The organism is Acetobacter zythi, assembly GCF_963921165.1.
Lineage (GTDB): Bacteria > Pseudomonadota > Alphaproteobacteria > Acetobacterales > Acetobacteraceae > Acetobacter.
The window spans coordinates 57,672-173,014 of sequence record NZ_CAWUEO010000044.1; the positions used below are offsets into that span (position 1 = coordinate 57,672).

Below are 115,343 nucleotides of genomic sequence, written 5' to 3' on the forward strand. Positions count from 1 at the left end.
ACGGATTGAAAGTTACCTGCTCCACGGCTTCTTCCGTTGGTAGCTGCCGGGTATTACTGGCCATGCACCACCAGTTCTGACGGCTGGCTTTGTTCTGTTTGGACAAATACATGGCAGCATCGGCCCGCCGCAAAAGCGTATCGGGGTCTTCCCCATCCACTGGATAAAGAGCCAGACCCAACGTCATGCCGACCATGGCAAACGCGTCATGCGTCACAGCAAACGGCGTTTCCACAGCTTTGTGCAGATTGTCCAAAATTTTTGTAGCCTGGGTCACCTGCAAAAGAGGGTCCAGATTTTCCAGCACAATAACAAATTCATCACCACCCAGACGGGCTACATAATCCGTGTGCCGGACATGCTCCTGCAAGCGGTGTCCAAGAGCCTGCAAAAGACGATCCCCCGCCTCATGCCCATATCCATCATTAACCAGCTTGAAGTCATCAAGGTCCAGCATACCAACGGCAACCGAACTCCCCTGACGCACCGCACGGGCCATGGCCTGAGGCATATACTCCTCCAGCGCCAGCCGGTTGGGCAGGCCTGTTAGCGGGTCATGCCGCGCACGCCTTGCTTCCTCGTTCTGAAGTTTTTCCAGCCTTTTTTGTGCGTCCAGCTTGTCCAGCGCATGGCCCAGCAGTTCCGCCACTTTCTGGCACAACCCAATGCACTGTTCATCGAACATATCCGTCCGGGCAGACACAAAAGAAATAACCGCCCAACGCTCTCCTCCGCGCCAGATGGGAACCGCCAGTACGGCGCACCATTGGTTGCGGCACAAAAAGTCATACCACGGAGCGTTTTTCTGCTCGGCCAGTTCATTGTTACTATAAACAAGGGTCTGTCTGTCCCATGCCTCCATGGCCACGGGGAACTGGGGCGTGCTCTCATGAAAACTGAATTTCAGATTGGCTATGCCCTGCGTTCCCGCCCCCATGCAGGAGAGGATATGCAACACGTCCGAGGCATCTTTACGCCCAATCCAGACCGCCTGAAAAAGCGCGTCATACACCAGATCGGCGCATGTTTTATCGCACATCTCGCTTTCGGTGGAAGCCTGCAACACTGCATCGGCCGTATTGAGAAGGGCACGATAAAGTCTCTGCACTAAATCCAGATTTGTTGCATTCCCCATAAAACAGACCAAAACCTTCCATGATGCTTAATAACTTGCGTGGCAACTCTCTTCCACAACGGCACAAGAGCGGCTGCGATGCATTAGTACCCCTAAAATAAGAAGATTTTATAGGGCTATGAGACTACTGATCGAATATAATATATTTAATTATTAAATACATTCCCATAACAATAAGACCGCCATTACCTGTATTGTCAGGCAAGCCGACGTGCATTTTTCCTCAACTGCCGAGCATTCCATCACCACGTATGTGGCAGACACTCTCTGATACCAGATGCTTCAGCAAGCAGCTTTACCCTACTGCGGCCTACACGCACGCCCCATACCGAAAAACCGACTGCATATGGGCCATAGGTGCAACCACCCCTCTTTGCCCCCCGCAAACCGTGCCAGACCATATGCAACACAACCGCACACCCAGCAGAGTATTCAGGCGGCTGGTTCTTTTTCTTTCGGCATTTCCATAACTTTGATGCAACTGGTCAAAATTTTTCCGTTCAGAAAACTGTCGCGCACCAGACGGCGGGACACATCGGCGGGCTTATGCTGCCCATCGGAGCGGCGCATGTTGTCGTCTAGCACCACATTCCCCGTTTTGGGGTCAAAATACCCAAAATCGCACAGATGGGGGTTTCTGATATCGGCCATAATATCGAACAGGTGGCATTTATATTCCCCAATCCAGATTTCCGCTCCTTTACGGTTGGAAATGTCGGGGTAGTTGAATGTCAGACCACGCGCATGAAAAAAGTCAAAAATGCCACCCATCAAGCACTGGGTTGCCTTGACCTCGCGCGGGTTGAACTCAAAACCGTAATAAAAATGCTTCTGGTAATGAATTTCGTCTGTGGGCAGATACTTCTGGTTAAACAACCCCATAAACTTCTGCAGGCCGTTAGGGTTCGCTTTTACCTTCACGGGATCTTCGTGAAAGAGCGCTGTTCCACGATAATTGAAGAACACGGGAACAATAATATGTTTTGGGTTTTCCCACATGGGAAATCTCCTAAAGACCTGACCACACAATAAATAATCCCAGTCTGTTACGATTCTGCCAGCTTTGACAAGCCGCAGCACTCATAACTCCTGACCAAAATCACCAACGCCCAATATCAGCGAGGGAGGCAGCAACATGCAAGTAACCTTATGACTGTACAATCGGCCTTGATCGCTTTCCCTGACGCCAGACGGGGCACGGCTGGCATCATGCGCTCTCAATTACCGTCTTATGCTGTTTTAGCATAGACCCTTCATCCACCATGCCCCAATGCAATCTGCCCCATCCACCCCGGAATATGGGTGAATGGGGCAGATTTTATGGGTTTTGAAACACCCGCACACATCCAGTTCTGTTCCGTGGCCCCTCCGCCACGGAAAAAACTTTTACGGATGGTCGGGCTGTGTGGGCTGCGCAGGCTTGGCAGCTTCCTGCGGAGCGGCGGCAGGTGCTGGAGCTGGCGCAGGGTGCGGCTGGCGCATGGCCCCGACCTGCTCCGCATTGACCTGATGGTCCCCACTCCCAAACCGGATGGTCAGGTAATTAACCAGTCTGGCAATTTCGGCATCACTCAGGCGTTGCACATCGGAGTGGCTGCCAAAGGATGGCATGCTGGCATGACCCGAAGGTGTAGAGCGGTTCACCCCTTCCAGAATGGTCATGATCAGATTATCCACCCGACCCGACCCGACAACAGAGTTGGCGTAAAGCGAGGGTACATACTGATCCGCAGTACCCGCACCACTGGCTCCATGGCAGGCGGCACAGTTGGCGTCATACAGTTCGGCACCGCCCATTTCGTACAGATCATCAACACGGTGAACGATTCCCGACCTTATATCCGGGTCCTGCAACGCCTTGCCAAAACTGTCGCGCGCCTGATGTTCCATTTCATCATCATGTGCGGGCACCTGTTTGATAAAGGCCGCCAGTGCGTGCAGGTCCTCATCGCTCAGGTGGCTTGTGCTGTGCTCGACGGCTTCCCCCATGGGACCAGCCGCCTGACTGCGCCCTTTGGCATGGCCTGTTTTCAGGTAGGCCACCAGATCGTCTTCGCTCCAGTCCCCTATCCCGCCTGTATTGCTGGGCGTGATATTGGGTGCGAACCAGCCATTTAGCTGGCTCCCCGCAAGGTACTGGTCCTGCTGCTCCACCAACATAAAGTTGCGTGGTGTGTGGCAGGTGCCGCAATGTTCCAGCGCTGTCGCCAGATAATGCCCACGACGGAGCTTGTCATAGGTTGCGGAATCCCCCGTTTCGGGCTTTTCGCTCTCTGCCAGCATGTTCCACGCCATCATGGACATGCGGATATTCCCCGGGAACCCGATCTCTGTTTCCGGCGGTTTTTCCGCTACGGGCTGCACACCATGCATAAACCACGTGTACAGCGCCTTAACGTCCTGATCCGTCAGCCCGGCATAGGATACATAGGGCATAACGGGGTAAAGATAGGCGCCATCCTTGCGCAGGCCACGGCGCAGGGCTTTTTCAAAGTCTTCCAGCGTGTAAGCACCAATCCCATTTTGTGGGTCAGGTGTTATATTGGTGGAAATAACGGCCCCTTTGGGCGTGGCAATTTCCAGCCCTCCGGCAAATGGTTTGCCACCGGGGCGTGTATGGCAGGCCACACAATCCCCTGCTGTCGCAAGGTATGCACCACGGGCCATAAGAGCCTGCTCGTCATCCGCTGCATGGGACGGTGCCGCATGCAGCCCACCCAGCACGGCACCCCCGAACAGAACGGACCAGAAAATATGTTTGAAATCAGCCATGGAGCAGTTCTTTTTTCAACGTATCGGCAACACGCAGCGCAATGGCGGCTACGGTCAGGGTGATATTCCCCGTTCCCACGGTCGAAAAGACAGATGAACTGGCAATAAACAGGTTCTCATGGTCATGCGTGCGGCAATGCCCATCCACCACGGAGTCCTTGGGGTCCACCCCCATGATGGTGCTGCCAGAGGGATGGTCCTGCGGGAAGTAACCCGGTGTCCATTCCTCGTCCGTGCCATGCATCAGATGAATCAACTGCTTGAACACACTGCGCGTATGGTCACAACTGCGCACAGTATATTGCGGCAGTTTATAATAGACCTGTGGGTGCGGAATACCCAGCGCGTCTTTTTCCGTCTTGCTCAGGGTCAAACGGTTTTCAGGGTCAGGCAGGGCCTCGTTATGGCTGAACAGGCGCACCGTGTGCGATGCCAGATAACGGATCTGCTCTTCCAGTTCCCGGCCGACATAACCTTTGGAAATAGCAAGCTGGGTTGCAAAATCGACCTGATTATCATCCACCATGTGCACAAGGTAAGCGCCACGCTCATTACGCCAGTCTCCATCACGGAAATTGTCGATCACGTTGGTTTCCAGCGGACCACGCCCCGGCCAAAGCGCTTTGTCCCCGCTGATAAACGTAACCTGTACCCCGGTATGGTCCATCATGTTCCGGCCGACCTGCCCTGAACTATTGGCAACCCCGTCCGGGCTTTGCTCATCGGCGGACAGAAGCATGAGCTTGGCTGTTTCAATACAATGGGCGGCTATTACAAAGTATTTGCCGCTCACACGGTGCGACCCTTTATCCGGGTCGTAGTAATGGACGGCTGTAACCTTTTTGTTCGCAGCATCCCGCTCAATTTTGTAAACAACTGCGTTGGGGATGAACGTCGCCCCCGCGGCCTCGGCATGGTAGACGGAATAACTGCCGTTATACATGGCCCCAATCGGGCAGATGGGCATGCAGTTATTATGCCCTTCGCACGTTGGCCGTCCGTCATATGGCCGGGTGTTACGCGCCTGTGGCTCGTGCACAATACGCCATGGCGTTTTTTCGGTAATCAGCTTGCGGAATTCCTCCCCTGCGTAGGACAGGGGGAGTGCCTCCATCGGGTAGGGCTGCTTGCGCGGAGAGCCCAGGTCTTCCACACTCGGGTCCGGGCCACAGACTCCCATCATCACCTCGGCCTGATAGTAAAAAGGCTCCAGATCATCATAGGTCAAGGCCCAGTCGCGGCCCTGCCCGTAGCGGGTTTTCAGCTCAAAATCGGATGGCAGGTAGCGCCATGCACACCCGGCCCAGTGCCATGTTGTTCCCCCCATAAGCCGCAGATAGGCCTGCTGGTAGGCCTCCGCATCCGGACCAGTGGTGTGGAGGTATTTGTTGGGAGATTGCTGGTTGGGCGGATGGGGTGCCCATGGCGTGCTGGGGAATGGCCCCTGATAGGAGGGCTTATTCTCAAGATTGCGAAAGTTCTCTACAAAATGCTGCCGGTCCACACGTGGACCGGCCTCAAGAACAATTACGGATATTCCAGCACGCACCAGTTCGTTGGCGATGGAACTCCCGGCAACGCCGGACCCGACAATAACAACATCAGCGGAAAGATTCTGGTCAGAAGACATAGGTTTGGACTGCTTCGGTTCTTCAGGTGGGTTCCACAACAAACGGCGAGGGCGAAAGTGCCGGCAGGCCGGTCGGGCGCGCGACCTCTGGCGGTTTGGAGGTCCAGTAGAACGGACCACCCGCCGCGTAGGTCTTGGGGTAGATTGCGTCCTTGGTAATATCGAACATCAGGGCGGTGCGGTACACAACGACCTTGCCGCCCGCAACACCACGGTACCAACCGATCATGATGTCATGAATAGCGTCCTTTAAGGCTTTATCGGCCTTTTCGGCAGCCTTTGCCAGTTCGGCGGCGGTGACCAGCCTGTGCTTTGCCTTCAGGTCATACAGGGCCGATATGTGCGCCCGGCGCTCGGGCGTTGCCTGCACCATACCCGCGTACAGGGCCGCCCCCACGGCAGAATCCAGCTCGGTACGGTCCGTCAGGCAGTGCGAAATATCCATAAACCGCGCAAGGCCCGGATCAACCGCAGGCACCGGAGGCGGCACTGTATCCAGCGCTGGTGCGGCATTTGCCCCACCCCAAGCCGCCAGAGCACCGATGCCCGAGAGCAGCACATCACGACGCATCAGCCGCATGGACTGGTTCAGCTTGATTGCATTGGGCGATGCACGCCACGAACCAGCAAACAGAGAACGTCTTTCTTGCGTCACAAAAACTCACTCCACCATAATCACGACCCGAACTGGAATACAAAAGACCCAGAACATCATTGCGACAACCGAACAGACGGCCTGCCCCATTCATAAACCAGAGTCAAAGCTCCAAGGGGTGATAAAGCGGTATAACTCCCCTGAATGGACAACAGAACCCTTAAAAAACAGCAGTTCCCGCCTGATTACAGCCCGCAGCGCTGCAAAAGTGTTACATTCCTGTGTTGATATTTTTACCCGCACGGGCAAAAGTAGAGTGTTCACCCAAATTTTTCTTTGCCAATGGCGGAGCAGACTTTTGACCTGCCCCGTAATCCTTCAGATTTTCTCGGGCAATACGGGCCTTGATCTGCATTAAAAGCGGAAGGTTACGCGCCCATGCGCGCCACTGCTTGTGGATGGGCCACCATACTGGCCCATATAGGACACATCGATATCAATCCTGTCCGTCAGTTTGACACGCACACCTGCGTCCAGCACGGCCGTATCCCGGCTGAGTGAAACACCGGCCACATCCATGCCATATCCACCAGACCCTGCTGCAAAAGTCTCATGCATGGTTGCGGTGACTGGCCCAAAGGTATGCCGGTAACCCAGCATGGCATGCGGTGTTACCCATGCACCATACGTCAAGAATGAAGCAGACGCCCGCAGCCCGAACGTGGCAAATGTAACCCCTGCATCCGAAGCACGGCCACGCAGCGCGGCCACTCCCCCACGTTCCCGAAAAGAACCGGTATGCTGGTTAAGATACGCCATGTTCCCAAACGGCTCCAGCACACTACGCCCCAGATGGAGCCGGTACCCCAGCTCACCAAACCCCTGCGCGGTGCCGCCGTTGTACTGGCTGGACAAGGTATTGCCAAACCCCGCAAACGCCACCTTGCGTGAAAGGGCAAGCAGGTTCCACGTGTAACCCGCCCCCACATGCAGGGTCCATCCGCCCCAGTGCGCCCCCACATACCCCCCAAGAGATATGTTATTGCTCTGGCCCGAGGAACTCCGCCCTCCGCCATCCACCATGGAGCGGCCATAGCTGACCAAACCACCAGCGCGCCACCGGCCACTCTCCCCCAACGCCGTGTCTGCCCCCATTATAAAACCGGAAGTGGAGTGGTGCAGGCTGTCAACGTTGCCATCGCCGCTATTATTGCCAAATCCACCATAGGCCTCGCTCCACATCACGGTCTGCGCAGCCGTGCATCCATCACTTTGCAGAATATGACCCTGATGAACCAATGCCGTGCGCAATCCACCCTGCGCCCACCCGTTATCGCACCATGCGCCTGCCAACCGGTCCGATACGGCCTGCCGCATATACTGGGCATCCTGCACAAGAACAGTGCGTATGGATGCATGGATTTCGCCCGACAAAGCATCCAGTGCCGCATCAACCGCACGCGTGCCCCCCAGTTGCACCACCGCACGCACAACAGAGCTGTTCAGCGCCACGCCCTGCAATCCAGCGCCCGCAGCCTGCTGGTTACGTGTGCGCGCCACAGCAGCAAAAGGCACTGCGTTGCGCAATAGCTGCAAATTAACTGTATCCGCCGTGTACAAGAGGGTTGGCGTTAAAAATGGATGAATATTCGCCTGACCGGCATCCACCCCATCATACTGCCCGCTTACTCCCTGAGCAGCAGATACCAGAGTATATTGTTCACCGTAATGCAGGCTTTGCACCCCCGACAGTTGCACGGTCCCACCAGACAAAGTGGCAGCACCCGCCACCAAGAGTGCTGGCTGAGTGGTGGACACGTTGTTGAGCAGCAAGGTGGAACCATGCGCCATGGCCAGATCCCCTGTTATGGTCAACGAACCACCGTGGCTGGCCGTGCCGGGCGACAGGGTGGCTCCAGAATCAACAGTGGTCGTGCCCACATTCCCCACCCCGGCCAGCGTTGCACCATTGCGCACACTGACCGCACTCGCCACCCCGCCATCGACCTCCAACGTGCCCGATTGCACTTCCGTCGCCCCGGCATAAGTATTGGTCCCAGACAGAACAAGCGTGCCCTGCCCCGCCTTGGCCAGCCCCCCATTGCCCGCCAGTACACCTGACAGTACAGCCGTTCTGCCGTTTGTATCCAACGTGGACTGCACACCGCCTGTCAGCTGCATATCCATTGCCGTGCTCAGACCAGAATTGATAAGTTTGATGGCGCCACCAGACAAAATCAGATTTGATTGTCCACCCACACCCTCCTCATCAAGCAGGGCACTGGTCGTTTGGCCGTTTTCGACCTTGTCCCCCAGTTCCAGCGTACCACCGGATTGTACAATCAGGCTGCCGGTGCCATCCTTCGCATCCCCCCCAAAAAAGATCTGTCCGTCCACCACCAAGCTGCCGCCATTGCTTATTTGCGTTGTGCCGCTCCCTCCCTCAACCCCCGTACCCCCATTTACGTGGTATTCCTGCACCACGTGCAAAAGAGAGTTCGGGCCATCAACCGTTACAGTTCCCACCCCGTTGCCATACAGGCCAACAGCCACCTTTCCGACCTGCACAGACCCACCATCCGTAACCGTAAGAGCGCCGTGAGTTGTTTGCCCCGTATTGTAAAGCGGACTACCAGTATTGCCATTATCTCCAGTCCCCACCACCAGAATACTTTCTGAAGATGTGACAAGACGTGACCCCGCGCCAGAAACAGTGATAAGACCATCCCCCCCACTCCAGCCTGCCTGTAAGACCGTGTGGTTAAGAAGCATCTCCCCCCCATCCTGAATGGAAAGAGTGCTGGTCCCCGACAATTTGTACCCAATAAAGATCTGTCTTTGGGATACAAGCGTGGCACCAGATCCCACAACCTGCAGTGTAGCCCCTCCGTCCACACAGACAGGAGAGATAAAATACGGGCTGGAACAGTTACTGGCGCCAGAAAAACTTTCAGAACCGCTCACAGTGTACGTGTTATTGCTCCCGGCCAAATACAAACCCGCATCTGCATAGGCGCTCCGCCGGGTTGCCACATTCAGCACAACCATCATGAAAACTGGCCCCAACACAGTGGCCGCACGTGCCATTACGCGGATAAACAGGACCGGATTTGTGCTGTTTATCCGCGCAAAAAAACCTGCATGATCAAAAGCCATACGCCTATATTCCTTATCAGATGATGTAAAAGCACCCGTGAATCTAGGGTTATGCTAAACACATCTGGAAATACATTGAGCGTTAAAAAAACGATTATTGTTATTTATCGAACACTTTTGTTTTTGTATTAAATGGTTATAAATATAATTGTTTGCATTTTATTGACTTATTTCCATATGTTCTTAAATTACAAACTGAATTTACACCCACACCCAGTCTTAAACCCTTACAGTAAGCCACCCGGCCACAGTGCACACAAAGACTCTGGCGCCAGCGGCAACCCACCCCCATCTGGAAATGCAGCCATGCAACAGAAAGCCTTTCCACCGCGAACACTCTGACTGCATCAGAAAACCGAAACACCGGAACAAGGACTCTCCCCCTGCTACATCATCTGGATACGCTGCTTCAGCATTACGGTTACGGTATCGTGACCCTGCTTGTCCTGATGGAGAGCATGGGCCTGCCCGTTCCAGCCGAAACCTGCATCATCACCGCATCACTTTACTGCCTCAAGACCCACCATCTGGCCATTCAAGGGGTAGCTCTGGCCGCCATTGCCGGGGCCATTATCGGGGATAATTTCGGGTATCTGATCGGGCGGCATTTTGGGCTGCCACTCCTGCAAAAACATGGGGGAAAAGTCGGCCTAACCCCTGAGCGGCTTATTCTTGGCCAGTATCTGTTCCGCCACCATGGGAGCGCCATTGTTTTTTTGGGGCGATTTGTCTCTGTCCTGCGCGTCTTTGTGGCCCTGCTGGCTGGTGCGTGTAACATGCACTGGAAGCGCTTCATGCTTTTTAACGCGCTGGGCGGCACGTGCTGGGCTGGCGGGTATACAATGGGCACCTACCTACTGGGGCGTAAAATATCCGAAGTATCCGGCCCAACAGGCATAGCCATAGGTGTGCTGACCGTGATCGGTTTATTCGGCTCGGGTCTCTTTTTACGTAAAAACGAAAAACACCTGACACAACTTGCTCTTGCTGAAGCAAAAAACCTGTCCCCTTCCCCTTAAAACAATAACTACACCCGCTGGTTGACCCTGCTACTGGCTCCACAGAGATGAGACAACGGATGATATTGTGAAACGGTTCCGTTTCGTTTATTTATAAGCCGGACATCAACCTCGCCCTCACAACAGCAAGGAATTATTGGCATGGGGATAACACACTACGGGCTAGACCCTTGGCAGAGCATTCAGCTACTGCGGGTGCGGTAAACGCCCACGTGCTGCACGTTAACCCCCTGCACCCCCCACAATATTCCGGCACTCTTGGCCCCAACTCTGCGCATGTTCTTATGGCGGAAGCCTTTTCCGCGCTGGAACGCATCTGGAGTGACCTAAAAAAACCCGCAAAAAGCGTGGTGTTCCGGCAGGGTGAAAGTGCCGACTTTATTTACTTCGTACACTCTGGAGCGCTCAGGCTGGATTACCAGCTTGAAGAAGGCCGTAATCTGGTGCTCGACTTTTTGTGGCCGGGAAGGTTTTTGGGTCTTGCAGAAAACGAGGTTTACGCATGGTCAGCCATTGCACTGGTGGACGTGCACCTCAAACGCCTACGCCGTAGCGCGGTGCAAGCATTGGCACAGGATTATCCGGGCGTGATGGACCTGCTGCTCAAGCAAAAAACGGCCTCCCTTATGGCAGCCAAAACCCATATTATTCTTATGTCCTGCCCAACAGCGACAAGCAAACTGATCGGTTTTTTACGCGCTTATAGCAAACGGCCAGAATATTTTGACCACACCACACAGGTGCTCACTCTGGTCATGAGCCGCAAGGACATTGCCGATTATCTGGGCATGACATTTGAAACAACCAGTAGAATTTTTAAGTATCTGGAAACCAGAAATTATATAAAAAAAATCAACCACCGGCAGATACAGCTTAATACCCCTATGCTGTTGAAAGCATAAAATACGCAGCAATTCGCTTAGGCCCCCACCGATATTGCCGCCTGTATGGATGGGTCGCCAAATTGGCATATCTACACCAAGGCAATTCCCGTTAAATCACTGCTTCGTTACCGGTAAGACGCTCAAAACATAGTCGTCCCAGACCGGCCACACGAGGATCGGTCAGGGTGAAAAAACAGTCTTTTCCATATAACTGCACGCAAGGACTTTGGTATTTTGGATTATCCTGCGCCATAGGCTGCATGACGTGCCTCCCCCGTTCCGCAATGGCCGACAGCAGTGCTGAAATCGCACAACTCCGCAGTATGGTGCTGCAACTTCAGGCACAGGTCAAAGACCTGCAAAAAAGCCAAAGAGTAACCCACGCCGCCCTGCGCCATCTGCCGGGCACGGAGCAGAACCATACCAGCCAATATGCCCCCGGCCTGCGCTCTGCTGGCGCGGCAAAAACACATGGCGCATCCCTGCCCCCCATGACCAACCCACGGACCGAAGATCTGGCGGGTCCAGTCCGCATAAATAACCAGCCGGTCGAGCCTTTTTCCACCGATCCCACACCAGAAACCGTGGCGCAGGATGCGCAAAGCGTTAAAAGTATCAACCTGTCTTCTTCCAGTCCAACAGCCCTGACCCAAACGGAAGTGGACAGCCTGCCCCCTATTTTCAAGATTGGTTCAGTCTCGGTCAAACTGGGTGGGTTTGTGGATATGTCCAACATCTACCGCGACAAAAACCTGACCGCAGGCCCCGCCACCCCTTGGGGCGCTTTCCCCTATTCTGGCAACCCCAATGCCCATGCCTCAGAATACCGACCCACGGCCCAGTTAAGCCGCTTCAGCCTGCTCATAGAGGGCAAACCGGCAAGGGGCGTGACTGTTGAAGCCTACGTGGAAAGCGATTTTGGAGGCTCTGGCAGCAATTCCAACGCCGTGCAGACCAACAGCTATGTACCCAGAATGCGACAGGCCTATCTGGCGGCGGATGACCGGGACCTCGGGCTGCATTTTCTGGCGGGTCAGGCATGGAGCCTGACCACGGGCTACACCAACACCCTGCTGCGCAGGCATGAACAGCTCCCCCCTGTTGTGGACAGCAACCTTATTCCCGGCGTTACCTTTACCCGTGTGCCGCAGGTACGCTTTATCAAGGACTTCCACCGCAAATGGTGGCTTGGCCTCTCTGTTGAAACCCCACAGGCCACCCTTGGGTTTGATGATTCCACACTGGATTCAGGGGGCAACCTTCCCCCGGCCATGGGCCAGACCTCTGGTCCGCATGTCATCTATAACAGCACGGGCACAGGCATGCTGGACCCCGAGGCCCATTACAGCCTTGACGCCGCACCGGATATTGTTCTCAAAACCGCAGTCGACACCTCTGTCGGGCATTACGAACTCTATGGTCTAGCACGGTGGTTCCGTACCATTGTTGTGAATGGGGGCGGCAATGGGGGACTTGGCGGTCAGGCGCACTCCCGCGTGGCATTTGGGGGCGGCGTTGGCGGCTCCATGGCCGTGCCGCTCCTGTCTGGCAAAATGCAGCTTGTGGGGGATGTACTGGCTGGCAAAGGGGTCGGGCGGTATGGGCCCAGCCAGTTGCCTGACATGACCTTCCGCAGCACGGGTGCTCCCGCCCCCCTGCGTGAGATTATTGGCTCCGTCGGCCTGATCGGTCACCCAACGGACAATCTACTGCTTTACACCTATGGCGGTGTGGAAGCCGCGCACCGCGCGGTTTATGAGGGCGCAGATGGCAGCTATTATGGCTACGGCTCCCCCAATGCCAAACTTTCAGGCTGTTCTCTTATGATGGGGGTTTGCAATGCCCAGACCCAATCGCTCATATCCTACACAATGGGCGGGTGGTGGCACCTATTGGATGGACACTACGGCAGCGTTATGGCTGGTCTGCAATACACCTACGTGCGCAAATTCGCCTTCCGCGGGGTTACGGATTCCGGCACATCCACCCGCCCGACCGTAAACGGAAACACGGTTTTTGTGACCTTCCGGTACTACCCTTTTCAAAACTGATGCACCGACTATCCGGGGCCGCCAATCCTGCCCGGCCAGTCTTTACTGCCCCTGCTTTTCTAACCCTGACAGGCAAAAAAACCGCAAAGCCAAGACGACAAGCCCCGGCCTTGCGGTCATATCCGCTCACATATCCAGAGCCAGACTTAATCCAGCCGCACGGGGGGGCGAATAAAGGTTTCAATTTTGTCTGCAAAAATGGATGCCAGACCACGCAGCCAGCCGTACAGCTCAACCTGATGTTTTCTGTAGAGCATCATATGCCCAACACGAGCAGACAGCCCCCGCATAAAACCGCCCCCCAGCACGCGCCCACCCGGCAGGGCAGCCCAACCATTATAATTGCCCAAAGCAACAATAGCCCCCTTGTTATGGAAAATGCATGAAGGCACGGCTGTACCACGTTCAATCCATGCAGGCAGATGCCTAGCAAGATGAATGGCCTGTTGCCGGGCAACCTGCGCGGTTGCGGGCAATGGGTCGTCTACAATAAAGGAGCAGTCCCCCATTGCAAAAATCCGGTCATCATCGACCGAACATAGGTTGGATTGAACCTGAATCTGGCCTGAACGGTTGAGCGAAAGCCCACCATACGCACGGGTCACTTCTGGCGCACGCACCCCCGCCGCCCACACCCGCAGCGTTGCGGGCACGCGCGTGCCATCTTTGAGGATAAAGCCGGTCTCGTCCGCACCGGCCACTCTGGCGGATGTACGCACCGTAACCCCAATACGTTCCAGTTCCTGCTGTGCCGCAACCGATACGGATTCGGGAAAAGCAGGAAGAATACGCACACCAGACTGGAGCAGCGTAATGCTCAACTTGGGTGGCTCCTTGCCAAAGGCGTGCAGGCTGACCGGGTCCACAATTTCAAGCGATTTGTGCAGTTCCGCAGCAAGCTGGGTGCCCGTAGCCCCCCCGCCAACAATGGCAATATCCAGTTTGGACGTATTGGCAAAAGCCTTGAGCAGTTCCATACGAAACTTCTCGTTAAAAGAATTGGCTTCCACCAGATTATCAATAAACAGGCAGTTTTCTTTAACACCGGGTGTGCCAAAGTCGTTGGCGCAACTGCCCACTGCCAGCACGATGGCATCATAGGTCAATGTCCGGCTTTCCAGCACAGGTGTACCATCAGAGGCATGAAAAGGACTGAGGGTGACTTCTCTTTTACTCCGGTCCAGGGATACAACCTCACCCGGCCAAAACTCAAAATGGTTTCCGCTGGCCTGAGACATAAAACTGATGCGGTCATTCTCGTTCATGACCGTGCCTGCTGCAAAACAATGCAACATTGGCTTCCACACATGGCAGAAACTCTTGTCCACCAGAGTAATGCGGGCCTTCCCCTGCCTGCCCAGAGTTTTGCCCAGCCGCGTTGCAAGAGCCAGCCCGGCCACACCACCGCCAACAATAAGAATTTCAGACCTGGACGACATCGGTTTTACAAACCTCTTTTTTGAAAACGCAGAATGGAAGAGAAGGCACGCAGCCACAGCAAGTTTTCCGTATGGAAAACACAGTGGAATTATTTTGGTATGGAAGTTTTGAGAGATATTTATAAAAACTATCTTATTATAAATAGTTTTTGTTAGAACCCCGGCGGAATTGAAATCCCACCGGGGTGTATTTGTTAGAACGGTGCGTCAATATCAACCGTGTTGATCAGCTTGTGATTAACAAATTCCTTAATCCCCAGACCAATCAGTTCACGGCCATAACCCGAACGTGCAATACCACCAAACGGAAGATCCGCTTTTGGTACCAACGGATGGTTAATAAACACCATGCCAGTGCGGATCCGTGCAGCCACACGCGCCCCACGCGCCTCATCACGCGTAAACACCGAACCACCCAGACCATAGGGCGAATCATTGGCAATACGCACGGCGTCGTTTTCGTCCTTTGCGCGGTAAAGCTGGGTTACTGGACCAAAGAATTCCCAATGACGGGCTTCGTTGTTTTCATCCAGACCAGTCATGAGCAGCGGCTGGAAAAACGCACCTTTGCCCGGAACCGCCGCGCCAATGACTTCCACCTTCGCACCGTGGCTCATGGCCCGTGTGACCTGATCGTGCAGATCATCTTTAGCGGCCTGGGAGGAGAGCGGTGCCAGCGTGGTGGAGGGGTCCATCGGGTCGCCTGCCTTGAGTTCGGCAACACCCTTTTTGTACAGCTCCAAAAAGCGGTCATATACTGCGTCTGCCACAATCAGACGTTTGGCGGAAACACAAACCTGACCAGCATTCCAGTGGCGGCCCAGAACAGCCCATTTTGCGGCTTTTTCCACATCGGCATCGTCCAGAACGATAAAGGCATCTGCCCCACCCAGTTCCATGGTGGCTTTTTTAAGCGCCTTACCTGCCGTGCCAGCAATAATAACACCCGCACCTTCGGACCCGGTCAGGGCCACACCACACACGCGGGGGTCATTCAAAATCATGGCCGTATGGGGGCGGGCCGCATACAGGTTACGGAACAGCCCCTTGGGCAGACCCGCTTCTTCCATCAGGGTCTGGCAGGCAGCGGCACACTGCGGCAGGTTGGATGCATGCTTGAGCAGCACGGCGTTCCCTGCGGAAAGCTGAGGCGCAATAATGCGAACGACCTGATAGAATGGGAAGTTCCAAGGCTCAATAGCCAGCACAATACCCAGCGGTTCGTGCACCAGAGTTGCTTTGCCTTCCGATGGGTCCGCAACCGGCAGGGATTCAGGCTTGAGCAGTTCTTCGGCGAACTTGGCGTAATATTCAAAAATTTCGGCTGAAAGAATGACTTCTTTTTTGGATTCTTCGAACAGCTTGCCCATTTCCAGCGTGCCAAGCAGGGCGTACTTGTCCACATCCCGGCGCAAAATGGCAGCGGCCGCGTTCATGATCCGCGCACGTTCGGCAAAGGATGTTTCGCGCCAGCTTTCATAAGCTGCATGGGCCTGCGTCAGGGCAAGCTGCACTTCCGCATCCGTTGCATCGGGGAACGTGGCTAGAACTTCGCCCGTATAGGGGTTTGTTGTCGCGTAGGCCATTTTTTCCTCACAAATATTAAAGGTAGCCAAGACAGACATAGGAAGAGCCTGCCCTGCATCCCGATGCTCAGCAGAGCCAGCATGCGGGAGGACTATAAAGTAGACCGGTCAACTTATACGCCCGCAAATAAGAAAGGCGACATTCCGCCACCCCTTCCATTTGCCTGCAACTCGCAACAAGCGTGCCCGACCATAACTCTGCACAACAAACATGCCCGCCAAAACCGGACTCTGTTGGTCTGTGCTGTTCATATTGTCTATATATGTATGGATATAGATGCGGTCAACGCGGAAAATAGACCGATCGTCTCATACCCGCCCTGCATGTTGCGCACAGGGTTGTAAATACAGGCTTAAAAAAAAGACCGCTGCGGTGCCGTTTACCACACCCAACGCCCGATCAGGGCAAAAGCAAACGCTGCGATGCCTGCCAAGTCTTTTCAAATGGTTGCGACCGATGGGTGATTTTGACCATCAGGGTCGCCCCTAACCAGAGCTGGTACAAAGCCCCGGCCAAGGCTTGCGGCTCCATACCACGCTGCACCGACCCCTCCTGCTGCCCTTCCGCAATGGTGCGGGCAATGCGGTCAATGGCTTTGGCCGTTCCAGAATCCAGAATTCTGCGCATACGTTCGGACAGATCCGAAACCTCAGCGGCAAGCTTGACGATCAGGCATTTATCGCCCGTTTTTCCGTCCACATGCGTTTCCTGCCAGAAACGGAAATACGCAAACAACTGATCCGCTGCATTCCCTGCATCGGGCGAGAACAGAGTGTCCATTTTTTGCAGATAATCATCCATATAAATCCGCAAAAGTTCTTCACCAAAAGCTTCCTTGGAATCAAAATAATGGTAAAATGATCCTTTAGGAATACTCGCCACGTCCAGTATTTGGGAAATACCTACAGCAGAAAACCCACGCTCTCCAACAATAGACCGTGCGGCTTCTACAATACGCCTTTTGGCTGCATTATGCTTTTCTACAACACTCATGCATATTTGATAGAGTATCCATGAACAACAGTCAATACAACTAGACCGATCGGTCTATAAATTCTTCCTCTCCTCAGCCCTATTCTTTGCCCCCCATACAGGTCTGCACTGCCACCCACATTGCAGTCTCCACGCTTACTTGCTGTGCAAACTCCCTAAAATCTGTTCCAATTAGACCATGGTCATTGCACAGACATCAGACTCATCTCCGATCAGGAAGGTTCTTTCCGTCGTTCTGTTCAACCTGCTTGTCTATATTGTTATAGGCATGCCCAATGCGGTTCTGACCATTTTTGTGCATACAACACTGGGCTACAGCACAACATTGGCCGGGCTGACCTTTGCCTTGCAATACGTTGCCACATTTGCCGCCCGCTCTTCCGCCGGGCGATTGGTAGACAAAATAGGCCCAAAACCCGTGGTGATTGGCGGGTTACTGAGTTGTGTCTGCTCTGGCCTGCTTATGGGCTGGGCCGGAGCGTTACAGAACACACCCTCTGCATCACTTGGTATTCTGCTGCTCAGCCGCCTTTTTCTGGGCTGGGCGGAAAGCTGGACAGCAACGGGCGTTATCATATGGAATATTCACCGCGCGGGCGCTGAAAACACCGCACTCGCCATATCGTGGAACGGTATTTGTTCTTACGGGGGAATTGCTCTGGGTGCCCCACTTGGTGCGGTTTTAGCACTCCTGCCCGCACCTTATGGTGGCCTTGTCTCGGTTGGCGCCCTTTCGGCCGTATTGCCCTTGTTCGGGCTAGCTCTGATTGGCTTTTACCAAGGAGCCGCGCCACACCCTGCAACAGACACCCCTGTTTCCTTCCGCAAGGCGCTGCGGTTGGTGCTCTGGCATGGGTCCGCCCTTGCCGCTGGTTCCATCGGGTTTGCGGCCATTTCGTCTTTTCTGGCCCTGTATTATGCCGCGCACCATTGGCGTGGCGCTGCAACTGCGCTGGCAGTCTTTGGAATGGTGTTTGTCTGCATCCGATTTTTCTTTGCTGCACAGATCAAACGGCGTGGAGGGGTATTTGTTGCCATTGTGTCCCTTCTGGTCGAAACCGTGGGGCTGGTCATTATTGGCATTTTTCCATCGCACACCAGTGCGCTCCTTGGGGCCGCATTAACTGGTGCCGGTTTTTCGCTTCTGTTCCCCGCATTGGGGGTTCTGGCGGTTAACAAGGCGGGGCCTCATAACCGGGGGGCCGCGTTAAGCGCCTATTCCATCTTTTTGGATCTGGCGATAGCCTGTTCGGGCTTTACACTTGGCCCTATTATTGAATTTTCGGGTTACCCTGCCATGTTCTTAACAAGTGCAGCCTGCTGCCTGAGCGGCGCAGCCATAAGCTACATGCTAAAGCGCACACCGGAGCATGCCTGAATTTTACGCCTGCAAACCGGGTATAAAAAAAGCCGCCCCGAGAGGCGGCTTCAGACAGCATTTCTGCTAATCTGGTCTTAAACTGCCTTGAGATTGACAGCAGACTTTTTGCCGTTACGGCCAGCTTCGATTTCGTAAGAAATCTGCTGCCCTTCGCTAAGCGAAGCCATGCCTGCACGTTCGAGAGCAGTAATGTGAACGAACACGTCCTGCGAACCATCCTCAGGCTGGATAAAACCGAAACCCTTGGTCGAATTAAACCATTTTACGGTGCCTGTTGTCATAACTAGGCTCCTTTTTAACGTCGTGGTCGCGCACAGAACACGTGCGCAATCGTAACTTCCAACAGGACAATACTGGCACAACGCGCACCAGACAGCCTTATAAGAGCATCCACTTTTTATTTTTCACATAATGCCAGCAAAAATGCAAGTTGTGTTTTTTATAATGATCGGAATTTTATTTTATCATCTGGTTAAAATTATCCATAATATTGAAATTATAGGGTTATATTAATTTATAAACTCTTCCGATTTATTTTCTCACATCCCCATTTTTATAAATTTTTAACCTTAAATATCGCACAGCATACGCGCAGACTGGCTGGACTCTGCGGTTCGGGTTATGGAACGGACTACTCCATACCCAACACCAAGGCCTGTTTGCATGCCCCACTCCCCCACCCCACCCAACCACACAGCAGGCGCGGATGGTGTTGTCTGGAAAGATTTTCCTCAGGCGGCTCTTCTCAATCTTGTGACAGCCGAAATCGTGCGGAATTTTCCGCGCCCTTTGCAAGATGATAACAGGCGCGTTCATGCCCCCACATTGTTTACGGCATTGGGCAGTGTGTGCGGATTTGCAGCCCAGACCAGCCTGCTTGCATTAATACAGGCCGGCCTCCGACCAGAGCAGGATATGATGGCCCACACGCTTGCAGGGGGGCGCACATTCCTGTTTGGCGAACAACTGAACCAGCTCCTGATGCAAGGCGACACAGATTTACATAACCCCGGCCTCTGGCCCTGCCTGAGCAGCCCTGCCTTACAAAAAGGCTGCTCTGCACAAAATTTTCCAGACCTGAATGCCCAGTTTGCAAGTGTTGCCAGTCGGCTGGGTACAGCAGAAGAAGGGATACCTGAGGTAGCCGCCCCTTATCGTCCCCTCGTCTCCACCGAAGACCTGCGTGAAGCCATGTGGGTCTATATGGAACCCATTTTCCTACAAAATTATTCCGATAAACCCGGCCCCCATGGCCCACTCCCCAAAGAACTCTGGAGTTCCGCCATGAATGTTGCCGCAGGCATGCTGTTCAGCACCATGTTCAACGTCATGGATACCCGGATCGCCATGACGATTATCTTACAGTCTGCCATTTTTGGCTCAAAAATTATCGAAACCTAAGCCAGCAGCCGGACAGGTTAACTGGCGAGTTGACCTGTCTTGCCAGCTTTGTCCGCTTTACGAGCTTTGCGGCGGGCCATGCGCTCCTTCATGGCCATCCGTTCATAACGGATTCTCTGCCTGACCCAGTTGAGTATGCCAGAGGACATCAGCACAACAATGCCCACAAATGTCCAAATATCCAGTGGCTGGCGGAACACAAGGTAACTCAGGGCAACCCCCCACACCATCTGGCTGTATTGCGGCAGGGCCACACGGTTGGCTGGTGCTCTGGCTGTTGCCATCATCATCATCAACTGGCCTAAAGCTGCCAGAAATCCATAACCGAACAAATAAATCCATGCCGTTACGGTTGCAGGCCACTGGGCATGCCACCCCATAAGCAGCCCGTTACCAAGCAGGGGACCAACCAGACTTGACCCGAACAGAGACAGGCGGGTGCGCTCCTTGTCCGCCAGACGGTAAGCAATCACACTGCCCGCATTGGCAATGGCGGCAACAAGCGCACATAAATGCCCCCAGTGCAGCGCCCTAAACCCTGGCCGCAGGACAATAAGAACCCCGACAAACCCCAACACAACCGCCAGCCATGCCCAGAATGTCACTTTTTCCTTGAGCAGCACAACGGACAGAATTGTCACAAACAAAGGCATCAGAAACATAAGTGAAAAGGCTTCAGGCATGGGCAGCAGCATAAAGGCTTCCACGCTGGCAGCCGTTGCCGCAAAAACGCAGCCTGCGCGCAAAAGCCACATGCCCCATTTTTGCGGCCTGACGATATCCAGATAGGATTCACCGGGCCTACGGATAAAGGGCAGAATAAGGAAACCAAAAATCCCACCGGAGAATGCAACTTCAAATGGGTCAAGCTGGCCAGCCAGCAATTTGGAGAATGCGTCACTAACAGAAAAAGACGCATAAGCGCCAAAAGCCAACGCCATGCCGGAAAAAAGAGTCTTGGTGTCCATTGAAGCCGCTATATCTGTGAGAAAAATCCTGCATGCAGGATAGTATTTGGTAGCCATAAGGGCCGGTCAGCACAAAGTAAAACGTAAATTTTTGCACTGCAATTCTGGTATCCGGTTTTTTTAATCAACCCTGCCCGGATCAGGCATACAATCTGGCAGAACCGAATACAGCAAAGCACCCCCACCCATGCCCCCAAAGAACAGAGCATGCAGGACAGGTGGGAGGCTCACGCTCCATCCGCAAGGTCACTCGCCAGAATCCACCATTTTTCACGCGTTTTTTTATTCTGTTTTGCATGATACATGGCCATGTCGGCACGCTTGAGCAGATGCTCAACATCTCCACCATCCTGCGGATAAAGAGCCAGACCCAAAGTCATACCCACCACAGCCGAAGCCTCTGCCGTAACCGCAAAAGGTTTTTCAACAGCCGTGTGCAGGGTGTTCAGAACAATTTCCACCTGCTCGGTTGCCTGATCTGGTGTTAACCCCTCAAAAACCACAACAAACTCATCACCTCCAAGTCTGGCAACGTAATCCGTCTGGCGTAACAGGGCTTGCAGGCTTTGCCCAAGCTGTTGCAAAAGCCTGTCGCCCGCTTCATGCCCATACGTGTCATTCACCTGCTTAAAACCATCCAGATCAATCAGGCCGACAGCCACACTGCTTGCGTAGCGCTGAGCGCGGGCAAGAGCCTGTGGGAGATGCTCCATAAGTGCTAGACGATTAGGCAGCCCCGTCAGCACATCATGCCGGGCACGCTGGGCCTCCTGCTCCTGCAAACATTCAATACGCTGCTTCACATCCAGTTTGTCCAGCGCATGCCCCAAAAGGCTGGCAACGCGTTTGCACAACGCAATACTGTGTTCGTCAAACACCTGTGCCTGAGGCGAGACAAAAGTCATGATCGCCCATATCTGGCCATCCCGCCATATGGGGGTACACAACACAGCACGCCAGTTATTGGTCTGGATAAAGGCAAAACATGGACTGCCGGCCTGCTCGGTCAGCTCATCATTGCTGTAAGCCAGCTTTTTCTCCCGCCAGGCCCGCATAATCACCAATGGCTGGGACAAGGAACAATACCCATCCAGACAACTGTTAATCTGCTCTATGCCCGCAGTACCTTCCCCCGCACGGGATAAAACTTCCAGTTGCCCGTCATCACCCACACGACCAATCCAGACCGCGTGGAACAAGGTATCGCGCACCAGATCCTGGCAGGCACGGTTACACATCTCATTTTCATCCGTCGCCAGCAGCACGGCATCGGCTGCGTTGACCAACGCATGATAAAGACGCCTTGCCACGTCCCGGCTGGTCACGTCTTCCAAAGTCCAGACAGAAATATCGTTTTGTAGATCAGATAATTGCACGCCGGAACAATCCGCGATCAGAATCTGACCATCGGCACGGGCAAGGCGCACACCCGCTATTTTTACCGCACGTTTTTGTGCAAGCTGTTCATAACATTCTGCAACACGTTTGAATTCATTTTGATCTGCGTAGAGAATTTCGGTTGATTTTCCAGTCAAGGCATCAGATTCCATTCCCAGCATATGCGTGGCGTAGGAATTGGTCATCTGAACAATTCTTTCTTTTACAAGAAGAATACCAACCACAGAGTTATCCAGCAGTGCAGCCCTTAACTGCTGGCTATAAATTCTATCCAGCCCCATGGAAATGTTAATGCAGACTTCTTTAAGCAGAATTTGAAGCTGGTCATCAAAAATATCTGCTTTTTCATGATAAACACTCAAAACAGCCCAGACTTTACCATCCCTATATATAGGCAATGCGGTGTTTGAACGCAGGCCCAGTTTTAAGGCCTGCTCTTTCCATGGTGCAAGTGTAATATTGTTTACAAACGATGCATTGAAAATAGGCAGACCACTCCGCCAGACCTGCCCAATGGTGCCCCGGCCTTCGGGAACATCCCCTCGGGCTGAAATGAAAACATTATTCATATAGGCCCGAGCACCACTTATTGCGAGCATTCTAAACTGCTGCGCCTCATCCGGTCGGGTTATCAGAGCAATTTTAAAATGGGCATAGCGTATGGCCATATCGCAGATTTCCTGCAAAAGACCTGCCTCGCTGTCCGCCTGACTGGCACACTGGCTGGCCTGAGCCATAAACATATTAAAATCGGTCAGCCTACGCAAATGGACCATCTGCTCGCGGTCACGCCGCCGAATGAAAAATTCCCCGGCAATAACAAGCAAAGCAAGGATCAGGGCTTCCGCACTCCAACGCGCGGGGGCCTGCTGGCTATAATTACGCCATACACGCGCATCCGAAACCAGTGTTTGCACAACAAACGGATAACCCGGCACAGGCGCCTGTGCGACCATTTCTGGCTTTATGGACAACAGGGGATGAACCTGCACCTGCATATGCAAAAGATGCGTCAGGGATTGTCCATTACGGGTATCGATAACCGTAAAGTCCCACTTCCGATAATCTGGTGGTAATTCCTGCTCATCCAGAAATCTGTTAAGGCGGTAAGGAGACCCCAAAAAATACCCGGTGCTTCCGTTATCTTTCTCACGCACACGCATGGGCAGAACAACCGTGCCCAGATTTTCTGAATAATGCACCGGCCCCAGAAAATGATTGGGCATTTTGGGAACGGATGAAAAATCCCGTAAAGGTTCAGCCAGCAGCCTTTTCTGGGTTGACGTAGACCATTGTATACTCTCCCCATCCGCACCCAGCACACTAAACGTTGAATATGATGGGCGCGAAAGCAGATAATGACGCAAAGACAGTTCGACCTGAGGGGATAAAGCCGGAGTTGGCTTATCATCCGGGCCACGCAGGGCCGCCAACGCCATGTCCAGTTCCGTAAACCGCGTATCCAGCCGTTCCATAATCAGGTTGGCATAGGCCTGACTATCCCGCCGTGCGGCCTCATTGACATCGGCAATCGCATGTCGGTATTCATTAAATTCAATCGCTGTGCCGCATATAGCCACCACCAGAACTGGCAGCGCGTAATTCATGACCACTTTTGCCTGTTTTTTTATAGTTCTTAAAGACTGACAAAAAGCAGCAAAGAAGGGCGAAGATGTGCTCACGCGCATAACCATGTGTTGGGTTTTACAACAGATTCATGGGCAATATATACTACAGCCCACCCCGCCACTCCATGATTTTTGAATAATCGATACAAAATATTTTAGCATATTCCAAACATCTCAAGCCAGATTTTAGAATTCTGCCAAAGTCAAAACAAACAAAAATGAAACTCTACGCGCCGTGATCATGCACTGCGTTCAGCATGCAACGCCTGCAAAAGCCAGATATGTTCATATCCGGGCTCTTTGCCTTTAATTCCTCTGGGCACAGGCTGCTGCTCAATACTCGTTATCGTATAAAACTGCGCATAATACCGCTCGATATCTTGCGCCATAATCGCAAATGGCGGGCCAGATAAACGCACCTGATCATATTCAACACAAATTAAAAACTGATTTGCACAACGCGTTATTTCTACAATATGCCGCGCATAACATATACGAATATCGTCAGGCAGAGCCACCAGTGCGGCCCGGTCATAGATCATATCAACCGGCCCAAGCATGGATGCGGTGAGCGCAAAAATATTCGCGACAAAAATTTCAATATTCCGTCCCCTGAACACAGTCACCTCTGCGGACAGGGCGAGAACATCAGGCTGTATACCCAACTCCACAAATAAATGTTCAACCGCCATACGGCTTAGCTCTACACCGACAACCGTGTAGCCGTTTTTGATGAACCAATGAATATCGAGCGTTTTGCCACATAATGGTACAAAAATTCGGCTCCCCTTCGGCGGACCAAACGCAGAAAAATATTGCACAAGCCCGTTATGAGGATGCGGGGAATGAAAACCGATCTCGTTTTGGTGCCATTTTTTCAGCCAGAACTCTTCATTCATGGGTGGGCCTGCCTCCATTGCAACCAACTGCCGTTACGGCGAATGCCGCGCCAGCAGAATAACGCCCGTGCCCAGCAAACATAACCCTGCACCGAGCAGATCCCACCGGTCTGGTTGTGTTCCTTCTGCAAGCCACATCCACAACACGGCGACCACAATGTAGATCCCCCCGTAAGCAGCATAAGCCCGCCCTGCCACGGATGTATCGATCAGAGTCAACAAATAGGCAAACAACAACAGCGAACAGCACCCCGGCAAAAGCCAGAAAGGCGCTTTACCAAGGCGCAACCATCCCCAGAATGCAAAACAGCCGCCAATTTCGGCTATTGCGGCGGCCAGAAAAATCAAACCTGTTTTCATGCTCTCTTATCGTAAACAATCAGACGCTTGCGCACTAACCCCAAAACAGGACCGGATAGACAATTATTTTGCATAGCATGCTTTAAGGCTCAAACTCGGCATTAAAATTCAGCCATTTAGACCAGACCACCCATTGCGCAAGATACCCGCTGCAGACGAGCAATAACCAGGGTGGACAATGAATATATCTGCTAGAAACCCGTTTTTAACTCTCTATGAAGATGTGCCAATTTTGCCTGATATTGAGGCTATCCCTCATTGTAACGTCAATGTGATAATGGTGGCGAGAAAATCACGATAAGCTTCATCATAGGGTCTTGCTATAACAGCGTTTCCTGCAAATCTTATAAATATTTTTTGACGCCTTGCGATAACAATAAAAAATATGCGTGTCATCACAAGGGAATATATGTGACATGGACCTGTCTGTTTTTAACCATTCCTTTGAATATAATGGTTTTAATCTATATTTTTATTTTGTTTTTTACGTTTTATTTTACATAACATGCTATTTTTTGAAAAATAATAATCAGATTTGTCTTTTTCCAATCAGATTTTATTTGACTTCACTTATGCCCATACCGTCAAAATTCAACGGGCGTCGCATAACAGAGCAGACCATAGCCTATGCATTCCCTTCATATGGCATGGCCGTCGTAAGACCGATGTCCCTCTGGTCTAGCTTTATATTTAAAGATTGAGTCCATGCCAGCATTCACTCATCCGCTCCAAACCGCATATCATGCCGATGCATTTTATACTGCCATACTTGAGCAGGCGACTGATGGCGTCATTATCATTGATGACCAGAACAGAATTGTGTTTTTCAACCCCGCCGCAGAAAACCTGTGGGGTTGCCCGGCGTCCACCGTTTTGGGCACCAATGTTGATCAGCTGGTTCCAATAGAGCACCGCAAGCACCACGAAAGCTACATTGCGCACCACCGTAAGACGGGCATTAACAAGCTGGTCAACACCTCCCGCGAAGTAACATTCGTGCGGAGTAATGGAGACTATGTTGCCGCCGAGCTTTCGTTATCCACCGCGCTCATTGGTCCTGATAACAAACGCTATTATATGGCTTTTGTTAAGGGTGTAACCGAAGAAGTCCACCGCCGCAAACTGCTGGAACTCCAAAGTCAGGTTTTTACATCTCTGGCTGACTACACAACCATACAGGATGTGGCGGATATGCTCTGCAATAAAGTGGAGCAGCTTGTTCCCAATAGTATTGCAGCACTCCTGCAGATTACCGCACAGGGTGGGCTTTCCATCCTATCGGGCAAAAGCCTGCCCGGCAGCAAAACCAACAAGCTGACCAATCTGGTTCTCACACCATCGGATATCAAAGACCTTTGCAAAAACCCGCAGAACGCCTGCGCCCTGATCTGGACCCAGAAACAGAGCCATGACCAACCCACAGATTTACACGACTGCTGGGCATCGGCCATCTGCAACGGAGCGGGGGAACTGATTGGTATTTTCGCGCTTTTTTCGCGCAATAAGGAAAAAATAACCGACTGGCCGCAAAAAATTGTTACAGGCTGCATTCCCTCCTGCGCATCCATTATAGAACATGAAAAAACACTTTATAAAATAAACCAGTTTAATAATATAGATTCCCTTACAGGACTCCTGAACCGGGCAGCTCTGGCAACTCGGCTCCGGCAGATGCTGGCACAGCCCGGACAGACTCCCTTTGCTATTCTGATGCTTGATGTTGACCTGCTACAGGACGTCAACAACGTTATGGGCTATCACAGCGGCGATATCCTGCTACAGACTATTGCGCGGCGCATTGCATCCCTTTGCCGAGGGCACGATCTGGTCGCCCGACTGGGCGGGGATGATTTTGTAGTCATCATGCCTGACGCAGATCGCACAAAAGCATGCAAACTGGCCCATGACCTGAACTGCATTTCCCGCGAGCCGATCGAGGTTAAAGGGCGTGATCTGGTCGCCTCCCTGAGCATAGGGATCAGCCTTTACCCTGATGACGGCACGGCAATAGAAGAAATACTTGGCGCATCTGAAATTGCCATGCGACAGGCCAAAAAACAGGCACGAGGCGGGTTCCGGTTTTTTGGCAAAGGCGGCAACAGTAATGTGCGTGAACGCCTTATTATTGGGTCTGCCCTGCGCGAAGCCTTGCAAAAAACCCAGCTCCATCTGGTATATCAGCCCCAAATATGCGCATTGACCGGCACATTATGCGGGGTTGAGGCACTCAGCCGCTGGCAGCATCCAACGCTTGGTTTTATTCCCCCCTCCACCTTTATTCCCATTGCCGAAGAAACCGGGCAGATTGAAGCCATAGGCATGTGGTCTTTGGAAAAATCCTGCCAGCAGGTCATAGAATGGGAGCGGAGTAATGTTTACGTCCCCATTGTAAGCGTTAATATGTCTGCTGTTCATTTTTGCAGCATGGACCTGCCAGAACAGATTCTCTCTATGTTGCAAAAGTACAATCTGGCCCCACAACGCCTGACCATAGAAATTACCGAAAGTGTTGCCATGCGGCAGGACCCCGAGACCGCCGCCAACCTGACGGCCATCCGCAATATTGGCGTTGGCCTGTCCATGGATGATTTTGGCACGGGTTTTTCCTCCCTCTCACGGCTAGCACAACTCCCGCTGACCGAAATCAAGATCGACCGAAGTTTTATTGAAAATTTTGAAAATAACATCAGCTCCCTTGTTGTTGCGGAAGCTGCAATCAACATTGGCAAACGGCTGGGCATTAAAGTGGTTACCGAAGGTGTTGAGCACGCAGCACAGGAAACAAAATTACAAGAACTGGGGTGCGATATTCTACAAGGCTATTTTTACAGTAAGCCGCTCCCCGCACAGGAGATGTCTCTTTGGCTGGAAAGCTACCCCGCCAGACGGGCCACCGGCCCCCATGCCTGACCCTGTTGTGTTTCCCTGCCTGTAATTTTATAGCATCTTTGCCACGCAGGACCAGAAGCACATTATTCTGGTCCCGGCCCATCATCCTGCGCGCATGATCCCCGCCTCATGCGAACGGATGAGGAGACACCTGCCAGACAAAGAGCGTTCATACACCGTGCCAGACATGCCCAGCCATTTGGAAACCCCCATACCCACACATGCGCAACCAGTACTCTGTGAAACAGAACTGGTGGCTGTGCTGGTCAGCATAAGCAACAATACACCCCACATTCTCACACTTGATCAGGGGAGCGCCTTTCCATCTGGCCCGCTCATGGTGGAACATCGCTCCTTACAAAAAGGCATGCGCAACTGGGTTGAACAGCAGACGGGCCTCAAGCTGGGTCATACGGAACAGCTTTATACATTTGCTGACCCACTGCATGGGCGAGGCCACCAAATGGTCCGCATTTCCTACATGGCGTTCATCCGCCAGAACTGCGAACACACTTTGGCCGAGCGCTCTATTTATGACTATTTTCCGTGGGAAGACAGGCGCGATCGGGCCTCTGACCCGCTCCTGCACACCATTGCCGGACGACTAAGGCACTGGGCAGGGGACAACCCACACCGTTGGCAAAGATGCGCCACCGTTTTTGGCCTTGATAACCACGCATGGAACGACGAACTCAGCCTGCAACGCTATGAACTACTGTGGGAAGCCGGGCTTGTTCCGGAATCCACATGGCAGAATGCACCAGTGCTACCGGGCCTGCGCATGCACCGTGACTACAGGCGCATTCTGGCCACGGCTCTCTCGCGCATGCGGGCTAAAATTCGTTATACACCCGCGGTATTTGACCTTCTGCCCCGACAGTTTACCCTGTTGCAACTCCAGCAGGCCATGGAAGCCTTGGCAGGGCGGGCCATGCACAAACAGAATTTCAGGCGTCTTGTGCAGCAACAAAAACTGGTCAGCCGCACGGCCGAATATGACTCTCCAACGCAGGGGCGGCCAGCACAACTTTATCAATTCGCGCCCGAAACAGCTGAAAACTGCTATCTGGCTGGTGCCAAACTCCCTTTACCTGCCATCTCCTGAAAAAGTGTTTGGTTCTACCCTTGCAATTCTTGGATCCCATATATACTCATTAAGAGCATATATAGCACGGGGAATGGAATACAACCATGTCTGCATCACTCATGACCAACAGGGATGAACTCTACCGCCCTGTTGCCCACATTATGCTGCGGGAACAATGGGAAGCCAGTTATGCGGCTGACATTGAAGCCATTATGCGTTTGAAGCAGGAAAAAAACGCCGTTATTCTGGCCCATAATTACCAGACACCGGAAATTTTCCATTGCGTGGCCGATATCCGGGGCGACAGTCTGGCGCTGGCCCGTGCCGCACAAACAGTGGATGCCTCGGTTATGGTGATGGCTGGCGTGCATTTTATGGCCGAAACTGCAAAGCTGCTGAACCCGGATAAAACTGTTCTTATTCCCGATGCCACGGCAGGCTGCTCTCTGGCTGAGGGCATTACAGCAGACAACGTGCGAACGCTCAAAAAACGTTACCCCGGCGTGCCTGTGGTCACCTACGTGAACAGCACGGCTGACGTTAAAGCGGAAAGTGATATCTGCTGCACATCGGGCAATGCCCGCCGGGTTGTGGAAAGTCTGGGTGTATCCCGCGTTATTATGATCCCTGACGAATTTCTGGCGCAGAACATACAGGCGGAAACCGGCATAGAAATGCTAACATGGCCCGCCCACTGCGAAGTGCATGAACGCTTTACCCCGCAGGAAATCCGGCAATACCGCCGCCTGCACCCCGGCGTAACCGTTATTGCCCACCCCGAATGCCCGCCAGATGTGTTGGCCGAAGCGGATTGCGCAGGCTCCACCGCACAGATGATCGACTTTATTGACCACAAAAAACCGCAAAAAGTATTGCTGGTTACTGAATGTTCCATGAGTGACAATCTGGCGGCACTATACCCACAAACCCAGTTTGTACGCCCGTGCAACCTGTGCCCACACATGAAGCGGATTACCCTGTCCAACATCCGTCAGGCACTGGAAACCATGCAGACGGAAGTCACCATACCCGCCCCCCTGCAACACCCCGCCCGCATGGCGGTCGAGCGGATGCTGGCGATCTGACCCCCATACCGGAGCACACCATGACCACAGGCCTACATCTCCCCCCGCTGTTATGGGAACCCATTGTACGCATGGCTCTTATGGAGGATCTGGGTATTGGGGGAGATGTCACCACGCAGGCTCTGGCCAAGCCGGGGCAACAGTTGCACGCGGTCTTCCGCAGCCGCCAGAATGGCATTCTATGCGGGCTGGAAGGGGCACGGCAGGCCTTTGCCATGCTGGACCCAACCGTGCGCTTCAGTCTGGTCAAGCACGATGGCAACCAAATCGCACAGGGGGATGTGCTGGCCACCGTGGAGGGCAACGCCACAGCCCTGCTGGCAGGAGAACGCACGGCACTCAACCTGCTGTCCCACCTCAGCGGCATTGCCACACACACCCATCAGATTGTGCAGGCCGTGGCGGGGACCAAAGCACGCATTGCCTGCACGCGCAAAACCCTGCCCGGGTTAAGAAGCCTGCAAAAATACGCCGTACGGGCGGGGGGCGGCAGCAGCCACAGGCTCCGGCTGGATGATGCCATTCTCATCAAGGACAACCACATTGCCCTGTGCGGCGGCAACATACGCCAGACCCTGCAATCCGCGCGCCAGTATGCTGGCCACCTGATGAAGGTGGAACTGGAAGTGGATACACTCGAACAACTGGAGGAAGCCCTGTCCTGCACAGGGGCGGATGTTTACCTGCTGGACAATATGTCCCTGCCACAACTTGAACAGGCCGTGCAGATGATTGACGGACGCGCCCTAGCCGAAGCCTCTGGCGGCATTACGCTCAAAACTGCCCGCCCCATTGCCCAGACCGGAGTGGACGTGCTCTCGCTCGGCTGGCTGACCCATAGCGTTCATGCACTCGATATTGGTCTGGATATTGTGCACAGCTAACCCCATACCACAGCCCCATAACGTGTCATCAGCACTACCAGTGCTCGCTCCACCCGCTCAACGCAGGCATGAACAGACCACAGAGCACCCCAACCTTGGGCTTTCTGCTTGAGATACGAGGGCCATCCTCCTAATATGGAAAATATAGAAGCACTGGTATTTTGCCAGCCCGCCATGCAATGCTCAAAGGTGCCTGTTAATGGAGTGGTCCGAAGAAATAATCGCCCAGCTTAAGGACCTCTGGGCGGAAGGTCTTTCAACGGCTGAAATCGGCAGGCGTCTTTCCATTACCAAGAACGCAGTGGTCGGCAAGGCACACAGGCTGGGCCTGCCACCCCGTCCCTCCCCCATCCGCCGTAACGGGAGCAAACCCAAGGCCGCGGCGGATAAGACCGACAAACCTACGGCAACACCAGCTACGCCGGAAGTGTCCGTTGGCCGTGCAGCCACACCCACGCCCCCTGTGGCACACCTCGCACAGCCGGTGGCCCCCGCAACCCCGGCCCCTGTTGTGGCCCAGCCTGCGGCCCCCACGGCCACACCAGCGCTCAGTGTGGTTGACGACAAGACGGCCCGTAAGGAAAAAGCCGCACCGGCTGCACGTACCAGCCCCAAGCCCAAAACGCTGTTGCGCAGCATCTCGGACCCCGAACCCCAAAAGCGCCGTGGCCCGGCCTGCTGCTGGCCAATTGGCGACCCCGGCACACCGGGTTTTCATTTTTGTGGAGCAACACCCATTCCGGGCAAACCCTACTGCGAAGAGCATGCGCAAATCGCGTATGTACGCCTGCGCGACCGGCGCGATAGTGTAGCCTGACACGGCCCACTTAAATCCTGTGACCTGATGGCGGCTAACACGCCACCATCAGGCCCACAGGCAGACAATCAGCCTTCGATCGCCTTAACCGGTTCAGCAGCACTATCGGCTGTTTTGGCAGAAGCACTGCCTTCGGCCAGCATTTCCAGCTGACCCGTAATCTGGCCACCATCTTCCACCTTCAGGCGGTGGCAGGCAGCTTTACCCAGCAGGCGGCCACTGCCACGCACGGTCAGGCCACCACGCGCGGTCAGTGCGCCATCCACCGTACCGGCAATTTCAGCATTTTCCACTTCCACACCACCACGGAACAGGCCACCGGGCATAACAACCAGTTCCTTAGCCGTGATCATGCTGGACTCGACCGTCCCTTCGACCACCAGACGTTCTGCATCCTGCACCGTGCCCTGCACGCTAATGCCACGCCCGACGACCAGAGTACGCTGCTCCGGCCCGTCCTTTTTGGGCTGCATCTGTGCAGGCAGACCACGGGAGGCTGCACCAGGCATGGGCGGAATACCTGCACCTGCGGGAAGAGAAGAACCGGACGGAAAAGGTGCACGACCCATGGGTGAAGTTTCCTTTGAATGATCAGAGTGCGATACGGGAGTTCCAGCCTCAGAACTACCCTGAGCCGCCGCATTGGACGAAAGAACAGTGCCAGATGCCCCTGCCGGACGCGCAGAACCCTGCTGAACGGTAGAGGGTGCCTGAGTGTTTGGCTGACTCTCTTCAGGCTTACGTCTTTTGAACAAGAAAATCCCCCGCCTTTCTGGCTGCCTGTGTTCAGGCAGCAGCCACATTAACAAACCGCCGCACGCACCAGCACAGCTCCCCCAAAACATTCTCTTTCAGGCAGCCGTCTGGTAAGCAGCGCAAGTTGCTTACGCCTTACTGTTGCCCTTTTTGTGGCAGCGCGCTAGCCAAACAACCGCACAGATCATTTTTTCAGGAAAAAATTTTATCGCCATGACCGGTCAGGACACACAATACGACATTCTCGGTATTGGTAATGCCATCACCGATATTCTCGCCCGTACGGACGCCGCCTTCCTGCAAGGGCAGGGGCTTACACCCGGCAGCATGACGCTGATTGACGTGGACCGGGCCAACGCGCTTGAAGCGGCCTTGACCCCCGAGCAGGTCATGGGCGGTGGTTCCGCTGCCAATACCTGCGTTGTGGCGGCCCAGTTTGGCGCACGCGTGGCGTACCTTGGCAAAGTCTCGCGCGATGATGCGGGGCTTAAATTCACGCAGGACCTGCGCGATAACGGGGTGCAGTTCCCGTCCGCCCCGCTGAACACACAGGTGTTTGACAACCTGCCCACAGCACGTTGCGTGGTGATGGTCACACCCGATGGACAGCGCACAATGGCAACCTATCTGGGGGCCTGCACCTGCTTTACCCCAGATGACGTCCTGCCCGATATGATTGCTGCTTCCAGCATTATCTATCTGGAAGGCTATCTGTTCGATCCCCCCCATGCGCAGGAAGCCTTCCGCCGGGCAGCAGCCCTTGCCCATAAAAACGGACGTCAGGTTGCTCTCTCCCTGTCAGACCCGTTCTGCGTTGGCCGCCACCGCGATGCATTCCTTGATCTGGTTAAAAACCATGTCGATATCCTGTTCGCCAACGAAGACGAAATCTGTGCGCTGTACGAAACAGAAAACTTTGATACAGCCGCCCGCCGCACATTGCAGGACACAACCTTTGCAGCCCTGACGCGCTCCGGCCTTGGCAGTGTTGTTGTGCATGATGGGCAACTGACAACCGTAGCCCCGGTTCCCACGCAGGTGGTGGATACAACAGGTGCGGGCGATGCCTACGCCGCCGGTTTTCTGGCTGGTCTGACCTCTGGCCGCAGCCTGCCGGAATGTGGGCGTCTGGCGTCCGTTGCCGCGTCTGAAATCATCTCGCACTACGGTGCCCGCCCGCTTTCCAACCTGTGGGAAGAAATGGGCTTTTAAGTCAGGCTTCCGCCCGGCGTGAGTCGCGCTCCCTTAGGGAGCCACACTCTCGCCGGGTACGGTGATCACCCGACCACCCTTGACCTGCAAGGCCACACGCCCTTCGCACAAGGCCTGCGCCACGTCTCCGAATACTTTGCCACGCCAGCCTGACAGCAGTGTGGGGGTCTGGGCCGGGTCCAGAGCCAACGCTTCCAGTTCATCCATGGACGCGACCAGACGCGGCGCCACATCGTGCTCTTCACAACAGGCCGTCAGCAGCACTTTCAGCAACGCCACCAAAGATGCCGGTGGGCGCGCGTTATCCTTGCCTTTACCCCGTGCCGGTCGTGGTAGTTCTGATTCTGGCAGCGCCTGCGCCTGTTTGACCGCTTCCAGCAATGCCATGCCGGTACGACCTTCTGCCAAACCGCGGGACACACCACGCACACGCGCAAGAGCATCCACCGTTCCGGGGGTCGTGGCAGCTATTTCCAGCAGGCTTTCATCTTTAAGCAAGCGCTGGCGGGGCACATTCACGCGCTGGGCTTCACGCTCCCGCAGGGCTGCCACGGCGCGCAGCACACCCAGCATACGCCGGTTGCCCGTGCGCGCCTTAAGCCGCTCCCACTGTTTTTCAGGATCAGGGCGGAAGGTCGCCGGGTCTTCCAGTTCCGCCATCTCGGCGCCAACCCAACTAATCCGCTTGTCCTGTTCCAGCTTATGCACCAGTTTTTCATAAACCAGCCGCAGCCACGTTACATCGCCCGCAGCATAGTTCAGCTGAGCGTCTGACAATGGGCGCGCGGACCAGTCTGTAAACCTGTGGCTTTTATCAATCATATGGCCAGTCAGCGAACCGACCAGACTGTCATAACCGACCTGATCCCCAAAACCCGCAACCATGGCTGCAACCTGTGTGTCAAACACCGGCGTGGGCAGGGCATCAAACTCATGCAGAAAAATTTCCAGATCCTGCCGCGCAGCATGGAACACCTTCAGCACGGCAGCATCAGCCATCAATGCTGCCAATGGCGCCAGATCAAGACCTTCCGCCAACGCATCAATCAGCACGACATGCTGCGCGCTGCCCACCTGCACCAGACATAATTCCGGCCAGTACGTGCGTTCACGCATGAACTCCGTATCAACCGTAACAAAACGCTCGGTATGAAACGGCTTGAGAGCTTCCGCCAGTTCCTCTGTAGAGGTCACAAGCTGTGGCTGGGGAAAGACTGGAGTAGGTAATTTGGCCATGTTTCCTCCATACACCAGCCAGCCAGAAAGAGACAGACAGAACCCATATGCTGACACACGAAACTTGACGAACGCGCCAACAAACCGGACACCGGAGAAAACCGCACCACATGGAGAAAACGATGAACAAAGCGGATGACGGTCGCCACGCGCTCACCCAGCTTGGCCGCCAGATTGCCCCTCCCAATAGCCCCGAAGAGGCCATTCTGGAACGCGTACCGGCCCCCAACCCGGACAAGCGTTATATGGTCCGCTTTACCGCACCGGAATTTACGTCCCTGTGCCCCATTACTGGTCAGCCGGACTTTGCGCATATTGTGCTGGATTATGTGCCGGACCAATGGATTGTGGAAAGCAAATCCCTCAAACTGTTCCTGACCAGTTTTCGCAACCACGGCGCCTTTCACGAAGCCTGCTCCGTGCAGATTGCCAGCACACTGGTCGATCTGCTCAACCCTGTGTGGTTGCGCATTGGCGCTTACTGGTACCCGCGCGGTGGTATTCCCATTGATGTGTTCTGGCAGACAGGAGACGCCCCCGCAGGCGTGTGGATTCCCGCTCAGGACGTACCCTCCTACAAGGGACGTGGCTGAAACCATAAGCACAAAAAAAGCCACCCAATGGGTGGCTTTTTTTAGCGTGGTTCGTCAGAACTCTTAGCTGGCGCTACCAGCTTCGATTTCCGCCCGCACGGCCTGAATCTGATCCTGCAACACAACAAGGCGGGAAGTATCCGTCTTATCCGCCTTGTCCCATGCTTCGGACAACGCCTCAAGCTGGGCGGTTGCCGTATCGATGGAAATATCGCTTACCGGCACAGCCTTGTCCGCCAGAACGGTGCAGCGTGCAGGGGTAATGTCCGCAAAACCACCGCCCACAAAATAGCGATCTGTAACTTTGTCCCCTTCGTAAAGGGCAACAACGCCACCACGCAGAAGAAGCATCATGGGCGAGTGTTCCGGCATGGCGGCAATATCGCCCTCCATACCCGGAAGAACGGCCATATCGACCTCACGCGACACCAGAACCTTTTCAGGGCTGATTATCTCAATCTGGATTGGCATGAATGGTGCTCCCTCCAGAAGCCGGCTATTAGGCCGACTCCCTCAGTTTTTCTGCCTTGGCAACGGCTTCTTCAATTGTGCCAACCATGTAGAAGGCAGCTTCCGGCAGATCGTCATATTCACCTGCACAGATCGCCTTGAAGGAACGAACCGTATCGGTCACGGACACCAGCTTGCCGGGTGCACCGGTGAACACTTCTGCCACATGGAACGGCTGAGACAGGAAGCGCTGAATACGACGGGCACGGGCCACAATCAGCTTATCGTCTTCAGACAGTTCGTCCATGCCCAGAATTGCAATAATATCCTGCAAGGACTTGTAGGTCTGCAGAATACGCTGCACTTCACCAGCCACTGCATAATGCTCTTCGCCCACAATCTGCGGGTCCAGTGCGCGGGACGTGGAGTCCAGCGGGTCCACAGCCGGGTAAATGCCCATTTCAGCAATGGAGCGGTTCAGCACGGTTGTGGCATCCAGATGGGCAAAGGTTGCCGCAGGTGCCGGATCGGTCAAGTCATCGGCAGGCACATACACGGCCTGAACGGACGTAATGGAGCCTTTTTTGGTGGACGTAATACGTTCCTGCAGAGCACCCATTTCCGTTGCCAGCGTGGGCTGGTAGCCCACGGCGGAAGGAATACGGCCCAGCAGAGCGGACACTTCGGAACCAGCCTGCGTAAAGCGGAAAATATTATCGACGAAGAACAGAACGTCCTGGTTTTCTTCATCACGGAAATATTCCGCCATGGTCAGACCAGTCAGTGCAACGCGGGCACGCGCACCCGGCGGTTCGTTCATCTGGCCGAACACCAGCGCCACCTTGGACCCTTCGGTGGTGCCGTTTTCGCCCAGCTTGATCACGCCAGCATCCTGCATTTCGTAATACAGGTCGTTCCCTTCACGGGTACGTTCACCAACACCGGCAAATACGGACACACCACCGTGCGCCTTGGCGATGTTGTTGATCAGTTCCTGAATAATAACGGTCTTGCCAACACCTGCGCCACCGAACAGGCCGATCTTGCCACCCTTAAGGTAGGGGCAAAGCAGATCGACAACCTTGATCCCGGTCATCAGGATTTCAGAAGCAGCAGCCTGCTCGTCAAAAGCGGGGGCTTCGCGATGAATGGGGGCACGACGTACGGTCTGGACAGGACCCTGTTCGTCAATCGGCTCACCGATCACGTTCAGAATACGGCCAAGCGTTTCGGGGCCGACCGGCACGGAAATCTGTGCACCGGTGTCAACCACTTCCGTACCGCGGACCAGACCATCGGTCGTGTCCATGGCAATGCAACGCACTTCGTGTTCGCCGATTTCCTGCGCCACTTCAAGCACAAGAACCTGATCGCCCAGCTTAACATGCAGCGCGTTCAGAATTTTGGGCAGTTCACCTTCGAACTGCACGTCAACAACCGGCCCTTTAATGGTGGTAATGCGGCCAACAGCATTGGTCTTCGTGGCCGCAGGGGCCTGGGTCTGGGTTGTGGTATCCGACATGGGTCAGCTCCTGCGGGGCATACGATCGGGCTCAGACAGCCTGTGCGCCCGAAATGATTTCGATCAACTCGTTAGTAATATTGGTCTGGCGGGTCCGGTTATAGACCTGTGTCAGACTATCGATAGTGCGGCCTGCATTGCGCGTTGCGTTATCCATGGCCGTCATACGGGCGCCATTTTCACCCGCCACCGTTTCCAGCAGCGAAGCATAAATCTGAACCTGCAGGTTACGCGGCAGCAGCATGGCCAGCAGCGTTGCTTCATCAGGCTCAAACTCATACTGGGCCACGTCATTGGAAGCTTCAAGCGTATTGCCTGTTTCTTCCACAACCATGGGCACCAGTTGCTGGCATGTCGGCACCTGCGTCATCGCATTGCGAAACTTGTTGAACACAAGCGTGCAGACATCAATCTCGCCCGCTTCAAGCAGGGCATTGATTTTTTCACCCAGACCACTGGCAACGGAAAAAGGTATTTCCTTTGCACTTGTGCCGATCACATGATCAACAATCAGGTCCGCATGTTCGCGCATAAAAAAGTTCAAGGCGCGACGACCAACCGGAAGCAGGCGCACCGTTTTACCTTCGGACTGAAGGCGACGGATGGTCTGCACCGTAAGGCGATGCACGTTGGCGTTAAAGCCACCGCACAGGCCACGGTCACTGGTCATGGGGACAAGAAGATGCACCTTGTCCTGCCCGGTACCAGCCAAAAGAAGAGGCGCTCCGTCCTCTCCCCGGGTCGCACCGGCCAGTTCACCCAGCATACGGCGCATGGCTGCCGCATAAGGACGAGCAGCCTCTGCGCTGGCTTGCGCCCGCCGCAGCTTGGCGGCCGCCACCATTTTCATGGCGCTCGTGATCTTCCGTGTCGATTTGATACTTCCGATCCGGGCGCGTAGTTCCTTAAGGGAAGCCATGAGTGCTTCTGCTCCCTCAGCCGGCGAAGTTGCGGTTGAAGGCGGTCAGATATTCGGTCAGCCGCGCTTCAAGGTCCTTGGAGATGGCCTTTTCCTTGCTCAGCGTATCCAGAATGTCTTTACCCGCGCTCCGCACATCGCTCAGCACAGCACGTTCCCATGCTACAACCTTGTTGGCTGCAATGCCATCAAGGAAGCCACGGGTGCCAGCAAACAGCAGAACAACCTGCTCTTCAACCGACAGAGGCGAAGCCTGCGGCTGCTTCAGCAGTTCCACCAGACGGGCACCACGGGCAAGCATCTTCTGCGTTGCCGGGTCCAGATCGGATGCAAACTGGGAGAAGGCTGCCATTTCGCGGTACTGGGCCAGCTCAAGCTTGATCTTGCCTGCAACCTGCTTCATCGCCTTGATCTGCGCTGCCGAACCAACGCGGGAGACAGAACCACCCACGTTAACAGCCGGGCGGATGCCCTTGTAGAACAGATCGGTCTCAAGGAAGATCTGACCATCGGTGATGGAGATCACGTTGGTCGGAATGTATGCGGCAACGTCACCAGCCTGCGTTTCAATAACGGGCAGAGCCGTCAGAGAACCCGCACCATTGGCATCGGACATTTTGGCTGCACGTTCCAGAAGACGGGAATGAAGGTAGAACACGTCACCCGGATAAGCTTCACGGCCCGGCGGACGACGCAGCAGCAGGGACATCTGGCGGTAAGCCACAGCCTGCTTGGTCAGATCGTCATAGCAGATCAGGGCGTGCATGCCGTTATCGCGGAAGTATTCGCCCATTGCGCAGGCGGCATACGGTGCGAGGTACTGCAGCGGAGCCGGATCAGATGCGGTTGCGGCCACGACGATGGAATACTTCATCGCGCCTTTTTCTTCCAGCAGACGCACAAGCTGTGCAACCGTGGAACGCTTCTGGCCGATAGCAACGTAAATGCAGTAGAGGGACTTTTTGTCGTCGCCCTGCTCGTTCACGCCTTTCTGGGCCAGAATCGTGTCGGTCAGGATGGTGGTTTTACCAGTCTGACGGTCACCAATCACCAGTTCGCGCTGACCGCGACCGATCGGCACCAGAGCGTCAATGGCCTTGATCCCGGTCTGCATGGGTTCGCTGACCGACTGGCGGGGCATGATGCCCGGCGCCTTGACTTCCGCACGACGCAGCTCAACGTCGGTCAGAGGGCCTTTGTCGTCGATCGGGTTACCCAGACCGTCCACAACGCGGCCCAGCAGACCTTTACCAACCGGCACGCTGACAACCATGCCCGAACGGGTGACGCTGTCACCTTCACGGATATTGGTGTCATCACCGAAAATAACGATACCGACGTTGTCGCTTTCCAGGTTCAGGGCCATGCCCTTCTGGCCAGCGGATGGAAAGTCCACCAGCTCACCCGACATGACATTCTGCAGGCCAAATACGCGGGCAATACCGTCCCCTACGGACAGGACTGTGCCGGTTTCGACCACATCAGATTCCTTGTCAAACGAGGCAATCTGCTGCTTGAGGATATCCGAAATCTCTGCGGGACGGATTTCCATCACGCGGCTCCCTTCATGGCGTAATGCAAACGAAACAGGCGGGTTTTGAGGCTGGCGTCATACAGCTTGGCCCCTACGCGGACGACAAGACCGCCCAGCAGGGAGCTGTCAACACGCTCACGAATATTGATGCGGGAATAACCGGCCTCGGCCAGACGGGCCTGAAGCTGGGTCCGCTGCTCGGCCGTTAGCGCCACGGCGCTGCTGACCTCTGCCACAACTTCACCCCGGCGGGCCACGGCAAGCGCATCCAGTGCTGCAAGTATCCGACGCAGAACTGGCAGGCGACGGTTATCAGCCACCACACCCACAAAATTACGAAGAATCTGACCGAACCCCTGAGCCTCCAGCACGGCCAGAACGGCCTTGCGAGACACCAGAATATCCAGGCGCCTGTCTTCCAGAACAGTGCGCAGGGGCGCACTCTCATCAATCAGGCGCGCAAGTGCGCCGCCTTCATCAAGCACGGTGTCCAGCTGCTGCTGCTCGGCAGCCAGATCATAAAGCGCAATCGCGTAACGGCCTTCTAGACCGTTGGCCGCAAAAGCAACTGGTTGTGCTGTCGTTACGCCCGAGGCCACCACTCTTTGGTTCTTTCCTTCTGTGCGCGCCGGCATTCCACACTGACAACGATGCAACCCAGATCATCAGGCGATGAATCCAGATTTTGATGCACCTGTTGGCGCGGCCTCTAGCATGACCACAACGGCCACGCAACTAGCTGAACAACCCAATTTTAGTCATCCCGCCCAAGACAGCGGATTATGGCCGGACAAAAACCCCACCAACACCCCCACACACCAGAGGAGCGCCGGGTTCAAACAGAGCGAACACCCGCCACAACCGCCGCAGGCCGCCACACAAAATCCGCTACGTTCACGAAACGGTGAGACTGCTGCTATTTGAATTTTTGCCGGGAACCTTGGAGCGGACAGAGGGAATCGAACCCTCCTCGGTAGCTTGGAAGGCTACTGCATTACCACTATGCTATGCCCGCACTCCGAAGTGGGAATATTTATAATCCATCACCCACAGCCGCCGCAAGGCCCCCTGCATTTTTTTTACCGCCCGCCGCGCGACCGGTTACAATAATCTGCAACAGGCACTTGACTTTAGAGCCACAACATATTTTGTTCCGCCTCCTGTGATGCCCGCAAGATTGTGGCTGGTCAGACGAACGGGTTTCCGTTATAGGTCTTTCCCAGCCGTGGCGGACACGCTGCAGGGGTGTAGCTCAATTGGCTAGAGTGCCGGTCTCCAAAACCGGAGGTTGTGGGTTCGAGACCCTCCACCCCTGCCAGATTTTCTCGTGGTGTACGGAAGGTTCCGCTTTTCACCTGTAAAATGCGGCTTTATCGTACAATCTGAGTGGTGTTTTTGAAAGCCTGCCCTCATCTGCACAAGCAGTCGGGCGGAACAAGGAGAGTGTGCTTCGTGTCGTTCAGTCCCGGTAAGTTCCTGCATGATGTGCGTACCGAGGCGGAACGGGTCACATGGCCCACCCGCCGCGCAACGTTTGTCACCACCGGCGCCGTTTTGGCCATGGCAGGTCTGGCATCCATCTTCTTCTTCGTCGTTGACCAGTTGATCGGTCTCGGCGTGCGTCAACTTTTCGGGCTGGGAGGCTGAGGAAACGGCATGGCCAAGCGTTGGTATGTGGTCCACGTCTATTCGGGCTTCGAAAAGAAAATTGCTCAGCACATCCGCGAAGACGCGGCACAGAAGGGGCTGAGCGACCATATTGACGAAATTCTCGTCCCGTCCGAGGAAGTGATTGAAGTGCGCCGTGGCCAGAAGGTCAACGCCGAGCGCAAGTTCTTCCCCGGTTACGTGCTGATCAAGATGGAAATGACCGACGAGTCATGGCATCTGGTCAAGGATACGCCAAAGGTTACGGGTTTTCTGGGCACCAAAAACCGCCCTACCCCCATTTCCGCAGCAGAAGCAGAGCGGATCATTCGCCAGACAGAGGAAGGCGTGCAGCACCCCCGCTCCGCTGTTACCTTTGAAGTTGGCGAGCAGATTCGTGTGGCCGATGGCCCCTTCACCTCCTTCAATGGTGTTATTGAAGAAGTGGACGAGGAAAAGGGCCGCCTGAAGGTCAGTGTTTCGATCTTTGGCCGCTCCACTCCGGTGGATCTGGAGTTCAATCAGGTCGAAAAGCTGTAATTTTCAGCCTATCGCGCGATATTGCTTGAAAGGCGGCCCTTGGGCCGCCTTTTTTGTTGCTCCAACGCACCGTCCATCTGCCTTGCAAACACAACAAACCCATTCCGGCGTTTGGAACACTCGGGCTTGTTCCGGGTTGTACCCATGTCTGTTAGCCTGATGTGGTTTTGTTTTGCCAAGGAGTTACCATGCCTTCTGCCCCGACTCTGAGAGGAACAGCCCTTCTCAACAATGCCCTGTTGAACAAAGGTACCGCATTTACCGAGGCGGAGCGGCGGGAATACGGGCTGGAAGGGCTTTTGCCCACACAGGTGGAAACACTGGACCGGCAGGTAGAGCGAATCCACAGGCATTTGGAAGCCAAGCCAAGCAATCTGGAGCGCTACATTTACCTGAGCGGTCTGCGCGACCAGAACGAGACCCTGTTCTACCGGGTGCTCATGTCCAACCCCGCGCAGTTTGTGCCCATTGTTTATGCGCCCACTCTGGCTGCCGTATGCCAGCAGTTCAGCCACATCTACCGCCGCCCGCGCGGGATGTACATCAGTCTGGACATGCGTGGCCGAATCCGGGATGTGCTGCGCAACTGGCCCATGGATAACGTGCGATTCCTGTGTGTCACCACGGGTGGGCGTATTCTGGGGTTGGGTGACATTGGCGTAAACGGCATGGGCATTCCCATTGGCAAGCTGGATCTTTACACAGCCTGCGGAGCCGTACCGCCCGAAGTGCTGCTGCCCGTGCAACTGGATATTGGCACCACAAACAGCGCTCTGCGCGCGGACCCACTGTACCTCGGTCTGCGCCGCGAACCTCCGCCACTGGAGGAACTGGACGGGTTTGTGGAAGAGTTTGTTGAGGCGGTTAAAGATGTCTTCCCCAACTGCTGCCTGCATTTTGAGGACTGGAAGGGCACAGACGCCCTGCATTATCTGGAAAAATACCGCAACAAAGCCCTGTGCTATAATGACGACATTCAGGGGACTGCGGCTGTCACGCTGGCCGGGCTGATTACCGCGCTCAAAATCAAGAACGAAACGCTGGCTCAGCAACGCTTTCTGTTCCTTGGCGCTGGTTCCTCCGGGCTAGGCACAGCGGATATGCTGGTGTCCGCCTTGCAGCAGGAAGGCGTAAGCGAGCAGGACGCACGGGCGCGCATTACCCTTATGGATGTGGACGGGTTGCTTGAAACATCGCGCACCGACCTGACCCCGCAGCAAAAACGCTACGCCAGACCCATGCCCCCCTCGCGCGATCTGCTGGGCGTGATCAGATCGGTCAAACCCACCGTGCTGATCGGTGTTTCCACCTGCGGTGAAGCATTTACGCAGGACGTGGTGGAAGCAATGAGCACGCTCAATGAGCGGCCTATTATTTTCCCGCTCTCCCTGCCCCAGAAGAACGCGGAATGCACAGCCGAACAGGCTTATGAATGGTCCAAGGGTCAGGCGCTGTTTGCTGCGGGCCTTCAGTTCCCCGAGGTGGACCTGAATGGCCGGATTTTTTACCCCGGTCAGGCCAACAATTTTTATATCTTCCCCGCGCTGGGACTGGCCGTTTACGCCACCTGCCCGAAGCACATTACCGATGCCATGGTCATTGAGGCCGCCCGCGCACTGGCAGATCAGGTAGACCCGGCATCGCGCGACCGGGGCCGCCTGTTCCCGCCCCAGAGTGACATTCTGGACGTATCGGTTACGTCTGCTGCCCGCATTGCCGAGTTTATTTTTGATCAAGGTGCGGCCACGGTTGAACGCCCCAAGGATATTCGTGCGTGGATTGAAAGCCTGACCTACAGCCCGCATTACGCAGACTGAGCGCGTTTACACCCACCCCAAAAAAAGCCGGTGCATCACAAATGCACCGGCTTTTCTGTCGATTCGGCGTGTGGTCTTTACTCAGGTATCGGTTGGAGGTGCTGGCTCAAACCCGAAGACCTTGCCATAAAACGCCAGCTCCATTTCCCACGCCTGACGGATCGTGGCCTCCTTGCGAAAGCCATGCCCTTCACCGGGGAACTCATGCAACGTGCAGGAGGCCCCAGCGGCCCGTAGGGCCTGCGCCATGGCATGCGCCTGCGCCGGAGGCACAACCTTGTCTTCCGTCCCCTGCAACAGCAGCACCGGTGCTTTGATCTGGCTGGCAACGGACAGAGGGGAGCGCGCCACATACACACCTTCCGCCGCGGGCCATGGACCAACAAGACCATCCAGATACCGGGCCTCGAACTTATGTGTTTCCTGCGCCAGTGCGCGCAAGTCCGTCACGCCATACAGGCTGACACCTGCTGCAAACAGGTCGGATACCGCCAGCGCCAGCAAGACGGTCATACCACCCGCACTGGACCCACGAATGGCGATTCGCTTCGGGTCCACACGGCCTGTGGCAACCATATGCTGGCAGGCCGCAACACAATCCGCCACATCCACAACACCCCACTGGCCCTGCAACCGGTTCCGCCATGACCGCCCAAACCCCGTGGACCCGCCATAATTCACATCCAGCACGGCAAACCCGCGCGATGTCCACCACTGTACCTTAAAGGAAAAACCATCCTGCGCCCGCGCGGTCGGCCCGCCATGCACCAGAACGATCATGGGTGGTTTTTCCCCCTCTGGCACGCAGGCAGAGCGACTGGCTGGCGGGTAGAAAAAAGCATGGCCCGGCTGGCCAACCAGCCCATCCACAGCAAAGCGGACCGATTCGGGGCAGGATATATCCGCTTTGGGCAGATCCAGCACGGCGGCGCGGCAGAGGACCTGCTGCCCCCCCTGCGCGGCAGTACCAACCACCACGGCAGGCAGGGCATCCGCTGGGGCCTGAATCCATGCAAACCGACCATCCGCCAACGCAACAGGGCACTGGTCAGGATGCCCGGCAAAAGCCTGCACCTGACCCGAGGCCGCGCGCACAAAACACCGCCCCTCCCCATCACGCACACTCAGGACCACGCACCCGCCATCCGCCAGTGGCTGATAGCTGCTTTGCCCGAACACCCATGCAGGCTGGCCAATCTCCCCTTCAGGTAAGGCATACGCCACCAGATGGGGGGCTGGCTGGCGCACGACCTCCCACACCCTCCACAGTTCTGAACAATCGGAAATAACCAGCAAGCGGCCATCCGCCGTCCAACGTGGCTCCACCAGCGATTCGCCGCCAGCAGCCCCGGCCAGAACCTGCACATCATCCAGCCCGAGAATGGCTCCGTCCGCTCCGCGCGCAATGCGGCCCATGCACAAGCGCGTGGAGTCCCACGGCATGTTCGGGTGGTCCCACTCAATCCATGCCAGCAACGCCCCATCGGGCGAACAGGTGGGAGACATATAAAAGTCCGCACCACTTTGCAGTACCAGCCCCTCAGGCGCCACCGCCCCACCAAGAGCGACCAGAGCACCCTGTGGCTCACCCGCTTGTCTGTGGTCCTCGCGCACGGCCAGAACCGTAGTCCCTGCCGGATCAAACCGCAGGTCAGCAAACCGCAGACCGTCCGCACCTGCCAGCAACCGGGGCGTTGTATCCGCCCCAACCAAGAGCCAGACCTGCGCGGTGCGCCTGTCCGCATAAACAATGCCTTGGGGCGCCACCGCGTATGCGCCTCCCCCATATTCATGCACACGGGTGCCCACATCGGCCTGTACGGGCAGGACCTCGCTCACGCCCTCTGGCTCCGCCCAACGCATGAGGGCCGTGCGCCCCCCCTCCGCCGGACGGCGCTCCAGCCAGAATACACTCTGGCCTGTTGCGCGTACCTCCGAGAGGGTCAGACTTTTACCCGCCACCAGAGTGGCGGTAACAGGGGAGGGCCAGCTACCACACCGCATGGGCTGGAGCACTTGAGCATGAGCACTGTTCTGTTCCATCATGCTCCCAGTTTATCATGCAAAACACGTTGAACGGAAAGGCATGTGCCGCCGTGCATTCCATGCTAGGCACAGTCAATCGCTCTGGTTATTTTACTGTGGGCTTGACATGACAGGAGCGACTCTGCTCCTCCACACTCCTGATGATGTTGTCTCTGAATTGGATTGTCTGTTCTGTTACACGCTCTGGAATCCATTTTTTCGCTTGATTACCTGACAACCCTGTTCACCCGTTATGGTTACGGGGTGGTTGGCGTTGTTGTTATGCTCGAAAGCATGGGCCTGCCCCTGCCTGCGGAAAGTCTGCTGATTACAGGGGCGATCTTTTGCGCGACCACCCACAAGCTCCAGATCGAGGGCATTATTGTGGCTGGGGTTACGGGCGCGATTATGGGGGACAATCTGGGCTATCTGATTGGCCACCGTCTGGGCCTTGGTATTCTGCGCAAGCACGGCCCACGTTTTGGCCTGACCCCCGAGCGGCTGCTGCTGGGGCGGTATGTTTTTCTCAAACATGGTGGACCGGTTATTTTCTTTGGCCGCTTTGTGGCCATCCTGCGGATGTTTGTCGCCATTCTGGCCGGAGCGAACCGTATGCCCTGGCATACGTTCCTGTTCTATAACGCGCTTGGTGGCCTGTTCTGGGCAGGTGGATACACAACATGCGCCTATCTGCTAGGCAGCGAAATTGCCAAACTCTCCGGCTGGCTGGCCGTGGGTTTTGGGGCCGCAACTCTGGTGGTCATTGGCGTTTTGTTCATGTTCATCAAGCACAATGAAAAACGTCTGACGGAGGAAGCGATGTTGGCAGCAGAACAGGATGAGCAGCTCAAAGAGCCAATGGCATGAGGGGCCGCACCCCGTGGCGGGTTAACAACACACACCCGCACCTGCACGGGCGTGTTGCACTGGTAACCGGCGCCAATAGTGGGCTGGGGTTTGAGGCCGCATCAGGCCTTGCCCACCGTGGTGCAAAACTGATCCTGCCCGTTCGTAACCCCGAAAAAGGGCAAAACGCGCTCACCCGCCTGTTGGCAGCGTGCCCTGCGGCGGATGTAACCCTGCTTCCGCTCAATCTGGCATCCCTCCGCTCGGTCGCCGAGTGCGCTCAGGCCATTGCCGCCATAACGGACCGGATTGATATTCAGATCAACAATGCCGGGGTCATGGCGCCCACACGGCGCATGGAAACGCAGGATGGGTTTGAACTCCAGTTCGGGGTGAACCATCTGGGCCACTTTGCCCTCAGCGCGCATTTGCGCCCCCTGCTCGAAGCGGCCCCCGGTGGGGGGATTCTTGTCACCGTAGCCAGTCTGGCGGCAGGCAAAAACACCATCCACTTCAATGACCTGCAAGCCCGCCACCGCTACAGCCCGTTTGGGGCTTACCAGCAGAGCAAACTTGCCAACCTGTTGTTCGCACAGGAACTGGCCCGCAGGGCGGGGGAACAGGGGTGGAATATTCACTCCCGCGCAGCACACCCCGGATGGGCCGCCACATCCATTGTAGCCAACGGGCAGGCATCCACCCTACCCAGACCTTTGGGCATGATTGAGCAAACACTTGGTTCGGCCATATTGCGCGTTATTGGCCAGTCCGCCGCCAAAGGTGCGGAACCCCTGCTTTACGCGGCTCTCTCCCCCCATGCGCGGGATGGAGATTATTACGGCCCACAAGGTGTGGGCGAACGCCGTGGCCCACCCGGCCCGGCCATTGTACCGCCCACCGCGCGCAAGGCCAGCCTTGCCGCCCGCCTGTGGAATATTTCCGAACGGTTGACCAACACGGCCTGGTAAAGGCCGTGCAACCCCCACTACCCGTGTGAAGAGCGGCGCGCACGGCTCTGCTGGCGCAGAACGCGTTCGATCCAGTCATTCAGCTTACGGGTTGTGTCTTCCGCTTCTTCCCGGTCGGGGTAAATGGTGGGGAAGCGTAGCGCCAGCCAGCGCCATGCCACCAGCCGCTTGTGCCGTTTTTCGGCTCGTTCAAGCTCCTCCCGCCCGGCCCGTTCGGCTGCGGGGAGCGGGCCTGTACCCGGTGGCAGCACACGGCGGCCAGCGGCGTGGTCCGCAGCCCAGCCGACCAGACGCCTGATCCCGTTATCGCGGTCATCTACCGGGCACATGGCGTAGGACCAGCGGGTTGTCAGGTCCAGCCCCTCCACCCCTTCCAGCGCCGAGGCAATGGCAAAGGCCTGTTCCATATCCGACAGGCGGTAATTGGGGTCATCCTTGCGTAAAACGGCCCTGTGAATGCGTGAGAGCACACCATACAGGCTTTGCGAGCCAATTTCGGACGCAACGGCCTTAACAATATCCGCGTCCGGCTGCACGTAAGGGCGCAGGTCCTCTGGCATTTCGGCGTCCGCATCCAACTGGCGACGCACAAAGCTGGGGCTACCAGCCCCTGCCAGCACGGCCACAACGCCCGTCTCATGCTTGCCAAAGCGGCCAGCACGCCCGCCAATCTGCTTGACCTCCTGCACGGTCAGGTCGCGGGTCTGGCGACCATCGTATTTTTTGAGCGCTGCAAACACTACCCGTTTGATGGACAGGTTCAGCCCCATACCAATGGCATCGGTCGCGACCAGAATATCGGCCTGACCATTGTTGAAGCGCTGTGCCTCGGCCCGGCGCACTTCGGGGCTGAGGGCACCGTACACCACAGCCACACGCTTGCCGTGCTGCATAAGGGCTGCGCGCAGGTCCAGCACCTCCCTACGGGAGAAGGCAATAAGCGCATCCCCCGCACCAAGGTCGGCCAGCCGCACGGGCTGGCTGGCAGCCCTGAGGGGGCTTTTGCGCTCAAGCGAGATTTCGTCCAGCGGGTCACCACACAATTCGGCAATCCGGCGCACCATGGGAATGCAGTCTGGCGCTCCCAACACGTACAGGTGCCGTGCGGGTGCGCCCATAATGGCAGCAGTCCATGCCGCCCCACGGTCTGTATCAAACAGCATCTGGGCTTCATCAATCACAGCCACATCCACGGGGCTGTAGAAGGGGCACATTTCCACCGTTGCGGCCAAATGCCTGCTGCCCGGCACCTCAATGCGTTCTTCCCCGGTGGAGAGAGAGGCCTCGACTCCGCGGGCTGCCAGTGCCTCGCGGAACTCATGGGCCAGCAGGCGCAGAGGGGCGAGTGCAAGCCCGCTTTCGGCCTGCGCCAGCGCGTTGAGCGCTGTGTAGGACTTGCCGCTATTGGTTGGCCCTGTGACCAGTGTAATCTGGCGGTTAAGCGCACGCGCGGTGCGAAAATGGGCCGCGTACTTGTCCAGCGCCGCCACGCGGGCAATAACGGCATTGGCAACCTTGCGCCCCATATCCGGCGCGTGTTTGGGCTTGCCCGACCCGGTTGCAGGGCCGCGCTCATCCCTGCGCCATTCGGACAGGTTGGCGCGCAGGGCCACAAGGGCTGCGGGGTCAAACTCCCACCGTTCCCGCCCACCGGGTTCTTGCACCTTACGGGCCACTGGCAACCGATTCTCGGCAATCCAGCGCAGAGCTTCACGGTGCGAGCAGTGGAGGAGTCGGGGCACCTCGTTAAACGGAACAAGGCTACTCTCCCACGCCTTGAGCTGTTCTTCTTCCTGCTCACGCCGGTTCTGGGCGTTTTGTTCAATCCGGCTGACCGCGCGCTGGCGCTGGGCCTCCTCCTTGCGCGCCGTCTCCAGGAACGGGTCGCCTTCGGGCAGGTCAAAGGCAATAGCCACGGCCATAAGCAGCAGGTCGGTCTGGGCGGGGGAGGGCACACGCCCGATATCCACCAGATCGGCCTGAATGGCGGCAAATGCGGCATGGGGCGATGCCCCATACCCACGCAGGCGTGCCAGACTGACCGGAGCCAGAGCATGCTCCAGCGCATGATCATCCGCACTCGGGTCGGTAATCCCTCCGACCGCCTCTTCTATTTCCTCCCGCGTGATCCAGATTCGGCCACTGCGGCGCGTACGGTCCAGCAGGCGGGAAATCCATTTTTTACGCCGGATCTGGCACAATGCGGCCCGATAGACCTCGGCCGGGACCTCGCGCGCACCGGGTTCCAGTGCGCGGGCAATCCGGCGCAGGACCTCGGTTTCTTCCTTGGGTTCGGGCTGTAGACCCGTATGGGCCACGGCACGGGCAAGCGCTTCACGCGCGGGGGAGGCGGGGCTATCTGACGTCATACCCTACTTCTTGCGTCATCCCGCGCGGCGGAACAATGGCCCTTGCCCAATACTTCATGGAAAAATCAAACATTGCCCCCCAACATCGGGGGTGGGCGCGCAATATACGCTTGATATGGCCGCCACCTTGTGCCCATTGTGCCCGCCAATGGCGGTTTGTGGCTTCCAACCGAGGCTGTTCCTGCCCTGCTGTGTGAAGCAGGAACACGTCTTGTGACGAATTTGCACTGGCGTCCCACGCGCCTGCCCCTTAAAAACGCCGCCAAAGCACCAGGGTTGCCTTTTGCCTGTTGAAGCACTGCCCCCTTTGGGCAAAAGCGCGCCATCTATCTGATCTGCTATAAGCGGAGTACAAAGCGGTCCATGTCTGAAACCATTCTTGATAACGACGTTCTCCCCCGGATGTCTGCCTCTGAAGTACCGAGCAGCCTGCTGCCGGTAGAAGGGCAGGACGGTGTGTGGCACCTTGCTCCCCCTACCAAGGAGTATGGGCACCTCTACCCGGCCAAGGTGCTGACTGTGCACCACTGGACCGACCGCCTGTTCACCTTCACCACCACGCGTGACCCCGGCCTGCGGTTTGAAAACGGCCAGTTCGCCATGATCGGGATTGAAGTGGACGGCAAGCCTCTGCTGCGCGCCTACTCCATTGCCTCCCCCAATTATGCGGACGAAATGGAGTTCCTCTCCATTGCCGTGCCCGATGGCCCGCTGACCTCGCGCCTGCGCCACGTTAAAGTGGGTGATACGGTTCTGATCGGGCGCAAGCCCACCGGCACCTTGCTGCTGGACAACCTGCGCCCCGGCCGCAACCTGTATTTCCTGTCCACCGGCACGGGTCTGGCGCCCTTTATGAGCCTGATCAAGGACCCGGAGTGCTACGAGCGCTACGACCATGTTATCCTCAGCCACACCGTGCGTATTTCGGGCGAGCTGGCCTATGCCAACCACATCCGCCACGAACTGCCCAAGCACGAGTTCCTTGGCGAGGACATTTCGGGCAAGCTGCTCTACTACCCGGCCGTCACGCGTGAAGACTTTGCCGTGACCGACCGCATTACCAAGCTGATCGAAAGCGGCAAGATCTTTACAGATCTGAACATTCCCGCCCTCGACCCCGAGCATGACCGCGTGATGATCTGCGGTTCGCCCGAAATGCTGGCCGATACGGAAGCCCTGCTCCAGGCCCGCGGGTTTGATGAAGGCAATATGTCCACCCCCGGCGCGTACGTGGTGGAAAAAGCCTTTGCCGAACGGTAAGGATTGTCCCGCCTTACCGTAAAAAACCTTACCAGCACCAAAGGAGCCTGCCCCATGACGTATGATTTTGATCTTCTGGTCATTGGAGCTGGCTCCGGCGGTGTCCGCTGCGCCCGCATTGCCGCCAGCCATGGTGCGCGTGTGGGTGTAGTGGAAAGCCGCCACTGGGGCGGTACATGCGTCAATCTTGGCTGTGTGCCCAAAAAGCTTATGGTCATGGCCAGTGATTATGCCGATATGGTGGAAGACAGCCACGGCTTTGGCTGGTCCACCGCCCCCGGCACCCATAGCTGGCCAGACCTGATAGCCGCCAAAGACCGCGAAATTACGCGCCTGAATGGCATCTATGTTTCCATGCTGGAAAAAGCGGGGATTTCCCTCTTTACCGGCCATGCCGAATTTGTGGATGGGCATACGCTGCGGATTACCCCCTCCCCGCTTGCTCCCACGGAACAGCCCCGAACGGTCACGGCCGAACGGATTGTTATTGCAACTGGCTCCACCCCCACCAAGCTGGATATTCCGGGCGCTGAACTGGCCATTACCTCGGACGAAGCCTTTGCCCTGCCACAGCGCCCGCAACGCGTGGTCATGATTGGCAGCGGGTATATTGGCATTGAATTTGCCGGTATTTTTGCAGGCCTTGGGTCCAGGGTGGACCTTGTTTACCGCCGGGACCTCCCCCTGCGCGGGTTTGACCCGGACATGCGCACAGCACTGGCTGAGGCCATAGAGGCACGCGGCATTACCCAGCACCGCCACGCCAACCCCACCGCCATTACCCGCAATGGGCCAGAACTGGTTCTTACACTGGATAACGGGCAGAGCCTGAGCGCTGACTGTATTTTCATGGCCACGGGCCGCCGCCCCAAAATTGATTCGCTGGGGCTTGGCAACACATCCATTACAACCGCCGATAATGGCCGTATTCAGGTGGATGCCAACAGCCAGACCACACATCCCGGCATTTACGCCATTGGGGACGTAACCGACCGCATTAACCTGACCCCCGTAGCCATTGCGGAAGGGCATAATCTGGCCGACCGCCTGTATGGCAAGGCTCCGCCGCGCCAGTGGTGCTACGCCACCACGCCCAAGGCTGTCTTTTTCTCCCCCCCCGTTGCCACGGTGGGGCTGACGGAAGAAGAAGCCACGCAAAACGGTGCGGTGGATATTTACCTCACCCGCTTCAACCCCATGCGCTACACACTGGCAGGCCGCGTGCGCAGAACAGTGATGAAGCTGGTGGTGGACCAGCAAAGCCAGAAGGTCGTAGGCGTGCATATTCTGGGTGATGAAGCCCCCGAGATGTTGCAGGCCGTTGCCATTGCCGTAACGGCCGGGCTGACCAAGGCCGACTTTGACCGCACCATTGGCATTCACCCCACCTCGGCCGAGGAACTGGTGACCATGCGCACCCGCACACGCACCACCCCAAAAGCTGACAAGTAAGGACCAAAGCTCATGGCCGCATCCGCACAGAACGCCCCGCAAAAGGCCCATGATCTCGCACTCAAGAATGGCTCCGTTGTTCTGCCTGATGGCACGGTGGAAACAACAGTCTATGTGCGCAACGGCCAGATCAGCGCCATTGGCGGCACGGCCGATGCGGCGCGGGTAATCGACTGCACGGGCCTGACCATCCTGCCCGGCGTGATTGATACACAGGTCCATTTTCGTGAACCCGGTGCGGTGGAATACGAAGACCTTGAAACAGGCAGCCGCTCTGCCGTGCTGGGTGGGGTCACTGGCGTTTTTGAAATGCCGAACACCAAGCCCACCACCTCCACGCCAGAAGCCGTAGCCGACAAGCTGGCCCGTGCAAAAGGCCGGATGTGGTGCGAGCATGCATTTTATGTTGGAGCCACATCCGATAACGCCGAGCAATGCGGGGAACTGGAAAAACTGCCCGGCACGGCGGGTATTAAAGTGTTCATGGGGTCCTCCACCGGGAGCCTTCTGGTCTCGGACGACGCCATGCTCGAACGTGTCCTACGCTCCGGCCAGCGCCGGGTCGCCATCCATGCCGAGGACGAAGCACGGCTGATCGAACGCATGGGTGAACGCGTGGAGGGGGACCCCTCCTCCCACCCTGTCTGGCGGGATGATGAGACCGCATTGCGCGCCACCAAACGCGTTCTGCATCTGGCGCGCAAAACCGGGCGACGTGTGCATATCCTGCACATTACAACCCCTGCGGAGCTGGAACTGATCGCCCAGCACCGCGATATTGCCACGTGTGAACTCACCCCCCAACACCTCACCCTTGCGGCTGAGGACGCCTACCCACGTCTGGGCACCTTTGCCCAGATGAACCCGCCCATCCGCTCCGCGGCACACCGCGATGGCCTGTGGCACTGGGTTACGCAGGGCATGCCCGATGTGATCGGCTCCGACCACGCCCCCCATAGTCTGGCGAACAAGAGCAAACCCTACCCTGCCTCCCCCTCTGGCATGCCGGGCGTGCAGACCCTGCTCCCCCTTATGCTCAACCACGTGGCCCACCACCGCCTGAGCCTGCGCCGTCTGGTCGATCTGACATCCGCAGGCCCGCAGCGCCTGTTCGGTCTGGTGCGCAAGGGGCGCATTGCGGTCGGGTATGATGCGGACCTGACCATTGTGGACCTGAAAGCCCGCTGGACCATAGAGCAGGACTGGCTGGCATCGCGCTGCGGCTGGTCTCCCTTCACGGGTGAAACATTGACCGGCAGACCCATTGGCACCATTATTCGTGGGCAACAGGTTATGTGGGAAGGAACACTGGCAGACAAAGCGATGGGCGAGCCTTTCCGTTTTGATGCAACAGACCGGCCAGCCTGATTAAAACCATATTATAATCAAAGCATTTAGCCACATCAGTGTATTCAGCTCCTAGTCTGACAAACGGTATTTGATGGCACGCTGAATACAGGAAAAAGGACACGCACGAGCATGGCAAGGCGTTTCGACTCCAAGGGTGTTATTGCTATTATTGCAGCAATTGCTCTGCCGGTTCTGCTTGTGCTGGCAAGCGGCGCCATAGACCTTGGACGTTCGTACGTTGTAAAACAACGCCTGCAAACCGGCGTGGACGCCGCAGCATTGGTTGCACAGGTCAATGCCGCCAATGCAACACCGGAAACGGCCTGCCAGTCCACCGATGCCATGAACGCGGTGTTAAACTCCAACATTACAAGCAATGGCTTTTTAAGCACGTCCACGCCCACGCTTGTAAGTTGCTCTTATGATTCCGCGACGAAGAAAATAATGGTCACTGGCACGGTGAACCTGAAAAAAACCATTGGCTTTGCCCCCTCCAGCATTAGCGCCACAGGTTACGCCTCCATAGATGATGATCAGGATACATCACCATGGATGTACCAGTTCAAAACACAGAACAATAATTGCCAGTATAACCCTTATCTCGACACGCTTTCGCTGGTTTCCAGCGATAAAGCACTCATCATGAGTGGCCCGGTGCAGAACAACTGCGCCTCTTCCGACTGGACAAACACCACATCAATTGTTGCCAATGGTGGGGGCACAAGCATTAACACATTTAATGTTACGGGCACTGTAACCATGAACGGAACGCAGGGTGCAAGGTTGTGCCAGAACTCCTACTACCTTTGCGTCAGTAATAATACCAATATGCAAGGCACGATTATTGATAATATTCCAATCTACACAAGCGGAAAGCTATATTTAGCTGGCGGCACAGTCCTGAGCAGTGCGCTCACACCAGCAGAAGTCATTCATGTCGTTGGTGGGGGCATTACAAACGATACATCCTTGCCCGTAACCATTAGCAACCTCAATATTGCCAGCACCAACAATACCGCTTTCGATGTTAACAATGGCACCCTGAACATTACAAACGGAACGACCATTAATACTGGCAATTCGGCCAGCACTCCCGTGCTATCCAACTCGGGCACAGACAAAGCAACCGTCAATATTTCGGGCCAGTCCAGTGTCAGTGGTCAATTCCAGGTTCACGGGCCGCTCAATCTCACCCTTTCTGATGGTTCGTCTTTTCAAGGGAGCCTTATGCTCCCTTCAACATCGATAATAAAGTTGACCAATAAATCGACCGTCATGCTCTATAATCAGGGAACGACGGCAATAAGCGGTATGACGCTCTCTATTGATAATTCGACCTGGACTTATGATAACGTTAGCGCTGGGTGGACCATCTCAAATAGTACAATCTATCTGAGTAATGGTGCAAAAATGACCAGCGCTCCCCAGAACAATGTCTACGCCACCCTATCTGGTGGTTCGACCATGAACTTTGTCACAAGCTCTGTGATTACAGGTAGCACTTATAAACTGAGCGGCGGGAGTACTCTGGATATCTCAAGTCTTCCCAACTGGAATTCAAACCTGTACGTACAGCTATCGGATACAAGCAAAATTATCGTCAAGCAGACCACCTATTCAGGCCCCGGCTCAACCGGTAACTCTTTCAACTACACTTGCACCAGCCCCTCAGATTCTAGTGGGCCGCCAATCTGCACAAAGTAATAGCCGTAGTAGATATCTCTTTTACGCCATTTCCAGAATCTGACCTGCCCACGCCATACAGCCTGTGGCAGGTAAGCTCATGTTAGTTATTACTCAGTGTAGCTCCTGTAGGGAAAATGGAACTGCTCAGAAAATGAGTTGAACACCCAGCAACCACAACATAGGACGGCGTCAGAGAAGTGGCACTAACGCCCTGTGCGGCCGAACAGGAGCAGGCGGATGGCACCGTAAGGCTCAATTTGCCGTCTATGGTCACCATAACGCACAGCGTCGCGCCTTTTAGCGTTGTCATGTTAGACGATGTTGCATCATCCAAAACAGCCTGAACACTTTCTGATGAAACGGTGTTCTCTCGGGCCACAATCTGCCCGACATGATCTGTTAAGGCATTGATCTGATAGTATTCATTAAGCTCAGAGCCAAACTTGACAAGGCCGGTTAAGAGAGCAGCGGTCACAATAAAAAACAAGGCAGCCTCAATAACAACGCTGCCTTGCTTTTTTTTAAGACGCCGCCGAACAGTTTTGACTCTGTTCATCATGCACCAAAACCTTTTCCGTATGAGTCCAACCCGTGTCATGCACTATTGTGGATGCCCATGATGTTAAAAATGGCTGCTTGTAGCTAAACTGATAGGTCACAGTGTTGGCAATGGCCGCATCGGCTCCCAAAGACTGAATGATCACACCCGTGCTCACAATCATGCCTTCTGCCCCCTGACTGACGAGTGTCTGCAAAAACTCCTGCGTGGGCACACAGGAGGAGCCAGAATTATTCTGTCCATCATTTGTATAACCGGTTTCTAAAAACCGAGCGGCATTCTGGACACCATTTTGAAAAGCAAAGTCAGTAATAATCTGCCATCCCGTCTCCAGAAGAACAAACATCATCCCCAAACAGACAGGCAACACAATGGCTGTCTCGAGTGCGGCAACCCCTTTCCTGTCGGTTTTAGAGCGAACCATGCTTGGAACCCAATTGGCGGTAACTGTCCAAAACCTTTTCTGCCCGTGCCAAAGACATATCATGCTGCAACGTCTGCCGCGCTGCTGTGACGTTCCCGGACATAAACTGGGCATAGGCCAGATTGGCACGAATTTTGGGCGTTGCATCCGCCGATGCCGCCAGAGGCGACAACATGAACAGAGCCGAATCATACTGGCCGTTCAAAGCATAGGAAAAACCCAGATTGCTTTGCGCCGCAATCAGCAGCGGGTCTAGTTTCATGGCTGTGTAATACGCGGTCTGAGCCTGCTTGTGTTGGCCTGCATAATCATAGGCCACCCCAAGGTCGGTCCAGACCTGCGGATCACGCGGGAAGCGTTTGACCATATCCTGCAAGCGGCTTAGGGCACGGTCGGGCATGAGCTTCAGATCTATTCTGGCCAGCCCTTTCATGGCCTCAACAGAGTTGTGGTCTTTGGCTAACACGTCCTTAAAAAACAGAATGGCAGGCTGGTAGCGCCCCAAGTCGGCATTCGCACGGCCAAGCGCAAGCAGCGTGGGAATATCCTCCGGGTTTGACTGCACACGGTGCTGAAGCAGCTTGAGTGCCGCCATAGGCGCACCATTATCCATTTCAACATTCGCCGTTTTCAGGTCTTTTTGCTCAGCCTTACGGTCAGCCGAACAGCCAGCCAGTACGATGAGCAAACTTGCAATCAGCCCCGCCTGCGAACGCAAAATTATAGACATATTGGCACTCCAGACTGCGTCTCTACCGCTCTATTTATTTCATAAACTGTACTGCAACCGGCCCCAGCACGACAATAAACAGAACCGGCAGAATAAACACGATCATTGGCACTGTCATAAAAACCGGTAGCTGCGCCGCACGCGTCTGATAACGCAGCATAGCATCCTGTTTGACATCCGCAGATAAGGTTCTAAACGCCTCTGCCAGTGGGGTTCCTGTTTCCAACGACTGAATGAGGATGGAGGAGAGCTGCTTCATAACCGACAACCCCGTCCTTCTGGCCATTTGCCTGAACACCTCATAACGGTCAGATATAAGCTGCATATCCTGCACTGTCAGCCTAAACTCGTTCGCGACATCCTTATTCAGTTGTTGCATGTCCCTGGCAACGCGGATCATGCTAACCTCCATAGGCATACCCGACTCTGCGCAGATAATAAGCAGATCAAGCGCTTGCGGCATGCCTTTTTCCACGCCCTCCAAATACTTCTTATGCAAAGAGTTCAAAATAAAATCCGGAAGGACAATCCCCACAATAGGAAAGGCAATGGGGAGAACAATATGCGAGATTATTCCGGTGTCTTTGAAAAAGAAATAATAAAGAGAAATTACCAGACCAATACAAAAAAACAGAACCTTGGACCCCATAAAAATATAAAAAGCACCCCCACTAAATTCTGGTTTTTTTGAAATAGACCGCAACATCTCATCAACTGTTTTTTGCGGTATTACGTTGGCATTTATAATAAATTGACCAAATTTTGACAAAATATGATAAAAATCAAATTTATTTCCAGACTTCTTATCTTTAACAACACTATCACAAACGGCCTGAATTCTATTTTTCCTATATTGGAATTTTTTTGCGCTCTGGTTGTATAAAACCCCCAGAACGCCAAGGAAGAAAAATAATGCAAATCCAATGATAATCTGAACAGACACTTTTTCTACCTCAGCACTTTACTGATCAAAATCTTGATAGAGAGCAATCCAGTGCACCATAGCCCAACGGCAAGCGCCAAAACAAAATGACCTCTATCTGTGGTAAAGATCGGGTCAAAATAATTAGGACTTTGGAACTTCATAAATACTGCCACAGCAATGGGCAGACCCAAAAGTATATAACTTGTCATTTTTGCTTCGCTGGAAGCCGCAATAGCCTGCTTGCGGATATCCATGCGGCTGCGCAGGGTTTTTTCAAGGCTGGCCATAATATCCGCCATGGTTCCCCCACTTTCGGCCTGTAAATTGACCACAATGGCCACCAGTTTATATTCTTCCATCTCAATACGTTCACTCAGTTTGGTAAACGCACCCGGAACACTCGCCCCAACAGCAATATCCTGCATAATTTTACAAAATTCCGACGCGGTTGGCTCGCTCGCCTCCTTACTGACCAATTGCACCGCACGCGACAAAGGCATACCAACCCGCAAGTCCCGCACCAGCATCCCGATTGTCTCGGGCAGTTGGTCATAAAGCTTCTGGCGGTATCTTTTTCCAATCCATGTATAAAAAAAACGAAATCCAAATACCCAGACAAAAGGCCATGCCAAAAAAAGCATGTACTCCTGAATGTAGAATATAACGATAAACCCCATCAACAGAACAAAAACAGCAACAAAAAACACTGATCTGTTGTTTTTTATAGATGATTCAGCGACTTTGAAATTAAGTATGTTATGCAAAAAATAGTATAATACTTCATTTACTCTTTTTGAAAAAACATAAACACTAATTTCTTCCTCTTTAACAGGAAGTTTGACATAGGATGATAGTGTTTCTTTTATGCGTAATATTCTTTTTTCCTGAGCCTGCATTGTATAATATATAGATGCGCCGCCCACCAACCAGAATAGAAAAAAAATACCACCAAATAATTGGATGGAATTCATAGTCGCGCCTCAGAAAGAGCAGAGTTCCACAACCGATCCATATCGCAATATTGGAGTTTTTCAAAAAAACTGGGGCGGGTTCCCGAAACATTATAATGCGTTTTCAGGGCGCCATTTTCATCTTCCCCATCAAAAGCAATACGGAAGATATCATTCATAACAACAACATCATTTTCCAGACCAGCAACATCGCTCACCTGAACAATGCGGCGCACCCCGTCCCTCTGGCGTCCAATCTGCACAATCAGATCAACTGCCCCCACAATCTGGGTGCGGATTGCAGATAAAGGAAGGGACATGCTGCCCATTTGCACCATATTTTCAATACGGGTAATGGCATCTTTGGCGTTATTGGAGTGAATGGTCGACATGCTGCCATCATGGCCCGTGTTCATAGCCTGAAGCATGTCAAACGCTTCGGCTGAACGGACCTCCCCAATAATAATACGGTCCGGTCGCATACGCAGGGCGTTACGGACCAGATCCCTCTGGGACACCTCGCCGCGCCCTTCAAGGGAGGCCGGACGTGTTTCCATCCGCACAACATGAGGCTGCTGCAATTGTAGCTCTGCTGCATCCTCTACCGTAATAACGCGCTCTCCAAAATCAATAAAATGGGAAAGTGCATTCAGGAGCGTTGTTTTTCCCGAACCTGTGCCGCCTGATACAATAATATTCAGCCGAATACGTGCCGCAATTTCCAGAATTTTAGCCAGACTTGAAGAGCAGGACCCTGCCTCTACCATTTTTGCAAAATCTATTTTCTGTTTTGCAAATTTACGGATGGAAACATAGGGACCATCCAACGCCAAAGGTGGAAAAACGATATTAACACGGGATCCATCCTTAAGGCGGGCATCCACCATGGGACTGGATTCATCAACACGGCGCCCCATATCTGTCGCAATTCTTTGGCAAACAGACATAAGATGCCGCTGATCACGAAACCTGACAGGAGTAAGCGCGACTTTTCCTTTTCGTTCAACAAAAATCCGGCTGGGACCGTTAATCAGAATATCATTAATACTATCGTCTTCCAAAAGTGGCTGGATTGGCCCCAACCCCTTGATGTCATTCACAAGCTCGGATGTAATTTCTTTCTGTTCGCGGAGATTGAGATGAATCCGCTGATCCGTTGCAACCTGATCTACAACCCGTTCAATAGCACTTGCCAGCTGCTCGGCAGACAATGGCAAAATAAGTGCAGGGTCTAATTGCGTCAGACACGAACTACGCAATGTTAACCATTGCTCATTCGTCAGGGTCTGTTCAGTTGGTTCAGGTTCTACGGGTTCTTCCGGAACAACCGGAAGTTGCTCAACCTTGGTTTCAGCCTGAGTTTGCAGGAGTTGAAGCCGCTTCAAACGACCGACCCGGTCTCCATCATTGTCACTCGCCATGGACTTACTTCCGCCTGAACTTGGAGAAATAGGACGCTATACGACTCCGCCACCCATTATATTCATGCTGCCCGGGAATGTGCACGGAAAGCCCGGTCTGGGCGAGTTGGAGAATGGCATTGTAAAACTGTTTGTTCTGCGTGACCAATGGCTGGCCATTAATTTCGGCCTCACCAAACTCCTTGGGTAAATAAGGAATAACAACATCTGGCTGTAAATTCAGACTTTTACAAATCTCGTCCATGGACAGCGTTCCCGGCCGACCATAACTGTTCAACACAAAAATTGGACGGGTTGGTAGCGCCCCCTGTGGCAACGCAGCCATGGCGCGCAGCGTATCACGAATGGAAATAAGCGTTGGATCCAGCACAAAAATAAGCTGCTGTGCATCTTCCAGCAAAGCGAGATACATATCTCCATCTCGCCAGTTGGATTCAGCCATAATAAAATGAAATTTTGTACGAACAAACTCTATCAGAGCTTTGGAGGTAGACGGGGCAATACGGGGCCTGTTCAATATAGGCCCAACCGCTGCGAGTAGATGCAACCGCTCCGATATGTTTTGCGTGCTTCGTTCAATAAGCAAGCCATCCATACGATCTGGCGTTTCCAAAACTGCCTGCAAACCACTATTGTTTTCTGCATTCAGAAGAATGCCGAGTTTGCTGGCCTGCAAATTGAAATCAACAAGCAGCGTGTGCCTTTTCAGTTCTTCTGCAACACACCAGCCCAAATTGGCCAGAATGGTTGAAACGCCAACACCATCCCTGACCCCCGTCATCAGCACAAAACTACCGCCATTGGCTGCGGAACGAAATTTCTGCCCATGCAGGATAATACCGCCAAAAAAGCGGACAACAAGGTTCTGAACAAGCGGGTGGTACAGATACTCCGACACACCAAAACCATGCGTAATGGCACGATAAAAGTCGACGTCCTGCCTATCCCCCACAATCAGCAATGTAACACTTGGCGGCACAATTCCCGTAATATCGCGCACACTGGCAATGGGGTCGGACGAACCGCCAATATCAACAATAACGTAGGGTGGTGCTTCGTTTTTCTCCAAATAATCCATTGAGTGCTCAAGCGACATGCGGAGCACTTCACCTTCATCGGGGCATACGCTGTGGATGAAGTCGATAAACATGCTTTCGGTTTCTGCGCTTTGCACTAACGCAAGAACACGAATCTTGTTTTCTTCTGCTTCAGGCCTGTTCGGATTTTGGTTACGTGCTTCAGACACAGCGGTTAGTTCCCCGGCCCACCAGAATCTCCACCATCGCCACCTGCGCTACTTGCACTGTTACTTTGAACTTGCGCCACATTTGTATCTGGCAATTTACGTACTTTGTCGTCCCTCCAGCGCTGCACGGCAACGGCAGCGCGGTGGCCATCGCTCGGACCAAGATGCCGCCCTTCATACAGGTCAGACTTTCTCTCGACCTGAGCCGCGATATTCGCATCGTACACATGCAATGGACGCCAAGTATAAGGCTGCGTAAGCGGGTCCATGCTTGAGCAGGCAGACAGGGCGAAAGAGAGGCCAGACAATGCCAGCAGGCTAACGCTCTTGGTCATAAAGGCAAAAAACTGATTCATGTTGACTACTCCACCATGAAACCAGCATCGCCAGTATCCATTTTCTGCCAGCCCCGCTGTTTGCGGACATCCGTGCCACTTTGCCGCATAAGGAACACACGCTCCAGATCCGTTGGGGCGACCCATCCTTCGTCCGGGGTGTGCAGAGCACTAATATTATCAACCGGCTTAACCAGATACGGTGTGACAATAATCACAAGCTCGGATTCGTTTTTCTGAAAACTGTTGGATTTGAAAAGCGCACCCAAAATTGGAATATCGCCCAGCCATGGCAGGCCAGTCGTGTTCATTTTGGTACTATCGGACAACAGACCGGCAATAATAAAACTTTGCCCACTCCCCAGTTCCACAACGGTATCAGCCCGGCGCACGGTAATGGCAGGAATCTGCACGGAGTTTGTACCGTTCTGGTAAGTTACGGCACCTTCGCTGGAAAGAGCACTGACCTCGGGCCGCACATGCAGGTTAATCCGTCCATCGCCGAGAACTGTTGGAACAAACCCTAGCGAAACACCATACTGCTTGAACTGCACAGTTGTATTGCCGCCATAGCTGGACGTTGGAATGGGGTATTCCCCCCCCACCAGAAAGCTGGCAGGCTGGCCGCTAATGGCAGTCAGGTTTGGCTCGGCCAGACTACGGACCAGACCATCCTGAGCCAGCGCATCTATGACACTTTCCATAGTCACCGGCGTTTTACCGACATTGAATCGCGATGTAATGCCGATACTGCTCTGCAATGTGGTCGCTGCGGCAAGTGGGCTCTGTGTTGCTGCCGCCACGGCGACAGACGTACCCAGAGCGTTAACATTCTGCCACTCCACCCCAAGCTCACGCACCAATGTCCGGTCCATTTCCACAATGCGCACACGCAGGTTAACCTGAACGGAGCCTGGAATGGTCGTGTAGTCCGCCACATACCCATCCTTACCAGCAAGGGACTTGGCATGGTCGACCAGTTTCTGGGCGGTCTGCGGGTCAGGTGCCTGCCCCTCTATTCCTATGCCATCTGGCAACGGGACGAGAGAAACATCTGGCGTAGTGGCCCCATATTTCTGCTTCAGGAGGGCCGCGTTGTAATTGGAGGCCACAATATGCACCATATACCGTGCAATAACGTCCCCTTCAGTATTGGTTGCCTCTACGGTCGTATTCCCCGGCGCAATACCAAATACAAAAAAGCTACGGGGGCTTGCGGGCCGAACTTCCGCCACCTTTGGATCAGCCGAAAACAGGCTGGCAGCATTGGCTGGCAACTTGACAACACGCCCTGCGCCATTGGCCAAAACGATTTCCGACCGGGAGAGTTCCGTAACACCCGCAGCATGCGCGCTCGGCTGCAGCTCAGCCAGATTGGGGCTTACGCTCAATGTTATGGCCAGAGATGAAAAAATGACCTTCTTAAAACTGAACATTTATTGAGCCTGCTGTACCGTTATAAACCCGGACCGTTGCTCCACTCTCATTAACGGTTGCAACCTCACCAATCTGCTTGTCCTGAACAACAGATGCAAGCGTGTTCTCATCCCCCTGAGAAGACCGAATCGCCAAAGAAAGGTGCCCCATGTCTGCCGCCACGTTAATGGCAACTGCCTGCTCCGCTGTAACTTCCAGCGTAACGGTTGTGGGGAAGGTGGCTGGTCGGGGCTCCTTGGCTTTTTTGTCATTCCGCGGATCATGCGGCCCAAAGTCTTCGGGGAACAAGGACTGATCAACACCGATAACCCGTAGCCCCAATGCAATGCCACGGGCGCTCACGGACTGAGCGCCTGTTGATGCATGCATGGTTTGAGTTAGAATCAGGTCAACACGGTCGCCTGGCTGCACTAAGCCCCCCACACTACTGACGGGAGAAACCTGCACACTCACCGCGCGCATGTTGGGTTTAAGGGCGGCAGAAAGAAAACCCGGCGCATTCACCCGGACAATCTGGGAGGACCGCAAAATACCCCCCTGCGTGATCTCCTCCTGTGCAATCGCACCATCAACCCCATCCAGATCGGCAGGAGTAGCAAGCACGGCACCAGAAGGCACCTTGGGCACAGGAAACACCCGGGAGGCAATATTACTGTTTTTGCGCACAAAATCACCCGCATGGATGGTGCGTGTTGCCACCATAACCTGCTCTGTTGGAACAGGAGGCGGGCCAGCCGGTTTTTCAACAGGACGCATCAAAGCACGAAAAAACAGCAGACCGCCAATACCGCCAACGGCCAGAAACGCAATCAGCAATACCCGAGGATTCATAGAAAACCACCCTGCAGAGCAGCCACAACAAACCCCGCGGCTATGGCCACTGCATACGGCAGGGCAAAGCCCCTACGTATTCTCCAGCATTCAATGCGCAGGGTTCGTCCATACAAAGGCGTTGCAGGCACAGAGACAACCTTCCGTAAAACCAGATACAGAACTGCCAGAACCCCGCCCATAACCGCAATATCCAAAATATATTGTATCTGCCACAGCGGCGGGAACAGCAAGGAAGAAGACGCTATCAACTTTACATCCCCTCCCCCCATAAAACCAGCCAGCCATAACCCAAACGCACAACTAAAAATAACACAGGCCCCGACCAGCGCTCCCCACCCATGATAGGGTAACCGAACGAGGCCCATAAGCAAGAATACCACAGAAATCCAATCCGGTATCTCGCGCGCGCGGATGTCTGTCACCACGGCAAAAAAAAGGAGTGAAAGTGCCAAAATGAATAAAGACACTTTCACCCCATTTAGACTGTAACTTGAAACCTAAACTAAACAAGCTTGGCCATTACGCCAATGATCAGCTTGCAGGAATGTTCTGCGCAATCTTATCGAACTGGGTGTTCAGGTTCGTCCCGATAGATTTAACAGACGCAATAATCACACCAGCAATCAATGCCGCGATCAGGCCGTATTCAAGCGCCGTAACACCTTTACGGTCACCGGAAAGCGCACGGGCGCAGCGCGCAAAACTGATTTTGAAAAATTTCATTGCAAAGACTCCTTACTTGGCAAAATTTTTTGAAAATTGCCGTTTCGCTTAATAGCAAATGTAATTACTCCTCCGCAAATAATCAATCATGGTTAAGTATATTTAACCATAATTTTTTTTGCATAGACCCGCCCCCTCAAAAAAGGGATATTTACATCGATTCCCATGCATAACAATCTAATACATAAATCGAATATCTAACCATTATTTATTCTCACCTCCACGCTGCGGAGATCACCGGATTAAAAACAAGGTCATTGGGTGCAATTTTTTAAGTCTAATTTTGTGCCTATAAATCCATAAGACGACTATTAATTATAGTCTATTCTGGAAAATTTTTCCTTCACATACACAATCCCATACTTGTCTGTATAAAGACGCTTCCATTGTGGGTCGGCATCCAACACATTGACCAGTTTTTCTGTGGGCTCCAAATAAGCCCAACGCAGGTCGAACTCACGGGACCATGCCTGCAGCAAGGCCTTATCGCCCTTCATCAGGGCCAGATACTCTTTCATGAAGGCATTGCCATACATATCAGCCCGACCATCCATAATCGGTTTGATGTGCTCAAAAATTAGAAAACCTCCCATTCTGTATGAATTCAGAACGGGCAATTTGCGCAGTTCTTCGGGAACACGCGCCAAAGCGGCAAGAGGGGACGAGGGTCCATCAGGCAAAACAAACGGAAAAGCCGTGCGCAACTCTGTTAGCCCACCCACAACCCCCACCAGCGCCAGCCATTGCATGGCCGACACATGCCACACGCCGCCCACCCCTTGATGACCAGACGCCAGTTTACCCAAAGGAGACGCCAGAATTAAAGGCACAAACACTGCCGCCAGCAGCTCATAACGCACATGACGGACAGAAAGATATATAAAGCCCGCAACAAGCAGCCACCGCACAGGAGAAAGCCGCAACCGCCGGGTAATGGCAACATACACGAGCGCACAAAAGATCAGCACAAATGGCTCGGTCAGTTGCAAGTGCATGGGTGCCCATTCCCGTATTGATGTCAGTTGCGGCATCATCACCAACTGCACCGGAAAAAGCAGGCCACGCCAACCGTTGGGCGAGAAAGCTACAGCCACACAGGACAACGCAAAAAATCTTACCCAAGCACCCATGACATGCAGGCGCGTGTGCTTTGCCACCACTATGGCTTCCAAAGCAAAGGGGAAGATCAGGGACAAACCGATTGCAAAACTACCATGCAGATTTGTCCAGATCAGAAGAATGAACACACTTGGCCAAGGTGGGGGAGCATTCCCTTTTTCCCGGGCGCTCAGCAATAAAATGCTCCATATGACAAAGCACGGTAACGCCAGAATGTGTGGCCTTGCCAGTAAAGATGGGAGCGTCAGGACAAAACTGCTCGCAAACACAAGCGCAGTAGACAACAGACTGGCGCCTCTTTGTACAAAAAAGACCGCCATACTCCCCATGGCCAATGCATACGCCAGACCCGTCAGAATCAGCACGCCCCCCCAACCGGTCCAGCCATAGGCACACGCCATCAATACTTCTGCCAGCCATTCATGCGCCACCCAAGGCATGCCAGCAAAACTATAGGAAAAAGGGTCGGTCTGAGGCACGGCATGATGCTGCAAAATCCATTGCCCAGCAGCAACATGCAAAAAAGCGTCACCATCATCTAAAATATGAGGATCAATAAAAACAACAAGAGCATATGATATGAAGACGACCAAAAAAACACAAATAAATCGTGATTTTGTGTATATTTTGCTTATCATTTAATTTTCAATCTTCATCACAAACCAACAATACATCATTTGCTTCTGGAATAAACCAAAATTTTATCCAGACTGTATTGAAAAAACATTCTCTACCCAATGAAAACAGAGAGACACCACCCAAAAACATCATGCGCTTTAGCTGGAAAAAATGCCTCAACTGCCCGCAACAGGCGTCCCCCGTGACCAACAGCCATCGGCAGAAGACTTCAAGATAAGCCTATTAAACGCAACGTGGCCGGTTAAAAAAGCAGAAAAGCCCTTAACTGCGCGGATTTATGCACCTCAACACCACCATAAGGAAGAGGGAGCATGACATCTGCGCCTGTTGCACACCATTCCACTGTGCATTCCTGAAAAACGTTAAGCCCGCATGGTGTTTTTCCATTATCACCATCCCGGTTTTACAGGTAGAAACCAGCGCCTCTACTGTTCCGGGTGAGCTTATGGAAAGCTGGAATGTTTGAACGGATAACGGTCAACCATCATGCGCAGGGGAGCAAATTCCTTATTGGAGAACGTTTCCGAACGCACCCATGATCCGTCAGGCGACTCCACAAAAACCGTTGCATTCCAGTCGGCCGCACTAATGCCCGTCCATAGGGTAAGGGTCAGCACATCCTTGCCCTGAGCATCCTTGAGCAGCAGGTGCGAATCCCCCGATGAGGGCGGCGTACGGCTGAGTGGCCCCCAGCCAGACTTGTGGCTGGACAGCCATTTGTTCACATCCACCACTTCGTCCACCTCCAGCGGGCGCTGGTGGTGCATAGGCCCCACGTCAATGACACCGCTGGCAATCTGCGGAAACGAAACAGGCTTGAAGTTAGGCAAAGCAAAGGTCCAGATGACCACCGTGGTGCTGATGGTTAAAACCAGAAAACCAATGATAAACGCCGTTTCTTTCCGCATCATACTGCTCTTTCTTACCCTACTACTGCGGCAATCACGCGCGCTACGTCTTGGTTTGTCAGTTCCGAATGAATGGGCAGAGCCAGAATGCGCTGCGCCAGATCCTCCGAAACAGGCAGCACCGTCCCATCATGATGGTCCTTGTATGCGGGCTGCTTATGCAATGGCAAAGGATAGTAAATGGCCGAAGGCACACCCTGCTCCTTCAGACGTGCCTGAAGACCATCTCGTGCCGCCGTATCTGCCAGCAATATGGCGTAAATAGCCCATGCGCTCCGGCTGTCGGGCACACGGGCTGGCACCTGCACACATCCGGCAAGGCCTGCATCATACTGCGCGGCTATGGCGTTCCGCCGGGCCAGTTCATCTGTAAAGCTGTCCAGCTTGGCCAGCAGCACTGCGGCTTGCAGGGTATCCAGCCGACCGTTCATGCCTGTGCGCAAAACCTCGTACCGCGTGGTCCCTTCACCATGCGTGCGCAAGGAGCGGTACAGTGCCGCCCGCTCGGGGTCATCGGTCAGAATGGCGCCGCCATCTCCATATCCCCCCAGCGGTTTGGAGGGGAAAAAGGACAGGGTCGTGGCTGTAGCCTCACGCCCCAGTGGTTTGCCTGCCAGATCCGCCCCAAAGGACTGGGCGCAATCCGCCATGAGGAACAACGCTTCTTCCGCGGCAATAGCCCGCAGTTCCGGCCATGGCGCGGGCTGGCCGAACAGGTCCACACCCACAATGGCACGGGGCCGCAATTTGCCCGCAGAACGCACCGCCTGAATACGGCTGCGCAAATGCGCTGGATCAATCTGGAACGTATTGGGGTCCACATCCACAAAAACCGGAGTAGCCCCAAGCAGCAAAGGCACTTCCGCAGTGGCTGTATAGGTAAAAGCGGGCAGAAACACCGCATCGCCCCGGCCTATGCCTTCGGCCATCATAACAATCTGGAGCGCGTCCGTACCAGAGGACACACCCACGCACTCACGCGCGCCACACCATGCCGCCAGACGCTCCTCAAGCTCTCCAACCTCCGGCCCCATCACAAAACGGCAATGGGCCAGAACAGCATCCAGACGCTGCCGCAGCACAGGCTCCATCCGCTTTTGCTGGGCTGCAAGATCAAGAAACGCAATGGGCCTGATATCTGAACTGCTCATGGTGCCATCTGCTCCGTGCCGTCGGCCTTTATCTGTCCGTCCTTTACAGCACCGGAGACTTTTGCACCAGCCGGAGCCAGTTCCCGCACCTCTCCATGAGGATTATGGTCGAACTCGGGCACCAGTTGGCACAGGGTTTGCAAAACAGCAGACACGTCACTCTGGCGGGCTTGGGCGGTCATCTGCTCAACTGCTGCGCGCACCTCCGCCAGCTCCACCACGCGCGGCGTTGCCATGAACAACCCCGGCGAGTCGGTCGGAACAGAAAACTCACGCCCGTGGAACAGTTCCTCGTACAGTTTTTCTCCCGCACGCAGGCCGGTAAAGTGGATGGCCACATCCTCATCCGGTTTAAGGCCCGCAAGGCGCACCATTTGCCGAGCCAGATCAACAATTTTAACCGGCTCCCCCATATCCAGCACAAAAATACCGCCATGGCTGAGCAGAGTATCCATCTCCGTGCCCACAGCACAGGACGTGCCACGCACACAGGCCTGTAGAACAAGCCCCACAGCCTCGGACACGGTCATAAAATAACGGCGCATTTCCGGGTGGGTTACGGTCAGTGGCCCACCGCGCGCCAGTTGCCGCTGGAACAGGGGCACAACAGACCCGGTGGACCCCAGTACATTACCAAACCTGACCGTAATGCAGCGCATGCCCTCCGGCGGCCCCAAGGAACGGGCCTGAATATCCAGCGCCTGACAATACATTTCCGCCGCGCGTTTGGTCGCCCCCATAAGATTGAACGGATTGACCGCCTTGTCGGTGGAGATAACAACCATGGCCGCAGCCCCATGCCGGGCTGCGGCATCGGCCACCACGCGTGTTCCATGCACATTGGTCAGCACCCCCTCCGCCGGATTGGCCTCCACGATCGGCACATGCTTAAGTGCTGCCGCATGGAACACCAGATCTGGCCTGTGCTGCGCCATAATGGCGTTAATCCGCCCCTCGTCACGCACATCGGCCACAACCACCTTGCGTAAAATATCCGGGGCGCACTCTGCCAGTTCCAGATCTATCTGCCAGAGTGCAAATTCGCCGTGGTCGAGCAAAATAAGGCAGGCAGGCGCATGGCGGGCAATCTGGCGCACAAGCTCGGAGCCAATTGTGCCTCCCACCCCCGTAACCAGCACTGTTTTCTGGTTGATCAGGCGGTCCATGCCAGCATGGTCGAGTTGCACCTGCGGGCGATTGAGCAGGTCTTCGGGCTGGATGGGGCGCAGATGCACCTGATCCGCCGGGGCCATGTCCGTCATGGCAGGGGTTCTCAGCACCGCAACACCGTATTCAGCCGCCACATCCAGCACATGGCTTAGCGCACCGCCCCTGAATGTGGTGTTCGTCACCACCAGCGCTTCGGGCAGTTGCGCCCCATTGCGCAGCCGTTCCAGAACTGGGGTAATCTCTTCAATCTGCCCCAGAATTGGTACGTTACGAATCCGCTGGCCGGTTTGCTGCTCACCCAGCCCCACCAGCCCTGTAATGCGGATATCCGTGTCGTTGCTCCGCTCCAGCGCCCGGATGAACAGGTCCGCCTCTGCATCCGTACCAACCAGCAGAACCCGTTGCCCATTGGGCCGCCGTGCGTCAGGTCTGTGGGCAAGGCGATGAGACACCCTTACTCCGCCAAGCAAAACAAGCAGGACAAGCGCATCAACAAAAGGGAACGCAACACTGGGCAGGGGCAAACCCACCCACACCAACCCGACCGAAAGCAGCAGGGCACTGGCAACCGATGCGCCAGCAAGGCCCAACAGGTCCGACACACCCGAAAAGCGCCAGTATTGCTGCGGCAGCCTGAATGGCAGGCCGCTCACCACCAGCGAGACACCACCCCCACCAGCAAACCACAATGCATGGTGCAGGCCAGCATGAGGGGCCGCCAGCCAACGGGCCAGTAATGCCGCCAGTGCTGCCAGCGCGCCATCAAGCAGGATATTGAGAGCAATCCTGTTCAGCGGCCAAAATCTTGAATAATGATGCTGGAGCTGAGAACGTTGCGAGACCATGATCGTGCGCTTATAGCCCAGCGCCTGACATCCTAGAAGCAGCCTAACCGGACAACGCCCTCTTTCATGTCTTTTTTTTCCTCCGTTCTGGCTTTTTTATGCCTGCTCTGCGCGGCCCTGCTGTGTTCGGTGATCATACGATGCATGATCAAGCTGGCGGTTATGGACCACCCGGAACACCGCAGCGCCCATGCCACCCCCACACCCAAAGGGGGAGGAATCGGGGTTATGGCTGCATTCGGGCTATTTTTTCCTGCCTTACAAATACTGGCAGGTCAGCCAGTTCTGTCTTTTTCCTGCCTTATGGTGGCCTGTGCGCTCACGCTCCTCTGTGGGGTTTCATGGCTTGATGACCTCTACCAGTGGCCCCCCGGCATTAAATTTGCAGCGCAGGCTCTTGCCGCCTGTCTGGTCGTGTACGGCGGTATGGGTCTGGTCTGGCCAACACCACTGGCGGGGGCGGTGCTCTCCATCCTCTGGTTGGTTTTTGTGACCAACGCCGTCAACTTCATGGACGGGCTGAACGGGCTTATTGCCGGGTGTCTGGCCTGCGCGGCTATGGTTGTGGCCCTTGCCGCACCATTTTTTGGTGTACCCGCCCTACAATGGCCAGCCCTGCTGCTGCTCACCTGCCTTGTGGGCTTTCTGCCCTTTAACTTTCCCCATGCCCGGATTTTTCTGGGCGATGTGGGCAGTCAGGGGTGCGGCCTGCTTGCCGGGGCCACAGCTTTGTATATTGCCAACCATACCACCCAGCCCCGTGGGTGGGTGCTCGGGCCAGCGCTGCTCTTGCCGCTGATATATGATGTTGTGTTTACACTGATCCGCCGCTGGCGCGCCGGGCAGGCTCTGACCCAAGCGCATAGGGGGCATCTTTACCAGATCCTCCACCGCAGCACCGTGCCCGTGCCTGTTGTATCCATGCTCACATGGTGCCTGACCCTGTGGGGCGGTGGCGTGGCCTGCCTTGTTGCCCCCACAACTGGTTTTTGGGGCGGTGTGGCTGGGGTAAGCCTGCTTGTGCTCCCCCAGTTGGCATGGACCGCATGGGGCGTGGTCCGCGCGCGCCAATACGCGATTGGCGTATGGTAGACCACGCCACCTGACAGCTTGTTATTTGAGGGTCAGCGTCAGCCCCTGTGCGGAACCAGCCAGCCTTGCACCCTGGGAGATGGTTTCAATCTTGATCCGCACGCCGTTCTTGTTTTCCAGCACGGCACCACCCAGACCCTGACCCAGCGTGGCCTCACCATGGGCGGCGGCATAGGTACCATCAAAATCCTTCAGGCGGTGCAGGTTATAAACCGTTCCTGTGCCCTCGATCTTGGAAAAACCAACTGCGGCAATTGTGCCGCCGGTAATGGAGAAGGCATGCACCTTGCCGCCATAAGTCAGCTTTCCCTCACCCCACGTATATCCCAGCCCGATATCGGCCGATTTGGCGGTCAGGGTCAGCTTTGCGGTGGGTGCCCCCATGGCATCAGCAGCATGTGCGGCTGATACGCCAGCAAAAGACACGGCCAAAGCAGCAACAGCAAAAACAGAAGAAAAACGCATGGGAGGGCTTCCTTTAACAGATGTGTCCAGAAGAATACCCAATACCTGACGGTATGAAAGCATCTGACACGGGTAGAAAGCCAACGCCCCCAAAGCAGAAAGGTTGCCGGTTACAACCCATGACCACCCTAAAGTGAGTCACAGGCCGTAACACGACAACCTTTGTATTATGTTTGACTGATTACCGGCTGATCAGGCGGCAGCAACACGGCGCAGGCGGCGCACTGTTGCCACTTTTTCTTCCTGCTGGGTGTTCTGGCCCGCGTCACGCACGGTCGTACCCATAATGGAGCGGATTTCCTTCAGGTAGGATGCGCCTTTGGGGGTACGCTGCACCAGAACGGACCGGCGATCCAGCGGGTCCACCTTGCGGCGTGCCAGATCCAGTTCAGTCAGACGGTCAAGCGCACGGGTAATGGCGGGCTTGGACACGTTCAGGCTTGCCGCCAGACCGCGCACCGTATGCCCGCTCTCATCCAGATAGCAGGTCAGGAACACAGCGAGCTGACGGGCGGACAGGTCCGGCCCTTCTCCACGCACCAGTGCAACAATGGTATCCCGCAGGGTCTTGACCAGATCCTCTGCCTTTTCTGCGGCCTGCGCCATGACGTTCAACTTCCTTTTCTGCCGGGACCAAGAGCCTTGGCCCACCCGGCTGTGTTTTTCCGGCCCGTATGCAAACCGGAATGAATCTGATGCGCTTTATATAGACACCGAAACGATTTTTTAAAGCACTGTCACAAAAAATTCTTACGCCTTATCGGCCTGTAAAAACCCTAACTCTTTTCCGCGCGATTCGTTCCACAAAGAGAACATATTACACGAAAAAGTGCTCGAATTCCGGGAGTATCTCCCCCTTCTGGCCGCCCCGGCCTGCTGGAATCATTCCACGCATAACTGTCGATATGCACCCAACGCTGGTCTGGTTTTACAAAATGTTCCAAAAACAGACCCGCCGTAATGGCCCCTGCCATGGGGCGGGAGGCAATGTTGTTCAGGTCCGCCACAGGGCTTTTCAGCCAGCCCGCATAACCCTGCCAAAGCGGCAGACGCCACAGGGGGTCGGCCTCATACTCCGCGGCTTCGGCAAACAGCATGGCCGTGGAATCGTTATTGCAGAACAGGGCGGGCAGGTCCGGCCCCAGCGCCACACGGGCAGCCCCTGTAAGGGTTGCTACATCGACCAGCAGGTCTGGCTGGCTCTCGCCTGCCTCATGCAGCAGGTCACTCAGCACCAGACGCCCTTCGGCATCCGTATTGCCAATTTCCACCGTCAGCCCCGCACGGCTGCGAATAACATCCAACGGCCGCATGGCATGGCCGGATACGCTGTTTTCCACACAGCCCAGCCGCAACTCCAACTTGACCGGCAGGTCCTGCGCCATAACCAGATGCGCCAGCGCCAGCACGGTGGCAGCACCGCCCATGTCCTTTTTCATCCGCAGCATGCCGCTTGAGGGTTTGATGTCATACCCCCCGCTATCAAAGCACACCCCTTTGCCAACAAGGGAGATCAGAGGCGCATCCTTGCCTGCGTGTGTGCCGCTCCAGCGGGCGACAACCACCCTTGGGGCACGCTCGGAGCCATTGCCAACATGCGCCAGCAATGGATAGGCCTCATCCAGTGCGGCCCCCTTGAGCACCTCAACCTCAGCCCCCAGCGGGCGCAGGGCCGCCTTGGCCTCCCGCGCCAGTTCGGATGGACCCAGCAGGTTGGCGGGGGTGTTGATCAGGTCGCGCGCAAAGCAGATGGACCGCGCCATTTGTGCGGCCAGCCCTTTACGCTCCGCCGCCGTCACCACAAGCCGGGGACCTTCCGCCGGGCTGCCGCCAGTTTTCAGGCTGTAGCGGTATGCACCCAGACAAAAGCCCAGAATAACATCATCCCGCGCCACGTCCTCGGGCACCTGCACGGTCCAGTCCCCTTCGGGCAGGTCCAGAGCCAGCTTGCCAAATACAAACGGGTCACGCGGGGCTTCTTTTGCAGGCAGCCCAAACAGAGCCTGCACCTTGCCCTCGGGGCCGGGCACCAGCACAAGCTGGCCCACACGCGCGGCAAAGCCGCAGCTTTCGGCAAAGGCAACCGCAGGCTCGCCTGCCAATGCCACCCACGTCTCTCGCTCACACGCACGTACGGCATGGACGGTGCAAAGAGTCTTCCGCCTGCGCGCAACGGTCAGGCAGTCCAGATCATGAATAGGCATGGCATTCCTCCTTCTGCCCGCACCCTGCGCCTCCCTTTTCCATCATGCAACGGGGGAGGTTATACGCATTGCCGACTTGCTTTTCAGGCCCGGGCATCGGACCATGGCGGCATGAAGGTTTCCACCCGCCAGATGGCACCTGCCCTGCACGCCACCCACTTTGCGGATCAGGCTCCGGTCCGGGCCATTCTCGGCCCGACCAACACCGGGAAGACGCATCTGGCACTGGAGCGGATGCTGGCGCACTCCTCTGGCATTATCGGCTTTCCCCTAAGGCTTCTGGCGCGCGAGAACTACGACCGCATGGTGCGCCTTAAAGGTGTGCGCTCGGTGGCGTTGATTACGGGGGAGGAAAAAATCATTCCTCCACAGGCCCGCTGGTTCTCCTGCACGGTTGAGGCCATGCCCATGAACCGCCCGGTGGATTTTGTGGCCGTGGACGAAATCCAGCTTTGTGCAGACCCAGAACGCGGCCATATTTTTACCGACCGTCTGCTCAACGCCCGCGGCCTGTCCGAAACCCTGTTCCTTGGGGCCGACACCATTGCCCCCCTCATGCGCAGCCTGATCCGCGATGTGGAAATTGATACCCGCCCCCGCCTGTCCAGCCTGAACTACACAGGGCATACGCGCCTGTCGCGCCTGCCGCCACGCACGGCCATTGTGGCGTTCTCCATGGCTGATGTGTACGCCATTGCCGAACTGATCCGGCGCAAGCGTGGCGGATGCGCCGTGGTTATGGGCCAGCTCTCCCCACGCACCCGTAATGCGCAGGTCGCACTCTACCAGAACCGCGAGGTGGACTATCTGGTCGCGACCGATGCCATTGGCATGGGCCTGAACATGAATATCGACCATGTCGCCTTTGCTGGCCTGTCCAAATTTGACGGGCAACGCCACCGCATGCTGGCCCCGGCCGAAATTGCCCAGATTGCCGGGCGCGCGGGCCGTGGCGCGCGGGATGGCACCTTTGGCACAACCGGAGAGTGCCCCCCCCTGCCAGACGCCATGGCCGAGGCGGTGGAAACCCACAAATTTGAACCCCTTTCCTTTTTGTGGTGGCGCAGCAGCAAGCTCGATTTTACCTCCCCACAGGCCCTACATGCCAGCCTGTGCCAGAAGACCCCACACCCCAGCCTACGCCCGGCCGAGCCTGCCGCCGACATGCAAACACTCAGCGCGCTCATGCAGACCCCTGCCGTGCGCACACTGGCTACAACCGCGCAGAACACACGCCTGTTGTGGGAAATCTGCCAGATCCCGGATTTTCGGAAACTGGGGCTGGACAGCCACATCCGCCTGTGTGGCCAGCTTTTTAGCATTCTCGCCAAGGATGGGCGTCTGCCCTCCTCCTGGCTCAAAGGACGCCTTGCCAGTCTGGAACACACAGGAGGCGAGATAGAAGACCTGATGCACCGCCTGATGGGCATTCGCACATGGTCCTACGTTGCCGCCCACCCCGAATGGGTCGAAAACGCCGAACACTGGCAGCGCCACACCCGTATGCTCGAAGACAGCCTGTCCGATGCCCTGCACGAACGGCTGGCCAGCCGCTTTGTGGACCGGCGCGCCGCCAGTCTGGCCCGCAGACTGGAAGAAGCCGATGGCGCCCCCCTGCTGTGCGCCATTAACAAATCCGGCCAGGTGCGCGTGGAAGGGCATGATGTGGGGCATATGCGCGGCTTTGCCTTTATTCCCGACCCCGAAGCCGCCCGTTCCGATCAGGCTCTTATTCTCAAAGCGGCACGGCGCGCAGCACGGAGCGAGATCCCCCGGCTTGTCGCCCGTTTTTTGCAAGCCCCGGAAAGCGAAATAACGCTGGATCCTTCAACAGGTCACATCCTGTGGCGAGATGAGCAGATTGCCCACTTACGCAAAGGCCCATCGGTGCTGCACCCGATTATCCATATTGACGATGCCGAATTTCTGGAAACCACCCACAAAGCCAGAATACGTGAACGGCTGGCACAGTTCCTGACCGCCTTGCGTGCACACAGCCTTGCCCCCCTGTTCCGCGCGGAACAGGCCGTTGCCCAGCACCCCCTGCTCCGGGGTATTGTGCATGCGGTTATGGAAAACGGCGGGGTTGCTACCCTGCCAGCACCACCATCCCTCCCCCCGGCGGAGGCTACACTCCTCAGGCGGCAGGCCATACGGCTGCATGGCACTCTCGCCTTTTGTACGCCGCTGTTCAAACCCCAAGCCATGGCGCTCCGCAGCCTGCTGTTACGCACCTACACAGGCCAAACGCTAACGCAGCTTCCCCCCCAAGGCGCGGTCTCCATGCGCCTGAGCGCGCCCGTGCCACCACTTGAACAGGAACTACTGTGCAGTCTTGGCTGGCTGGTCAGCCACGGCACTCTGGTTCGACTCGATATTGCTGCCAGTATCGTGCAGGACATGCGCGCTTTATGTGCCCGCACCCCCAAACCCTTGCCTCAGGCTCTGGCATCCCGCCTTGGCGTAAGCAAAAAAGACCTGCCCTCTGTGCTCAAAGGGTTAGGAATCCGTCTGCAACCCCCGGCTGCCCTGCCCCCGCGCCATGCTGGGCCGCCTGCTCCTTTTATGGTTTTGCCAACACGGCGCACAGAAAAAAGAAAACAGCACCCCAAACGCCCAGATTACGCCAAACATCGGCAAAGTGCCCAAAACAACAGTCCTTTTGCCATTTTGAGCACCCTGCGCAGCCAAATGTAGGAGCAGCCCTGCTCCAACAGAAGTGCCCCCTTTCGTGCAAGCGGGTTGCCATCGTGCAAAAACCCCATCATATCTGCGCCATCCTTGGTGGCACGACCGGCTGGTCGGCCATCTGACCCCACGCGGCGAGCCCCACTCGACCGCCAGATAATTTCGGAGATGGCAATGACCTACGTGGTCACTGAAAACTGCATCCGCTGCAAATTCATGGACTGTGTGGAAGTCTGCCCCGTTGACTGCTTCTACGCCGGTGAAAATTTTCTGGTTATCAACCCCGACGAGTGCATTGACTGCGGCGTATGCGAACCTGAATGCCCGGCCGAAGCCATTTTCCCCGATAGCGATGACCGGTCAGCAGCGTGGGCAGAAATCAACACAAAATATGCAAGCCAGTGGCCCAACATTACGCGTAAGGGCACAGCACCGGCCGATGCGCAGGAGTGGAAAGACAAGCCCAACAAGGCTGAACTGCTCTCCCCCGAGCCGCACAAGGACTGAACCTGCCTCCACAGGTTCCATAATAAAAAAGGCACCGGAAACCCCGGTGCCTTTTTTATTGCCTGCCCTCTCCCGGCCAGTCAGATGCGCACAATCTGCCCCAATGCCGGTTGGAGAAGCTCAGACAGAACAAACAAAAAACCCCGGAGCCAAAGCCCCGGGGTTTTTTGCTGCTGACCGCAGCCCCAGCCAAAGCCGGAGCCGCAAAGCCTTACATGATATCAGCGAGACATCATGTTCATGGACGTGTTGGCCATCACAAAGACCGTGCCAACAATGAGGATGGACACGAATGCAACGGTGAAAACAAACGCAATGTTGTTCCAACGCGCTTCAGAACCACCACCCATGTGCAGGAAGTAGTGCAGATGCACCAGAACCTGAACAAGTGCCAGAACAGAAAGCACCGCCAGCGTGCCGGTTGGCGCAAGGCTGTGGCTCATGACCACACCAAACGACAGAACCGTCAGGATAACAGCAAGAACAAAGCCGATAAGGTACGAAGATACGCTACCGTGGCTCTCGCCCGAGGAGGATGTGTTCGGATTGCTCATCAGATCATGCTCGCCAGATAGACATAGGTGAAAACACAGATCCAGACGATATCCAGGAAGTGCCAGAACAGGCTCAGGCAGGTGAGCTTGTTCATCATGCGTTCCGGAATTTCAGTTGTCCCCATCAGCTGAACCATCAGGGTAACAATCCAGATCAGACCACACGTCACGTGCAGACCGTGGGTGGAAACCAGCGTGAAGAACGCAGACAGGAATGCACTGCGGTCGGGGCCGGCACCATCCGCGATCATGTGCGCAAATTCACGCACTTCCAGACCAACGAACCCAAGACCAAGAAGGAATGTGACGCCAAGCCACATGATTACCTTGCTGATCTGGGTCTTATGGGCGGCAATCATGCCAAACCCATAAGTGATGGAGGAGAGAAGCAGGAGGGCTGTTTCCAGCCCAAGCCCACCAAACTCAAACAGTTCGTGTGGGGTTGGCCCACCATTGAACTGGTTACGCAGGACTGCAAACGTGGCGAACAGAGAGCCAAAGATAATGCAGTCCGTCATCAGATAGACCCAGAACCCGAACACCACCGTATTTTCGTGGTGATGCTCGTCGTGGCCTGCGGTCGGAACAGTTGTGTTCTGTGCCATTATTCTGCTGCCTGTGCCATCAGTTTACGGGTGTGCTCGTTTTCGATCCGGGCAACCTCTTCGGCAGGGATATAGTAATCAATATCCTTGTTAGCGCTGCGTGCGATAATCGTAGCGATCACGCCCACAAGGCCAATGGCTGCCAGCCACCAGATGTACCACACAGCGGCAAAACCGAAGATCAGGGCAAATGCACCAGCGGAAATACCAGAAGCCGTGTTTTTCGGCATATGGATTGCTTCGTACTGAGCGCCAGCCTGACGGGTATCAATGCCGTTTTCCTTGTCATGCATGTAGGCATCAAGCGTGCTGACATGCGGGACAATGGCGTAGTTATACACCGGCGGGGGAGAAGAAGTGGACCATTCCAGCGTACGGCCGTTCCAAGGATCGCCCGTGAAGTCGCGGTTTTCGGGTTTGTTGCAATCGCGGATGGAGACAAAAATCTGCATCAGCTGGCAAACAACACCAAACAGGATCAGCACTGCGCCAACTTCGGCGATCAGCATCCAAGGATGCCAGGCCGGGTTGTCATAGTGGTTCATACGACGCGTCATGCCTTCGAAACCGAGGACATACAGCGGCATAAAGGCAAAGAAGAAGCCAACGAGCCAGAACCAGAAGGCGCGGATGCCCCAGGCTTCGTTCATTTTGAAGCCAAGAACCTTCGGAGCCCAGAAGTTCATGCCACAGACGTAACCAAAGTACACACCACCGATAATCACGTTATGGAAGTGGGCAATCAGGAACAGGCTGTTATGCAGCACAAAGTCGGAACCGGGGATGGCCATCATAACACCGGTCATACCACCGATGGTGAACACCACCATGAAGCCAACAGCCCAATACATGCAAGCATGGTACTGGATGCGACCCTTATACATGGTGAACAGCCAGTTAAAGAGCTTAACACCGGTCGGGATGGAGATGATCATGGTTGCGATGCCGAAGAAGGCATTCACGTCCGGACCAGCGCCCATGGTGAAGAAGTGATGCACCCACACAAGGAAGGACAGCACCATAATGGAGCAGGTTGCATAGACCATGGTCTTGTAACCGAAGAGCGGCTTGCCGGAGAAGGCAGGCACAACTTCGGAGAACACACCAAAGGCAGGCAGAACAAGAATGTAAACTTCCGGATGACCCCAAGCCCAAATCAGGTTCAGGTAGAGCATCTGGTTGCCGCCACCATCATTGGTGAAGAAGTGCATACCGAAGTAACGGTCCAGACCCAGAAGGGCCACGGCAACCGTCAGCACGGGGAAGGTCGCCATGATCAGGATGGAAGAGCAGAAAGCCGTCCATGTGAACACGGGCATCTTCAGCCAGGTCATGCCTGGAGCGCGCATCTTAACGATGGTTACGAAGAAGTTTACGCCAGTCAGCAGCGTGCCAACACCAGAGATCTGGATTGCCCAGATATAGTAGTCAACACCCACGCCCGGGCTGAACTGCATTTCGGACAGCGGGGGATAAGCCAGCCAGCCGCACTGCGAGAACTCACCAATGAACAGGGACACGTTCACAAGCATGAACGCAACTGCCGTCATCCAGAAGCTCAGGTTGTTCAGGAACGGGTAAGCCACGTCACGTGCGCCAATCTGGAGCGGCACAATGAAGTTGAACAGACCGGTCATGAACGCCATGGCCAGGAAGAAGATCATGATCGTCCCGTGAGCGGAGAAGATCTGGTCATAGTGATGCGGGGGCAGGTAACCGGGGTTACCGGCATAAGCCAGCGCGAGCTGGGTACGCATCATAATGGCATCCGCAAAACCGCGGGCCAGAGCAACCAGCGCCAGTACAATGTACATGACAGCCAGACGCTTGTGATCGACAGAGGTAAACCACTCTTTCCAGAGGTAGCCCCACTTGCCGTAATAGGTAATCAGTCCCAGTACCGCGACACCGACAATGAGAACGCCGATGAACGTACCTACTAGGATCGGCACATCCAACGGGATGGCCGAAAGCGATAGTCTCCCTAGCATAGATCCTATTCCTTCATATTCATGTCGGACATCGCGGACTGCTGCACCTGAATCATTTTGCCAGTGCTTTTGTCCATGACCATGCCGTTGTTGTATTTGGCAACGATCGTGTTGAACATGCCGGGTTCAACATGCGCGAAATATTCGACGGGGTTCGCTTCGCTTGGTGCAGCCAGTTTAGGATAGGTCTGGCTATCCAGCTGTTCGGAAGATGCACGCACCTTTTCGACCCAGGCATTGAACTCATCATTGCTCATCGCCAGAGCATGGAACCGCATATCCGAGAAACCACGCCCACTGTAGTTGGCGGATTCACCCATGTAATCGCCCGGCTCGCTTGCCAGCAGATGAAGCTGGGTCTGCATGCCTGCCATTGCATAAATCATGGAACCAAGACGCGGGATGAAGAACGAGTTCATCACGGAATCAGAGGTGATGTCGAAATCAACAGGCGTGTTGACCGGCATAGCCAGCTGATTAACTGTTGCAATTCCCTGTTCGGGATAAATGAACAGCCACTTCCAATCCTGTGCCACAACCTGAACATGCAGCGGCTTGGTATTGGCTTCTGCCTCAAGCGGCTTATAGGGGTCCAGAGAATGACAGGTCTGGTAGGTGATCACTGCCAGAAACAGAATAATCAGAGACGGAACGCCCCAGATCACCACTTCAATCTTGTTGGAATGGCTCCATTTCGGCAGATATTCGGCACTTGTGTTGGACTGGCGATACTGCCAGGCAAACCAAAGTGTCAGAATAATGGTCGGAACCACTACGATCAGCATTGCGATCACAGAGGTGGTAATAAGAGTTTTAACCCCCTCTCCCACCGGGCCTTTCGGGTCCAGAACGTCTAGTTCGCACCCGGCAAGCAGCAACGCTGACGATAGGCCGCCCAATCGCGCCGTTCTCGCCAGTAACTTGTTTTTCATCGCACGCCTCTTGGTTCTGACATCAACTTAGCCTCACAAAGACTTTTGCCCTGCTGCCACAGAAGCCTGACAACAGCAAGAAAAACCGCGTCCCGGCAAGGGGAGCCCTTTCTGTTCCGCACCAGCAACACATTCTGGCCATCCAAGATGAATACCCCGAATATGTTGCTTACGGCGCAGCCCCCAAACTCGGCGGAAACGCATTGCGACTACTTTATTCCCTACGCGAGGATTCTCAAACGTCAGAAAAGTTCCATCTGCCTTTCGTCACAATCAGTTAGCCGCTGTGAGCATGGCTTTTGCCTACTTTTGAGGCGTCTGGATGGTGCAAATCGCACATCACGGAATGTTACAATATATTTCTAAAAATTCAATAATGGCAAAATTTAGTCTGAAATTTCATATTGTTAGAGACCACACAAAATCTCACATCCCTGTTACAACTTAAAGAATTGAAATCAGGACCATTTTTGCACCCATTCTTGTTTTTCATGCCATCATTCGGACCAAGCATAACTGCCCATACAAAAAAACCCGGCCATAACAGGCCGGGCTTTCCTTGAACGCGAGCAGAGTGCTGCGGAGGACTCTGCCTTCCGCTCTTAATCGCTGGAGTTACGGACACCCATGAACTGCAACAGAAACTGGAAGAGGTTGATGAAGTTCAGGTAGAGGCTCAACGCATCATAGACGCTGCGCTTGGCCGTCATTTCCGGGCCTTCATACGCGGCGAGCTGCGGGTAGGTGACCCGAATCCGCTGGGCGTCAAAAGCACTGAACGCGGTGAAGATAAGCACACCCACAATGCTATAAAGATAATACACCGTAGGGCTTTTGAGGAAGAGATTGACCAGACCGGCGATCATCAGACCGAAAAGCCCCATCATCAGGAACGATCCGAACTGCATCAGGTTCGCTTTGGTAACATAACCCCACAGCGAGGTCGCACCGAACATGCAGGCAGTCACCAAGAACACGCGCACAATGGAAGCACCCGTGTAAATGACGAACACACTGGCCAGACTGGCCCCCATGGCGGCACAGAACGCCCAGAACAGGGCCTGCGCCCCCTGAAGCGACAGACGGTTGATCCCAAACGACATGACCAGCACAAACGCCAGCGGAGACAGCATAGCCAGATCACCCAGCAGGGTGGGGCGTGGCAGCGGACCCGCGGCAGTCTGAAAGACCTGAAAGAACAGGCTGCTCAATCCGGTATTGGCAATAGCGTAAGCCACAATTCCGGTCAGCAGGAGGCCAGACGCCATCCAGTTATAAACACGCAGCATGTAACTGCGCAGTCCAGCGTCCAGACTGGCCTGATCGTTCCAGCCTGACGCTGATGCGGGGGAACGGTAGTCGCGACTAAACGACATGGTTTTCTACTCTCCTTATCCAGACAAGTCTGGCTTTGCTTTATACTTGTGGCTGCCCTGCCTTTCCGTCAAGGGTATGACACGTCATATAATAGAGGCCTACCAACAATCTGTTTGGTCTGCGGCTCTCCACACCCCGCCTCCAGTCATAAGGCCCGGATATGCACCTTATCGCCGGTCTTTCCCTTCCAATGGACATGCGCCTTTTTCTGCACGGTTTTCAGGATTTTTTTCCGTCAAAGGAATGGAAATCCGTGCCTGTGCTTTATCTGCCGCTGGTAGCCTTCGGGCACATACCACCCCCCGTATGGGAGGAGCTGGACCAAACCCTGTATACGCTCCGCCTGCCTGCCCCGGTCACGCTGAAGCATACGGGTTTTACCGTGAGTCTGAAACGGAACCGAATCATGCTGGAGGCCACGGTAGAAGCCTCTGTTATAGATCACCTTTCCGTGAAAATCAGGAACAGGGCACGGCTGGCCGGCGTGCCCTCAACCCGCACCCTGCTCCCCTCGGGTATCGCTCTGGCAGACGTGACAGATGTGGACCCAAATGTGTGTAATTTATGGCTTGCAACCCACCGCCATCTCTTTGCCCAGATAGAAGAAGTTTACGAATTCACCGTGTTCAAGACTGGGAAAAACCGCGAAAACACCTTTTTGGAAATCATGGCGGACTATCAGTTTACAGATATGTTCTCTCACCCCTCCAATTTGTTATAACATAGTTTTTCGGGTGTACTGCCGTTCCTCTCACATGCACCGGAACTGATCTTTCTTGCGCCTGTTCCCACCAAGGAACGAATATGTGGGGATGCAGCTATTCTCTCGGCGTGATTGACATCCAGCGCCCGCCTTGGCTGATGTGTGAGAAACCGGATTTCCGGCTCTATTTTTCCTCATCTTGATACACAGTCGAGGACATGAACGCATGACCCGCCCCGCCTCCGCCAAGAGACGTTCGCTGCTAGGAATTCTCGCGGCTGGAACAATCTGTGCCGCTGCCCTACCTTACGCAGCAGCCCCTGCCCGCGCCGACAGTCAGGGTGACACGGGACAAGCCATCATCCACGCCGATGAGCACCCCGAAAACTGGCTGTCCTATGGACGCACCTATTCTGAGCAGCGCTACAGCCCGCTGGATCAGATCAACCGCTCCAATGTTGGTAACCTGAAGCTGGCCTGGTACTTCAACCTGGACAGCAACCGCGGTCAGGAAGGCACGCCTCTGATTGTGGACGGCATTATGTATGCCACGACCAACTGGTCCAAAATGAAGGCCCTTGATGCGGCCACCGGTAAACTGTTGTGGGAATATGACCCCAAAGTGCCGGGCAACATTGCCGACAAAGGCTGCTGCGATACGGTTAACCGTGGCGCAGGCTACTGGAACGGCAAGGTCTACTTTGGCACGTTCGACGGCCGCCTGATTGCGCTGGACGCCAAGACCGGCAAAAAAGCGTGGGAAATCAACACCATTCCCGCCGATGCCTCCTTGGGCAAACAGCGCTCTTACACCGTTGACGGTGGCGTCCGCATTGCCAAGGGTCTGGTGCTGATCGGTAACGGTGGCGCAGAATTTGGCGCACGCGGCTTTGTCTCCGCCTTTGATGCGGAAACCGGCAAGCTGAAATGGCGCTTCTACACGGTTCCAAACAACAAGAACGAACCCGACCACGCTGCATCGGATAATGTTCTGATGACCAAAGCATACCGGACATGGGGCCCCAACGGGGCTTGGGTCCGTCAGGGCGGTGGTGGCACCGTATGGGATTCCATCGTTTATGACCCCGTGTCCGATCTGGTCTATCTGGCTGTCGGTAACGGTTCGCCCTGGAACTACAAATACCGCTCCGAAGGGATCGGCAACAACCTGTTCCTGGGCAGCATTGTGGCCGTCAAACCCGAAACGGGCGAATATGTCTGGCACTTCCAGGCAACCACCATGGATCAGTGGGACTACACCTCTGTCCAGCAGGTCATGACCCTTGATGTGCCGATCAATGGTGAAATGCGCCACGTTGTGGTGCAGGCGCCCAAGAACGGCTTCTTCTACATGCTGGACGCCAAGACGGGTGAATTCCTGGCTGGCAAGAACTACGTGTACGAAAACTGGGCCAGTGGCCTTGACCCGCTGACCGGCCGTCCGATCTACAAGCCCGAAGGTCTGTGGACCCTGAATGGCAACTTCTGGTACGGTATTCCCGGCCCGCTGGGTGCCCATAACTTCATGGCCATGGCGTACAGCCCCAAGACCCATCTGGTCTACCTGCCCGCACACCAGATTCCATTTGGTTACCAGAATCAGGTTGGCGGCTTTAAGGCGCACCCGGATGCATGGAACCTCGGTCTGGACATGACCAAGACCGGCCTGCCTGACTCGGCCGAAGCCCGCTCTGCTTACCTGAAAGACCTCAAGGGCGAACTGCTCGCATGGGATCCCGTTAAAATGGAAACCGTGTGGAAGATCGACCACAAAGGCCCATGGAACGGTGGCGTTCTGGCAACAGGTGGTGACCTGCTGTTCCAGGGGCTGGCCAATGGCGAATTCCATGCCTATGACGCAACCAACGGTGCCGACCTTTACAAGTTTGACGCACAGAGCGGCATTATTGCTCCGCCTGTGACCTACAGCGTAAACGGCAAGCAGTATGTTGCGGTTGAAGTGGGCTGGGGTGGTATCTACCCGATTTCCATGGGGGCCATGGGCCGTACGTCTGGCTGGACCGTCAACCACTCCTATGTGGCCGTGTTCTCGCTCGATGGTAAAGCCCAGCTGCCTGCCATGAACGAACTGGGCTTCCTGCCCGTCAAGCCGCCTGCGGAATATGACACCAAGGAAGCCGCCAAAGGCTACTTCCAGTACCAGACCTACTGCCAGACATGCCACGGCGATAACGGTGAAGGCTCTGGCGTGCTGCCTGACCTGCGCTGGTCCGGCGCCATCCGACATGACGATGCGTTCTACAACGTTGTTGGTCGCGGCGCACTGACCGCTTACGGCATGGACCGTTTTGACACGAGCATGAAGCCTGAGGAAATCGAGTCCATTCGTCAGTACCTCATCAAGAGGGCGAACGAGACCTATCAGCGCGAAGTGGATGCCCGAAAGAACGATCAGGGAGTTCCTCAGACCCCGGTCGTGGGCATTACGCCCCAATAAAGCGGCAGTCATAACGTCATTCGGTACACAAGCGATACAGTGGTAAAAATGATGATGAACAGACTAAAAGCCGCTCTTGGAGCGGTCACTGTCGGGCTTCTGGCAGGAACCTCCCTGGCACACGCGCAGGGAGCGGATGAAGACCTGATCAAAAAGGGCGAATATGTCGCCCGTCTTGGTGACTGTGTGGCTTGCCACACAGCACTGAACGGTCAGAAATTTGCAGGTGGGCTGGCTATCAAAACCCCCATCGGCATGATTTATTCGACCAACATCACGCCTGACCCCACCTACGGGATCGGCACCTACACGTTGCAGGAGTTTGATGAAGCCGTGCGCCATGGCATCCGCAAGGATGGCAGCACGCTTTATCCGGCCATGCCTTACCCGGCATTTGCACGCCTGACGCAGGACGACGTCAAGTCGCTCTACGCATACTTCATGCATGGTGTGCAGCCTGTAGCGCAGAAGAACCGTGAGGTCGGCATTAGCTGGCCCATGTCCATGCGTTGGCCGCTGGCGATCTGGCGCTCCATGTTTGCACCCACGCCCAAGGACTTTACGCCTGCTCCGGGCACGGATGCGGACATTGCCCGTGGTGAATACATTGTAACGGGTCCGGGGCATTGCGGCATGTGCCATACGCCCCGCGGCTTTGCCATGCAGGAAAAGGCGCTCGATGCTTCGGGTGGGCCTGACTTCCTTGGTGGTGGTGCTCCGATCGACAACTGGATTGCGCCCACACTGCGCAACGATCCGGTTGTAGGCCTGGGCCGCTGGTCTGAAGATGACATCTACCTGTTCCTTAAGTCCGGCCGTACCGACCACTCCGCCGTCTTTGGTGGCATGGCCGACGTGGTTGGCTGGAGCACCCAGTACTTTACGGACTCCGACCTGCACGCCATTGCGAAGTACCTGAAAGCCCTACCGCCGGTTGCACCGTCCCGGGGTGATTACACGTACGATCCGTCCACGGCTCAGGCTCTGGATTCAGGCAACACTGCCAATAACCCCGGCGCTCGGGTTTATGTTGATCAGTGCGCAGCCTGCCATCGTAATGATGGGGGTGGTGTAGCCCGTATGTTCCCGCCGCTGGCTGGTAATCCGGTGGTTGTTGGTGACGACCCGACCTCCATTGCCCATATTGTTATGGCCGGTGGTGTTCTGCCGCCCACCAACTGGGCACCTTCTGCCGTTGCCATGCCGGACTACAAGAGCATTCTGTCCGACCAGCAGATGGCTGATGTGGTCAACTTTGTCCGCTCCGCATGGGGCAACAAGGCTCCGGCCAATGCGACCGCTGCTGACGTTCAGAAACTCCGTCTGGACCACGCTCCGATCCCGACGACCGGCTGGGCTGACCCCACGTCCGCCACGTCAACATGGGGCCTGTTCATGCCGCAGCCTTACGGCTCTGGCTGGACCTTTGCTCCGCAGACCCATAACGGGGTGGACGCAGAACAGTAAGGTCTTCCAGACCTTACCTCTGCCGCTCACTTAGCGGGCAAGACTACAAAACACCGCAGTGGCAACACTGCGGTGTTTTTTTATGGCTTATTCCCCAAGAACTTCCTGAGCGCCCAAATTCGTAAATTGAATGATTGAATAGCGGTATTTTTCATACCTCAGAAACGTAGAGGCAACTCTTAAGCAGTATTCAAACGAAAGCATGATACTCCATCATAGCAATACAGATGCTACCGTTACCGCTCCAATCATATGACCTCGCCTACAACTGTTTCATATGAACAAAAGAAACGGCATGGCCAGTCACCATCCTTTTTTGATGGCAGAAAGCTGGTGCGATAGGCGCGTAAAATTATCTCCCCCAATGCTCACCGGCTCCATGCACAAGTAGCCAAAAACAAAACATGAAAACTCTTTATAAAGACAAAAGCATTGCTTACCCGTCCTTCTGAATAAGGCGGAAGGTCGAGCGCTTTATGCCCTTACGCTTAATAATTTCTGGGAAAAAATTCAGCTATATACCGGCTTTGGTCAGTCGGAATGACCAGCCACCCATACGCTCTCTACGGCCTGCCCACATAGAAATGGCCTCTCAAAAATTTCCGTTTCTGGAAACTTCCGGAGGCCATATCAACCCATTATTTTATTTCACATTACATGAAAATACAGTGGGTTTTCTCACAATAACGCCGAGTGAGCATTCCATACATTGCCCACTCGGAATGGGCCAGAAAACAAACAGTTTTCCGTTTTACACAGCTTTATCATTTTTGAAATGTGCTGGAAAAACCAAGGGTTCCTGATGCAGAACATGCTTGCCAATAACACGGCGCGCCAACACCTCTGGATCATGCGAAGACAGCGTCCGGACATCCCGCCAGTATTGATCAAAGTCCGCCTCCCGCCCGGTGGATCGGCCACCCAGCAGTTCAAAAACGCGGGGCGTAACATGCAGCGCAGTGCGCGCGGCAAACGTGCGGAGCGAGAGTGTTTCCAATGCTATGGCTCCATAGTCTTCATCCGTTAAGGTCGACCGCTGCTCCCATTTGTCCTGCACAAAAGCGATTGTCCGATCAAAATACGCCTGCGCAGCCTGAACCTGCACCCAGTATTCCGCAAATTCGGCCTGAATGAACGGGTCATCGGCTGAAACACTCACACCACCAAAGCTGCCCTGCCGCCGCCCACGCAGAACCCACTCACGCACCTGTTCCAGAGCCCCCAGAGTACGACCGATAAAAACAGCCGTATAAAAAATGGCGCCAAAACTGGCCCACAAAGGGAGTGGCCCAGTCTGGGCAGGGCTATGGCCCCAATGCAGGACTTCCTGCGGCAAAATACGCACATTATGGAACGTAATAGTGCCAGAATCCGTGCCACGCAGGCCTATCGGGTCCCAGTCATTATGGAATTCCAGCCCTTCGCGCGCTGTGGGAATAACTGCGTAAATATAGCGATCCTGATCGGGATGGATGGCCAGCAATGTTGTAATTTCGGCAAGGGGCGCACCTGTATTCCATTTTTTGGTCCCGGTAATGGTAAATCCCCCATCGGGATGATGCTGCGCCACAAACTCCTTATTTACATATTGCGTCACATTCCCCCAAAAAAAGCGATTATCCGCAGCATGGCGTACAATCCCGTCGTTCGCACCTGTGTAATCGGTCAGGAGCGGCACAAGGGAATTATAGTAATTAAACCCGAGCAGGGCAGCAGTTGAGCCATCAACCTTAGCAATTTCCAGCACGCTTTGCGCCGCATCCCGGAGCGACCCGCCACCGCCACCGAGCGCTTTGGGATAAAGCAGGCTGACAAGCCCGCTCTCCCGCAGGCGGCGGATCTGCTCCACTGGCCTTATACCGTCCAGATCGCGCTGAACGGCTCCTTGCGCAAACTCCTGTGCAAGCTGTTGCGCCGCCTTAACCCAGTCCTGCGGATAAGCTTCTACCTTCTGAGGGCGCGTTGCACGAACAAGGTCATTACGTGGGGCAGGAAAAGTTGTGTTTTTTTCGATAAAAGTCATGATATCAGCCTTTCCGTGAACTGTTTTTGGAGTAGATGATAAGCCATATCCAGAAAATGGATGATGCTGCGTAAAAAGCCGGACCAATAAGAATGGCCAGCGCCAGACCCGCATGATCGGAAATCAGCCCCAGCAGCCACGGAGCAAAAAGACCGGAGGCTCCGCCAGCCACCATGGCGCCAAAAGAACCAGAAATAGTGCGCAGGGCCGGAGGAACAGTCTCCACCAGCAAAGTGGTCAGACTTCCGGCCGTTGCCCCAAAAGAGGCGATCGCCAGTAAGGAAAACACCTCGCAGACCCGCAGGGAGGAAGACGTAAATGCGATGGCAAACAAAACAGATGCCAGCAGAGCACTCACAGCAAGCGATGCGGCAATCCCCCCCGTGCGACCGGCAAGGTAACGCCCCGTCAGCCACCCCCCCACTGGTCCAGCCGGGAGCGTGAGCATAAGGGCCGAAAAAGCAAAGCCCGTAGCATGCAGGTTATCCAGACCATGCACACGGTGCAAAAACGCGGGAAGCCACATCTGGGCCGTAATGGTCCCGGAAAAAAACAGGCTGAGCGCGATCAGATGAATGGTATAGGGCGCAATACGGAAAACAGAAAAATGCTCTTTCCAGCTTATATTGTTCTCTACAGCACCAACATGACCATCAGACTGGCCCGGAGTTGGTTCGGGCACAAACAGCAGCAGAACCCCCAGAACAAGACCGGGCAGACCTGTTAGAAAAAATGCCTGATGCCAGTTGGAATGTGCTGCAATCCATCCGCCAATACCAAATGCCAGCGCGGAACCAAGCTTGTTGCGCAACATAAAGAGCGAAAAAACAAAGTTCCGTTCTTTTTTATTATAAAGATCAGCCAGCCAGCCCGGAACAATGCCCTGATAGGCTGCCATGCCAAAGCTGGTGAGTGTGCGCCACAAAACCAGCGTAGCCAGCCCGGTCGATAACGCACTACCCGCTGAAGCAAGGCTCCAGAGCACAATAGAGGCGATCAGCACGGAACGACGGCTAAACCGTGCCGCCAGCACAGCAAAGAGCGGTGCCCCCACAATACCAGCCAGTGTGGAGGCAGAAGACACACTCCCAAAAGCCGCATCCGAAAGATGAAGATCAGCCTTGATCGGGGTCAGCAGGCCGGAAAGAACCATGTTATCCATGGCGCAGACCGTACCCGTAGCCAGCAACAGAACCAGCGCAGGATGGCGCGAGGCAACTGTTGCCCCAACACCTGGCGTGGCTGTCATACGCGGGCTGACCGGAGGAAGAGTTGTTGCAGTGGATGACATGGCCGTATCCTCATGCTGGCTGAGCGTGCGCAAAAACCACAGATTTTTCGGGTGTGCGTCGCGCAAGAGCCGTAGCGTCCGCCAGAATTGAACGATCAACCCAGCTTTCCAGATCAAAGTCTTTTTGGATCAGCCCCTGCTGCAACAAAAAGCTTTTTTGTACGTTCAGTGCTTCAAGGTAATCATCATTCAGATCAAGCCGGATACCCTGAGCAATGTTCTCGTACACCGCGGCAAGATTTTCAGGCGCCTGCCCCAGATCGGATGCCAGAGCACGCAGCGCCTCAAGCGGTTGGGTTGCAGCCCTGTCCGCCGTGCGGACAAGTGTTGCCACAATACGAACCAGAAGGTCGCGCTGCTCCTCGATCAGTGCCGTGCTGACGACCAGCCCCCGCAAAACTGACGGATGCACGCGGGAGACAAGGTCCGGCGCCAGCCGGGTATCATACACCACGTTCAGGCGTGGGTAGAGCCCGCCATCGGGGGGGATAGAAGCTGCCGCCGCGTCCACCACACCCTCTTGCAGCGCAGCCAGAGCGGAACGAAAGCCTGCCAGCAAAAAACTCTCCCGCCCACCGCGCGGTGGAAACGCGCGGGGGATACGCACCAGTTCAACATCATCCAGCCCCAGCCCGGCGGTCGCCAGAGTTGTCTGATAGATTTTAAGCTGCTGCGCAATCATCAGGTCAAACGGGCTGTCCGGGTTATAAAACACCGCAAGCCGCTTGCCCTTGAGTGTACCCGGTGCCGTAAGCGCGGAAGAATGCAGGGACAGAACCGGATAACGGCCATCCAGAAAAGCCAGACCGACAACCTTGCAGTCTACACCATGGCTTTTTTTCCATATGGCGGGAGCATGTCCGGCATTACGGAGCCAGAAGCGGTCCTTATGGTCATATTCCGTTTTTGGAGAAAACCCTACGGACTGAAACGTAATTTCAACATCCTTTTCCTCCGCAAACTCGGTGCGTAAAGTGCCCCATGCCTCTGCCAGCGCACTAATGGTCGGGACTGACGGGCAACGGGTATAATGGATAACCGGACGGGTCATGACCTCTTACTCCTGATGAGCAACATGCACGCCGTGGCGTGCCAGAAGCTGCTGTGCATTGTTGGAAAGAACCGCTCTCTGGCTATCGGGGTCCGCTGCCGTGGCCGCGCGCACGCGCTCCAGCGTTGGCTGAATATCGGGCACGGGAGCATAGTCGGAGCCAAATACAATGCGTTCAGACCCCAGAACACGCACAGCAGCAGCAACAGCGGCCGTGCCGCTCCCTGCGGCCCCCGTATCCAGCCATATCTGTTGAAAATGCTCGCGTAATGGTCCGGCCTGCACACGGGGCGAGACCTCGGCCTGTTCCGCCGCCAGCGCACCTAACGCCGTACCACCGAGCATGGCGATCTGGATTGTAACATCGGGGAACGGGGCCAGAAAATCTGTAAACGCCAAGGTTGCAACGGCCGAAGCAAAGCAGAACCCGTTATCTATAACCCAGCGCAGGGCTTCATTATCATCATGCAGAATATCAGGCGGCTGGCCATGCACCTTGGGGCTGGCAAACCCTGTATGCAGGTAGATATGGCTACGGTGCGCCTGCGCAACTTCAAAAATACCCCGGAAGGCCTCTGCCGAACGCCGGGAGAAAAACCCGTTAACTGGCAATACACCACCAATGAGACCCAGTTTTTCGTGCCCGCGCTCCAGTTCTTTGGCCGACCAGACCAGATTATCCGTGCTCAGGGCTGCAACAGCACTAAAGCGGGCCGGATGCTGTGCCACAAGGGCTGCCGTATCGTTATTCCACTGGGTCCACAAATCCTGTGTAGCGGCAAAAGGGAGGGCCGCATCGACCCCCAGTGTTGTTGGCCAAGATAAAAGCTGGTGTGCAACACCCACTTTATCCAGATGCGCCAGCCGGGTTTGCAGGTCATACCACTGTGGCCCAAGGGGGAAGGCGCCCCCCTTGCCCGCACCAGCCCCCGTGCGCCAAATGGCGAGTTCCTCACCTTGGCGTCCAATGCGCGGCGCATCCTGACGACGGCCCAGAATATCCAGCGTAGACGGTGCAAACCAGTGGGAGTGCAGGTCAATTACAGTTTTGCGAGTAGTCATGGCGCACCGTCCTCAAAAAAAGTCTACACGCGCAGAAAGCAGGAACATGCGAGGATTACTGTACTGGTAAGTAAAACGCTGACTTGTCGCAGAATAAGGCAGAACCTGCACCAGATAGCGGTTGCCTGTAATGTTGGTTATAACACCACTCAGTTCCCACCGGCTGTTGCCCGGACGGAAGGATGCATGAACATCCCCCTGCCACACAGCAGATTGCTGAAGCGCAGATGCTTTTTCGTTCGAAACGAGGTAGTAATAATGCCCCGTATAGTTCCAGTGTGTGCCAACGCTGCCTTTGCCAATACCGGTGCGGAAGTTCCAGTCGACCGAGACATTGGCGGTCTGGTGTGGCGCACGGGCGAACTCGTTCCCTTTCAGGCTGGTGGCACCCGTGGGAGCCGTAAACTCTGTAAACTTTGTTCTGAGAACACCCACATTCCCTGAAATTGTCAGGTCATCAACGGGTCGGGCCTGAAAGGAGAACTCCCCACCCAAAGTGCGCCCCGATGCTGCATTGGTGAGCGAAATAATAGTTGATTTTGTAGCCGCGTCCGTTGCTGTCCATGACGTTTGAATATTGTCATACTCGGAATAAAAACCATCGGCACTCAGGGTCAGGCGGTGGTTGAACCAGCTCCCTTTGTATCCCCCCTCATAAGAAATCAGGGTTTCGGGGTTAACGGCCCCTGCCTTCTGCAATGGCGTGCCACCACGATTGACCGGATTAGGGGTAATCTGGGTATTGAACAGACCAGAGCGGTAGCCATCGGCAATACGTGCGTAAAGCATATGGTTTTTACCAATCAGGAACTGTGGCTCCACGTCAAAGCTGACATTCGACCAGCTTCTTCCACCATGGTAACTGTCAATCCCGGCAATGGGAGAAAGGATGTTTTGCGCATTCCACCAGTTGGTCGCATTCCCCGCGAACGAGACAGGAGAGGTTGCCTGAACACTGTCCAGATCAAGCCGCAGGTGGTCATGTGTCCACCTTACACCACCAGCGACCTGAAACCACGGCACAATATGAATGGTTGTGTTGCCAAACAGGGCAAAACTATCTGTTGTCTGGCGGTACTGCGTGGATGCAAAGGCAGGCTGACCAATAATGGCAGGCGTTGTGGGCGCACCAGGCGGCAGCGTGGCCGTTGCATAATGGTCGTTCAGGGTTTCATGAAAATAATAGGCCCCGGCAATCCATGCGATCCGCTGGTGTGGGTCCGATGCAAGGCGGAACTCCTGACTGACCTGTGTGGGATGGAGTTTGTCATAGTTCCTGCTGTATTCAAGCGGTGTATAATCCCCATCCCCAGTCTGGCGGCGCTGTGCGTTTTCAAACGCCGTAATGGATGTAAAGGTCAGCCCATGGCCCGGATACCATGTTGTGTGGAGGGACACCCCTTCGGACACAAGCGCCTGCCGCCCGTTCACATTGGAGTTTGTCCAGTCCCGGCTACCAGTCTGGAGCGGTGAATAGACCGATTTTCCCGGAGCGCTATAATACGGCACGTTCGAACTTTGCATGTCACGCACATGCGTGTTGAGCAAAAACTCCAGATCATCCGAAGGCCGCCAAAGCGTTTGGAACCGGGCGGCAAAGTCGCCAAAGTTGCCAACATTCTTGCCTGTACTGGAATTTTTTGCCCAACCATCGGAATTTTCCTGACGAACAGACAGGCGTGTGGTCAGCGTATCCGCTATGATGGGGGTATTGAACACAAGCTCACCCCGTTTTTGACCATAATCGCCAAAATCGACCTGTGCGTGGCCTTCTTTTTTGAATTCTGGCTTGCGGGACGTAAACTGTATGGCCCCTGCTGTTGCGTTTTTGCCCCACAACGTTCCCTGCGGACCATTGAGAATGGCAACCTGCGCCTGATCAAAGAGCGGGAAACCCTGAAAGGTCAGGCTGTTCAGATAAACATCGTCTGCGTAAACAGCCACAGCACCAATGGCATTGTTCGCAACGTTTCCGTTACCAACACCACGAATGTAATAGCGTGGGCGCAGCCGACCATCAAAATTATAGCCCAGCACGTTAGGGGCAAAAGCCGCCACATCGACTGCACTATCCATATGCTGGCGGGCGATTGTGGTCGCGCTGATAGCCGTAACCGTTGCAGCAACTTTCTGAATATCCTGTGTGCGTCTGTTGGCCGTGACCATAACGGTCTCCAACCCACCCGATGCACTTGGACGAACCGCCCTGTCGGCCTTGACCGCCTTATCTGGCACCGGCGCGACTTTGGCGCGTGCAGGTTTGCTCTGGCTTTCGGCCCGGGCGGAAGACGTGGCGGACGCCACAAGACCTGATGCCAGAATCAGGGATGGCAAAGCAGCGCATGCAAGCCGGTTCCGCGTGGACAGGCAGGCCATAGCTCGCCCCGGCAGGGAGAGGAAGGACCGGGAAACCGGAGATGAAGGAGGATAGATCATGTTCCACGCCGCGTTGTTTTTAACCATTTACTATTTGAGTTAGTATTATTTCGTTGCATTTTACGACAGTGGCGGTTTTTATAATTTTTATGGGTACGGTTTTAACTTAATTAAATAGTGTAATAGGCGTAGGAAGAGGCTCCCCATGTTTGTGCCCCAACTTGACCGCAACGCCCGCGAGGGGCTGCAAAAGCAGATTATGCGGCAGATTATTGCCGCCATTGCCTCTGGCATGCTCCGCCCCAACACCCCCCTGCCCGGCATCAGGGAGGCCTCCATACGCTGGGGGGTGTCGCGCAACACGGTCGTGCTTGTTTTTGATAATCTGGAAACGGAAGGGTATTTACAAACACGCCCGTCACGCGGGACATTTATCCACCCTACACCACCTTGCAGCACAAGTTCCGTAGCCCTGCTCGGCAACGAACGGGGGGGGGCGGCGGCATCTCTTGGTGTGCCATCATGGCCCGGTCAGGCGTTTATCGGGGACCCCGCACAAGACAGCAGAGCACCAGATGGGATTTTTAACCTCGGATTCGGTAGTGATATGCCGCTCTACCGTTTTCCCGCGTGGCAAAAAACAATCGAACGCCTGCTCCTGCGCGACAACTGGAAACGGGGGGGAGAGTTCCAACCCAATGCGGGGCTACCCTTCCTACGCGCCACGCTTGCGCGGTGGCTGCATTTACGCCACGGCGTAGCCATTGATCCGCAACAGATCATTATTATTACAGGGCTACAGCAAGCCCATTCCATTATTGCGCATGCCCTGCTCAAAACGGGCGATAATGTTATTCTGGAAGACCCATGCTACCCGGGCAAACGCCAGTTATACGAAAAACTGGGCATGCACGTGGTCAATGGCGCAATTGACCGTAAGGGATTGAAGCTGGCTGATCTGGCCCCCGAACAGGCCCGCTTGCTGTGCGTTAATCCGGGCTGCCACATTCCGACCAACGTCACGCTTTCGCACCCACGCCGCAGGCATATTGCAACGCTGGCCATGCAGGACCGCTGCCTTGTGCTTGAGGAGTCGATGTATGATCTGCTCTCGTTTGAAAAAAAGCCCCTCCCCTCGCTCCTGTCCCTGACCGGGGGGCGTAACCTGCTCCATGCCGGGCTGTTTGCCCCCAGCCTTGGTGGCGGGCTTATGCTTGGTTATCTGGTTGTGCCATGGGCCTTTTTGCCTGCGGTGCTGGAGGCCAAGCTGCTGACCGGTAACGGCCTGCCGTGGCTAGAGCAGGAGGCTCTGGCCCGCATGATTGATTCGGGCGAACTGGACAATGCCTTGCGGCGCACAAGGGTGGTCATGATGCGGCGCAGGGAGGTTTTTATGGCCTCGCTGGAGCGGTTTTTGGGCCGTATGGAATTCTGTGGCACAGAACATGCTCCCCGCCTGAGCTGGTTCCTGCCCGGCGCATTTGGCAAGGTGGACGCCTTTCTGGCTCGGGCGGAACAAGCGGGAATCCGCTTCCCCGGCAATTATGCCGCCGCTGGCACACGGTCCAGCCCGGGCCTGCCCGAACTCCATAATCTGGTCTCCCACGGTTATGGGGAACTCGCGGAGGAGGACATTCCAGCCCTTTTTTCAAGGCTTGCCGACCACACATTAAAGTAAGCCGGGCACACCCCGGCGCCACAACACTGCCCGAACAAGGACACCCCTTGGTACACACACCACAAGACCACCCGTTACAGACCCTGCTCCAGCAGGTCCGGGCCTGTACGGCCTGCGCCCATACCCTGCCACTGGGACCACGGCCGGTCCTGCATGTTTCCCCCCGCGCGCGGCTGCTGATTGCAAGCCAGGCCCCCGGCACCAAAGTGCATGAAACAGGGCAGTCTTTTAACGATGCCTCGGGCGATCGCCTGCGGGCGTGGCTGGGCATGGACCGCGACCTTTTTTACGATACGGAAAAAGTGGCCATTGTACCCATGGGACTCTGTTACCCCGGTGTGCTGCCCAAAGGCGGAGACCAGCCCCCAAGGCCAGAATGCGCGCCATTATGGCGGCAGCAGATTCTGGCGCATCTGCCCAATATACAACTGACCCTTCTGGTCGGGTCCTATGCGCAAAACCATGTGCTGGGCAAAGGCCGGGTGTTTGAGCGTGTGGAGCAGTTTGAACAGTTCCTGCCCACCTATTTTCCCCTACCGCACCCTTCATGGCGCACAGGCATGTGGGAGCGGCGCACCCCGGCATTCGGGGCGACGATCATCCCCGCCTTACGGCGCGAGGTTGCCCGTGCCATAGGCGGCTGAGCCTGCACCGCTCAGGTTATCAGAAGCAGGCGTATGTCATTCACATTGGTCAATGTCGGGCCGGTCATGACCAGATCATCCACCGCTGCGAAAAAACTGTAACTATCGTGGTTGTGCAGGAACGGTTCGGGCAGGCAACCCACCTGCGCCGCACGGGCCAGCGTATCGGGGGCAAAAATGGCGCCTGCGGCATCATCCGTGCCATCTATGCCATCACTATCCCCCGCCAGCCCCCATATGCCGCTCTCCCCACCCAGAAAGTGGGCACAGGAGAGCAAAAACTCCGTATTCCGCCCGCCTTTGCCCGCCCCTTCACCCGCGCGGATGGTGACCGTTGTTTCCCCCCCCGCTCAACAACACGGCAGGGGGGCGCACAGGCAGGCCGTGCAAATGCACCGAGCGCGCCATGCCGCCAAGCAGAATGCCCGCGACCTGACTTTCCCCCTCCAGCGCATCGCCCAGAACAAGCGGTGTAACACCGTGTTGCCGCGCAACATCGGCTGCGGCCATAAGCGCCATTAACGGGGTAGCAATCAGCACCACGCGGTTGCGTGGGTCTGCCACGGGCCTGTGCGCCTGCTGCTCAGCCACAGCCTGTTCCAGCACACCACGCACGGTGGGAGACAGGTCCAGCCCATACCGTTCCACAATCCGCAGCGCGTCCGCCGCAGTGCCTGAAGGTGGCACGGTTGGCCCACTGGCAATGACCGATGGATCATCCCCCGGCACGTCACTGATCACCAGTGTCAGCACCTGTGCGGGGCTTGCCGCCTGCGCCAAGCGCCCGCCCTTAATGGCGGACAAATACCGCCGCACACTATTCATTTCCGTAATGGTTGCGCCAGAATGCAGTAATTGCCGACCGACAAGACGCTTGTCTTCCAGCGTCAGCCCCGGTGCGGGCAAAGCCAGAAGGGACGACCCCCCGCCCGAGACAAGGGCAATGACCAGATCATCCGGCCCAAGCCCGGCAACAGCATGCATGATGGCCCACGCAGCGGCCTCACTCCGGGCATCGGGGACGGGGTGGGCGGCTTCCAGAATACGCACATGCCGGGTGGGAGCAGTATGCCCATCTCGCGTGACCACCACGCCTTCGAGCGGCACATCTGGCCATGCGGCCTCCAGTGCGGCCGCCATGGCTGCCGAGGCCTTGCCTGCCCCAACCACAACACAACGCCCTTTGGGTTTGGGGGGGAGGTGGTCAGCCAGCACCACAAACGGGTCGGCGCTGGCTACGGCTGCATCAAACATGGAGCGCAACACCATTCTGGCCCGCGCGTTATCCCATGCAATTCCTGCATCTGGCATAATGTTTCTCCCTTACGCGTTTGCGCACCTGCCGCCACCCGGTCCCTTCCCCGAATGTGACCAGCATCTGGCATACTCTGCGTTCAGGTAAACGCCTTGTCCAGATATGGGGAAGACGCATCAAAGAACGCCTGATTTTCTTTAAGTTCCGTTGCAATCACATGCAGGCTAGCCAGCACACGCAGCATTTCCTCCCGCACGGACAGGTTGGTTTCGGCCTGCTCCATGCGGGAGAGGTACTCTACCGCCAGAGTGGCCGCACGGGCTGTACGCCCATACTGGCCACCATACCGGCCCGAAAACTGCTGCATACGGTTCATCATCGCCTGTGTGGCGTGCCGGGCATCGTCTGGCAGAATGTTCCGCCCCAGAATAACCCGCAGGCGCAACAGATTAAGCTCTATGGTCATGCCCGACAGAACGCCGCTTACGTAGCGGTCACGCACATAGGTGTTCCCGTCATCCGTGGTCATGGAAGACAGGCGGACAAAGCCATCCACCCCACGGCCGATAATTTCCGTCATGGGAGGGGCCGCGCGGTGCTGGGCCAGCCTGCGCAGGCGGCGCAGAATGCTCACGCGCAGGTCCCAACGCAGACCATCGGGGTCAAACGGCAGGAACAGCCGGTACATCCACATGGAAAAAACCATGGCCAGAAACAACGGCAGGGCCGTGTTAAAATACAGGATTTCGTCCATCCGGCCTTCATTCATCGGGCCGATAAGAATAGGCAGGAACAGGTTGTACGCAACGGCCGCCAGTATAAGCGGTGGCCACGCAAAGGCCAGCCCCCCCACCAGCATGGGCACTGCCAGACAAAGGGCCAGTGTTTCATAAATAGTTGGTTGGGCCATAACCCACAGGTCCAAAAGCCCGCTCATGCCCACAACAAAAATCGTGCCGTGCAAAAACGCCTGCGTGGCCAGTGCTGGCTGCTCCAGCGTGGAGAACAGGGCACAGACAATGGAGACAAACATCATAAATGTCAGCCCATCCGTCCAGCCTGTGGTGATCCAGATAAGGCCGGAGCAAAAAATGGTAACCGACGCCCGCAGACTATTGGTAAAGGCCATGCGCCAGTCCCGGTAACTCCGCATGGGGTAGCGAAAATGGTCATGGGGTTCGGGGTTACGGCTCATCTCAAACTGTTCGATGGCCTGTTGCAACTCATCCAGAATGGCACCCAGCTTGTGCAGTAACTGCCCCTCGCGCGACAGGCTGCTCTCCTGCGCCGCATCAATGGGCGGATGGGTGGCTGCAATCATTTCCTGTTCAAGGCAGGTGGCCGCAAGCTGGGTACAGGTCGCACGCAGGGCCACCAGATCCCGCAGGACCGGGGCTACTGGCAGTTCGTCAGACAGGCGTTGGGGAATGGTCTGTAAAAAACTAGCCACCTGCCTTGCAACCTGCAGGTAATCCTTGCCCTGACTTTCGGGCATGGACAAAAGCGCACCAAGGTCCAACCCGCGCGACATCAGCACCGCTATGGCGGCAAGGGCGGCACGGGCATGGTCCCCCTCGTGCTGGTGCTCGCCCATTTCCACTTCAGCAAACTCGACCTGATCGCTCAGGCCCACAATGGTTGTGAACACGCCGGGGGAATTGGCCACCGCGCGGCGGTCCCCCCCAAGCAGGCGCACAAGCGCCGGTACCGCGCCATCAAGAGCTTGCACAAAATTGGTGGCGAGCCTGTTTCTGGCCCGCAGGCCAAGCCTGTACTGGAACAGGGAGGATATGGTGGTTTCCACCACAATACCCAACGTAATGTAGGTGGCGCGCGCCATGGCGATATGGAAAATCTGGTCCGGGGCCGCAGCCCCATCCAGCGCAATAATGGCGTAGGTAAAACCGGAAGCCCGCATGCCATGAATGCGGTAGTTGGTCATGGTGGCTGGGCCGGGCAGCAGGGTACCCACAAAGCAGAAGCCGCCAATACCCACAGCCAGCCAGAAAATATAGAGCAGCGGAGACTGCGGCATGCTGCCAACAAGGACAAGGGCACAGATTGTGCCCACCACCATGCCAAACATATGCCACCGCGCCTTGGCGATGGATTTGCCACGCGTACCCTGCGCAACCATCCATACGGTCAGGGCCGCCCATTGCGGGCTGCCAAGCTCCCACCACAGGGCAATGCCAAGGGCTATGAGGGAAGACAGCGTTGTGCGGAGCGCGTAGCCAAAAGACAGAAGGTTGGGTGAATACAGCCAGCGCAGTTTGCTCAGATCACGCGGGGGGCCACCCCCCTCCAGCGCCTGCCGGACAATGGTCCTGAAGGCCTGACAGAACTGGCCAAACGAAAACGCCGCAGCCTTCATGCCGCGTTCTGCCGGTCAGGACTGATCAGAAAGACTGCCATCTGCTTCTTCTTACCCCAAAGAAGCCCAAAAGCGTATTCACACCTCGTCTGTCCTGTCCTGCACCCAGTATTCCGCGCAGGACGGGGCACAAACGAAAACCGTTTGTACGCTTTTAGTCTTCGTAGGACAGCAGGCTTGTCACGGTCGTGTCCAGCTTGCTGCGCCCGCCAAGGCCTGTCAGTTCAACCAGAACGGATGCGCCAACCACCTCGGCTCCAGCCTTGCGCAGCAGTTCAATGGAGGCGGCAAGTGTGCCACCTGTTGCCAGCAGGTCATCCATAACCACAACGCGCTGGCCGGGTTTGACCGCATCGGCCTGAATTTCGAGCGTATCGGAACCGTATTCCAGCTCGTATGTGTGCGAGATTGTTTTGCCCGGCAGCTTACCGCTCTTACGCAGCATCAGCATACCGCAGCCCATACGGTCTGCAATGGGGGCGGCCGTCAAAAACCCGCGTGATTCCACAGCCGCCAGCAGGTCCGGCTGCAAGGGCGCGATCTGGCGGGTCAGGCGGCCCATCGCAATCTGCCATGCATCGGGGTTTCGCATCAGGGTTGAAATATCGTAAAATAAAATGCCCGGCTTGGGAAAATCGGGAATGTGACGGATGTAATCCTTAAGGTTGATATCCTGACGTCCCGTCATGGTATTTGACAATCCTTCATCCATGCGCCCAACGCTGTGGAAGCGCGTTCATCCTGCCTTATTCCCATAGGTCAAGCACCGCTGGCGAACGTTCTGTGGCAAACCGGCACCCGCTCTATCCCGCACGGGAGCGTTCCGCAAGGGAAGATCTGGCTGGTCAGACCCCCGCCCGCGCACCCAGCGCTGCGGTTACGGCCTCTATCAACCCATCGCGGCGGAAAGGTTTGGCCAGCAGGCGCACATTGGGAACACTCCCCTCCGGCGGCGGGGAATCGGCCGTCAGATCGCCCGACATGTACACCACGGCCAGCGCAGGGTACCGCTCGACCAGCACGCGGGAGAGGGTCACCCCATCCAGCGGGCCGGGAAGCTGGATATCTGTCACCAGCAGGTCCAGTTCCCCATCAACCCCGGCGGCTGTATCAAACGCCTGTTCGCCATCTCCCGCTTCCAGCACCTTGTGGCCAGCCATGCTGAGAATGGTCACCACAATATCGCGAATGGCGGCGTCATCCTCCACCACAAGCACCTGCAGGCTGCGCGCCTGCGCCTGTGGTGGGGCACTGGTTGGGCGGGTTAACGCGGGCATAACGTCCACCACAGAGCCATCTGCCCCGGCACTGGCCGGTATGGCGCGCGGCAACCACAACGAAACCTCTGTCCCGCTACCATGCCCCGTTGCCACCACAACGCGGCCATTCACCTGCTGGGAAAAAGCCAGAACCATGGCCATGCCAAGGCCCGTACCCGCTCCCTCGCGCTTGGTGGTAAAAAATGGCTCAAACAGGCGGTCCATAACCTCCCGCGTCATACCAAAACCACTATCCACCACATCCAGCCGGACCCAGTCGCCCGCAGGCAGGGGGGATGGGTCGGACACAACCCGAATACTGCGCCCCTCCTCCACCGGCAGCCCCATCAGATCGGCATTGACGGAGAACGTGACATTCCGCGCCGTAATGCGCAGCCGCCCGCCAGAGGGCATGGCGTCACGCGCATTGATGGCCAGATTGAGCACCGCACTTTCCAGTTGGGCGGGGTCCGCGCGTACGGGCCAGACATCGGCCACAACGCCACATTCCACCACAATGCGCGGGCCGATCACACGCCCGAGCAGGCCACCCAAAAAGGAAAACAGGTCAGACAGACGCAACGAATCGGGCGCACCACGCTGGCGGCGCATGAAGGAGAGGAGCTGCCCGGTCAGAGCCTCCGAGCGGTGGCCCGCATGGGTGGCGGCGGACAGATATTCCTGCCGCTGCTCCACCTGATCGGGCTGGTCATATTCCGATGCGAGTTCCAGATTGCCCAGAATAACCGTAAGCAGGTTTTTGAAGTCATGGGCAATGCCCGCGGTCAACTGGCCCAGCGCGCGTAGTTTCTGCGCCTCGCCCAAAGCGCGTTCACTGCGCAGGCGCATGGTAATGTCGGCCGCAGTCAGCACAAATCCACGCCGTTCGGCCGCACCATCGGGGGCAAAGAACAGCGTGCGGCACAGTTCCAGATCCGCGCCGTTACCACCTTTGCATTCCACAACAACCGGAGGCGCCAGCTCCCCTTTGGACAGGCTGCTCTCAATATGTTCAAACGGCTCCAGCAGGGGCACGCCATCCACCACCAGCATGCCGCTCAGGGCATTATAGGACAGGCCCGTGCGCAAAAAATCCTTGCCCAGACCAAGCACCGTGGCCAGTTGTTCGTTCCAGTGCCACAGACACCCATCCGCACCAAACACGGCAACGCCAAGGCTCAGGCTGTCCAGTGTGGCCCGCAGCCGCAAAGCCAGATCGCGCGATGAGGCCTCGGCCCGTGCTGCGGCCAGCGATGAGCGGTCCAGCACCCAGCCAGCAGAGATCATGCTGAGCACACCGGTCAGAATACCCAAAAGTGCCAGCCTGCGCTGCCAGCTTGTATTGCGCAGCATGTTGGCAACGCGGTCCGCCTGATCAAGCGTGCTGGCACGGCTTAAAACAGACAGGTTCTGGTCCAGTGTGGCCAGCAGGGCCGCACCACCCTGCGGCATGGCCTCGGCCGATCTGGGCCATGCGCTAATGGTCTGGAGCTGCTTTTCCACAACCCCCAGCACTTCCTTGCGGCCACCGCCCTCACGCAGTTGCACGGAGCGAAAACCCTCAAACCCAGCACGGGCATCGGAAAGCTGGGTAATGGCCTGTAAGTAACACTCGCCATCGGCGGGGTCGTGTTCAGCCTCAAAGGCATAATGGCAGATCCGGGCATTGCTGGTGGCATGGTGCACACCACGCAAATAACTGCCCGCCGCAGTACTCTGGCGGTCCAGATTGCCGTGGCGGGCCATATCATTGCCCAGTTCTATGCCAATGCCCCCAAAGGTTACAATCAGCACGCCAGCCCCGATAAGAGCCAGAATATGAGCCCGTCTTGCTGGATGCCGTAGCATGTCAGGCATGCCCCCCATTCTGTGTGTACCGCCACCCCCATGGGCATGGCACCTTGATCATAACCGGGCAAGGCATGGCTGCCCATGCAGGATCAGGCAACATCCCGCGTAGCAGGGCGGAACATATGCATACCCAGCATCATAAGCGCACCAAAGCCCATACATCCAGCCATTGGTAACGCAGATGTGGCCGCGAACTGCCCCACCACAACCCCTGCCAGCGCACCCAGCACGTATTGCAACGTGCCAGCCAGAGCCGATGCAGCCCCCGCCTGGGAAGGATGGTCGGCCAGAGCCATCATCATCGCATTGGGAAAAATGACCCCCGTGGGGGCAAGTGCGAGCACCATGGCGCCAATCACCAGCCAGACCTCATACTGCCTGTACGCCACAGGCGCGTACCAGCCACCCCATACACTCACCCCCACCATAAGGAGCGTACCCAGAACCGACATGGCCACAGCGCCATACAGAAGGCGGGCCGGGTCCACCCGCCCGACCAGCAGGCCATTCACCTGCGACGCCCCGATCATGAACACGGACATAACCCCAAACAGCATGGAAAAACGCAGGGGCGAAAAATGGAATAGCTGCACAAATACAAACGGCGCCGCAGTCAGGTAACTAAAGGACATAAAGGTCGAGAATGCCGTGATCATGGCATAAATGCTGTACCCTCTATCCCCCAGCAGCCCCACATAGCGGGTTATCAGCGTCATGGCGGAAAGGCTCTGGCGCTTTTTGTACGGCAGCGTTTCGGGCAGAACCCACAGCACAAGGGCCACGCACACCACGCCATAGACCGCCGACGCCCAGAAAATAATCCGCCACGAGACAAATTCCACCACCAGACCACCCAGCATAGGGGCCAGAATGGGCACCACCCCCATGACCATGATCAGGCGGGACATCATACGCGCACCCGCCGCCCGGTCAGACACCACGTCACGCACACAGGCGGTTGGCACAACCAGACTGGCCGACGCCCCAATGGAGGCCACAAACCGGGCTGCGGAAAATGTGGTCACATCGGGTGCAAACGCACACACGGCAGATGCCACGGCATACAGCGCATTGCCCACCAGCAGCGGCATGCGCCTGCCGTACCTGTCCGCCAGTGGCCCCACACTCAACTGCCCTATGGCAAGGCCCACAAACCAAATGGCCAGCGTAAACTGCACATTGCCCGCACTGGTGTGAAAACTCTGCTCCATGGCAGGGAAGGCTGGCAGATAGATATCGGTCGAGATCGGGCCAACAGCGGTGAGAAACCCCAACAGAAGGGAAAGCCAGCCCGGCACCCCGTTTGCAAAAACAGGCTGTGCCGTATCCCGCGCCGTGGTGGTGGAAGGAGAAGAAGAGATCATACCCGGCCCTCCGGGTATGGCGTGTTCGGTAAGTGCCGCAAAAAACTTATCCCACTGTGGAAAAATAATTGGGGAGCAGGGTCGGGTACCAAGGCGGGCAGGCCACAAAGACCCCCCATGCAAAAAAAGCGCCGAGCCTAAGCCTGTGTGCTGGCCCCGGCAATGCGGGCATGCCGCCACAGCCACAGGCCCAGCACGGCAGACAGGGCAAACAGCCCGGCCCCGGCACCATACTGCCAGAACGCCCCCACCTGCACGCCTGCCCCAAGCAGCACCGCCACGGCGTTCTGGGGGAGTGCGCCCAACAGGGTTGCCGCAACAAATGGCCACACCGCCATGCCAGACACGCCCCCAAGCAGGTTGAGCAGCAGGGCCGAACCAACCGGCAGAAGGCGCAATGTAAGAATGCTCAGGAAGGGCTTGTGGGTTAAAAACGCATCCAGCTTTTCAAACCGTGGCCCAAGGCGCGCCTGCGCCCATGAACGACCACCCCAGCGGGCCCATAAAAAACCGGCCACACACCCTAATGTAGAAGCTATGGTGATCATGGCAAGCCCTTCGGCCACGCCATAAGTCAGCCCCGCGGCAAAACCGGCCACCTGCCGGGGCAACCCAAAAGCGCACCAGACGCAAGCCCCCAGCACAAACACCAGCCGCCCCGTAAGGCCCGTGCGCAGCATATCCGTACTGTCCAGCACATGCTCCAAAGCGGGCACATGCCGCAGCCCGACAGCGCCCACCACCAGAATAAGCAGCATAAGCAAAGGTTTGAACACGACCCGAACGGGCTGCTCCGGTGCTGGAGGGGCTGGTTCCATCCCTTGGGCGCTAGCATCTTCTTGCCGCGGCCCGCAAGCTGGCTGTAAACCCTAACCATAAAGTTTAACCTCAGCGCAAAAGAGTGCCATGCCCACCACGCCCCAGCGCCAGCAAGACATGACGCCTGCCCACCGCCGCCTGATTTCTGGCTGGCTGTTCCTCCTGTGTTTCATGTTGCTGGGCATGATCGCCATTGGCGGCGTAACCCGCCTGACCGGCTCTGGCCTGTCCATTATGGACTGGCAGCCCGTAAGCGGCATAATCCCCCCCCTGTCCCACGCGGAGTGGGAGCGCCTGTTTGCGCTGTACCAGACCATTCCCCAGTACCACCTCCAGCATGAAGGATTCGGGCTGGAAGGATTCCAGAAAATCTTCTGGGCGGAGTGGACCCACCGCTTCTGGGGCCGCCTTATGGGGCTTGTGCTACTTGCCCCTCTGGTCTGGTTTGTGATCCGTGGCATGATCACCCGCCGCCTTGCCGTGCGGCTGTTCGTCTTTTTTGTGCTGGGCGCGCTACAGGGGGCCATTGGCTGGTTTATGGTCGCCTCGGGCTTTCGGGCCAACAGCACAGCGGTTGAACCTGTACGACTCGTGCTGCACCTGAGTGCGGCCCTGCTGCTGTATGGGGCCATTCTGTGGACCGCTTTTTCCATCCGCTGGCCACAGCCCCAGCCCACGGCTTTGACACCCGGCGTCAGGCTGACCCGGCGGCTGGCGTGCCTGAGCATCGGGCTTTTGTGCACCACCATTATTGCAGGCGGCTTTACGGCAGGCACGCATGCGGGCTTTTTGTTCAACACCTTCCCGCTTATGGATGGTCACCTTATTCCCGCCGACTACGCCCAGCTTTCCCCCCTGTGGATGAACTGGGTCATCAACAAGGCCGCCATCCAGTTTGACCACCGGCTGCTGGCCACCCTGACCGCGCTCAGCATTGGTGCCGTGCTGCTGGCCGGGCTGCGGCGGGGTGCGGGCCTTGGCCCACAGGCACAGAACGGCATAATCCTGCTCGGCTGGGCTGTGCTGGTGCAGTACGCACTGGGTGTGACCACACTTTTGCTGGTTGTGCCTGTCTGGGCGGGGGCCATCCACCAGACCTTTGCTGCCGTGCTGCTGGGGGTCATGCTGTATGTGCTGCACACCCTGCGCCGTGGCAGGCCCCAGGGCTGAAGCGGAGGCCATGAATTCCCCCGCCGGTTATTTTCCTGTTGCGCTGATAAAACATGACGGTATTCTACGCGGCATGATTTCCGACCGGTTCACGTCCGATTCCCTGACGACCCGCGTAACAGCGGTTCAGGGCGGCGTGGCTTTTCGTCTGGACCTTCTCCTTCGACTTATCAGCCCCTGAGCGATCCGGGTGGCCTTGTGCTGCCGCGCCCAGGGGATTTTGCAAGTGAGAGCGCCTGTGTGCAGCACAGGCAAATTATAAGGCGTGACATGCCTTTGGCAGCGCCAGACCAGAGTAAATTCAGGAACATTTTCATGTCTGCTGATTCTTCCAGCTTCAACCATCCATCTTTTGGCCGCATGACGGCTGACCGTGTCATTATTTTTGACACCACACTGCGTGATGGCGAGCAGTCCCCCGGTTTTTCCATGAATCTGGCCGAAAAACTGCGCATGGCCGAAGCCCTGGCAACACTGGGCGTGGATGTGATTGAAGCGGGCTTTCCCGTGGCTTCCAAGGGCGACTTTGAATCCGTGAACGAGATCGCCCGCCACACCAAGGGTGCGGTGATCTGCGCGCTGGCCCGTAGTGGGGGTGCGAAGGACATTGCCGCCGCAGGCGAGGCACTGGCCCCGGCGGAGCGCAAGCGTATCCACAACTTTATCTCCACCTCGCCCCTGCACATGAAGTACAAGCTGCGCATGGAGCCGCAGACCGTTCTGGACCTGATCACTTCAGGCAACACGGCCGCGCGCAACCTGACGGATGACGTGGAATGGTCCGCCGAGGACGGCTCCCGCACCGACCCAGACTTTTTGTGCCGCTGCGTGGAGGCGGCCATCAAGGCCGGGGCCACCACCATCAACATCCCCGACACGGTCGGTTACGCAACACCGGAAGACATGGAAAAAATCTTTTCCATGGTGCGCACGCGCGTTCCCGGCGCCGATCAGGTCATTCTGTCCGCCCACAACCATAACGATCTGGGGCTGGGTGTGGCGAACACGCTGGCATCCCTGCGTGGTGGGGCGCGGCAGGTAGAATGCACCATTAACGGTATTGGCGAGCGCGCAGGGAATGCCGCTTTGGAAGAAATTGTGATGGCGCTGCGCACACGCCATGACCAATACCCCTTTAACACCAAAATCCAGACCACCGACCTGCTCAAGGTCTCGCGCATGCTGGCCACCATCACCAGCTTTGACGTGCAGCCCAACAAAGCCATTGTAGGCCGCAACGCCTTTGCGCACGAAAGTGGCATTCATCAGGACGGGGTGCTCAAGAACGCCGCGACCTATGAGATCATGACCCCCGAAAGCGTGGGCTGGAGCCGGTCCTCGCTGGTCATGGGCAAACATTCCGGCCGCGCGGCCTTCCGCGATAAGCTGAAAGCACTGGGTTATGCGGACATGGACGATGCCCGCCTGAACGAAGCGTTCTCGCGCTTCAAGGATCTGGCTGACCGCAAGAAGGTCGTCTACGATGACGATATTGTCGCACTGGTGGATGACGAAGCCCGTGACCACGACCATATCCGTTTTGCGGCACTGGACCTGACCTCATCCTCAGGCAAGCCCTCCGCCGCCGCACTGACCATTCAGGTCGATGGTGCGGACGTGCAAGCCAATGCCACGGGCAACGGGCCGGTGGACGCCGCCTTTAATGCGCTGCGTCTGGCCTTCCCGCACGAGGCGCGGCTGGCCCTGTTCAGCGTTGGCGCGGTTACGGAAGGCACGGATGCACAGGCCCGCACCACGGTCCGGCTGGAAGAAGACGGCAAGCTGGTGGACGGACAGGGTGCGGATGCGGACACAGTTGTTTCCGCCGTGCGCGCCTATGTGCATGCCCTGAACAAGCTGCTGGTCAAACGCGCCCGCACCGCACCCGAGGCCCTGACCGCCTGATCAGGCGCCTATTGGGGGCCTAAGCCCCCAAATAACGAGGCAGATACCCCCCTGCATACGAAATTATGCGGAAGTTTATGGCCACAGGGCTTGTCTGCCTCGCTATGCCCCGTTAATCCGTGCAAACATATTGACCAAAGCGACCGTTGGGGTCCGTTTTGTTGACCTGCCCCTACCACACAGTCGCGTAGTGCCGCTTCAACCAGGAGTCCTGGATGTTCTCTCGTCTGCTCGGTCTTATGTCTGCGGACATGGCCATCGATCTCGGTACTGCCAACACCCTTGTGTATGTCAAAGGGCGTGGCATTGTACTGAACGAACCCTCGGTTGTAGCGATTGCAGACATACGCGGCAAAAAGCAGCTTCTGGCCGTGGGGGAAGAAGCCAAGCAGATGGTCGGGCGGACTCCGGGCAACATTGCCGCCATCCGCCCCATGCGTGATGGGGTTATTGCCGACTTTGACGTGGCGGAAGAAATGATCAAACATTTCATTCGTAAAGTGCATAACCGCCGCGCCTTCGCCAGCCCGCAGATTATTGTGTGCGTGCCCTCCGGCTCCACAGCCGTTGAGCGCCGCGCCATTCAGGAAAGTGCGGAAAGTGCTGGTGCGCGCCGGGTCTTCCTGATTGAGGAACCCATGGCCGCCGCCATTGGCGCGGGCCTGCCCGTGACCGAACCTTCTGGCAGCATGATTGTCGATATTGGCGGTGGCACCACGGAAGTGGCGGTTATCTCCCTTGGTGGCATTGTTTATGCCCGCTCGGTGCGTGTTGGTGGGGATAAAATGGATGAAGCCATTATTTCCTACATCCGCCGGGCCTATAATCTGCTGATCGGTGAAAGCTCGGCAGAGCGGATCAAAATCAACCTTGGCGCGGCCCTCCCCCCCGATGACCCCGAAGACAGTGGCCCCTGGCTGGACGTTAAAGGCCGCGACCTGATTAACGGCGTCCCGCGCGAGGTTCAGGTCTCTCAGGCCCAGATTGCCGAAAGCCTGATGGAGCCGATCAGCCAGATTGTCGATGCGGTCAAAACCGCACTGGAAAACACCCCGCCGGAACTGGCGGCCGATATTGTGGACAAAGGCATTGTCCTGACCGGCGGCGGCGCATTACTGTACCGTATGGGCGATGTGCTGCGTCTGGCAACCGGGTTGCCGGTAACCGTGGCCGAAGACGCCCTATCCTGCGTGGCGCTGGGTACGGGCCGCGCACTGGAAGAAATGAAGCGTCTGCGCAACGTGCTGACCACCATGTACTAACGCCCCGGTTCAGCACCACGGCCCGTTATGCTGTGTGTGACTGAAGCTGGTTTTTTATGCCGTCAGATATAAGGGCATCCGGTTTTCCATGGTCCCGGTTTCCATTCAGGTAAGACAGGCCTTGAGCAAACTGGTGTTGCCGGTTCTGCTGCTCATGTCTGTCGGGATCATTATTGCCGGGCAGGCCGACCGCCCCTTGGCGGACCGGGCGCGCATGCGCGTGGCCGATGTGCTGGCCCCCCTGTGGAGCCTGCTCTCCCGCACCCAGACCGATAGCGAACGCCTTGTGCATGGCCTGAAGGAAGCGCGTAATCTGGCGGAGGAAAACCACCGCCTGAGCGCTGAAAACGCCAATCTGCGCCGGTGGTACGAAGTTGCGGTCTCCCTTGCGCGGGAGAATGATACCCTTAAAACCGAACTGCACTGGGTGCCCGAACCCACGCCCGCCTTTGTAACGGGCCGGGTTGTGGCCGATAGCGGGGGCATATACGCGCGCGCCGTGCTGCTGGTGGCGGGCACCACCAGTGGTGTGCAGACGGGTAATATTGCACTGGCCTCCAGCGGGCTGGCTGGGCGCGTAACCGAAGTGGGCGCGCATGCCGCACGTATCCTGCTGATTACCGATATTGCCAGCCGCCTGCCGGTAGAACTGGAATCCAGCCATGCGGCGGCCATTATGGTGGGGGATAACTCCCCCCTGCCCCGCCTGCTCTATTATTCGCAAGACACCCGCCCCATAGAGGGCGAGCGGGTTGTGACCTCCGATCAGGCCGGGGCTTTTCCATCGGGCATTCCCATTGGCAGCGTGCATTACCTGCACCCCGGCCAGCCTGTGGTGCAGCCCTTTGCCCGGCTGGACAGGCTGACCATGCTGCGCGTGTTCGACTTTGGCCAATCCGAGATTGAACCGCCCGAAGCCCCCGGCCATGTGCCGCTAACCCGCCCGCACCGCGCGCTAACGCTGCCGTTCAAAACCTTGCTCGGCCCCGGGCAGGAGGGATAACGCCATGTCCGACCCCCATCAGCCACGCTGGGAGCATGACGCCGAAACCCAACTGACCTCCCGCCAGCGACTCGACCGCACCGCGCGGCATCTTCTGCCGTCTGTTTTTACTGCACTGGTCATTATTTTTTTCTCCGCCCCCGTAACCATTCCCGGGGCTGCGGAGTTGCTCCCTGCTATTGTTATCAACACAATTTTTTTCTGGTCCGTATGGCGGCCATCGGGCATGCCCTCGCTGGCTGTGTTCCTGCTTGGGCTTTTTATGGACCTTGTGGGGTTTACACCGCTGGGGGTCAGCGCCTTTATTCTATTGCTGGTGCATGGCATTGGCAGTTACGCCCGTTTTGGTCTCATGCGGATGAATTTTTTAGTAGTATGGTGCCTGTTCGGACTGGTAGGAGCGGCTGCCGCAGCGTTGCAGTGGGCGCTGGCCTGCCTGTTCCGGCTCCATCTGCTTGATCCGGCACCCGCCTTTTTTGAAGCCTTGCTCTGCATAGGGGTCTATCCGTTGCTTTCCGCCACTTTCTCGTGGTTCCTGCACATTCTGGACGAGAAGGACACGCCATGATCACATGGGAGGTGCTCCCATGTGGCTAAAGCGGCGTAAACGCGACAACCGCCGCTTGATGCCGATCCGTGATCAGAAGGATCCGGCACGCGGTGTTTTTACCCGCCGTGCCCTGCTGTGCATGGCCGTACAGGCTGGCGCCATGGGCGAACTGGCGCGCCGCCTGTACCATATCCAGATCAATGATGGCGACCACTACGCCCGTATGGCGGCCAACAACCGCGTAAGCAAGCGCCTGCTTGCCCCCCCGCGCGGCCGTATTGTGGACCGCTACGGCATAGCCCTTGCCAACAACAAGGAAAACTGGCGCGCACTCCTTATGCCGGAGGAAACGACCGACGTTCCCGGCACCATAGAGCGCTTTTCCACCCTTATTCCCCTAGATGAGCGCGACCGGAACCGCATAGCGCGCGAAATGCGCCACCAGCGCCGGTTTGTACCCGTTATGCTGCGTGACTTCCTCTCGTGGGATGAAATGGCGCGGATCGAACTGAACGCGCCCTCCCTGCCCGGTGTGCTCATTGATGTGGGCACACGCCGCGTGTACCCCGAAGGGGAACTGCTGGCCCATATTATCGGCTACGTTGCCCCCCCTAACGAGAACGATGTGGCGCACTCCACCTTGCTGGCCCTGCCGGGCATGCGGGTCGGCCGGGCTGGCATAGAGCAGAATCAGGACGAAAAACTGCGCGGCACCGCCGGTTCGGTGGAGATGGAGGTCAACGCCGTCGGGCGCGTTATTTCCGAACTCAACCGCGAGGAAGGTGTGCCGGGGGAAGAAATTTCCCTGACCATAGACCGTGGGCTGCAACAAAGGGTGCTCAACCACATTGGGGACCAGACCGCCTCCGCCGTGGTCATGGACTGCCATAATGGCGAGGTGCTGGCCATGGTCAGCACCCCTTCGTTCGATCCATCCCTGTTTGATAGCGGCGTCAGCCACGCGCAGTGGATTGAATGGACAAACAACCAGCACACCCCCCTGATCAACAAGGCGGTGGCCGGGGTTTATCCCCCCGGCTCCACCTTCAAGCCCGCTGTGGCCATGGCCGCGCTGGAATCGGGGTTGATCTCCCCCACGGACCGGGTTTTCTGCCCCGGCCACCTGGATGTGGGGGGGACGCGCTTTCATTGCTGGTCGCGCTGGGGGCACGGGTCTGTAGACCTGCATCTGGCGCTCAAATACTCCTGCGACGTGTATTTTTACGAAATTGCCCGCCGCATTGGCATGGACCGTATTGCCGAGACCGCGCACCGCATGGGCCTTGGCGTACCGCTCGATATTGAACTGCCCCACACCCGCACCGGGCTGATCCCCACCCCGGCATGGCGGCAGGCCCACCACCACCACTGGAACGGGGGGGACACCATTGTCAGCGGGATCGGGCAGGGGTTCATACAGGTTACCCCCCTGCAACTGGCGACCTACACCGCCCGCATGGCAACCGGCCGGGCCGTGCAACCCCACCTGATGCGCGCCATCAATGGCGAGGTCAGCCCCATGGCCAACGCCGAGCACTGGCCAAGCCTGAACATGCCCGAAAAATATCTCGAAGCCCTGCGCGCGGGCATGTTTGCCGTGGTGAACGAACCCCACGGCACAGCCCCCAAGGCTCAGCTTGACCTGCCGGGCATGACCATGGCGGGCAAAACCGGCTCGGCTCAGGTGCGCCACGTCTCACGCGCATT

General features: G+C 56.1%; 93 protein-coding genes, 2 tRNA genes and 1 pseudogene (2 of these 96 cut by a window edge). 37 read left to right on the plus strand and 59 right to left on the minus strand.

Translation table 11 applies throughout. From position 1 onward, the window contains the following. The 6 genes from AABE20_RS11545 to AABE20_RS11570 form a co-directional block, all read right to left on the minus strand. Nucleotides 1-1,108, minus strand: the start of a protein-coding gene (locus AABE20_RS11545) for an EAL domain-containing protein (protein WP_338333201.1). The gene continues 2,045 nt to the left of window position 1, outside the view; 1,108 of the gene's 3,153 nt are visible here — the first part of the coding sequence; it begins with the start codon at nucleotides 1,106-1,108; its stop codon lies beyond the left edge, outside the window. 459 nt (nucleotides 1,109-1,567) lie between these two features. Beyond that, nucleotides 1,568-2,017: a hypothetical protein gene (locus AABE20_RS11550; protein WP_338333202.1), complete on the minus strand. Its 450-nt coding sequence runs from the start codon at nucleotides 2,015-2,017 to the stop codon at nucleotides 1,568-1,570. A gap of 504 nt (nucleotides 2,018-2,521) precedes the next feature. After that, entirely contained in the window at nucleotides 2,522-3,907 is a 1,386-nt protein-coding gene (locus AABE20_RS11555) for a c-type cytochrome (RefSeq protein ID WP_338333203.1), read from the minus strand. After that, nucleotides 3,900-5,537 carry a GMC family oxidoreductase gene (locus tag AABE20_RS11560; RefSeq protein WP_338333204.1) on the minus strand — a complete coding sequence of 546 codons (1,638 nt, stop codon included), beginning with the start codon at nucleotides 5,535-5,537 and terminating at the stop codon, nucleotides 3,900-3,902. Before AABE20_RS11560 ends, AABE20_RS11555 begins: the two co-directional genes overlap by 8 nt. A 22-nt stretch (nucleotides 5,538-5,559) precedes the next feature. Continuing rightward, the gene (locus AABE20_RS11565; RefSeq protein WP_338333205.1) at nucleotides 5,560-6,192 is read right to left on the minus strand and encodes a sugar dehydrogenase complex small subunit; all 633 of its coding nucleotides are present in this window, start codon (nucleotides 6,190-6,192) and stop codon (nucleotides 5,560-5,562) included. A gap of 354 nt (nucleotides 6,193-6,546) precedes the next feature. Next, nucleotides 6,547-8,904, minus strand: coding sequence for an autotransporter outer membrane beta-barrel domain-containing protein (locus AABE20_RS11570; RefSeq protein ID WP_338333206.1), 2,358 nt, complete (start codon nucleotides 8,902-8,904; stop codon nucleotides 6,547-6,549). An 815-nt stretch (nucleotides 8,905-9,719) separates the two neighbouring features. On the opposite strand from AABE20_RS11570, the gene AABE20_RS11575 reads away from it, so the two are divergent. From AABE20_RS11575 to AABE20_RS11585, 3 genes are all read left to right on the plus strand, one after another. Next, the gene (locus tag AABE20_RS11575) at nucleotides 9,720-10,307 is read left to right on the plus strand and encodes a DedA family protein (RefSeq protein ID WP_338333207.1); all 588 of its coding nucleotides are present in this window, start codon (nucleotides 9,720-9,722) and stop codon (nucleotides 10,305-10,307) included. A gap of 170 nt (nucleotides 10,308-10,477) precedes the next feature. After that, nucleotides 10,478-11,209, plus strand: a complete 732-nt coding sequence (locus tag AABE20_RS11580) for a Crp/Fnr family transcriptional regulator (protein ID WP_338333208.1) — start codon at nucleotides 10,478-10,480, stop codon at nucleotides 11,207-11,209. Between the two features lie 242 nt (nucleotides 11,210-11,451). Beyond that, nucleotides 11,452-13,242 (plus strand): hypothetical protein, encoded by a 1,791-nt coding sequence (locus AABE20_RS11585; protein ID WP_338333209.1) that lies wholly within the window; start codon nucleotides 11,452-11,454, stop codon nucleotides 13,240-13,242. Between the two features lie 146 nt (nucleotides 13,243-13,388). Here the strand turns inward: AABE20_RS11585 and AABE20_RS11590 are convergent, their stop codons facing one another. The 3 genes from AABE20_RS11590 to AABE20_RS11600 form a co-directional block, all read right to left on the minus strand. After that, the gene (locus AABE20_RS11590) at nucleotides 13,389-14,681 is read right to left on the minus strand and encodes an NAD(P)/FAD-dependent oxidoreductase (RefSeq protein WP_338333210.1); all 1,293 of its coding nucleotides are present in this window, start codon (nucleotides 14,679-14,681) and stop codon (nucleotides 13,389-13,391) included. Between the two features lie 194 nt (nucleotides 14,682-14,875). Beyond that, entirely contained in the window at nucleotides 14,876-16,267 is a 1,392-nt protein-coding gene (locus tag AABE20_RS11595) for an NAD-dependent succinate-semialdehyde dehydrogenase (protein ID WP_338333211.1), read from the minus strand. A gap of 400 nt (nucleotides 16,268-16,667) precedes the next feature. Next, complete coding sequence (locus tag AABE20_RS11600; protein ID WP_338333212.1) at nucleotides 16,668-17,261, minus strand: TetR/AcrR family transcriptional regulator; 594 nt, start codon at nucleotides 17,259-17,261, stop codon at nucleotides 16,668-16,670. Between the two features lie 178 nt (nucleotides 17,262-17,439). Here AABE20_RS11600 and AABE20_RS11605 point away from each other — a divergent pair, with 178 nt between their 5' ends. Further along, nucleotides 17,440-18,639 carry an MFS transporter gene (locus AABE20_RS11605; protein ID WP_338333213.1) on the plus strand — a complete coding sequence of 400 codons (1,200 nt, stop codon included), beginning with the start codon at nucleotides 17,440-17,442 and terminating at the stop codon, nucleotides 18,637-18,639. A gap of 77 nt (nucleotides 18,640-18,716) precedes the next feature. Here AABE20_RS11605 and AABE20_RS11610 read toward each other — a convergent pair whose 3' ends face one another. After that, complete coding sequence (locus tag AABE20_RS11610; protein ID WP_165990915.1) at nucleotides 18,717-18,923, minus strand: cold-shock protein; 207 nt, start codon at nucleotides 18,921-18,923, stop codon at nucleotides 18,717-18,719. A gap of 382 nt (nucleotides 18,924-19,305) precedes the next feature. Between AABE20_RS11610 and AABE20_RS11615 the strand changes: the two genes are divergently transcribed. Beyond that, nucleotides 19,306-20,043 (plus strand): hypothetical protein, encoded by a 738-nt coding sequence (locus tag AABE20_RS11615; RefSeq protein WP_338333214.1) that lies wholly within the window; start codon nucleotides 19,306-19,308, stop codon nucleotides 20,041-20,043. A 17-nt stretch (nucleotides 20,044-20,060) separates the two neighbouring features. On the opposite strand, the gene AABE20_RS11620 is transcribed toward AABE20_RS11615, so the two are convergent. The 4 genes from AABE20_RS11620 to AABE20_RS11635 all read right to left on the minus strand — a co-directional run bounded on the left by AABE20_RS11620 (nucleotide 20,061) and on the right by AABE20_RS11635 (nucleotide 25,296). Beyond that, the gene (locus AABE20_RS11620; protein WP_338333215.1) at nucleotides 20,061-21,011 is read right to left on the minus strand and encodes a DMT family transporter; all 951 of its coding nucleotides are present in this window, start codon (nucleotides 21,009-21,011) and stop codon (nucleotides 20,061-20,063) included. A gap of 227 nt (nucleotides 21,012-21,238) precedes the next feature. After that, nucleotides 21,239-24,016 carry a sensor domain-containing diguanylate cyclase gene (locus AABE20_RS11625; protein ID WP_338333216.1) on the minus strand — a complete coding sequence of 926 codons (2,778 nt, stop codon included), beginning with the start codon at nucleotides 24,014-24,016 and terminating at the stop codon, nucleotides 21,239-21,241. Between the two features lie 260 nt (nucleotides 24,017-24,276). Next, nucleotides 24,277-24,936 (minus strand): thiopurine S-methyltransferase, encoded by a 660-nt coding sequence (gene tmpT / locus AABE20_RS11630; protein ID WP_338333217.1) that lies wholly within the window; start codon nucleotides 24,934-24,936, stop codon nucleotides 24,277-24,279. Nucleotides 24,937-24,969: 33 nt separating this feature from the next. Continuing rightward, nucleotides 24,970-25,296, minus strand: coding sequence for a YnfA family protein (locus tag AABE20_RS11635; RefSeq protein WP_338333218.1), 327 nt, complete (start codon nucleotides 25,294-25,296; stop codon nucleotides 24,970-24,972). A gap of 705 nt (nucleotides 25,297-26,001) precedes the next feature. On the opposite strand from AABE20_RS11635, the gene AABE20_RS11640 reads away from it, so the two are divergent. From AABE20_RS11640 to AABE20_RS11660, 5 genes are all read left to right on the plus strand, one after another. Continuing rightward, a complete protein-coding gene (locus tag AABE20_RS11640; RefSeq protein WP_338333219.1) occupies nucleotides 26,002-28,206 on the plus strand; it encodes a sensor domain-containing protein in 2,205 nt (734 codons plus the stop codon). 166 nt (nucleotides 28,207-28,372) lie between these two features. Continuing rightward, nucleotides 28,373-29,290, plus strand: coding sequence for an NUDIX hydrolase (locus AABE20_RS11645; protein WP_338333284.1), 918 nt, complete (start codon nucleotides 28,373-28,375; stop codon nucleotides 29,288-29,290). Nucleotides 29,291-29,376: 86 nt separating this feature from the next. Next, a complete protein-coding gene (gene nadA / locus AABE20_RS11650) occupies nucleotides 29,377-30,357 on the plus strand; it encodes a quinolinate synthase NadA (RefSeq protein ID WP_338333220.1) in 981 nt (326 codons plus the stop codon). A gap of 20 nt (nucleotides 30,358-30,377) precedes the next feature. Beyond that, complete coding sequence (gene nadC / locus AABE20_RS11655) at nucleotides 30,378-31,241, plus strand: carboxylating nicotinate-nucleotide diphosphorylase (protein WP_338333221.1); 864 nt, start codon at nucleotides 30,378-30,380, stop codon at nucleotides 31,239-31,241. 199 nt (nucleotides 31,242-31,440) lie between these two features. Beyond that, the gene (locus AABE20_RS11660) at nucleotides 31,441-32,058 is read left to right on the plus strand and encodes a GcrA family cell cycle regulator (RefSeq protein ID WP_338333222.1); all 618 of its coding nucleotides are present in this window, start codon (nucleotides 31,441-31,443) and stop codon (nucleotides 32,056-32,058) included. Between the two features lie 68 nt (nucleotides 32,059-32,126). Here AABE20_RS11660 and AABE20_RS11665 read toward each other — a convergent pair whose 3' ends face one another. Continuing rightward, nucleotides 32,127-32,861, minus strand: a complete 735-nt coding sequence (locus tag AABE20_RS11665) for a bactofilin family protein (RefSeq protein WP_338333223.1) — start codon at nucleotides 32,859-32,861, stop codon at nucleotides 32,127-32,129. Between the two features lie 166 nt (nucleotides 32,862-33,027). On the opposite strand from AABE20_RS11665, the gene AABE20_RS11670 reads away from it, so the two are divergent. Beyond that, nucleotides 33,028-34,026 (plus strand): adenosine kinase, encoded by a 999-nt coding sequence (locus AABE20_RS11670; RefSeq protein ID WP_338333224.1) that lies wholly within the window; start codon nucleotides 33,028-33,030, stop codon nucleotides 34,024-34,026. Between the two features lie 33 nt (nucleotides 34,027-34,059). On the opposite strand, the gene rnd is transcribed toward AABE20_RS11670, so the two are convergent. Beyond that, entirely contained in the window at nucleotides 34,060-35,262 is a 1,203-nt protein-coding gene (gene rnd / locus AABE20_RS11675; protein ID WP_338333225.1) for a ribonuclease D, read from the minus strand. 122 nt (nucleotides 35,263-35,384) lie between these two features. Between rnd and queF the strand changes: the two genes are divergently transcribed. Next, the gene (queF, locus tag AABE20_RS11680; RefSeq protein ID WP_338333226.1) at nucleotides 35,385-35,855 is read left to right on the plus strand and encodes a preQ(1) synthase; all 471 of its coding nucleotides are present in this window, start codon (nucleotides 35,385-35,387) and stop codon (nucleotides 35,853-35,855) included. Nucleotides 35,856-35,918: 63 nt separating this feature from the next. Here queF and atpC read toward each other — a convergent pair whose 3' ends face one another. The 6 genes from atpC to AABE20_RS11710 all read right to left on the minus strand — a co-directional run bounded on the left by atpC (nucleotide 35,919) and on the right by AABE20_RS11710 (nucleotide 41,295). Further along, nucleotides 35,919-36,326 carry an ATP synthase F1 subunit epsilon gene (gene atpC / locus AABE20_RS11685; RefSeq protein ID WP_165990931.1) on the minus strand — a complete coding sequence of 136 codons (408 nt, stop codon included), beginning with the start codon at nucleotides 36,324-36,326 and terminating at the stop codon, nucleotides 35,919-35,921. Between the two features lie 28 nt (nucleotides 36,327-36,354). Then, nucleotides 36,355-37,827 carry a F0F1 ATP synthase subunit beta gene (atpD, locus tag AABE20_RS11690; protein ID WP_338333227.1) on the minus strand — a complete coding sequence of 491 codons (1,473 nt, stop codon included), beginning with the start codon at nucleotides 37,825-37,827 and terminating at the stop codon, nucleotides 36,355-36,357. Nucleotides 37,828-37,858: 31 nt separating this feature from the next. Then, entirely contained in the window at nucleotides 37,859-38,746 is an 888-nt protein-coding gene (locus AABE20_RS11695; RefSeq protein ID WP_338333228.1) for a F0F1 ATP synthase subunit gamma, read from the minus strand. A gap of 16 nt (nucleotides 38,747-38,762) precedes the next feature. Further along, entirely contained in the window at nucleotides 38,763-40,298 is a 1,536-nt protein-coding gene (gene atpA, locus AABE20_RS11700) for a F0F1 ATP synthase subunit alpha (protein WP_025825457.1), read from the minus strand. Next, on the minus strand, nucleotides 40,298-40,915 hold the full coding sequence (gene atpH / locus AABE20_RS11705; protein ID WP_338333229.1) for an ATP synthase F1 subunit delta: 618 nt from the start codon (nucleotides 40,913-40,915) through the stop codon (nucleotides 40,298-40,300). Before atpH ends, atpA begins: the two co-directional genes overlap by 1 nt. Nucleotides 40,916-41,221: 306 nt before the next feature. Beyond that, nucleotides 41,222-41,295: transfer RNA gene (locus tag AABE20_RS11710), tRNA-Gly, on the minus strand. A 226-nt stretch (nucleotides 41,296-41,521) separates the two neighbouring features. Between AABE20_RS11710 and AABE20_RS11715 the strand changes: the two genes are divergently transcribed. The 4 genes from AABE20_RS11715 to AABE20_RS11730 all read left to right on the plus strand — a co-directional run bounded on the left by AABE20_RS11715 (nucleotide 41,522) and on the right by AABE20_RS11730 (nucleotide 44,284). Then, a tRNA-Trp gene (locus tag AABE20_RS11715) sits at nucleotides 41,522-41,598 on the plus strand. 134 nt (nucleotides 41,599-41,732) lie between these two features. Further along, on the plus strand, nucleotides 41,733-41,927 hold the full coding sequence (gene secE / locus AABE20_RS11720) for a preprotein translocase subunit SecE (RefSeq protein WP_048854726.1): 195 nt from the start codon (nucleotides 41,733-41,735) through the stop codon (nucleotides 41,925-41,927). 9 nt (nucleotides 41,928-41,936) lie between these two features. Beyond that, a complete protein-coding gene (gene nusG, locus AABE20_RS11725) occupies nucleotides 41,937-42,467 on the plus strand; it encodes a transcription termination/antitermination protein NusG (RefSeq protein ID WP_086645100.1) in 531 nt (176 codons plus the stop codon). 188 nt (nucleotides 42,468-42,655) lie between these two features. Then, a complete protein-coding gene (locus tag AABE20_RS11730; RefSeq protein ID WP_338333230.1) occupies nucleotides 42,656-44,284 on the plus strand; it encodes an NAD-dependent malic enzyme in 1,629 nt (542 codons plus the stop codon). An 81-nt stretch (nucleotides 44,285-44,365) separates the two neighbouring features. Here the strand turns inward: AABE20_RS11730 and AABE20_RS11735 are convergent, their stop codons facing one another. After that, on the minus strand, nucleotides 44,366-46,330 hold the full coding sequence (locus tag AABE20_RS11735) for an alpha/beta hydrolase family protein (RefSeq protein ID WP_338333231.1): 1,965 nt from the start codon (nucleotides 46,328-46,330) through the stop codon (nucleotides 44,366-44,368). Nucleotides 46,331-46,591: 261 nt separating this feature from the next. Here AABE20_RS11735 and AABE20_RS11740 point away from each other — a divergent pair, with 261 nt between their 5' ends. Both AABE20_RS11740 and AABE20_RS11745 read left to right on the plus strand, forming a co-directional pair. Then, nucleotides 46,592-47,176: a DedA family protein gene (locus AABE20_RS11740; RefSeq protein ID WP_408740923.1), complete on the plus strand. Its 585-nt coding sequence runs from the start codon at nucleotides 46,592-46,594 to the stop codon at nucleotides 47,174-47,176. After that, on the plus strand, nucleotides 47,173-48,123 hold the full coding sequence (locus tag AABE20_RS11745) for an SDR family oxidoreductase (RefSeq protein WP_338333232.1): 951 nt from the start codon (nucleotides 47,173-47,175) through the stop codon (nucleotides 48,121-48,123). Before AABE20_RS11740 ends, AABE20_RS11745 begins: the two co-directional genes overlap by 4 nt. 17 nt (nucleotides 48,124-48,140) lie before the next feature. On the opposite strand, the gene AABE20_RS11750 is transcribed toward AABE20_RS11745, so the two are convergent. Continuing rightward, entirely contained in the window at nucleotides 48,141-50,492 is a 2,352-nt protein-coding gene (locus AABE20_RS11750) for a helicase-related protein (RefSeq protein ID WP_338333233.1), read from the minus strand. 363 nt (nucleotides 50,493-50,855) lie between these two features. On the opposite strand from AABE20_RS11750, the gene AABE20_RS11755 reads away from it, so the two are divergent. The 4 genes from AABE20_RS11755 to AABE20_RS11770 all read left to right on the plus strand — a co-directional run bounded on the left by AABE20_RS11755 (nucleotide 50,856) and on the right by AABE20_RS11770 (nucleotide 56,258). Continuing rightward, entirely contained in the window at nucleotides 50,856-51,752 is an 897-nt protein-coding gene (locus AABE20_RS11755) for a ferredoxin--NADP reductase (RefSeq protein WP_338333234.1), read from the plus strand. Between the two features lie 54 nt (nucleotides 51,753-51,806). Further along, entirely contained in the window at nucleotides 51,807-53,204 is a 1,398-nt protein-coding gene (gorA, locus tag AABE20_RS11760; protein ID WP_338333235.1) for a glutathione-disulfide reductase, read from the plus strand. A gap of 12 nt (nucleotides 53,205-53,216) precedes the next feature. Then, on the plus strand, nucleotides 53,217-54,572 hold the full coding sequence (locus AABE20_RS11765; protein WP_338333236.1) for a dihydroorotase: 1,356 nt from the start codon (nucleotides 53,217-53,219) through the stop codon (nucleotides 54,570-54,572). Nucleotides 54,573-54,683: 111 nt separating this feature from the next. Beyond that, nucleotides 54,684-56,258: a TadE/TadG family type IV pilus assembly protein gene (locus AABE20_RS11770; RefSeq protein WP_338333237.1), complete on the plus strand. Its 1,575-nt coding sequence runs from the start codon at nucleotides 54,684-54,686 to the stop codon at nucleotides 56,256-56,258. Between the two features lie 82 nt (nucleotides 56,259-56,340). Here the strand turns inward: AABE20_RS11770 and AABE20_RS11775 are convergent, their stop codons facing one another. From AABE20_RS11775 to AABE20_RS11850, 16 genes are all read right to left on the minus strand, one after another. Continuing rightward, the gene (locus AABE20_RS11775; RefSeq protein WP_338333238.1) at nucleotides 56,341-56,799 is read right to left on the minus strand and encodes a hypothetical protein; all 459 of its coding nucleotides are present in this window, start codon (nucleotides 56,797-56,799) and stop codon (nucleotides 56,341-56,343) included. Beyond that, nucleotides 56,762-57,286, minus strand: a complete 525-nt coding sequence (locus AABE20_RS11780) for a TadE/TadG family type IV pilus assembly protein (protein ID WP_338333239.1) — start codon at nucleotides 57,284-57,286, stop codon at nucleotides 56,762-56,764. Before AABE20_RS11780 ends, AABE20_RS11775 begins: the two co-directional genes overlap by 38 nt. Continuing rightward, nucleotides 57,210-57,953 carry a tetratricopeptide repeat protein gene (locus AABE20_RS11785; RefSeq protein WP_338333240.1) on the minus strand — a complete coding sequence of 248 codons (744 nt, stop codon included), beginning with the start codon at nucleotides 57,951-57,953 and terminating at the stop codon, nucleotides 57,210-57,212. The genes AABE20_RS11780 and AABE20_RS11785 overlap by 77 nt, the downstream gene beginning before the upstream one ends. A gap of 34 nt (nucleotides 57,954-57,987) precedes the next feature. After that, nucleotides 57,988-58,896 (minus strand): type II secretion system F family protein, encoded by a 909-nt coding sequence (locus AABE20_RS11790; protein WP_338333241.1) that lies wholly within the window; start codon nucleotides 58,894-58,896, stop codon nucleotides 57,988-57,990. A 5-nt stretch (nucleotides 58,897-58,901) separates the two neighbouring features. Continuing rightward, complete coding sequence (locus AABE20_RS11795; RefSeq protein ID WP_338333242.1) at nucleotides 58,902-59,849, minus strand: type II secretion system F family protein; 948 nt, start codon at nucleotides 59,847-59,849, stop codon at nucleotides 58,902-58,904. Further along, nucleotides 59,846-61,249 (minus strand): TadA family conjugal transfer-associated ATPase, encoded by a 1,404-nt coding sequence (locus AABE20_RS11800; RefSeq protein ID WP_338333243.1) that lies wholly within the window; start codon nucleotides 61,247-61,249, stop codon nucleotides 59,846-59,848. Before AABE20_RS11800 ends, AABE20_RS11795 begins: the two co-directional genes overlap by 4 nt. 4 nt (nucleotides 61,250-61,253) lie before the next feature. Continuing rightward, nucleotides 61,254-62,399 carry a CpaE/TadZ family protein gene (locus tag AABE20_RS11805; protein WP_338333244.1) on the minus strand — a complete coding sequence of 382 codons (1,146 nt, stop codon included), beginning with the start codon at nucleotides 62,397-62,399 and terminating at the stop codon, nucleotides 61,254-61,256. A gap of 101 nt (nucleotides 62,400-62,500) precedes the next feature. Beyond that, on the minus strand, nucleotides 62,501-62,851 hold the full coding sequence (locus AABE20_RS11810; RefSeq protein WP_338333245.1) for a hypothetical protein: 351 nt from the start codon (nucleotides 62,849-62,851) through the stop codon (nucleotides 62,501-62,503). Between the two features lie 5 nt (nucleotides 62,852-62,856). Beyond that, nucleotides 62,857-64,266, minus strand: coding sequence for a type II and III secretion system protein family protein (locus tag AABE20_RS11815; RefSeq protein WP_338333246.1), 1,410 nt, complete (start codon nucleotides 64,264-64,266; stop codon nucleotides 62,857-62,859). After that, nucleotides 64,253-65,098 (minus strand): Flp pilus assembly protein CpaB, encoded by an 846-nt coding sequence (gene cpaB, locus AABE20_RS11820; RefSeq protein WP_338333247.1) that lies wholly within the window; start codon nucleotides 65,096-65,098, stop codon nucleotides 64,253-64,255. The genes AABE20_RS11815 and cpaB overlap by 14 nt, the downstream gene beginning before the upstream one ends. Beyond that, complete coding sequence (locus tag AABE20_RS11825; RefSeq protein WP_338333248.1) at nucleotides 65,095-65,574, minus strand: A24 family peptidase; 480 nt, start codon at nucleotides 65,572-65,574, stop codon at nucleotides 65,095-65,097. Before AABE20_RS11825 ends, cpaB begins: the two co-directional genes overlap by 4 nt. Nucleotides 65,575-65,632: 58 nt before the next feature. After that, nucleotides 65,633-65,824, minus strand: a complete 192-nt coding sequence (locus AABE20_RS11830) for a Flp family type IVb pilin (protein WP_338333249.1) — start codon at nucleotides 65,822-65,824, stop codon at nucleotides 65,633-65,635. A gap of 311 nt (nucleotides 65,825-66,135) precedes the next feature. Continuing rightward, complete coding sequence (locus AABE20_RS11835; RefSeq protein ID WP_338333250.1) at nucleotides 66,136-67,422, minus strand: hypothetical protein; 1,287 nt, start codon at nucleotides 67,420-67,422, stop codon at nucleotides 66,136-66,138. A gap of 603 nt (nucleotides 67,423-68,025) precedes the next feature. Further along, nucleotides 68,026-68,490 (minus strand): hypothetical protein, encoded by a 465-nt coding sequence (locus AABE20_RS11840; protein ID WP_338333286.1) that lies wholly within the window; start codon nucleotides 68,488-68,490, stop codon nucleotides 68,026-68,028. A gap of 14 nt (nucleotides 68,491-68,504) precedes the next feature. Beyond that, complete coding sequence (locus AABE20_RS11845) at nucleotides 68,505-69,641, minus strand: DegT/DnrJ/EryC1/StrS family aminotransferase (RefSeq protein ID WP_338333251.1); 1,137 nt, start codon at nucleotides 69,639-69,641, stop codon at nucleotides 68,505-68,507. Next, on the minus strand, nucleotides 69,638-71,656 hold the full coding sequence (locus AABE20_RS11850; protein WP_338333252.1) for a polysaccharide biosynthesis protein: 2,019 nt from the start codon (nucleotides 71,654-71,656) through the stop codon (nucleotides 69,638-69,640). Before AABE20_RS11850 ends, AABE20_RS11845 begins: the two co-directional genes overlap by 4 nt. 66 nt (nucleotides 71,657-71,722) lie before the next feature. On the opposite strand from AABE20_RS11850, the gene AABE20_RS11855 reads away from it, so the two are divergent. After that, nucleotides 71,723-72,748 (plus strand): MraY family glycosyltransferase, encoded by a 1,026-nt coding sequence (locus AABE20_RS11855; protein WP_338333253.1) that lies wholly within the window; start codon nucleotides 71,723-71,725, stop codon nucleotides 72,746-72,748. 21 nt (nucleotides 72,749-72,769) lie between these two features. On the opposite strand, the gene AABE20_RS11860 is transcribed toward AABE20_RS11855, so the two are convergent. The 3 genes from AABE20_RS11860 to AABE20_RS11870 all read right to left on the minus strand — a co-directional run bounded on the left by AABE20_RS11860 (nucleotide 72,770) and on the right by AABE20_RS11870 (nucleotide 75,417). Then, nucleotides 72,770-73,213, minus strand: a complete 444-nt coding sequence (locus AABE20_RS11860) for a hypothetical protein (RefSeq protein ID WP_338333254.1) — start codon at nucleotides 73,211-73,213, stop codon at nucleotides 72,770-72,772. Between the two features lie 192 nt (nucleotides 73,214-73,405). Further along, entirely contained in the window at nucleotides 73,406-73,819 is a 414-nt protein-coding gene (locus tag AABE20_RS11865; RefSeq protein WP_338333255.1) for a MarR family transcriptional regulator, read from the minus strand. Nucleotides 73,820-73,989: 170 nt separating this feature from the next. Next, entirely contained in the window at nucleotides 73,990-75,417 is a 1,428-nt protein-coding gene (locus AABE20_RS11870; protein WP_338333256.1) for a leucyl aminopeptidase family protein, read from the minus strand. 111 nt (nucleotides 75,418-75,528) lie between these two features. On the opposite strand from AABE20_RS11870, the gene AABE20_RS11875 reads away from it, so the two are divergent. Continuing rightward, entirely contained in the window at nucleotides 75,529-78,114 is a 2,586-nt protein-coding gene (locus AABE20_RS11875; protein WP_338333287.1) for a helicase-related protein, read from the plus strand. Nucleotides 78,115-78,279: 165 nt separating this feature from the next. After that, complete coding sequence (gene fdxA / locus AABE20_RS11880; RefSeq protein WP_165990964.1) at nucleotides 78,280-78,612, plus strand: ferredoxin FdxA; 333 nt, start codon at nucleotides 78,280-78,282, stop codon at nucleotides 78,610-78,612. A gap of 221 nt (nucleotides 78,613-78,833) precedes the next feature. Here fdxA and cyoD read toward each other — a convergent pair whose 3' ends face one another. The 5 genes from cyoD to AABE20_RS11905 all read right to left on the minus strand — a co-directional run bounded on the left by cyoD (nucleotide 78,834) and on the right by AABE20_RS11905 (nucleotide 84,070). Further along, nucleotides 78,834-79,166 (minus strand): cytochrome o ubiquinol oxidase subunit IV, encoded by a 333-nt coding sequence (gene cyoD / locus AABE20_RS11885; protein ID WP_086645069.1) that lies wholly within the window; start codon nucleotides 79,164-79,166, stop codon nucleotides 78,834-78,836. Further along, nucleotides 79,166-79,771: a cytochrome o ubiquinol oxidase subunit III gene (gene cyoC, locus AABE20_RS11890; RefSeq protein WP_165990966.1), complete on the minus strand. Its 606-nt coding sequence runs from the start codon at nucleotides 79,769-79,771 to the stop codon at nucleotides 79,166-79,168. Before cyoC ends, cyoD begins: the two co-directional genes overlap by 1 nt. Then, complete coding sequence (cyoB, locus tag AABE20_RS11895; protein WP_338333257.1) at nucleotides 79,771-81,762, minus strand: cytochrome o ubiquinol oxidase subunit I; 1,992 nt, start codon at nucleotides 81,760-81,762, stop codon at nucleotides 79,771-79,773. The genes cyoC and cyoB overlap by 1 nt, the downstream gene beginning before the upstream one ends. A 5-nt stretch (nucleotides 81,763-81,767) precedes the next feature. Continuing rightward, a complete protein-coding gene (gene cyoA / locus AABE20_RS11900) occupies nucleotides 81,768-82,694 on the minus strand; it encodes a ubiquinol oxidase subunit II (protein ID WP_165990968.1) in 927 nt (308 codons plus the stop codon). Between the two features lie 602 nt (nucleotides 82,695-83,296). Beyond that, nucleotides 83,297-84,070, minus strand: coding sequence for a Bax inhibitor-1/YccA family protein (locus tag AABE20_RS11905; RefSeq protein WP_338333258.1), 774 nt, complete (start codon nucleotides 84,068-84,070; stop codon nucleotides 83,297-83,299). A gap of 407 nt (nucleotides 84,071-84,477) precedes the next feature. Here AABE20_RS11905 and AABE20_RS11910 point away from each other — a divergent pair, with 407 nt between their 5' ends. The 3 genes from AABE20_RS11910 (at nucleotide 84,478) to AABE20_RS11920 (ending at nucleotide 88,699) form a co-directional block, all read left to right on the plus strand. Further along, nucleotides 84,478-84,792, plus strand: a complete 315-nt coding sequence (locus tag AABE20_RS11910; protein WP_338333259.1) for a hypothetical protein — start codon at nucleotides 84,478-84,480, stop codon at nucleotides 84,790-84,792. Between the two features lie 208 nt (nucleotides 84,793-85,000). Next, nucleotides 85,001-87,232 (plus strand): PQQ-dependent dehydrogenase, methanol/ethanol family, encoded by a 2,232-nt coding sequence (locus AABE20_RS11915; protein WP_338333260.1) that lies wholly within the window; start codon nucleotides 85,001-85,003, stop codon nucleotides 87,230-87,232. 48 nt (nucleotides 87,233-87,280) lie between these two features. Further along, nucleotides 87,281-88,699: a c-type cytochrome gene (locus tag AABE20_RS11920; RefSeq protein ID WP_338333261.1), complete on the plus strand. Its 1,419-nt coding sequence runs from the start codon at nucleotides 87,281-87,283 to the stop codon at nucleotides 88,697-88,699. Between the two features lie 751 nt (nucleotides 88,700-89,450). On the opposite strand, the gene AABE20_RS11925 is transcribed toward AABE20_RS11920, so the two are convergent. The 5 genes from AABE20_RS11925 to AABE20_RS11945 are packed head-to-tail and all read right to left on the minus strand — an operon-like array spanning nucleotide 89,451 to nucleotide 96,562. Beyond that, nucleotides 89,451-90,722 (minus strand): acyl-CoA dehydrogenase family protein, encoded by a 1,272-nt coding sequence (locus tag AABE20_RS11925; RefSeq protein ID WP_338333262.1) that lies wholly within the window; start codon nucleotides 90,720-90,722, stop codon nucleotides 89,451-89,453. Between the two features lie 4 nt (nucleotides 90,723-90,726). Further along, complete coding sequence (locus AABE20_RS11930; RefSeq protein WP_338333263.1) at nucleotides 90,727-92,013, minus strand: MFS transporter; 1,287 nt, start codon at nucleotides 92,011-92,013, stop codon at nucleotides 90,727-90,729. 10 nt (nucleotides 92,014-92,023) lie between these two features. Next, a complete protein-coding gene (locus AABE20_RS11935) occupies nucleotides 92,024-93,064 on the minus strand; it encodes an aliphatic sulfonate ABC transporter substrate-binding protein (RefSeq protein WP_338333264.1) in 1,041 nt (346 codons plus the stop codon). Between the two features lie 6 nt (nucleotides 93,065-93,070). Further along, the gene (locus AABE20_RS11940; RefSeq protein WP_338333265.1) at nucleotides 93,071-94,126 is read right to left on the minus strand and encodes an amidohydrolase family protein; all 1,056 of its coding nucleotides are present in this window, start codon (nucleotides 94,124-94,126) and stop codon (nucleotides 93,071-93,073) included. A 12-nt stretch (nucleotides 94,127-94,138) separates the two neighbouring features. Further along, nucleotides 94,139-96,562, minus strand: coding sequence for a TonB-dependent receptor (locus tag AABE20_RS11945; protein ID WP_338333266.1), 2,424 nt, complete (start codon nucleotides 96,560-96,562; stop codon nucleotides 94,139-94,141). Nucleotides 96,563-96,707: 145 nt separating this feature from the next. Between AABE20_RS11945 and AABE20_RS11950 the strand changes: the two genes are divergently transcribed. Both AABE20_RS11950 and AABE20_RS11955 read left to right on the plus strand, forming a co-directional pair. After that, nucleotides 96,708-98,180, plus strand: coding sequence for an aminotransferase-like domain-containing protein (locus AABE20_RS11950; protein ID WP_338333267.1), 1,473 nt, complete (start codon nucleotides 96,708-96,710; stop codon nucleotides 98,178-98,180). 47 nt (nucleotides 98,181-98,227) lie between these two features. After that, nucleotides 98,228-98,824: a uracil-DNA glycosylase family protein gene (locus AABE20_RS11955; protein WP_338333268.1), complete on the plus strand. Its 597-nt coding sequence runs from the start codon at nucleotides 98,228-98,230 to the stop codon at nucleotides 98,822-98,824. A gap of 11 nt (nucleotides 98,825-98,835) precedes the next feature. Here the strand turns inward: AABE20_RS11955 and AABE20_RS11960 are convergent. The 6 genes and pseudogenes from AABE20_RS11960 to AABE20_RS11985 form a co-directional block, all read right to left on the minus strand. After that, nucleotides 98,836-100,135 (minus strand): annotated as a pseudogene (locus tag AABE20_RS11960) (glycerate kinase type-2 family protein). An 83-nt stretch (nucleotides 100,136-100,218) separates the two neighbouring features. Further along, nucleotides 100,219-102,453 carry an FUSC family protein gene (locus AABE20_RS11965; protein WP_338333269.1) on the minus strand — a complete coding sequence of 745 codons (2,235 nt, stop codon included), beginning with the start codon at nucleotides 102,451-102,453 and terminating at the stop codon, nucleotides 100,219-100,221. Nucleotides 102,454-102,607: 154 nt separating this feature from the next. Beyond that, a complete protein-coding gene (locus AABE20_RS11970; RefSeq protein ID WP_338333270.1) occupies nucleotides 102,608-103,141 on the minus strand; it encodes an adenine phosphoribosyltransferase in 534 nt (177 codons plus the stop codon). A 157-nt stretch (nucleotides 103,142-103,298) separates the two neighbouring features. After that, the gene (locus AABE20_RS11975) at nucleotides 103,299-105,560 is read right to left on the minus strand and encodes an ATP-binding protein (protein ID WP_338333288.1); all 2,262 of its coding nucleotides are present in this window, start codon (nucleotides 105,558-105,560) and stop codon (nucleotides 103,299-103,301) included. A 92-nt stretch (nucleotides 105,561-105,652) separates the two neighbouring features. Next, entirely contained in the window at nucleotides 105,653-106,927 is a 1,275-nt protein-coding gene (locus tag AABE20_RS11980; protein WP_338333271.1) for a multidrug effflux MFS transporter, read from the minus strand. Between the two features lie 137 nt (nucleotides 106,928-107,064). Beyond that, a complete protein-coding gene (locus AABE20_RS11985; RefSeq protein WP_338333272.1) occupies nucleotides 107,065-107,745 on the minus strand; it encodes a TVP38/TMEM64 family protein in 681 nt (226 codons plus the stop codon). A gap of 118 nt (nucleotides 107,746-107,863) precedes the next feature. Between AABE20_RS11985 and AABE20_RS11990 the strand changes: the two genes are divergently transcribed. The 7 genes from AABE20_RS11990 to mrdA form a co-directional block, all read left to right on the plus strand. Beyond that, complete coding sequence (locus AABE20_RS11990) at nucleotides 107,864-108,916, plus strand: COX15/CtaA family protein (protein WP_338333289.1); 1,053 nt, start codon at nucleotides 107,864-107,866, stop codon at nucleotides 108,914-108,916. Between the two features lie 10 nt (nucleotides 108,917-108,926). Beyond that, nucleotides 108,927-109,097 carry a hypothetical protein gene (locus AABE20_RS11995; RefSeq protein WP_338333273.1) on the plus strand — a complete coding sequence of 57 codons (171 nt, stop codon included), beginning with the start codon at nucleotides 108,927-108,929 and terminating at the stop codon, nucleotides 109,095-109,097. Between the two features lie 134 nt (nucleotides 109,098-109,231). Further along, nucleotides 109,232-110,821, plus strand: coding sequence for a 2-isopropylmalate synthase (locus AABE20_RS12000; protein WP_338333274.1), 1,590 nt, complete (start codon nucleotides 109,232-109,234; stop codon nucleotides 110,819-110,821). 215 nt (nucleotides 110,822-111,036) lie between these two features. Continuing rightward, nucleotides 111,037-112,083, plus strand: a complete 1,047-nt coding sequence (locus AABE20_RS12005) for a rod shape-determining protein (protein WP_338333275.1) — start codon at nucleotides 111,037-111,039, stop codon at nucleotides 112,081-112,083. An 88-nt stretch (nucleotides 112,084-112,171) separates the two neighbouring features. Beyond that, entirely contained in the window at nucleotides 112,172-113,086 is a 915-nt protein-coding gene (gene mreC, locus AABE20_RS12010; protein ID WP_338333276.1) for a rod shape-determining protein MreC, read from the plus strand. Nucleotides 113,087-113,090: 4 nt separating this feature from the next. Further along, nucleotides 113,091-113,654, plus strand: a complete 564-nt coding sequence (locus AABE20_RS12015; RefSeq protein WP_165992410.1) for a rod shape-determining protein MreD — start codon at nucleotides 113,091-113,093, stop codon at nucleotides 113,652-113,654. A gap of 19 nt (nucleotides 113,655-113,673) precedes the next feature. Next, nucleotides 113,674-115,343, plus strand: the 5' portion of a protein-coding gene (mrdA, locus tag AABE20_RS12020) for a penicillin-binding protein 2 (RefSeq protein WP_338333290.1). 253 nt of this gene lie beyond the right edge of the window; 1,670 of the gene's 1,923 nt are visible here — the first part of the coding sequence; its start codon is at nucleotides 113,674-113,676; its stop codon lies off the right edge, out of view.

Coding starts and splice junctions, on each gene's coding strand:
- AABE20_RS11940 (WP_338333265.1), bottom strand. CDS start 94,126: ATGACTACTCGCAAAACTGTAATTGACCTGCACTCCCACTGGTTTGCA.
- AABE20_RS11965 (WP_338333269.1), bottom strand. CDS start 102,453: ATGAAGGCTGCGGCGTTTTCGTTTGGCCAGTTCTGTCAGGCCTTCAGG.
- AABE20_RS11775 (WP_338333238.1), bottom strand. CDS start 56,799: ATGATGAACAGAGTCAAAACTGTTCGGCGGCGTCTTAAAAAAAAGCAA.
- cyoD (WP_086645069.1), bottom strand. CDS start 79,166: ATGAGCAATCCGAACACATCCTCCTCGGGCGAGAGCCACGGTAGCGTA.
- AABE20_RS11780 (WP_338333239.1), bottom strand. CDS start 57,286: ATGATATGTCTTTGGCACGGGCAGAAAAGGTTTTGGACAGTTACCGCC.
- atpH (WP_338333229.1), bottom strand. CDS start 40,915: ATGCCGGCGCGCACAGAAGGAAAGAACCAAAGAGTGGTGGCCTCGGGC.
- AABE20_RS11995 (WP_338333273.1), top strand. CDS start 108,927: ATGAATTCCCCCGCCGGTTATTTTCCTGTTGCGCTGATAAAACATGAC.
- AABE20_RS11910 (WP_338333259.1), top strand. CDS start 84,478: ATGCTGGAGGCCACGGTAGAAGCCTCTGTTATAGATCACCTTTCCGTG.
- AABE20_RS11870 (WP_338333256.1), bottom strand. CDS start 75,417: ATGCCTATTCATGATCTGGACTGCCTGACCGTTGCGCGCAGGCGGAAG.
- cyoC (WP_165990966.1), bottom strand. CDS start 79,771: ATGGCACAGAACACAACTGTTCCGACCGCAGGCCACGACGAGCATCAC.
- cyoA (WP_165990968.1), bottom strand. CDS start 82,694: ATGAAAAACAAGTTACTGGCGAGAACGGCGCGATTGGGCGGCCTATCG.
- AABE20_RS11990 (WP_338333289.1), top strand. CDS start 107,864: ATGACGCCTGCCCACCGCCGCCTGATTTCTGGCTGGCTGTTCCTCCTG.
- AABE20_RS11855 (WP_338333253.1), top strand. CDS start 71,723: ATGTCTTTTTTTTCCTCCGTTCTGGCTTTTTTATGCCTGCTCTGCGCG.
- queF (WP_338333226.1), top strand. CDS start 35,385: ATGAACAAAGCGGATGACGGTCGCCACGCGCTCACCCAGCTTGGCCGC.
- AABE20_RS11935 (WP_338333264.1), bottom strand. CDS start 93,064: ATGACCCGTCCGGTTATCCATTATACCCGTTGCCCGTCAGTCCCGACC.
- nadC (WP_338333221.1), top strand. CDS start 30,378: ATGACCACAGGCCTACATCTCCCCCCGCTGTTATGGGAACCCATTGTA.
- AABE20_RS12000 (WP_338333274.1), top strand. CDS start 109,232: ATGTCTGCTGATTCTTCCAGCTTCAACCATCCATCTTTTGGCCGCATG.
- AABE20_RS11920 (WP_338333261.1), top strand. CDS start 87,281: ATGATGATGAACAGACTAAAAGCCGCTCTTGGAGCGGTCACTGTCGGG.
- AABE20_RS11980 (WP_338333271.1), bottom strand. CDS start 106,927: ATGATCTCTTCTTCTCCTTCCACCACCACGGCGCGGGATACGGCACAG.
- AABE20_RS11610 (WP_165990915.1), bottom strand. CDS start 18,923: ATGACAACAGGCACCGTAAAATGGTTTAATTCGACCAAGGGTTTCGGT.
- AABE20_RS11950 (WP_338333267.1), top strand. CDS start 96,708: ATGTTTGTGCCCCAACTTGACCGCAACGCCCGCGAGGGGCTGCAAAAG.
- AABE20_RS11620 (WP_338333215.1), bottom strand. CDS start 21,011: ATGGACACCAAGACTCTTTTTTCCGGCATGGCGTTGGCTTTTGGCGCT.
- nadA (WP_338333220.1), top strand. CDS start 29,377: ATGTCTGCATCACTCATGACCAACAGGGATGAACTCTACCGCCCTGTT.
- AABE20_RS11765 (WP_338333236.1), top strand. CDS start 53,217: ATGGCCGCATCCGCACAGAACGCCCCGCAAAAGGCCCATGATCTCGCA.
- AABE20_RS11985 (WP_338333272.1), bottom strand. CDS start 107,745: ATGGAACCAGCCCCTCCAGCACCGGAGCAGCCCGTTCGGGTCGTGTTC.
- AABE20_RS11625 (WP_338333216.1), bottom strand. CDS start 24,016: ATGAATTACGCGCTGCCAGTTCTGGTGGTGGCTATATGCGGCACAGCG.
- AABE20_RS11590 (WP_338333210.1), bottom strand. CDS start 14,681: ATGTCGTCCAGGTCTGAAATTCTTATTGTTGGCGGTGGTGTGGCCGGG.
- AABE20_RS11800 (WP_338333243.1), bottom strand. CDS start 61,249: ATGGCGAGTGACAATGATGGAGACCGGGTCGGTCGTTTGAAGCGGCTT.
- cpaB (WP_338333247.1), bottom strand. CDS start 65,098: ATGAATCCTCGGGTATTGCTGATTGCGTTTCTGGCCGTTGGCGGTATT.
- AABE20_RS11660 (WP_338333222.1), top strand. CDS start 31,441: ATGGAGTGGTCCGAAGAAATAATCGCCCAGCTTAAGGACCTCTGGGCG.
- AABE20_RS11750 (WP_338333233.1), bottom strand. CDS start 50,492: ATGACGTCAGATAGCCCCGCCTCCCCCGCGCGTGAAGCGCTTGCCCGT.
- AABE20_RS11830 (WP_338333249.1), bottom strand. CDS start 65,824: ATGAAATTTTTCAAAATCAGTTTTGCGCGCTGCGCCCGTGCGCTTTCC.
- AABE20_RS11615 (WP_338333214.1), top strand. CDS start 19,306: ATGCCCCACTCCCCCACCCCACCCAACCACACAGCAGGCGCGGATGGT.
- AABE20_RS11560 (WP_338333204.1), bottom strand. CDS start 5,537: ATGTCTTCTGACCAGAATCTTTCCGCTGATGTTGTTATTGTCGGGTCC.
- AABE20_RS11755 (WP_338333234.1), top strand. CDS start 50,856: ATGTCTGAAACCATTCTTGATAACGACGTTCTCCCCCGGATGTCTGCC.
- nusG (WP_086645100.1), top strand. CDS start 41,937: ATGGCCAAGCGTTGGTATGTGGTCCACGTCTATTCGGGCTTCGAAAAG.
- AABE20_RS11810 (WP_338333245.1), bottom strand. CDS start 62,851: ATGAATCAGTTTTTTGCCTTTATGACCAAGAGCGTTAGCCTGCTGGCA.
- AABE20_RS11600 (WP_338333212.1), bottom strand. CDS start 17,261: ATGAGTGTTGTAGAAAAGCATAATGCAGCCAAAAGGCGTATTGTAGAA.
- AABE20_RS11555 (WP_338333203.1), bottom strand. CDS start 3,907: ATGGCTGATTTCAAACATATTTTCTGGTCCGTTCTGTTCGGGGGTGCC.
- AABE20_RS11930 (WP_338333263.1), bottom strand. CDS start 92,013: ATGTCATCCACTGCAACAACTCTTCCTCCGGTCAGCCCGCGTATGACA.
- AABE20_RS11695 (WP_338333228.1), bottom strand. CDS start 38,746: ATGGCTTCCCTTAAGGAACTACGCGCCCGGATCGGAAGTATCAAATCG.
- AABE20_RS11570 (WP_338333206.1), bottom strand. CDS start 8,904: ATGCTTCTTAACCACACGGTCTTACAGGCAGGCTGGAGTGGGGGGGAT.
- AABE20_RS11845 (WP_338333251.1), bottom strand. CDS start 69,641: ATGAGCAGTTCAGATATCAGGCCCATTGCGTTTCTTGATCTTGCAGCC.
- fdxA (WP_165990964.1), top strand. CDS start 78,280: ATGACCTACGTGGTCACTGAAAACTGCATCCGCTGCAAATTCATGGAC.
- AABE20_RS11945 (WP_338333266.1), bottom strand. CDS start 96,562: ATGATCTATCCTCCTTCATCTCCGGTTTCCCGGTCCTTCCTCTCCCTG.
- AABE20_RS11550 (WP_338333202.1), bottom strand. CDS start 2,017: ATGGGGTTGTTTAACCAGAAGTATCTGCCCACAGACGAAATTCATTAC.
- AABE20_RS11815 (WP_338333246.1), bottom strand. CDS start 64,266: ATGTTCAGTTTTAAGAAGGTCATTTTTTCATCTCTGGCCATAACATTG.
- AABE20_RS11735 (WP_338333231.1), bottom strand. CDS start 46,330: ATGATGGAACAGAACAGTGCTCATGCTCAAGTGCTCCAGCCCATGCGG.
- AABE20_RS11640 (WP_338333219.1), top strand. CDS start 26,002: ATGCCAGCATTCACTCATCCGCTCCAAACCGCATATCATGCCGATGCA.
- AABE20_RS11585 (WP_338333209.1), top strand. CDS start 11,452: ATGACGTGCCTCCCCCGTTCCGCAATGGCCGACAGCAGTGCTGAAATC.
- rnd (WP_338333225.1), bottom strand. CDS start 35,262: ATGGCCAAATTACCTACTCCAGTCTTTCCCCAGCCACAGCTTGTGACC.
- AABE20_RS11905 (WP_338333258.1), bottom strand. CDS start 84,070: ATGTCGTTTAGTCGCGACTACCGTTCCCCCGCATCAGCGTCAGGCTGG.
- AABE20_RS11970 (WP_338333270.1), bottom strand. CDS start 103,141: ATGACGGGACGTCAGGATATCAACCTTAAGGATTACATCCGTCACATT.
- AABE20_RS11605 (WP_338333213.1), top strand. CDS start 17,440: ATGGTCATTGCACAGACATCAGACTCATCTCCGATCAGGAAGGTTCTT.
- AABE20_RS11865 (WP_338333255.1), bottom strand. CDS start 73,819: ATGGCGCAGGCCGCAGAAAAGGCAGAGGATCTGGTCAAGACCCTGCGG.
- AABE20_RS11840 (WP_338333286.1), bottom strand. CDS start 68,490: ATGCGGAAAGAAACGGCGTTTATCATTGGTTTTCTGGTTTTAACCATC.
- AABE20_RS11740 (WP_408740923.1), top strand. CDS start 46,592: ATGCTCGAAAGCATGGGCCTGCCCCTGCCTGCGGAAAGTCTGCTGATT.
- cyoB (WP_338333257.1), bottom strand. CDS start 81,762: ATGCTAGGGAGACTATCGCTTTCGGCCATCCCGTTGGATGTGCCGATC.
- AABE20_RS11595 (WP_338333211.1), bottom strand. CDS start 16,267: ATGGCCTACGCGACAACAAACCCCTATACGGGCGAAGTTCTAGCCACG.
- AABE20_RS11645 (WP_338333284.1), top strand. CDS start 28,373: ATGCCCAGCCATTTGGAAACCCCCATACCCACACATGCGCAACCAGTA.
- AABE20_RS11925 (WP_338333262.1), bottom strand. CDS start 90,722: ATGACTTTTATCGAAAAAAACACAACTTTTCCTGCCCCACGTAATGAC.
- AABE20_RS11770 (WP_338333237.1), top strand. CDS start 54,684: ATGGCAAGGCGTTTCGACTCCAAGGGTGTTATTGCTATTATTGCAGCA.
- AABE20_RS11635 (WP_338333218.1), bottom strand. CDS start 25,296: ATGAAAACAGGTTTGATTTTTCTGGCCGCCGCAATAGCCGAAATTGGC.
- mreC (WP_338333276.1), top strand. CDS start 112,172: ATGGTCCCGGTTTCCATTCAGGTAAGACAGGCCTTGAGCAAACTGGTG.
- AABE20_RS11745 (WP_338333232.1), top strand. CDS start 47,173: ATGAGGGGCCGCACCCCGTGGCGGGTTAACAACACACACCCGCACCTG.
- AABE20_RS11785 (WP_338333240.1), bottom strand. CDS start 57,953: ATGTCTATAATTTTGCGTTCGCAGGCGGGGCTGATTGCAAGTTTGCTC.
- atpD (WP_338333227.1), bottom strand. CDS start 37,827: ATGTCGGATACCACAACCCAGACCCAGGCCCCTGCGGCCACGAAGACC.
- AABE20_RS11875 (WP_338333287.1), top strand. CDS start 75,529: ATGAAGGTTTCCACCCGCCAGATGGCACCTGCCCTGCACGCCACCCAC.
- tmpT (WP_338333217.1), bottom strand. CDS start 24,936: ATGAATGAAGAGTTCTGGCTGAAAAAATGGCACCAAAACGAGATCGGT.
- AABE20_RS11975 (WP_338333288.1), bottom strand. CDS start 105,560: ATGCTACGGCATCCAGCAAGACGGGCTCATATTCTGGCTCTTATCGGG.
- atpA (WP_025825457.1), bottom strand. CDS start 40,298: ATGGAAATCCGTCCCGCAGAGATTTCGGATATCCTCAAGCAGCAGATT.
- AABE20_RS11850 (WP_338333252.1), bottom strand. CDS start 71,656: ATGGTCTCGCAACGTTCTCAGCTCCAGCATCATTATTCAAGATTTTGG.
- AABE20_RS11665 (WP_338333223.1), bottom strand. CDS start 32,861: ATGTGGCTGCTGCCTGAACACAGGCAGCCAGAAAGGCGGGGGATTTTC.
- AABE20_RS11795 (WP_338333242.1), bottom strand. CDS start 59,849: ATGAATTCCATCCAATTATTTGGTGGTATTTTTTTTCTATTCTGGTTG.
- gorA (WP_338333235.1), top strand. CDS start 51,807: ATGACGTATGATTTTGATCTTCTGGTCATTGGAGCTGGCTCCGGCGGT.
- AABE20_RS11670 (WP_338333224.1), top strand. CDS start 33,028: ATGACCGGTCAGGACACACAATACGACATTCTCGGTATTGGTAATGCC.
- AABE20_RS12005 (WP_338333275.1), top strand. CDS start 111,037: ATGTTCTCTCGTCTGCTCGGTCTTATGTCTGCGGACATGGCCATCGAT.
- AABE20_RS11805 (WP_338333244.1), bottom strand. CDS start 62,399: ATGTTTATCGACTTCATCCACAGCGTATGCCCCGATGAAGGTGAAGTG.
- atpC (WP_165990931.1), bottom strand. CDS start 36,326: ATGCCAATCCAGATTGAGATAATCAGCCCTGAAAAGGTTCTGGTGTCG.
- AABE20_RS12015 (WP_165992410.1), top strand. CDS start 113,091: ATGTCCGACCCCCATCAGCCACGCTGGGAGCATGACGCCGAAACCCAA.
- AABE20_RS11730 (WP_338333230.1), top strand. CDS start 42,656: ATGCCTTCTGCCCCGACTCTGAGAGGAACAGCCCTTCTCAACAATGCC.
- AABE20_RS11915 (WP_338333260.1), top strand. CDS start 85,001: ATGACCCGCCCCGCCTCCGCCAAGAGACGTTCGCTGCTAGGAATTCTC.
- AABE20_RS11860 (WP_338333254.1), bottom strand. CDS start 73,213: ATGCGTTTTTCTTCTGTTTTTGCTGTTGCTGCTTTGGCCGTGTCTTTT.